The 113,025-nt window shown below is 73.5% G+C and carries 110 protein-coding genes (1 of these 110 cut by a window edge); 49 read left to right on the top strand and 61 right to left on the bottom strand.

Translation table 11 applies throughout. The features are described 5' to 3' along the window. The 5 genes from O7542_RS04080 to crtI all read left to right on the top strand — a co-directional run. Window positions 1-180, top strand: partial view of a monooxygenase gene (locus tag O7542_RS04080; protein WP_043329444.1) — the 3' end only. 549 nt of this gene lie to the left of the window's left edge; the window shows 180 of its 729 coding nt (coding positions 550-729); its start codon lies off the left edge, out of view; the stop codon is at window positions 178-180. Next, the gene (locus O7542_RS04075; protein WP_043329442.1) at window positions 177-731 is read left to right on the top strand and encodes a GNAT family N-acetyltransferase; all 555 of its coding nucleotides are present in this window, start codon (window positions 177-179) and stop codon (window positions 729-731) included. The genes O7542_RS04080 and O7542_RS04075 overlap by 4 nt, the downstream gene beginning before the upstream one ends. A gap of 180 nt (window positions 732-911) precedes the next feature. Further along, on the top strand, window positions 912-1,718 hold the full coding sequence (locus O7542_RS04070) for a carotenoid biosynthesis protein (RefSeq protein ID WP_281605723.1): 807 nt from the start codon (window positions 912-914) through the stop codon (window positions 1,716-1,718). Beyond that, complete coding sequence (locus O7542_RS04065) at window positions 1,715-2,842, top strand: glycosyltransferase family A protein (RefSeq protein ID WP_274479106.1); 1,128 nt, start codon at window positions 1,715-1,717, stop codon at window positions 2,840-2,842. Before O7542_RS04070 ends, O7542_RS04065 begins: the two co-directional genes overlap by 4 nt. A gap of 12 nt (window positions 2,843-2,854) precedes the next feature. Next, window positions 2,855-4,342 carry a phytoene desaturase family protein gene (crtI, locus tag O7542_RS04060; RefSeq protein ID WP_140946599.1) on the top strand — a complete coding sequence of 496 codons (1,488 nt, stop codon included), beginning with the start codon at window positions 2,855-2,857 and terminating at the stop codon, window positions 4,340-4,342. 129 nt (window positions 4,343-4,471) lie between these two features. Here crtI and O7542_RS04055 read toward each other — a convergent pair whose 3' ends face one another. Together O7542_RS04055 and metF are read right to left on the bottom strand one after the other, a co-directional pair. Further along, window positions 4,472-5,161, bottom strand: coding sequence for a CDP-alcohol phosphatidyltransferase family protein (locus O7542_RS04055; protein ID WP_064445211.1), 690 nt, complete (start codon window positions 5,159-5,161; stop codon window positions 4,472-4,474). A 44-nt stretch (window positions 5,162-5,205) separates the two neighbouring features. Continuing rightward, complete coding sequence (gene metF / locus O7542_RS04050) at window positions 5,206-6,123, bottom strand: methylenetetrahydrofolate reductase [NAD(P)H] (protein WP_064445210.1); 918 nt, start codon at window positions 6,121-6,123, stop codon at window positions 5,206-5,208. Between the two features lie 219 nt (window positions 6,124-6,342). Here metF and O7542_RS04045 point away from each other — a divergent pair, with 219 nt between their 5' ends. Both O7542_RS04045 and O7542_RS04040 read left to right on the top strand, forming a co-directional pair. Continuing rightward, window positions 6,343-7,770 carry a helix-turn-helix transcriptional regulator gene (locus tag O7542_RS04045; protein ID WP_281605722.1) on the top strand — a complete coding sequence of 476 codons (1,428 nt, stop codon included), beginning with the start codon at window positions 6,343-6,345 and terminating at the stop codon, window positions 7,768-7,770. A 9-nt stretch (window positions 7,771-7,779) separates the two neighbouring features. Beyond that, window positions 7,780-8,862, top strand: coding sequence for a polyprenyl synthetase family protein (locus O7542_RS04040; protein WP_281605721.1), 1,083 nt, complete (start codon window positions 7,780-7,782; stop codon window positions 8,860-8,862). A 126-nt stretch (window positions 8,863-8,988) separates the two neighbouring features. Here O7542_RS04040 and O7542_RS04035 read toward each other — a convergent pair whose 3' ends face one another. Next, complete coding sequence (locus tag O7542_RS04035) at window positions 8,989-9,369, bottom strand: Rv2175c family DNA-binding protein (protein WP_043329433.1); 381 nt, start codon at window positions 9,367-9,369, stop codon at window positions 8,989-8,991. A 142-nt stretch (window positions 9,370-9,511) separates the two neighbouring features. Between O7542_RS04035 and pknB the strand changes: the two genes are divergently transcribed. Both pknB and O7542_RS04025 read left to right on the top strand, forming a co-directional pair. After that, complete coding sequence (gene pknB / locus O7542_RS04030; protein WP_064445208.1) at window positions 9,512-11,497, top strand: Stk1 family PASTA domain-containing Ser/Thr kinase; 1,986 nt, start codon at window positions 9,512-9,514, stop codon at window positions 11,495-11,497. Beyond that, on the top strand, window positions 11,494-12,363 hold the full coding sequence (locus O7542_RS04025) for a deoxyribonuclease IV (RefSeq protein ID WP_176722844.1): 870 nt from the start codon (window positions 11,494-11,496) through the stop codon (window positions 12,361-12,363). Before pknB ends, O7542_RS04025 begins: the two co-directional genes overlap by 4 nt. Before the next feature lie 43 nt (window positions 12,364-12,406). On the opposite strand, the gene O7542_RS04020 is transcribed toward O7542_RS04025, so the two are convergent. The 4 genes from O7542_RS04020 to O7542_RS04005 form a co-directional block, all read right to left on the bottom strand. Then, window positions 12,407-13,426, bottom strand: a complete 1,020-nt coding sequence (locus O7542_RS04020; protein WP_281606442.1) for a GntG family PLP-dependent aldolase — start codon at window positions 13,424-13,426, stop codon at window positions 12,407-12,409. A gap of 28 nt (window positions 13,427-13,454) precedes the next feature. Next, the gene (locus O7542_RS04015; protein ID WP_104114579.1) at window positions 13,455-14,861 is read right to left on the bottom strand and encodes a 3-deoxy-7-phosphoheptulonate synthase class II; all 1,407 of its coding nucleotides are present in this window, start codon (window positions 14,859-14,861) and stop codon (window positions 13,455-13,457) included. A gap of 57 nt (window positions 14,862-14,918) precedes the next feature. After that, window positions 14,919-15,434 carry a hypothetical protein gene (locus tag O7542_RS04010; protein WP_069089012.1) on the bottom strand — a complete coding sequence of 172 codons (516 nt, stop codon included), beginning with the start codon at window positions 15,432-15,434 and terminating at the stop codon, window positions 14,919-14,921. 173 nt (window positions 15,435-15,607) lie between these two features. After that, window positions 15,608-17,242: a glycosyl hydrolase family 18 protein gene (locus tag O7542_RS04005; protein WP_069089011.1), complete on the bottom strand. Its 1,635-nt coding sequence runs from the start codon at window positions 17,240-17,242 to the stop codon at window positions 15,608-15,610. A gap of 143 nt (window positions 17,243-17,385) precedes the next feature. Here O7542_RS04005 and O7542_RS04000 point away from each other — a divergent pair, with 143 nt between their 5' ends. Continuing rightward, complete coding sequence (locus O7542_RS04000) at window positions 17,386-17,874, top strand: glutathione peroxidase (RefSeq protein ID WP_013287644.1); 489 nt, start codon at window positions 17,386-17,388, stop codon at window positions 17,872-17,874. Window positions 17,875-17,946: 72 nt separating this feature from the next. Here O7542_RS04000 and O7542_RS03995 read toward each other — a convergent pair whose 3' ends face one another. From O7542_RS03995 to O7542_RS03965, 7 genes are all read right to left on the bottom strand, one after another. Continuing rightward, window positions 17,947-18,750 (bottom strand): SGNH/GDSL hydrolase family protein, encoded by an 804-nt coding sequence (locus O7542_RS03995; RefSeq protein ID WP_043329427.1) that lies wholly within the window; start codon window positions 18,748-18,750, stop codon window positions 17,947-17,949. Window positions 18,751-18,856: 106 nt separating this feature from the next. Further along, entirely contained in the window at window positions 18,857-19,051 is a 195-nt protein-coding gene (locus O7542_RS03990) for a hypothetical protein (RefSeq protein ID WP_064445200.1), read from the bottom strand. Between the two features lie 167 nt (window positions 19,052-19,218). Beyond that, the gene (locus tag O7542_RS03985) at window positions 19,219-19,569 is read right to left on the bottom strand and encodes a DUF2203 domain-containing protein (protein ID WP_041784221.1); all 351 of its coding nucleotides are present in this window, start codon (window positions 19,567-19,569) and stop codon (window positions 19,219-19,221) included. 35 nt (window positions 19,570-19,604) lie between these two features. Further along, a complete protein-coding gene (locus O7542_RS03980) occupies window positions 19,605-19,931 on the bottom strand; it encodes a DivIVA domain-containing protein (RefSeq protein ID WP_043329425.1) in 327 nt (108 codons plus the stop codon). Further along, window positions 19,931-21,004, bottom strand: a complete 1,074-nt coding sequence (locus O7542_RS03975) for an FAD-binding oxidoreductase (protein WP_281605720.1) — start codon at window positions 21,002-21,004, stop codon at window positions 19,931-19,933. Before O7542_RS03975 ends, O7542_RS03980 begins: the two co-directional genes overlap by 1 nt. Beyond that, a complete protein-coding gene (locus O7542_RS03970) occupies window positions 21,001-21,363 on the bottom strand; it encodes a hypothetical protein (RefSeq protein ID WP_244206187.1) in 363 nt (120 codons plus the stop codon). Before O7542_RS03970 ends, O7542_RS03975 begins: the two co-directional genes overlap by 4 nt. Further along, window positions 21,354-21,608, bottom strand: a complete 255-nt coding sequence (locus O7542_RS03965; protein ID WP_194801189.1) for a hypothetical protein — start codon at window positions 21,606-21,608, stop codon at window positions 21,354-21,356. The genes O7542_RS03970 and O7542_RS03965 overlap by 10 nt, the downstream gene beginning before the upstream one ends. A gap of 263 nt (window positions 21,609-21,871) precedes the next feature. Between O7542_RS03965 and O7542_RS03960 the strand changes: the two genes are divergently transcribed. Continuing rightward, a complete protein-coding gene (locus tag O7542_RS03960) occupies window positions 21,872-23,017 on the top strand; it encodes a helix-turn-helix transcriptional regulator (RefSeq protein ID WP_281605719.1) in 1,146 nt (381 codons plus the stop codon). A 9-nt stretch (window positions 23,018-23,026) separates the two neighbouring features. Beyond that, entirely contained in the window at window positions 23,027-23,746 is a 720-nt protein-coding gene (locus tag O7542_RS03955; RefSeq protein ID WP_281605718.1) for a 5-formyltetrahydrofolate cyclo-ligase, read from the top strand. Window positions 23,747-23,833: 87 nt separating this feature from the next. Here the strand turns inward: O7542_RS03955 and O7542_RS03950 are convergent, their stop codons facing one another. From O7542_RS03950 to O7542_RS03905, 10 genes are all read right to left on the bottom strand, one after another. Further along, entirely contained in the window at window positions 23,834-25,474 is a 1,641-nt protein-coding gene (locus O7542_RS03950) for an ammonium transporter (RefSeq protein ID WP_281605717.1), read from the bottom strand. Continuing rightward, entirely contained in the window at window positions 25,452-26,522 is a 1,071-nt protein-coding gene (gene yut / locus O7542_RS03945) for an urea transporter (RefSeq protein WP_281605716.1), read from the bottom strand. Before yut ends, O7542_RS03950 begins: the two co-directional genes overlap by 23 nt. An 18-nt stretch (window positions 26,523-26,540) precedes the next feature. After that, complete coding sequence (locus O7542_RS03940) at window positions 26,541-27,464, bottom strand: urease accessory protein UreD (RefSeq protein WP_281605715.1); 924 nt, start codon at window positions 27,462-27,464, stop codon at window positions 26,541-26,543. Beyond that, window positions 27,461-28,090, bottom strand: a complete 630-nt coding sequence (gene ureG, locus O7542_RS03935; RefSeq protein WP_013287653.1) for an urease accessory protein UreG — start codon at window positions 28,088-28,090, stop codon at window positions 27,461-27,463. Before ureG ends, O7542_RS03940 begins: the two co-directional genes overlap by 4 nt. A 31-nt stretch (window positions 28,091-28,121) precedes the next feature. After that, complete coding sequence (locus O7542_RS03930; RefSeq protein WP_233514630.1) at window positions 28,122-28,799, bottom strand: urease accessory protein UreF; 678 nt, start codon at window positions 28,797-28,799, stop codon at window positions 28,122-28,124. An 18-nt stretch (window positions 28,800-28,817) separates the two neighbouring features. Then, complete coding sequence (gene ureE / locus O7542_RS03925; protein ID WP_013475749.1) at window positions 28,818-29,381, bottom strand: urease accessory protein UreE; 564 nt, start codon at window positions 29,379-29,381, stop codon at window positions 28,818-28,820. A gap of 59 nt (window positions 29,382-29,440) precedes the next feature. Then, window positions 29,441-31,159 carry an urease subunit alpha gene (locus tag O7542_RS03920; protein WP_043329421.1) on the bottom strand — a complete coding sequence of 573 codons (1,719 nt, stop codon included), beginning with the start codon at window positions 31,157-31,159 and terminating at the stop codon, window positions 29,441-29,443. A gap of 40 nt (window positions 31,160-31,199) precedes the next feature. Next, complete coding sequence (locus O7542_RS03915; protein ID WP_043329420.1) at window positions 31,200-31,679, bottom strand: urease subunit beta; 480 nt, start codon at window positions 31,677-31,679, stop codon at window positions 31,200-31,202. A gap of 43 nt (window positions 31,680-31,722) precedes the next feature. Then, window positions 31,723-32,025 (bottom strand): urease subunit gamma, encoded by a 303-nt coding sequence (locus tag O7542_RS03910; RefSeq protein ID WP_013287657.1) that lies wholly within the window; start codon window positions 32,023-32,025, stop codon window positions 31,723-31,725. 93 nt (window positions 32,026-32,118) lie between these two features. Further along, window positions 32,119-32,361, bottom strand: coding sequence for a hypothetical protein (locus tag O7542_RS03905; protein ID WP_209964531.1), 243 nt, complete (start codon window positions 32,359-32,361; stop codon window positions 32,119-32,121). Between the two features lie 15 nt (window positions 32,362-32,376). Here O7542_RS03905 and O7542_RS03900 point away from each other — a divergent pair, with 15 nt between their 5' ends. After that, a complete protein-coding gene (locus O7542_RS03900) occupies window positions 32,377-33,099 on the top strand; it encodes a YoaK family protein (protein ID WP_274479116.1) in 723 nt (240 codons plus the stop codon). Window positions 33,100-33,102: 3 nt separating this feature from the next. On the opposite strand, the gene proC is transcribed toward O7542_RS03900, so the two are convergent. The 4 genes from proC to O7542_RS03880 all read right to left on the bottom strand — a co-directional run bounded on the left by proC (window position 33,103) and on the right by O7542_RS03880 (window position 36,273). Then, window positions 33,103-33,921, bottom strand: coding sequence for a pyrroline-5-carboxylate reductase (gene proC / locus O7542_RS03895; protein WP_043331082.1), 819 nt, complete (start codon window positions 33,919-33,921; stop codon window positions 33,103-33,105). 78 nt (window positions 33,922-33,999) lie between these two features. Beyond that, window positions 34,000-35,028, bottom strand: a complete 1,029-nt coding sequence (locus tag O7542_RS03890) for a 6-phosphofructokinase (RefSeq protein WP_043331080.1) — start codon at window positions 35,026-35,028, stop codon at window positions 34,000-34,002. Between the two features lie 179 nt (window positions 35,029-35,207). After that, window positions 35,208-35,711 carry a pyridoxamine 5'-phosphate oxidase family protein gene (locus tag O7542_RS03885; RefSeq protein ID WP_043329417.1) on the bottom strand — a complete coding sequence of 168 codons (504 nt, stop codon included), beginning with the start codon at window positions 35,709-35,711 and terminating at the stop codon, window positions 35,208-35,210. Window positions 35,712-35,769: 58 nt separating this feature from the next. Beyond that, entirely contained in the window at window positions 35,770-36,273 is a 504-nt protein-coding gene (locus tag O7542_RS03880) for a polyadenylate-specific 3'-exoribonuclease AS (protein WP_043329415.1), read from the bottom strand. Window positions 36,274-36,521: 248 nt separating this feature from the next. Here O7542_RS03880 and O7542_RS03875 point away from each other — a divergent pair, with 248 nt between their 5' ends. After that, the gene (locus O7542_RS03875; RefSeq protein ID WP_013287664.1) at window positions 36,522-37,214 is read left to right on the top strand and encodes a Crp/Fnr family transcriptional regulator; all 693 of its coding nucleotides are present in this window, start codon (window positions 36,522-36,524) and stop codon (window positions 37,212-37,214) included. A 62-nt stretch (window positions 37,215-37,276) separates the two neighbouring features. On the opposite strand, the gene O7542_RS03870 is transcribed toward O7542_RS03875, so the two are convergent. Further along, window positions 37,277-37,519 carry a hypothetical protein gene (locus tag O7542_RS03870; RefSeq protein WP_043329413.1) on the bottom strand — a complete coding sequence of 81 codons (243 nt, stop codon included), beginning with the start codon at window positions 37,517-37,519 and terminating at the stop codon, window positions 37,277-37,279. A gap of 59 nt (window positions 37,520-37,578) precedes the next feature. Here O7542_RS03870 and O7542_RS03865 point away from each other — a divergent pair, with 59 nt between their 5' ends. Then, window positions 37,579-41,127: an adenylate/guanylate cyclase domain-containing protein gene (locus tag O7542_RS03865; RefSeq protein WP_233607754.1), complete on the top strand. Its 3,549-nt coding sequence runs from the start codon at window positions 37,579-37,581 to the stop codon at window positions 41,125-41,127. Between the two features lie 3 nt (window positions 41,128-41,130). Here O7542_RS03865 and O7542_RS03860 read toward each other — a convergent pair whose 3' ends face one another. Further along, on the bottom strand, window positions 41,131-41,826 hold the full coding sequence (locus O7542_RS03860) for a lysophospholipid acyltransferase family protein (protein WP_043329411.1): 696 nt from the start codon (window positions 41,824-41,826) through the stop codon (window positions 41,131-41,133). A gap of 186 nt (window positions 41,827-42,012) precedes the next feature. On the opposite strand from O7542_RS03860, the gene O7542_RS03855 reads away from it, so the two are divergent. Continuing rightward, on the top strand, window positions 42,013-42,852 hold the full coding sequence (locus O7542_RS03855; RefSeq protein ID WP_281605714.1) for a DUF308 domain-containing protein: 840 nt from the start codon (window positions 42,013-42,015) through the stop codon (window positions 42,850-42,852). Between the two features lie 172 nt (window positions 42,853-43,024). Continuing rightward, entirely contained in the window at window positions 43,025-44,443 is a 1,419-nt protein-coding gene (locus tag O7542_RS03850; protein WP_043329406.1) for a trehalose-6-phosphate synthase, read from the top strand. A gap of 16 nt (window positions 44,444-44,459) precedes the next feature. Here O7542_RS03850 and O7542_RS03845 read toward each other — a convergent pair whose 3' ends face one another. From O7542_RS03845 to O7542_RS03820, 6 genes are all read right to left on the bottom strand, one after another. Continuing rightward, the gene (locus tag O7542_RS03845; protein WP_069089002.1) at window positions 44,460-45,284 is read right to left on the bottom strand and encodes an alpha/beta fold hydrolase; all 825 of its coding nucleotides are present in this window, start codon (window positions 45,282-45,284) and stop codon (window positions 44,460-44,462) included. Beyond that, entirely contained in the window at window positions 45,281-46,687 is a 1,407-nt protein-coding gene (locus O7542_RS03840) for an NAD(P)-binding domain-containing protein (protein WP_281605713.1), read from the bottom strand. The genes O7542_RS03845 and O7542_RS03840 overlap by 4 nt, the downstream gene beginning before the upstream one ends. Window positions 46,688-47,026: 339 nt before the next feature. Then, the gene (locus tag O7542_RS03835; protein WP_064445187.1) at window positions 47,027-47,725 is read right to left on the bottom strand and encodes an endonuclease/exonuclease/phosphatase family protein; all 699 of its coding nucleotides are present in this window, start codon (window positions 47,723-47,725) and stop codon (window positions 47,027-47,029) included. A gap of 1 nt (window position 47,726) precedes the next feature. Then, complete coding sequence (locus O7542_RS03830) at window positions 47,727-48,674, bottom strand: ROK family glucokinase (protein ID WP_030500161.1); 948 nt, start codon at window positions 48,672-48,674, stop codon at window positions 47,727-47,729. 73 nt (window positions 48,675-48,747) lie between these two features. Further along, entirely contained in the window at window positions 48,748-49,383 is a 636-nt protein-coding gene (locus tag O7542_RS03825) for a hypothetical protein (RefSeq protein WP_281605712.1), read from the bottom strand. Window positions 49,384-49,430: 47 nt separating this feature from the next. Beyond that, complete coding sequence (locus O7542_RS03820; RefSeq protein ID WP_043329393.1) at window positions 49,431-49,886, bottom strand: SRPBCC family protein; 456 nt, start codon at window positions 49,884-49,886, stop codon at window positions 49,431-49,433. A 166-nt stretch (window positions 49,887-50,052) separates the two neighbouring features. Here O7542_RS03820 and O7542_RS03815 point away from each other — a divergent pair, with 166 nt between their 5' ends. The 5 genes from O7542_RS03815 to O7542_RS03795 all read left to right on the top strand — a co-directional run bounded on the left by O7542_RS03815 (window position 50,053) and on the right by O7542_RS03795 (window position 56,990). Next, a complete protein-coding gene (locus O7542_RS03815) occupies window positions 50,053-51,852 on the top strand; it encodes a long-chain fatty acid--CoA ligase (protein ID WP_064446408.1) in 1,800 nt (599 codons plus the stop codon). A gap of 14 nt (window positions 51,853-51,866) precedes the next feature. Then, window positions 51,867-53,561 carry a GAF domain-containing sensor histidine kinase gene (locus O7542_RS03810; protein ID WP_043329391.1) on the top strand — a complete coding sequence of 565 codons (1,695 nt, stop codon included), beginning with the start codon at window positions 51,867-51,869 and terminating at the stop codon, window positions 53,559-53,561. Window positions 53,562-53,568: 7 nt separating this feature from the next. Then, window positions 53,569-54,237 carry a response regulator transcription factor gene (locus O7542_RS03805; protein ID WP_013287678.1) on the top strand — a complete coding sequence of 223 codons (669 nt, stop codon included), beginning with the start codon at window positions 53,569-53,571 and terminating at the stop codon, window positions 54,235-54,237. Between the two features lie 196 nt (window positions 54,238-54,433). Further along, the gene (locus O7542_RS03800) at window positions 54,434-55,246 is read left to right on the top strand and encodes an SAM-dependent methyltransferase (protein ID WP_043329389.1); all 813 of its coding nucleotides are present in this window, start codon (window positions 54,434-54,436) and stop codon (window positions 55,244-55,246) included. 76 nt (window positions 55,247-55,322) lie between these two features. Beyond that, window positions 55,323-56,990, top strand: coding sequence for a bifunctional diguanylate cyclase/phosphodiesterase (locus O7542_RS03795; protein ID WP_222949271.1), 1,668 nt, complete (start codon window positions 55,323-55,325; stop codon window positions 56,988-56,990). Window positions 56,991-57,038: 48 nt separating this feature from the next. Here O7542_RS03795 and O7542_RS03790 read toward each other — a convergent pair whose 3' ends face one another. The 4 genes from O7542_RS03790 to O7542_RS03775 all read right to left on the bottom strand — a co-directional run bounded on the left by O7542_RS03790 (window position 57,039) and on the right by O7542_RS03775 (window position 61,734). Then, complete coding sequence (locus O7542_RS03790) at window positions 57,039-58,163, bottom strand: glycosyltransferase family 4 protein (RefSeq protein ID WP_281605711.1); 1,125 nt, start codon at window positions 58,161-58,163, stop codon at window positions 57,039-57,041. After that, window positions 58,160-59,419 (bottom strand): M48 family metallopeptidase, encoded by a 1,260-nt coding sequence (locus tag O7542_RS03785; RefSeq protein WP_069088999.1) that lies wholly within the window; start codon window positions 59,417-59,419, stop codon window positions 58,160-58,162. The genes O7542_RS03790 and O7542_RS03785 overlap by 4 nt, the downstream gene beginning before the upstream one ends. Window positions 59,420-59,897: 478 nt before the next feature. Then, window positions 59,898-60,125 (bottom strand): hypothetical protein, encoded by a 228-nt coding sequence (locus tag O7542_RS03780; protein WP_043329386.1) that lies wholly within the window; start codon window positions 60,123-60,125, stop codon window positions 59,898-59,900. Window positions 60,126-60,333: 208 nt separating this feature from the next. After that, window positions 60,334-61,734: an NYN domain-containing protein gene (locus O7542_RS03775; RefSeq protein ID WP_281605710.1), complete on the bottom strand. Its 1,401-nt coding sequence runs from the start codon at window positions 61,732-61,734 to the stop codon at window positions 60,334-60,336. 127 nt (window positions 61,735-61,861) lie between these two features. On the opposite strand from O7542_RS03775, the gene O7542_RS03770 reads away from it, so the two are divergent. The 5 genes from O7542_RS03770 (at window position 61,862) to O7542_RS03750 (ending at window position 67,315) form a co-directional block, all read left to right on the top strand. After that, on the top strand, window positions 61,862-63,619 hold the full coding sequence (locus tag O7542_RS03770; RefSeq protein ID WP_043329382.1) for a DEDD exonuclease domain-containing protein: 1,758 nt from the start codon (window positions 61,862-61,864) through the stop codon (window positions 63,617-63,619). 129 nt (window positions 63,620-63,748) lie between these two features. Then, the gene (locus O7542_RS03765) at window positions 63,749-65,536 is read left to right on the top strand and encodes an HD domain-containing protein (protein WP_030500149.1); all 1,788 of its coding nucleotides are present in this window, start codon (window positions 63,749-63,751) and stop codon (window positions 65,534-65,536) included. A 39-nt stretch (window positions 65,537-65,575) separates the two neighbouring features. Continuing rightward, complete coding sequence (locus O7542_RS03760) at window positions 65,576-66,103, top strand: NUDIX domain-containing protein (RefSeq protein WP_064445183.1); 528 nt, start codon at window positions 65,576-65,578, stop codon at window positions 66,101-66,103. Then, the gene (locus O7542_RS03755) at window positions 66,100-66,975 is read left to right on the top strand and encodes a sugar phosphate nucleotidyltransferase (RefSeq protein WP_281605709.1); all 876 of its coding nucleotides are present in this window, start codon (window positions 66,100-66,102) and stop codon (window positions 66,973-66,975) included. The genes O7542_RS03760 and O7542_RS03755 overlap by 4 nt, the downstream gene beginning before the upstream one ends. A gap of 52 nt (window positions 66,976-67,027) precedes the next feature. Then, entirely contained in the window at window positions 67,028-67,315 is a 288-nt protein-coding gene (locus tag O7542_RS03750; protein ID WP_043329379.1) for an Lrp/AsnC ligand binding domain-containing protein, read from the top strand. Between the two features lie 60 nt (window positions 67,316-67,375). Here the strand turns inward: O7542_RS03750 and O7542_RS03745 are convergent, their stop codons facing one another. From O7542_RS03745 to O7542_RS03725, 5 genes are all read right to left on the bottom strand, one after another. Further along, window positions 67,376-68,044, bottom strand: a complete 669-nt coding sequence (locus tag O7542_RS03745; protein WP_030500146.1) for a DUF4142 domain-containing protein — start codon at window positions 68,042-68,044, stop codon at window positions 67,376-67,378. Window positions 68,045-68,254: 210 nt separating this feature from the next. Continuing rightward, window positions 68,255-69,886 (bottom strand): cytochrome b N-terminal domain-containing protein, encoded by a 1,632-nt coding sequence (locus tag O7542_RS03740; RefSeq protein ID WP_281605708.1) that lies wholly within the window; start codon window positions 69,884-69,886, stop codon window positions 68,255-68,257. After that, on the bottom strand, window positions 69,883-70,971 hold the full coding sequence (locus tag O7542_RS03735) for a Rieske 2Fe-2S domain-containing protein (RefSeq protein ID WP_281605707.1): 1,089 nt from the start codon (window positions 70,969-70,971) through the stop codon (window positions 69,883-69,885). The genes O7542_RS03740 and O7542_RS03735 overlap by 4 nt, the downstream gene beginning before the upstream one ends. Window positions 70,972-71,038: 67 nt before the next feature. Continuing rightward, a complete protein-coding gene (locus O7542_RS03730) occupies window positions 71,039-71,872 on the bottom strand; it encodes a cytochrome c (RefSeq protein WP_030500143.1) in 834 nt (277 codons plus the stop codon). Between the two features lie 72 nt (window positions 71,873-71,944). After that, window positions 71,945-72,544, bottom strand: coding sequence for a heme-copper oxidase subunit III (locus O7542_RS03725; protein WP_043329376.1), 600 nt, complete (start codon window positions 72,542-72,544; stop codon window positions 71,945-71,947). Window positions 72,545-72,670: 126 nt separating this feature from the next. On the opposite strand from O7542_RS03725, the gene O7542_RS03720 reads away from it, so the two are divergent. The 4 genes from O7542_RS03720 (at window position 72,671) to O7542_RS03705 (ending at window position 75,576) form a co-directional block, all read left to right on the top strand. Continuing rightward, window positions 72,671-73,606 carry a cytochrome c oxidase assembly protein gene (locus O7542_RS03720; RefSeq protein WP_223201460.1) on the top strand — a complete coding sequence of 312 codons (936 nt, stop codon included), beginning with the start codon at window positions 72,671-72,673 and terminating at the stop codon, window positions 73,604-73,606. A gap of 102 nt (window positions 73,607-73,708) precedes the next feature. Next, window positions 73,709-74,107 carry a chemotaxis protein CheY gene (locus O7542_RS03715; protein WP_030500140.1) on the top strand — a complete coding sequence of 133 codons (399 nt, stop codon included), beginning with the start codon at window positions 73,709-73,711 and terminating at the stop codon, window positions 74,105-74,107. A gap of 80 nt (window positions 74,108-74,187) precedes the next feature. Further along, window positions 74,188-75,234, top strand: coding sequence for an anthranilate phosphoribosyltransferase (gene trpD, locus O7542_RS03710; protein ID WP_043329373.1), 1,047 nt, complete (start codon window positions 74,188-74,190; stop codon window positions 75,232-75,234). Between the two features lie 135 nt (window positions 75,235-75,369). Further along, entirely contained in the window at window positions 75,370-75,576 is a 207-nt protein-coding gene (locus tag O7542_RS03705) for a hypothetical protein (protein ID WP_069088995.1), read from the top strand. Window positions 75,577-76,122: 546 nt separating this feature from the next. On the opposite strand, the gene O7542_RS03700 is transcribed toward O7542_RS03705, so the two are convergent. Beyond that, window positions 76,123-76,551: a cytochrome c oxidase subunit 4 gene (locus O7542_RS03700; RefSeq protein WP_064445180.1), complete on the bottom strand. Its 429-nt coding sequence runs from the start codon at window positions 76,549-76,551 to the stop codon at window positions 76,123-76,125. A 10-nt stretch (window positions 76,552-76,561) separates the two neighbouring features. Next, window positions 76,562-77,533, bottom strand: coding sequence for a cytochrome c oxidase subunit II (gene coxB, locus O7542_RS03695; RefSeq protein ID WP_064445179.1), 972 nt, complete (start codon window positions 77,531-77,533; stop codon window positions 76,562-76,564). Between the two features lie 171 nt (window positions 77,534-77,704). Between coxB and O7542_RS03690 the strand changes: the two genes are divergently transcribed. Both O7542_RS03690 and O7542_RS03685 read left to right on the top strand, forming a co-directional pair. After that, window positions 77,705-78,856: an aminotransferase class V-fold PLP-dependent enzyme gene (locus O7542_RS03690; protein ID WP_069088994.1), complete on the top strand. Its 1,152-nt coding sequence runs from the start codon at window positions 77,705-77,707 to the stop codon at window positions 78,854-78,856. Further along, complete coding sequence (locus tag O7542_RS03685; protein ID WP_209962722.1) at window positions 78,853-79,071, top strand: sulfurtransferase TusA family protein; 219 nt, start codon at window positions 78,853-78,855, stop codon at window positions 79,069-79,071. The genes O7542_RS03690 and O7542_RS03685 overlap by 4 nt, the downstream gene beginning before the upstream one ends. Window positions 79,072-79,130: 59 nt before the next feature. Here the strand turns inward: O7542_RS03685 and O7542_RS03680 are convergent, their stop codons facing one another. From O7542_RS03680 to O7542_RS03665, 4 genes are all read right to left on the bottom strand, one after another. Then, on the bottom strand, window positions 79,131-79,682 hold the full coding sequence (locus O7542_RS03680) for an ATP-binding protein (RefSeq protein ID WP_043329365.1): 552 nt from the start codon (window positions 79,680-79,682) through the stop codon (window positions 79,131-79,133). After that, window positions 79,679-80,653, bottom strand: a complete 975-nt coding sequence (locus tag O7542_RS03675; RefSeq protein WP_064448311.1) for a carbohydrate kinase family protein — start codon at window positions 80,651-80,653, stop codon at window positions 79,679-79,681. The genes O7542_RS03680 and O7542_RS03675 overlap by 4 nt, the downstream gene beginning before the upstream one ends. Window positions 80,654-80,831: 178 nt before the next feature. Next, window positions 80,832-81,200: an iron-sulfur cluster insertion protein ErpA gene (gene erpA, locus O7542_RS03670; RefSeq protein WP_043329360.1), complete on the bottom strand. Its 369-nt coding sequence runs from the start codon at window positions 81,198-81,200 to the stop codon at window positions 80,832-80,834. A gap of 137 nt (window positions 81,201-81,337) precedes the next feature. Then, window positions 81,338-82,498 carry a glycerate kinase gene (locus tag O7542_RS03665; RefSeq protein ID WP_281605706.1) on the bottom strand — a complete coding sequence of 387 codons (1,161 nt, stop codon included), beginning with the start codon at window positions 82,496-82,498 and terminating at the stop codon, window positions 81,338-81,340. 43 nt (window positions 82,499-82,541) lie between these two features. Here O7542_RS03665 and nadA point away from each other — a divergent pair, with 43 nt between their 5' ends. The 3 genes from nadA to O7542_RS03650 all read left to right on the top strand — a co-directional run bounded on the left by nadA (window position 82,542) and on the right by O7542_RS03650 (window position 85,976). Continuing rightward, the gene (gene nadA, locus O7542_RS03660) at window positions 82,542-83,717 is read left to right on the top strand and encodes a quinolinate synthase NadA (protein ID WP_281605705.1); all 1,176 of its coding nucleotides are present in this window, start codon (window positions 82,542-82,544) and stop codon (window positions 83,715-83,717) included. A gap of 214 nt (window positions 83,718-83,931) precedes the next feature. After that, the gene (gene murA, locus O7542_RS03655) at window positions 83,932-85,287 is read left to right on the top strand and encodes a UDP-N-acetylglucosamine 1-carboxyvinyltransferase (RefSeq protein WP_030500128.1); all 1,356 of its coding nucleotides are present in this window, start codon (window positions 83,932-83,934) and stop codon (window positions 85,285-85,287) included. A gap of 80 nt (window positions 85,288-85,367) precedes the next feature. Beyond that, window positions 85,368-85,976 (top strand): DUF3043 domain-containing protein, encoded by a 609-nt coding sequence (locus tag O7542_RS03650; protein WP_043329355.1) that lies wholly within the window; start codon window positions 85,368-85,370, stop codon window positions 85,974-85,976. A gap of 70 nt (window positions 85,977-86,046) precedes the next feature. Here O7542_RS03650 and O7542_RS03645 read toward each other — a convergent pair whose 3' ends face one another. Beyond that, entirely contained in the window at window positions 86,047-86,355 is a 309-nt protein-coding gene (locus O7542_RS03645; RefSeq protein ID WP_069088991.1) for an AzlD domain-containing protein, read from the bottom strand. Continuing rightward, on the bottom strand, window positions 86,349-87,095 hold the full coding sequence (locus O7542_RS03640) for an AzlC family ABC transporter permease (protein WP_069088990.1): 747 nt from the start codon (window positions 87,093-87,095) through the stop codon (window positions 86,349-86,351). Before O7542_RS03640 ends, O7542_RS03645 begins: the two co-directional genes overlap by 7 nt. Before the next feature lie 67 nt (window positions 87,096-87,162). Here O7542_RS03640 and O7542_RS03635 point away from each other — a divergent pair, with 67 nt between their 5' ends. Next, the gene (locus tag O7542_RS03635) at window positions 87,163-87,723 is read left to right on the top strand and encodes an XRE family transcriptional regulator (RefSeq protein WP_043329354.1); all 561 of its coding nucleotides are present in this window, start codon (window positions 87,163-87,165) and stop codon (window positions 87,721-87,723) included. Here O7542_RS03635 and O7542_RS03630 read toward each other — a convergent pair. The 3 genes from O7542_RS03630 to O7542_RS03620 form a co-directional block, all read right to left on the bottom strand. Then, window positions 87,707-88,684 (bottom strand): ATP-binding cassette domain-containing protein, encoded by a 978-nt coding sequence (locus O7542_RS03630; RefSeq protein WP_064448308.1) that lies wholly within the window; start codon window positions 88,682-88,684, stop codon window positions 87,707-87,709. The genes O7542_RS03635 and O7542_RS03630 overlap by 17 nt on opposite strands. Next, window positions 88,681-89,481 (bottom strand): ABC-2 family transporter protein, encoded by an 801-nt coding sequence (locus tag O7542_RS03625; RefSeq protein ID WP_281605704.1) that lies wholly within the window; start codon window positions 89,479-89,481, stop codon window positions 88,681-88,683. Before O7542_RS03625 ends, O7542_RS03630 begins: the two co-directional genes overlap by 4 nt. A gap of 73 nt (window positions 89,482-89,554) precedes the next feature. Further along, window positions 89,555-90,406 (bottom strand): ABC-2 family transporter protein, encoded by an 852-nt coding sequence (locus O7542_RS03620; RefSeq protein WP_064448306.1) that lies wholly within the window; start codon window positions 90,404-90,406, stop codon window positions 89,555-89,557. Between the two features lie 162 nt (window positions 90,407-90,568). On the opposite strand from O7542_RS03620, the gene O7542_RS03615 reads away from it, so the two are divergent. Continuing rightward, window positions 90,569-95,515, top strand: a complete 4,947-nt coding sequence (locus tag O7542_RS03615) for a WG repeat-containing protein (protein WP_281605703.1) — start codon at window positions 90,569-90,571, stop codon at window positions 95,513-95,515. A 61-nt stretch (window positions 95,516-95,576) separates the two neighbouring features. Continuing rightward, on the top strand, window positions 95,577-96,575 hold the full coding sequence (locus tag O7542_RS03610; RefSeq protein WP_030500117.1) for an aldo/keto reductase family protein: 999 nt from the start codon (window positions 95,577-95,579) through the stop codon (window positions 96,573-96,575). Window positions 96,576-96,626: 51 nt separating this feature from the next. Here the strand turns inward: O7542_RS03610 and O7542_RS03605 are convergent, their stop codons facing one another. Both O7542_RS03605 and O7542_RS03600 read right to left on the bottom strand, forming a co-directional pair. Continuing rightward, a complete protein-coding gene (locus tag O7542_RS03605) occupies window positions 96,627-97,421 on the bottom strand; it encodes a site-2 protease family protein (RefSeq protein ID WP_043329346.1) in 795 nt (264 codons plus the stop codon). Continuing rightward, the gene (locus O7542_RS03600) at window positions 97,418-97,618 is read right to left on the bottom strand and encodes a hypothetical protein (protein ID WP_043329344.1); all 201 of its coding nucleotides are present in this window, start codon (window positions 97,616-97,618) and stop codon (window positions 97,418-97,420) included. Before O7542_RS03600 ends, O7542_RS03605 begins: the two co-directional genes overlap by 4 nt. 175 nt (window positions 97,619-97,793) lie before the next feature. On the opposite strand from O7542_RS03600, the gene O7542_RS03595 reads away from it, so the two are divergent. The 4 genes from O7542_RS03595 (at window position 97,794) to O7542_RS03580 (ending at window position 102,153) form a co-directional block, all read left to right on the top strand. After that, window positions 97,794-98,003 (top strand): hypothetical protein, encoded by a 210-nt coding sequence (locus tag O7542_RS03595; protein WP_018785377.1) that lies wholly within the window; start codon window positions 97,794-97,796, stop codon window positions 98,001-98,003. Between the two features lie 48 nt (window positions 98,004-98,051). Further along, window positions 98,052-100,037, top strand: coding sequence for a bifunctional adenosylcobinamide kinase/adenosylcobinamide-phosphate guanylyltransferase (locus tag O7542_RS03590; RefSeq protein ID WP_247301423.1), 1,986 nt, complete (start codon window positions 98,052-98,054; stop codon window positions 100,035-100,037). Further along, window positions 100,027-100,800, top strand: a complete 774-nt coding sequence (gene cobS / locus O7542_RS03585; RefSeq protein ID WP_281605702.1) for an adenosylcobinamide-GDP ribazoletransferase — start codon at window positions 100,027-100,029, stop codon at window positions 100,798-100,800. Before O7542_RS03590 ends, cobS begins: the two co-directional genes overlap by 11 nt. Before the next feature lie 63 nt (window positions 100,801-100,863). Next, the gene (locus O7542_RS03580; protein WP_043329341.1) at window positions 100,864-102,153 is read left to right on the top strand and encodes a DUF2314 domain-containing protein; all 1,290 of its coding nucleotides are present in this window, start codon (window positions 100,864-100,866) and stop codon (window positions 102,151-102,153) included. Between the two features lie 42 nt (window positions 102,154-102,195). On the opposite strand, the gene gcvT is transcribed toward O7542_RS03580, so the two are convergent. Further along, window positions 102,196-103,320: a glycine cleavage system aminomethyltransferase GcvT gene (gcvT, locus tag O7542_RS03575; RefSeq protein WP_043329340.1), complete on the bottom strand. Its 1,125-nt coding sequence runs from the start codon at window positions 103,318-103,320 to the stop codon at window positions 102,196-102,198. A gap of 166 nt (window positions 103,321-103,486) precedes the next feature. Here gcvT and O7542_RS03570 point away from each other — a divergent pair, with 166 nt between their 5' ends. Then, window positions 103,487-105,055: a leucyl aminopeptidase gene (locus O7542_RS03570; protein ID WP_064448300.1), complete on the top strand. Its 1,569-nt coding sequence runs from the start codon at window positions 103,487-103,489 to the stop codon at window positions 105,053-105,055. 75 nt (window positions 105,056-105,130) lie between these two features. On the opposite strand, the gene O7542_RS03565 is transcribed toward O7542_RS03570, so the two are convergent. Then, complete coding sequence (locus O7542_RS03565; RefSeq protein WP_013287729.1) at window positions 105,131-105,460, bottom strand: hypothetical protein; 330 nt, start codon at window positions 105,458-105,460, stop codon at window positions 105,131-105,133. Between the two features lie 178 nt (window positions 105,461-105,638). Here O7542_RS03565 and lpdA point away from each other — a divergent pair, with 178 nt between their 5' ends. Continuing rightward, window positions 105,639-107,030, top strand: coding sequence for a dihydrolipoyl dehydrogenase (gene lpdA / locus O7542_RS03560; RefSeq protein ID WP_043329337.1), 1,392 nt, complete (start codon window positions 105,639-105,641; stop codon window positions 107,028-107,030). A gap of 65 nt (window positions 107,031-107,095) precedes the next feature. Further along, on the top strand, window positions 107,096-108,946 hold the full coding sequence (gene sucB, locus O7542_RS03555; RefSeq protein ID WP_069088985.1) for a 2-oxoglutarate dehydrogenase, E2 component, dihydrolipoamide succinyltransferase: 1,851 nt from the start codon (window positions 107,096-107,098) through the stop codon (window positions 108,944-108,946). 61 nt (window positions 108,947-109,007) lie between these two features. Here sucB and O7542_RS03550 read toward each other — a convergent pair whose 3' ends face one another. Beyond that, window positions 109,008-109,952, bottom strand: a complete 945-nt coding sequence (locus tag O7542_RS03550) for an SDR family NAD(P)-dependent oxidoreductase (RefSeq protein ID WP_209962732.1) — start codon at window positions 109,950-109,952, stop codon at window positions 109,008-109,010. A gap of 148 nt (window positions 109,953-110,100) precedes the next feature. Here O7542_RS03550 and O7542_RS03545 point away from each other — a divergent pair, with 148 nt between their 5' ends. From O7542_RS03545 to O7542_RS03535, 3 genes are all read left to right on the top strand, one after another. Next, window positions 110,101-110,667: a TetR/AcrR family transcriptional regulator gene (locus tag O7542_RS03545; RefSeq protein WP_166456616.1), complete on the top strand. Its 567-nt coding sequence runs from the start codon at window positions 110,101-110,103 to the stop codon at window positions 110,665-110,667. A gap of 44 nt (window positions 110,668-110,711) precedes the next feature. Continuing rightward, complete coding sequence (locus tag O7542_RS03540) at window positions 110,712-112,046, top strand: low temperature requirement protein A (protein WP_043329334.1); 1,335 nt, start codon at window positions 110,712-110,714, stop codon at window positions 112,044-112,046. Window positions 112,047-112,119: 73 nt separating this feature from the next. Beyond that, the gene (locus O7542_RS03535; RefSeq protein ID WP_209962734.1) at window positions 112,120-112,998 is read left to right on the top strand and encodes an oxidoreductase; all 879 of its coding nucleotides are present in this window, start codon (window positions 112,120-112,122) and stop codon (window positions 112,996-112,998) included. The last annotated feature ends 27 nt before the right edge of the window (window positions 112,999-113,025 follow it).

Raw genomic sequence — 113,025 nt, 5'->3', positions numbered from 1 at the left:
CTGGTCGCGTTCGCGTACCGTTCCCCCGAGCACCGCGCCGCGATCACCCGCACCCCCACCGAGGGCTGGTACGCGGAGGAACTGTTCGCGCGGTTCGCGGTGGGCGACGTGGTCGGCGACCGCACGGTGCTCGGCTGGGCCGCCGAGGGCGGCCCGGAAACAGCGAGAGGGTACGCATGAGGCTGGTGCGGTGGACACCGGACGACCTGGTCCGGCGGCTGGACGACGTGGTGGCCGTCTACGGCGAGGCGATGGGCTACCGGCCCGACCTGCTGGAGGCCCGCCGCGGCTACATCGCCACCCACGTACGCCGGCCCGGCTTCCGCGCCGTCGCCAGCCTCACCACCGAGGGCCACCTGGCCGGCTTCGGGTACGGCTACCGGGGCGCCACCGGGCAGTGGTGGCACGACCAGGTGCACCGGGCGCTGAACGCGCGGGACCGGCAGCGCTGGCTGGCGCACCCGTTCGAGGTGGTCGAACTGCACGTCCGCCCGCCCGCGCAGGGGCACGGCCTGGGCGCCCGCCAGTTGCGCGCGCTGCTCGCCGTGGCCGAGGGCGACACCACGCTGCTGTCCACGCCGGAGGCCGACGAGGAGAAGTCCCGGGCCTGGCGGCTGTACCGCCGGTTCGGCTTCGTCGACGTCCTGCGGCACTTCCACTTCCCCGGCGACGAGCGGCCGTTCGGCGTGCTCGGCCGGGACCTGCCGCTGCCCCCGCCGGACGCCCCGTGAGCGCGAGGAGTGAGCCGGGTTTGCGAGCCCCGCAGTCGCGAACGAAAGGGCGGCACCGTGAGCGCGAGGAGTGAGCCGGGTTTGCGAGCCCCGCAGTCGCGAACGAAAGGGCGGCACCGTGAGCGCGAGGAGTGAGCCGGGTTTGCGAGCCCCGCAGTCGCGCACGAAAGGCGGCACAGCATGAGGGCGGCCCGGCTGCCCTGGGCGCTGCTGGCCGCGCTGATCCTCGCCCAGATCTGCTACCCGCTCACCGGCGGCGCGACCCGGGCCGGGCTCACGGTGGCCACAGTGGTGCTCGGCTGGCTGCTCTCGGTCGGCCACGCGCTGCTCACCCGCGGCGTCCGTACCGCCGCCGCGCTGGTCGCGGTCGTCACCGGCGGCGGGTTCGCGGTGGAGGCGATCGGCGTGGCCACCGGGTTCCCGTTCGGCACCTACGACTACTCCGGCGAGCTGGGCCCGAAGCTGGCCGGGGTGCCGCTGATCATCCCACTCGCCTGGACCTGGATGGCCTGGCCGGCGTGGCTCACCGCGGTGCGGCTGGTCCGGTCCCGGATCGCCCGGATCGCGCTGTCGGCGGTCGGGCTGGCCGCCTGGGACCTGTTCCTCGACCCGCAGATGGTGGCCGAGGGCTACTGGACCTGGCGCGACGCCACCCCGGCGCTGCCCGGGCTGCCCGGCATCCCGGTCAGCAACTACCTGGGCTGGCTGGGCTTCGCGGTGCTGCTCGCGGTCGCGCTGCGCCCGCTCGCCGGGCCGTCGGTGGACCGGACCGACGGCCGGGACGCGCCGATGTTCGCGCTCTACCTCTGGACGTACGCCTCCAGCGTGCTGGCGCACGCGGTGTTCCTGCGGCTGCCGGCGTCGGCGCTGTGGGGCGCGGCCGGGATGGCGGTGGCGGCGGTGCCGCTGGCGGTGACGCTGTGGCGGGCCCGCCGGGACCGGGCCGGAACGCCGGAGCCGGCGCCGCGCGTCGACGCCCCGGCATGATCGCCACCCTCGCGCTGGCCGTGGCGGTCGCCGCGCTCACCGGGCACACGATCGTCAACGCGTACGCCTGGCTGCGCCGCCCGGCCGCCGGCCCGGCCGAGGTGACCGAGCCGGTGGCGGTGCTGCTGCCGCTGCGCGACGAGGCCGACCGGGTCACCCCGTGCCTGCGCGCGCTGCTGGCCCAGCGCGGCGTGCCGGACCTGCGGATCGTGGTGCTCGACGACGGCTCGACCGACGGCACCGCCGACGTGGTCCGCGCGGTGGCCGGTGACGATCCCCGGCTCACGCTGCTCACCGGCGTCGCCCCGCCGCCGGGCTGGCTGGGCAAGCCGCACGCCTGCTGGCAGCTCGCCACCCGGACCGCCCCGGAGCCGGCGGTGCTGGCCTTCGTCGACGCGGACGTGGTGCTCACCCCGTACGCGGTGGCGGCGGCGGTGACCGAGTTGCGCGCGGCGGACGCGGCGCTGCTGTCGCCGTACCCCCGGATCGTGGTGCGGACGGTGGCCGACCGGCTGGCGCAGCCGCTGCTGCAGTGGTTGTGGCTGACGTTCCTGCCGCTGCGCGCGATGGAACGCTCGCGGCGGCCGTCCCTCGCGGCGGCGGGCGGGCAGTTCCTGGTCGTGGACCGGGCCGGCTACCTGCGGGCCGGCGGGCACGCGGCGGTGGCCGACAAGGTGCTGGAGGACATCGAGCTGGCCCGGGCGGTGAAACGGGCCGGCGGGCGGATCGCGCTGGCCGACGGGTCCCGGCTGGCGTCCTGCCGGATGTACGACACCTGGCCGCAGCTGCGCGACGGCTACACCAAGTCGCTGTGGGCGACGTTCGGGCACCCGGCCGCCGCGGCGGCCGTGCTGGCGCTGCTGTTCGCGCTCTACGTCGCGCCGCCGCTGCTGGCGCTCGGGGCGCTGCTCGCCGGCGCGCCGGCGGTGGCCGCCGTGGCGTTCCTGGCCTACCTGGCCGGGGTCGCCGGGCGGGTGGTCAGCGCCCGCGCCACCGGCGGACGGGCGTGGCCCGACGCGCTCGCACACCCCGTGTCGGTCGTGGTCCTCGGTTGGCTGACCGTCCGGTCGTACCATCTGCGGAAGCGACACCGGCTCACCTGGCGGGGTCGCCCGGTCACCTAGGAGGGTCACGCCATGGCGCGCATCGTGGTCATCGGCGCCGGGGTGGGCGGGCTCGCCACCGCCGCCCGGCTCGCGGTCACCGGGCACGAGGTCACCGTCCTCGAACGGGCCGGCACGGTCGGGGGCAAGCTCGGCCGGTACGCCCACCACACCCCGGAGGGGGTGTGGCACTTCGACACCGGGCCGAGCCTGTTCACGCTGCCGCAGGTCTTCCACGACCTGTTCGAGGCGACCGGCGCGAAGCTCGACGAATACCTCGACCTGGTCCCGCTGGACCCGATCGTGCGGCACGTCTTCCCCGGCGGCGGACAGGCGCTCGACTCCTGCGCCGACCCGGACGAGTTCGCCGCCCGGATCGGCGCCGCGTTCGGCGACCGGTCCGCCGCCGACTGGCGCGGGCTGTGGCGGCGCGCCGGCCGGGTGTGGGCGGCCTCGCACCGGGACATCCTGCGCCGTACCGTCGACTCGCCCCGCGACCTGGCCGCGCTGGCCTGGCGGCTGGGCGACCTGGCCGCCATCGGCCCCGGCCGCAGCCTGCGCGGGCTGGGCCGCCGCCACCTGTCCGACCCACGGATGCGGATGCTGCTGGACCGGTACGCCACGTACACCGGCGCCGACCCGCGCCGCGCCCCGGCCGCGCTCGTCGCCGTTCCCTACGCCGAGCTGGCGTACGGCGGCTGGTACCTGCGCGGCGGGCTGGGCACGCTCGCCGACGCGCTGCTGTCGCGCTGCCTGGACCTGGGCGTGGTGGTACGCACCGACGCCGCGGTCACCCGGATCGACGCCGCGGGCGGGCGGGTGCACGGGGTACGCGTGGCCGGGTCGGCCGCGCCGGTGCCCGCCGACGTGGTGGTCGCCAACGTGGACGCGCTCACCGTCTACCGGGACCTGCTGCCCGACCCGCGCCGGCTGGCCGCGCTCACCGACCGCAGCCTGGCCGGATTCGTGCTGCTGCTGGGCGTGCGCGGCGACTCCGGGCTGGCCCACCACACCGTGTTCTTCCCCCGCGACTACGACGCCGAGTTCGACGCCGTGTTCGGCGACCCGGGTCGCGGGGTGCGGGCCCGCCCGGCCCCGGACCCGACCGTGTTCGTCACCGCCGCCGACGATCCGGCGGTACGCCCGGACGGCCACGAGGCGTGGTTCGTGCTCGTGAACGCGCCCCGGCACGGCACCGCCGCGAGCGCCGTGGACTGGCGGCGGCCCGGCCTGGCCGAGGCGTACGCGGACCGGATCCTCGACGTGCTGGCCGAGCGCGGCGCCGACGTGCGGGACCGGCTGGTGTTCCGGGAGATCCGTACCCCGGCCGACCTGGACGCGGCCACCGGCGCGCCGGGCGGGGCGATCTACGGCACCGCGGGCGGGCTGCTGCGCCCGGCCAACCGGGGCCCGGCGGCCGGGCTCTGGCTGGTCGGCGGCTCCAGCCACCCGGGCGGCGGGCTGCCCATGGTCACGATGTCCGCCGAGATCGTCGCCGAGGCGGTCGGCCCCGCCTGGTGAGGGGTGTAAGGAAGGGCCCCCTATTAACGCCTCCGGTAGAGGAAGGGCCCCTTATTAACGCGCGCCGCCCGCCGCCCGCCGCGCGCCTCGCGTGGGCGCGGCGGGGCTGCGCGGGCGCGGGCGCGGCGGTCAGCCCGCGTCGACCAGGGCGCGGCGGACGGCGGAGAGCAACTGCCCCAGGCCGAACCCGGCGAGCAGCACCCACACCGTGGTGGCCATGGTGATGGTGCCGGCCGTCAGGTCGGCGTCGATCAGCCCGGTGAGCCCGGCGACGAGCAGCCCGACCAGCGCCACGCTGACCCGGGTGGGCCGCTCCCCCACCGTCACCGCGCCGATCTCCCGCATCCCCGCCGACACCGCGCGCGCCCGCACGTACTCGTGCAGCCAGGACAGACCCCCGGCCGCCGCGACCAGCGCGCCCGGCGCGCCGAGCAGCCAGAACGCGATCAGCCAGGCCACCTCGCCGAGCCGGTCGGCGACCGAGTCGTAGACGTAACCCAGCCGGGTGGTGCGGCCGGTCGCGACCGCCACCGCGCCGTCGACGCTGTCGGCCACCGCCGCCAGCAGCACGAACAGCGCGCCCAGGAACGGTCCGTCGCCGGGCCGCTCCGCGAACAGGGGTACGCAGAAGCAGAGCAGCACCCCGAACACGGTCACCGGGGTCGGGCCGACGCGCAGCCGGCCCAGCACGTAGCCCACGTGGTAGGCGAAGCGCAGCCAGGCACGCACCACCGGCGCGGCGGTACGCGGATCGAATCCGCCGTGCAGCCGCGCCCACGCGGTCGCGTACTGGTCCCAGTTCAGCTGTGTGCCCACCACGGATCAACCGTAGAAGCACGGCGCGGGTGTCGTGTGGCGGGTGGTCACACCCGTGCGGCCGCGCGCAGCCGCTGCCACACCTCGCGGGTCGCGGTGGACCGGTTGAGCGTGATGAAGTGGATCCCCGGCACGCCCTCGTCGAGCAGCTTCTCGCACATCTCGCTCGCCTGCTCCACGCCGAGGCGGCGGACCGCCTCGGGGTCGTCGGCCACCCGCTCGAACCGCTCGGCGAGCGCCGGCGGGAACGGCGCGCCGGACAGCTGCACGGAGCGTTCGATGGTGCCGATCTGGGTCACCGGCATCACCCCGGCCAGGATCGGCGTGTCGCAGCCGGTGGCGGCCACCCGGTCACGCAGCCGCAGGTAGTCGTCGGCGTCGAAGAACATCTGGGTGATCGCGAACTCCGCGCCGGCCCGGCACTTGCGCACGAAGTAGGCGGTGTCGCTGTCCACGTCCGGCGAACGCGGGTGCTTGTACGGGAAGGCGGCCACGCCGACGCTGAAGTCACCGCTGTCGCGGACCAGCCGGACCAGGTCCTCGGCGTACCGGACGCCCTCGGGGTGGGCGATCCACTCGCCGCCCGGGTCGCCCGGCGGGTCACCCCGCACGGCCAGCACGTTGCGCACCCCGACCGAGGCCAGCCGGCCGATCACGTGCCGCAGCTCGGCGACCGAGTGGTTCACCGCGGTCAGGTGCGCCATCGGCAGCAGCGTGGTCTCGGTGGCGATCCGCTCGGTCACCGCCACCGTGGTGTCGCGGGTCGAGCCGCCCGCGCCGTAGGTGATCGAGACGAACGAGGGGCGCAGCGACTCCAGCTCGCGGATGGCCTGCCAGAGCAGCTTCTCCCCGGCCTGCGTCTTCGGCGGGAAGAACTCGAAGGAGAAGGTGGGGCGGCCGTCACGGATCAGCTCCCCGATGGCCGGCTGGGGATTGGGGAGGACCGAGGGAAGACCGAGCGCCACGGACCGACTGTAGCCGGGAGCGCACGGCTTACCGAGGGTCTTCCCAGCCCGCGAACACTTCGCGGCGCGACGTCGTACCCCGGGGGTAGAAAGACCACAGCGCGGTGGGGCGGCCGACGGCCGTCCCGGGGGCCCGCGCGGGGGTCGCACGACTGTGACGCGCTGGCGCCAGCCGGACGTCCGCGTCGCCATTTCACGCCGTCGCCCCCGGAGGTCACCATGATCCCGTCCTGGCCGCCCGGTCCGCGCCTGCTCGGGCCGCTCCTGGCCGAGCTGCGGGCCGCCCGCGGCTGGAGCCAGCAGCGCCTCGCCGCCGAGCTCTGCGCTGCCTCCGGCGTGCCCACCCTGACCCGGCACGAGGTGTCCCGCTGGGAGCGCCAGCTCCGGTTCCCCGGCGACTTCTGGTCCGCGTGGCTGGCGACGGTCCTGGGCGTGCCCGGCGAGCTGCTCGCCGGGGCCGCCGCCAGCAGCCGCCGGCTCGGCGTGACGCCGGTGGCCGTCGACCCGGCCGGGTCCCGGGCCCGGCTGGCGCTGCTCACCCTGGCGCACCGCTGGGCCGCCGACCCGGGCGGCGGCACGCTGGCCGGTCCCTTCACCGGCCCGGCGACACCGCCGGTCCCCGGCCCGGCCACCGGCGACGGGTACGGACCGGCCCGCGCCGCCGACCGCGCCGGCCCCGTCCGGGGGCACCCGGCGGACGGGGCGTCACTGGCCACGCTGCGCCGCTGGGACGACCTGCTCGGTGGCGGCGACCTCGCCGGGCTCGGCGCCCGCCGGCTGCGCCGCTCGGTGCGCGGCTACCGGCGCGCCGGGCCCGCCGGCCGGCGGCGGATGCTGCCGTCGCTGGCCGAGTCGGCGCAGCTCGCCGGGTGGCTGGCCGCCGACGCCGGCGACCTCACCGGCGGCCTGGTCGCCTACCGGCTGGCGCTGCGGGCCGCGGTGGCCGCCGGGGAGCCGCCGCTGGCCGGGCACGTGCTCGGGTCGGCCAGCCACCTGCTGTCCGACGCCGGTGACGCGGCCGGCGCGCTGGTCCTGGCCCGGATCGGGTACGCGGCCAGCCGCGCCACCGCCTCCCCGGGGCTGCGGGCGCTGCTGCTGCACCGGGTCGCCCTCGCCGCCGCGCTCGGCGGGCGGCGTCGCGCCGCCGGTGAGGCGCTGGCCGGCGCCGACCGGGCCGGGCCGCCGGAGCCCGGCCGGGAGCCGCAGTGGCTCTACTGGCTGGACGCCGCCGAGCTGGCCGCGATGACCGGGCGCACGCTCGTCGCGCTGGGCCGGGCCGCCGCGGCCGTGCCGCTGCTGACGCCCGTGGTGACAGCGCCGGGCCGCCCGCGCCGCTCCGCCGTGTACGGCGGCTGGCTGGCCCGGGCGCACCTGGGGCTCGGCGCGGAGCCCGAGGCGTGCGCGGTGGCCGGCGAGGCGCTGCTCGACGCGGTCCGCTCCGGTTCGCCCCGGGCCGTCGGCCAGCTCACCGAGTTCCGCCGCGGGCTGGCCCGCCGTCCGCCCGGACCGGCGACCCGGGGGTACGCACGGCTGCTCGCGGCGACCCGTCCGTACCTGCCGTCACGGCACCCGTGGCGGCCGTCGCCGCCGGTGAGCTGCGAGGCACGCCGGGACGGCGGCACGACGGGAGCGGGCCCGAACCGCTAGCGTCGTGGCGTGACCCACGCTGCTCCCGTTTCCCCCGTCGACCGTGCCGGCCTGCGTCAGCGGATCGACAAGGCGCTCACCGAGTTCCTGGCCGGCCAGCGCGGCTGGCTGACCGCCGTCGACGACGGCCTGCTGCCCGTCGCCGAGGCGATCGAGGCGTTCGTGCTGGGCGGCGGCAAGCGGCTGCGCCCGGCGTTCGGCTACTGGGGCTACCGGGGCGCCGGCGGAGTCGACTCCGACCAGGTCGTCGCCGCCCTGGCCGCGCTGGAGTTCGTGCAGGCCAGCGCGCTGATTCACGACGACCTGATGGACCGGTCGGACACCCGGCGGGGCGAGCCGGCGGTGCACCGCAGGTTCGCCGCCCGGCACCGGGCGGCCGGCTGGGGCGGCGACGCGGACGCGTTCGGCGACTCGGCCGCGATCCTGCTGGGTGACCTGTGCCTGGTCTGGTCCGACGAGCTGCTGCACTCCTCCGGCCTGCCGCCGGCGACGGTGGCCCGGGCCCGGCCGGTCTTCGACGAGATGCGCACCGAGGTGACCGTCGGGCAGTACCTGGACGTGCTGACCCAGGCGACCGCTGACACCTCGCTCGACCGGGCGGCCAAGGTGGCCCGGTACAAGTCGGCGAAGTACACGGTCGAACGGCCGCTGCTGCTGGGCGCCGCGCTGGCCGGCGCCCCGGCCGAGGTGCACGCCGCCTACTCCGCGTACGGGCTGCCGCTGGGTGAGGCGTTCCAGCTCCGCGACGACGTGCTGGGCGTGTTCGGCGACCCGGAGCTGACCGGCAAGCCGGCCGGTGACGACCTGCGCGAGGGCAAGCGGACGTACCTGGTGGCGGCCGCCCTGGAGACGCTCGACGAGGCCGGCCGGGAGGCGCTGCTGGCCGGGCTGGGCGTACCGGACCTGGACGTGGTCGGGGTGGACCGGCTGCGCGAGCTGATCACCTCCAGCGGCGCGCTGGAGCGTGCCGAACGGCACATCACCGCGCTCACCGAGAGCGCGCTGGCCGCGCTCACCGCCGTCGACCTGGACACCGAGGCCCGCCAGGCGCTGGTGGACCTGGCCATAGCCGCCACCCGCCGCCCCGCCTGACAACCACTCCCCCCGCGCTGTCCCCCGCCTCCGAAGCGGTCGATCATGAAGTTGGCGGCACTTTTGGAGATCGACTTCGCCGTCAACTTCATGATCGACGGGGTGGGTGGGTGGGTGGGGTGTGGGTTAGAAGGCCACGGCCTGGGCTCGGCGTTTGACCTCGCGGGCCAGGTCGCCGCCGAGGGCCACTGCGGGGGTGCCGGGAAGCGACGGGTCCTCCCGGTAGAGCCAGCGCAGCGCCTCCTCGTCGTCGTACCCGGCGTCGGCGAGCAGGTTGAGCACGCCGGGCAGGTGCTTGAGCACGGTGCGGTTGGCCACCAGGTCGGCCGGGACGCGGCGGACGCCGTCGCGGCGCACCGCGAGCAGCTCGCGGTCGCGGATCATCTGGTGCACCTTGCTGATCGACAGGTCCAGGCGCTCGGCCACGTCGGGCAGCGTCAGCCAGCCGGCCGGGTCGGCCGGTCCGGCCAGGTCGGCGCCGGTCTCGGCGGGTACGGAATCGGTCACCCGACCACCCTGCCACGTGCCCGCCGGATCCGGTGCACGGCACCCCCCGACCTGCGCCGGAGCGCGCCGGGCCACCGGTGTCCCAACCCGGCGGTAGCATCCTGTTCTACGTTCACCCTTCCGACACATAGACTGCCTGCCGATGGACACACAGGTCGCCGACACGTTGCTGGGCTCGCTGATCGAGGGACGCTACCGCATTCGCGGTCGCGTCGCCCGTGGCGGCATGGCGACCGTGTACACCGCCACCGACGAGCGCCTGGAGCGCACCGTGGCGGTCAAGATCATTCACCCGACCCAGGCGCCGCAGGCCCGGGCCCGGATGGCCGGGTTCGTCGAGCGGTTCACCGACGAGGCGAAGACGATCGCCCGGCTCACCCACCCGAACGTGGTGGCGGTCTACGACCAGGGCATCCACGCCGGCCTGCCGTACCTGGTGATGGAGTACGTGCGCGGCCGCACGCTGCGTGACGTGCTCGCCGAGCGCCGCCGGCTGAACCCGGACGAGGCGCTCGCGATCACCGAGCAGGTGCTCGCCGCGCTCGCCGCCGCGCACCGGGCCGGCCTGGTGCACCGCGACGTCAAGCCGGAGAACGTCCTGGTCGCCGAGGTGCCCGCCGGCGGCAGCCGCGACCTGGTCGACAGCGTGGTCAAGGTGGCCGACTTCGGGCTGGCCCGGGCCGTCGAGGCGAGCGCGGAGGACGAGAACGGCAACCAGCTCATGGCGACGGTGGCGTACGTGGCGCCGGAGCTGGTCACCCAGGGCCACGCCGACCCGCGCACCGACGTCTACTCGGCCGGCATCGTGCTGTTCGAGATGCTCACCGGCCGGGTGCCCTACGACGGCGACCGCCCGGTGGAGGTCGCCTGGCAGCATGTCGACCGGGACGTGCCGGCCCCGTCCACGCTGGTTCCGGCGCTGCCGCCGGCTGTCGACGCGCTCGTCGCCCGGGCCACCCGGCGCGACCCGGCCGCCCGTCCGGCCGACGCCGCGGCGCTGCTGACCGAGGTGCAGGCGGCCCGCGAGGAACTGGGCAACCCGCACACGCACACCACTGTCCTGCGTCAGCTCAGCGACGACACGGCGGTGCTGAGCCAGCCGACGCAGGTGGTGGCCGCGCTGCAGCCGATCGAGCGCCCGTCGTGGGCCCGGCTGCCCGAGGGCGCCGCCACGCAGCGCCCGCACCGCCGACGCGCCGCCGAACCGGAGGGGGTGGGCGCCCGGTTCGCCGCCCTGCGTACCCGGATCATGGGTTCGCCGCGCGGCCGGCTGGCCGTCGCCGCGGCGGTCGTGGTGCTCGGCCTGGTCGCCGCCGTCGGCGGCTGGTGGTTCGGCGTGGGCCGCTACACGGTCGCGCCGCAGATGGTGAGCCTCACCAAGGCCGAGGCGGAGGCGCAGGCCCAGCGCGGTGGTTTCACGCTGCGCTACGCCGACCCCCGGTACGACGAGAACGTCCCGAAGGACACCGTGCTCGGGCAGGCGCCGGGCTCGGCCGCCCGGATCGTCAAGGGCGGCACGATCACGCTGACCCTGTCGCTCGGTCCGGAGCGCCTGCCGGTGCCGGACGTGGTGGGCAAGGACTTCGCGCTCGCCCAGGTGGAGCTGGAGGGTCTCAACCTGGTCGCGGCCAAGGGCAGCTCCCGCTACGACGACGCGCTGCCGGCGGGTGTCGTGCTGGCCACCGACCCGAAGGTGGGCACTGAGGTCAAGCCCGGGGCCAAGGTGACGCTGATCCTCAGCAAGGGCCGCGCTCCGGTGAGCGTGCCCGACCTGGTCGGCAAGAGCCTCACCGAGGCGCGCGCCATCCTCGCGCGGCTCGGGCTCAAGCCGGTGGAGAACGTCAAGGAGTCCGACAAGCCGAAGGACGAGATCCTCGGCCAGAGCCCGGCCGACGGCACCGGTGTGGAAAAGGGCGCCCAGGTCAAGCTGGAGATCAGCAAGGGCCCGCCGCAGGTGGCCGTGCCCCGGGTGGTCGACATGCCCTGCCAGCAGGCCAAGCAGACGCTGGAGAGCCAGGGCTTCCCGGTCAACATCCAGCTCAACCCGAACGGCATCGTCCGGATCCAGAACCCGGCCGAGAACACGCCGGTGCCGCCGGGCACCACGATCACTGTGACGTGCCTGTGAGCGCGGCGAACGGGTGCCGGCCGGTGGGGTCGCACACCCCCACCTCCGGTGGCCTGGCGCGGGCGGCCCTGCCGTACGCGGATGCGGCCGAGTCCGAGGTGGTGCAGGTCTACGTCTCGAACTCGCGTGGCTGGGCGCTGCCGGCCGGTGACCCGGCGCAGGACGCGCTGTTCCGCGACGGCTGCGCCGAGCGTGGCCTGCCCGTGTTCATCCACGCGTCGCTGCTGGTCAACCTCGGCTCCCCCACCCCCGCGACGGTCACCAGGTCGGCGGAGACGCTCGCCCACGCGCTGCGGCGGGGCCGGGCGATCGGCGCCGAGGGCGTGGTGTTCCACGCCGGCAGCTCGGTGGACGCCGGGCACGCCGAGGCGGCCCTGCGGCAGGTCCGGGAGTCGCTGCTCCCGCTGCTCGACGAGACTGCGGCCACCAGCGGGCCGATGCTGCTGGTCGAGCCGAGCGCCGGGGGCGGCCGGTCACTGGCGTCCCGGGTCGAGCACCTCGGCCCCTACCTCGACGCGGTCGACCGGCACCCGATGCTGGGCGTCTGCTTCGACACCTGTCACGCCTGGGCGGCCGGGCACGACCTGGCCGCCGAGGGCGGCATGACCGCCACGCTCGACACGCTGGTCGCCACGGTGGGCGCCGACCGGCTGCGGCTGGTGCACGCGAACGACTCGAAGGACCTGTGCGGCTCCACCCGGGACCGGCACGAGAACATCGGCAAGGGCACCATCGGCGAACCGGCGTTCGCCGAGCTGATGCGCCATCCGGCGACCGCCGGCGTACCGGTGCTGGTGGAGACCCCGACGGAGAAGCACGTAGGCCACGCCGCCGACATCGCCGCCCTCAAACGCCTGCGCCCCTGACACAGCCGTTTCCTCCCGCCCTCGCCACGGCGTTGCCGGAGGGTCAGGCGCGCAGGGCGGTGTCGAGGATGGTGGCGGCGCTGTCGATCTGCTCGTCGGTGACGTCCAGGTGGGTCACCAACCGGGCGGTACGCGGGCCGAGCACCGAGATCAGCAGACCGGCTTCCCGCGCGGCTGCCGCCAGCGCGTGCGCGTCGAGAGGGTGCTTGGTCAGGTCCAGCGGCACGATGTTCGTGCGCACCACCGACGCGAGCACCCCGTGCGGGGCGACCGCCTCGGCCAGCCGGGCCGCCTTCGCGTGGTCCTCGGCGAGCCGCTCGACGTGGTGCGCCAGCGCGTACCGGCCGGCGGCGGCAAGAATGCCGACCTGCCTCATGCCACCGCCCATCCGCTTGCGCAGGACCCGCGCGCGGGCGATCTTCTCCGCGCTGCCCACCACCAGCGAGCCGACCGGCGCGCCGAGGCCCTTGGAGAGGCACACCGAGAGCGTGTCGAACAGCTCCCCGTACCCGGCCAGCGGCACCCCGTCCGCGACGTGCGCGTGCCAGATCCGGGCGCCGTCGCAGTGCAGCGCCACCCCGTGCTCGTCGGCGACCTCGCGCATGCGGCGCAGCGTCGGCAGCGGGATCACCCCGCCGCCGCCCCGGTTGTGGGTCTGCTCCACCGCGATCGCGCGGGTCGGCACCGCGAAGTAGCCGTCCGGCCGGATCATCCCGGCGACCACGTCGGGGTCCAGGTCCGCGCCCACCGCCGGCCACGTCCGCGAGGAGATCCCACCGTACGCGGCGGCGGCCCCCACCTCGTACGTGACCACGTGCGCGTCGGCGTCGCAGAGCAACTCGTCGCCGGGCGGCACGTGCAACTGGAGCGCGATCTGGTTGGCCATCGATCCGCTCGGGGCGAACAGCGCCGCCTCGTGGCCGAACAGCGCGGCCACCTCCGCCTCCAGGGCGGTGACTGTCGGGTCCTCGCCGTAGACGTCGTCGCCCACCTCGGCGGCGGCCATCGCCTCCCGCATCCCCGGCGTCGGCCGGGTCACGGTGTCGGTCCGCAGATCGATCAGCTCAGGGCTCGCAAGCTCACTCCTCGCGTCAGCCACGGAGCATCTCCGCCACCAGGAACGCCAACTCCAGCGACTGCTGGGTGTTGAGCCGGGGGTCGCAGGCGGTCTCGTACCGGTCGGGCAGGTCGAGGTCCTCGATGCCCTGGGCGCCGCCGAGGCACTCGGTGACGTCCTCGCCGGTCAGCTCGACGTGCAGGCCGCCCGGGTGGGTGTCGAGGCCGCGGTGCACCTCGAAGTAGCCGAGCACCTCGTCCACGATCCGGTCGAAGTGCCGGGTCTTGTAGCCGTTCGAGGACTCGTGCGTGTTGCCGTGCATCGGGTCGCACTGCCAGACGACCTTCGCGCCGGCGGCGGTGACCTTCGCCACGATCGGCGGCAGCGCGTCGCGTACCCGGTGGTTGCCCATCCGGCTGATCAGCGTGAGCCGGCCGGGGATGTTGTCCGGGTTGAGCTTCTCGCAGAGCTCGATCGCCTCGTCCGGCGTGGTGGTGGGGCCGAGCTTGACGCCGATCGGGTTGGCGATGCGGGAGATGAAGTCGATGTGCGCGCCGTCGATCTGCCGGGTCCGCTCGCCGATCCAGAGGAAGTGCCCGGACAGGCCGTACGCCTTGTGGTCGGAGATCCGGGTCAGCGCCCGGTCGTACTCCAGCGCCAGCGCCTCGTGCGAGCAGTAGAGCGTGACGGTGCGCAGCGCCTCGTCGTCGGTCATCCCGCAGGCCCGGATGAGGGCCAGTGCCCGGTCGATCTCGCGGGCGATCGCGTCGTAGCGCTCCCCGGCCGGGGACTGCCGGACGAAGTCCTTGTTCCAGTCGTGCACGGCGTGCAGGTCGGCCAGGCCGCCTGCCAGGTACGCCCGGAGCATGTTCATCGCGGCGGCCGAGTTGGCGTACGCCCGGATCATGCGCTGCGGGTCGGCGACCCGCGCCTCCGGCGTGGCCTCCAGCGAGTTGATCATGTCGCCGCGGTAGGCGGGCAGCCCCCGGGCGTCGGTCGGCAGGGACCGGGGCTTGGTGTACTGGCCGGCCACCCGGGCCACCTTGACCACCGGCAGCGACGCGCCGTACGTGAGCACGATGGCCATCTGGAGCAGCGTGCGGGCGTTGGCGAGCAGGTGGCTCTCGGTGTTGTCGGCGAACGTCTCGGCGCAGTCACCGCCCTGGAGCAGGAACGCCTTGCCCTCGCAGACCAGGGCCAGCCGCTGCCGCAGCTGGTCGACCTCGTAGGGCGCGACCACCGAGGGAACCGTGTCCAGCACCCGGCAGACCTCGGCGACCTGGGCCTGGTCGTCCCACGGCGGGGTCTGCGCGCGCGGCAGCTCCCGCCATCGGTCGAGGCCGAGGGCCGCGTCCTCGGCGGAGTCGGCGGTCGGGCGGCTGGTCTGCAGGCCAGGGCTGCCCACGGCGGGGTGACTCAGCTGATGCCACTCATGGCGCATGGAGGAAAGCGTACGGCGACCGTCGCGATCACTCGCCGCCGAGGGGCATGGTTCCGGTCACTGGGAGGAGACCGGCGAGGGCCGCGCCGCCGGCGGCGGCTCGGACGGGTCGGCCGTGCGGTCGCCGGGAACCTCGCCGGAGATGCACCAGTCCGCCCCGTTACGGGTCACCGTGAACAGCAGGGACCGGGTGGCCTTGCGAGATCCGGCGGCCACCGTGACGGAGGCGCTGACCTCCTGCCCGTTCGGGCCGGAGCGGACGTCGGTGATCGTCGCGTCGGGCACCGTGAAGTGGTCGGCGAAGTCGCCGTTCGGGCCGGTGGCGGCGGCGTCGAAGGCGGCGTGCATGGGCGCGCAGAGCTGGCTGCGGCCGGCGTCGGCGTCGCGGGCGGTGAGCGCGTCGAGGTACGCCTGCACGCGCTCCCGGCTCTTGGCCGCCGCCTCCTCGGCGGGCGCCCGGCCGCTGGGCGCGGTGGCGGCGCCGTCCGGGCCGGAGCCGCAGGCGGCCAGCGCCGGCGTGAGCGCGAAGGCGAGGGCGAGCGCGGCGAACCGGCCGCGGTGGCTGCGATCCATCGGTCCTCCCGTCGCGTGGACTCGTCGAGCGGCGAGTGTGCCACACCCGGCCCGCGCGGCCGGGTGACTCCCCATCCTGACCCGGATCGGCGCGCTCTGCCAGGGCGGCACGCGGGCGGGGAGGGGCCGGTACGGCCCCTCCCCGCCGGGTGGGTGGTGCGTCGGCCCTCGGCTCAGCCGAGACCGCCCTTGATGGCGCCGATCAGCTCACCGTTGCTGGTGTCACCGGAGAGCTCCCAGAAGAACGCGCCACCGAGGCCCTGGCTGTTGGCGTAGCTCATCTTCCCGCCGATGGTCGCCGGGGTGTCGTAGCTCCACCAGTTGCTGCCGCACTTGGCGTACGCGGTGCCGCCGACCGTGCCGGTGGCCGGGCAGCTGTTCTTGAGCACCTTGTAGTCCTCGATGCCGGCCTCGTAGGTGCCGGGGGCCGCGCCGGTGGCACTGCCGCCGGGCGCAGCCTGGGTCACGCCGGTCCAGCCGCGTCCGTAGAAGCCGACGCCGAGCAGCAGCTTGCTGGACGGTACGCCCTTGGACTTCAGCTTCTGGATCGCCGCGTCGGACCAGAAGCCCTGCTGCGGGATGCCCGAGTACGAGTAGAGCGGCGAGTGCGGCGCGGTCGGCCCCTGGGCGTTGAAGGCGCCGAAGTAGTCGTACGTCATCGGCATCAGCCAGTTGAGGTTCGTCGCGGCGCCCGCGTAGTCGGTCGCGTCGATCTTGCCGCCGTTGCTGCCGTCGGCGGTGATCGCCGCGGTGACCAGGAAGCTGGAGCCGAACTTGCTCCGCAGCGCCGAGACCACGTTCTTGAAGGCGTTCGGGCCGCTGCTGTCGCACTGGAGGCCGCAGGCGTTCGGGTACTCCCAGTCGACGTCGATGCCGTCGAAGACGTCCGCCCAGCGCGGGTCCTTGACCAGGGAGTAGCAGGAGTCGGCGAACGCGGCCGGGTTCTGCGCGGCCTGGGTGAAGCCGCCGGACCAGGTCCAGCCACCGAAGGACCAGAGGACCTTCAGGTTCGGGTACATCTTCTTCAGCTTGCGCAGCTGGTTGAAGCTGCCGCGCAGCGGCTGGTCCCAGGTGTCGGCCACGCCGTCGACGCTGTCCGCGGCGGTGTACGCCTTCTCGTAGTCGGCGTAGCTGTCCCCGATGCTGCACCGGCCGCCGGTGGTGTTGCCGAAGGCGTACAGGATGTGGGTGAGCTTCGCGGCCGAGCCGCTGGTGTGGATGTTCTTGACGTGGTAGTTGCGGGCGTAGACGCCCCACTCGGCGAAGTAGCCGACGACCTTCTTGCCGCCGGGCGGCGGCGTGGTGGGCGGCTGCGTGGTCGGCGGGGCGGTCGTCGGCGGCGCCGTGGTGGGCGGCGCGGTGGTCGGCGGCGCCGTGGTCGGCGCGGTGGTCGTCGGCGTGCCGCCGCCGGTGCAGGTGCCGCCGTTGATCGTGCAGCTCACCGGCGCCTTGTAGCCGCCGGTGCCGTTGTAGCCCCAGCTGAAGCTGGCGCCGGGGGCGAGCGTCGCGGCCCAGCTCTTGTTGACCGCCACGTAGCGGTCACCGCTGCGGGTGATGTCGGCGTCCCAGGAGCTGCTGATCGAGGTGCCGGAGGGCAGCGTGAACTCGATGCGCCAGCCGTTGACGGTGGAGCTGGTGCCGTTGGTGACGGTCACCCGCCCTTCGTGGCCGGTCCCCCAGTCCTGCACCTTGGCGAAGGTGGCGGTGACGCTGCCGGCGGCCGACGCGGTGGTCATGGGCACCGCGGCGACCGCGAGCGCGACCACGGCGCCGGTGGCCCACAGGGCCCGGCGGAGCGATCTCTTCATACGGTGTCCCTCCAATAGTTAGGAAAGTTTCCAAATTGATTGCTGAGACGCTACTCACGCCGTCACCACTTCGTCAAGATGTAGATGCGTCGATTTCACGGGTGGCGCGGTACGGTTCGCGTGACGGCCCGTAGCCTCGTCACATGACCGTTTTCGACGTCCAGATCGACGCCCTCACCGGCGGACCGGCCGACCTCGGCCGCTACCGTGGCCGCGCCCTGCTCGTGGTCAACGTGGCCTCCCGCTGCGGCCTCACCCCGCAGTACGCGGGCCTTCAGGAACTCGCCGACACGTACGCCGGGCGCGGGCTCACGGTGCTCGGGGTGCCGTGCAACCAGTTCGCCGGCCAGGAGCCGGGCAGCGCCGCCGAGATCGAGGAGTTCTGCCAGGTCAACTACGGCGTGACGTTCCCGCTGACGGAGAAGGTCGACGTCAACGGCCCGGACCGGCACCCGCTCTACGCCGAACTGGTGTCCACGCCGGACGCCGAGGGGCACACCGGCGACGTGCGCTGGAACTTCGAGAAGTTCCTCGTCGCCCCGGACGGGACAGTGGCCGCCCGGTTCGGCCCGCAGGTCACCCCCGAGGACCCCGAGCTGCGCGCGGCGATCGAGAAGGTCCTGCCGGCCTGACGGGCACACCGCCGCCGGGCACGGCGAAGCGGCACGCCCCCGCGGGGAGGCGTGCCGCTGCCGCGGACCGGGTCAGCCGGCGGCGGACCGGAAGACCGGGTAGTAGCCGCCGGACTGCCCGGCCGCCGTCGGGTGGTACGACTTGCTCAGGCTCAGCACGTTGAGCGCGTGCAGCCACTTGGTCCCGCCGCTGCACAGCTGGTGGCCGACGAAGATGGAGCGGACGTCGGCGAATTTGAAGCCGGCCGAGACGGCGGCCGTACGGGTGATGTCGTCGAGCAGGTTGATGCCCTCGTTGATCTTCGCCCGGGACGTGGCGCTGAGCCCGACACAGGTCGTGCCGAGCTGGTAGAAGACCGGGTAGCCGACCACCACGACGCGAGCCGAGGGCGAGCGGCTCTTGATGCCGTTGTAGACGTTGGCGAGGCGGCCCGGCATCGAGGTGCGGGCCACGTTCATGGCGGACTGCACGGCCGCCACGCACTGGGTCTCCCCCTGGAGCACACAGGTGCTCATGATGTTGGCGAAGCCCACGTCGTTGCCGCCCACGGTGACGCTGACCAGCGTGGTGGTCGAGGAGAGCGCGGAGAGCTGGCTGTTGATGACGTCGGCCGTGGTGGCGCCGGAGCAGGCCACCGATCGGTACGACGCCGGCTTGATGTTGGCGTTGTAGAGCGCCGGGTAGGCGTTCGTGCTGCGTAGGCAGTTACCGCTCTCGGACGTGTAGCTGTCGGCGCCGACGCCGGAGGCGTACGAGTCGCCGAGCGCGACGTAGCGGTCGGACGGGGCCGCCTGGGCGGGGGCGGCCAGAGACAGAGTGACCCCGACCGAGGCGGCCAGGGTCAGGGCGAGGGTGGCAAGACGGGATCTCCGCACGTCGCACTCCTGGGGGCGTGAAGTGGTGGTGAGAGATAGATATCAATAAGATCACAGCGTATGGAAGATCACCGATTTGCGGTTCAGCGCGCATAGCGACTTACGCCTACAAATCGTTGCCGGTCTCGCGGAGCGGGATGAAGGATTGTTCCGCCGGGAACGTCAGGCGCATCGCCGGGTCGGCGGTCTCCCGGAAACCCAGGGCACGGTAGAGCGGCCGGCCGGCCGCCGAGGCCCGCAGGTCGACCCGGCGCACGCCCCGGTCCCGGAACCAGGCCAGCAGTGCGCTGCGGCCAGCCACGGGTCCGGCTCGGCCAACCAGGCGCGCAGATTGTCCCGGGCCACGTCCTGCCAGCGGCCCGGCGGCGTCGGCGCGCCGCTCATGCCGGCGAGCATCAGCCCTCGCAACCGGACCAGTTCCCCGGCGTCCGACGGCACGGCGCGGCGCGCGTCACCCACTGTGCGGGGTCAGACCGGGCGGCGGCCGGCGAATCCGCACTCGACCCGGTGGTACCACCTGATGTCGGTGTCCCCCTCCAGCCAGCACCACAGCACCGCCCGGCCGTCGCGCTCACCGGGGAAGTCGAGCAGCACCGGGGCGATCCCCTTGACCGCGATTTCGTGCTGGTGGAACTCGTCCACCACCACGTGCAGCCGCGCCTCCAGGGCCTTCACCTCGGCGAGCCCGCCGAGCGCGCTGACGCCGTGGTCGGCCAGATCGACACGCAGCTCGGCCAGGTCGGCCCGCAGCCGGATCAGCTCGTCGACGCGCGGCCGCAGCGTGGCCACCAGGTGTCGCGCCTGGGCGAGAGTGAACACCGGGCCAGTATGCGGCACGACCGGTGTCGTCCGGGTCACCGCTCACCCGCACGTCGACCGTCGGGGCCGGGACGGGACGGTGCGCCTGGAATGGCCGCGGGAGACCAGACGACACCGGCAGCCTCCCGCACCTCGGCCTGCCAGGCGCGCAGGGCCCGCTTGATGCGGTCGTTCTCGTCCCGGGCGTCATCGAGCAGCCGGCTCCGCTCCCCCAGTTCGTAGACGAGCCGGTGCAACAGCGCGTCGACGTCGTCGGTCCGGTAACCGCGCCGCCCCAGTGACGTGCGGGGCAGCTCGACGGCGCTGAGCCGGTCCGCGGTGAGCGGGCCGGCCAGCGCGTTGCGGCTGTGATAGACGCCCATCAGACGCCGAACCCGTCCGGCAGGTGGATCCGCTCGGCCGGCACCCCACCGACGAGCAAGCGCAGCCGCGACCCGGCCACCATCAACGGTGGCCCGCACAGGTAGACCTCCTGACCGGGTCGCCAGTGGTCGAGCGCGACGGTGAGCGCATCACCCTGCTCTCCCGCCTCCGCCACCGGATCGTGCGAGAACGCGGGCACGACGGTCAGCCAGTCGTTGCTGCTCTGAAGCTTGTCGAGGCTGATCGGGTCGTAGAGGTCGGCGAGGGTACGGGCGCCGACCACCACTGTGACCCGGCGACCGGCCGGCGCGGCGGCGACCTGCTCGACCAGGGCGCGCAGCGGCGCCAGCCCGGTCCCCCCGGCGACGAGCAGCAGGTCCGCCTTCGACGCCGGGTCGAGGGTCAGGCCGGTCGACCGGGGCGGGCCGAGCCAGATCCGGTCACCGGGGCGTACCCGGTGCACGAGCGTGCGGGAGACGGCGGCGACGGCACGGACGTGGAGTTCGATGGTGCCGTCGGCGCGCGGGGCGTTGGCCGGCGAGTACCAGCGCCACCGGCCGGGCCGGCGCTCGGCGCAGACCGGCAGCGCCTGGCCGGGCCGGAACGCCAGGCGGCGCCAGGGGCGCACGGTCACCACGGCGATGCCGTCGGCGGCCCGGTCGTGGTCGACGACCTGCGCCGGCCACCAGGGCGGGCCGTCGTCGGCCTGCTCGACCGCACGGCTCACCGCCGCCGTGGCCCGCCGGGCGGCCCCTGCCCAGGCCGCCACCAGTTCCGGTGTCAACCTCACCTGCCGGGACACCGTCGCGACGAGCGCGGCCTCGACGGTGAGCTGGTGCGGCAGCAGCCGGTAGCGGCGACAGGCCCGGCCGAGCACGGTCAACAACGCCGCCCGACCGGCCGGGTCGTCGCCACCGCTGACCAGCCGTCCGAATGCGGCGAGGAACACCGCCGCCTCCCGCTCCGGCAGCGTCCCGGGGCAGCGCTCCTCGACCGCGCACCAGAAGTGGTCGGCTGCCTCGCGGGCGTACCGCATGGTGACGGACCACGACGCGGCGAGGGCGGCGGTCACCAGCCGGCCTCGTCCGAGAAGGCCCGCCGGGCCGCTGTCACCGAGCCTGCCGGCACGTCGAGCGCCCAGAGCACCCCGGCCAGGTAGTCGACCACGCGGCGGTGCTGCGCCTCGGTCAGGCCCAGGCCGCGCCATGCCTCGGCCGTCGGCCGGGCGATGTCGCCCGCCGGTCCGCCGAGCGCCACCGTGAGAGTGAGCGCCAGGTGTCCGGCGAGCCGGGCCCGATCAACCCCGACGAGGTACGGCGCCAGCTCCGCGTCCGCCGCCACCAGCCGCAGCCACCGGGCCACCGCCTCACGCACCGCCGCCGACCCGGGCCAGCTCTCCGTCGGGTACGCCCCGAGCCCGGTCACGCCCACGGCCAGGCGCCCGGGTCGCCGGCGGCGACCAACTCGTCCACGCGCTCCTCGGTGAGCCCGGCCGCCTGCAACGTGCTGCGGCCCCAGCGGGCCAGCCGGCACGGATGCGGGACCCGCTCACTGCGGCACAGTGGACCCGCCGGCCACCGCTCCGGCACATGCACCGCCACCGCGCGTACGGCCAACACCACGTCCTCGTCGCTGACCGGGGTGAACACCGGGAAGTCGTCCAGCACCGCCGCCATGAAGAGCCCTTCCGTCGAGAGTCGGAGCGGCGCCGGGGCGGGCGGGGACGGCGGACGCGCTCGGGTGACGCCCCACCGGAGCCCAGCACCCGCCCCGGGCCATGCGTCCACCCTCGCGGTGCTGGCGATTCGGCCCCAGGGCGGCAACTTGGCGAAACATGTGCAGAGGTGTTGCATCACGATCAGCGGCGGAGTAACTGTGTAGTGCCGCTCAATCACACTCCGCATCGGAAGGCGCCGTGATGGCCCTGAGGCGACACCGCTTGATTCAGCGCCGAAAGACCGTCGGCTACAGCCAAGAGAGCCTCGCGGAGAAGCTCGGTGTCGACCGCACCACCGTGGTGCGGTGGGAACGTGCCGATTCAGAACCGCAGCCATGGGTCAGGCTCCGGCTCGCCGACGCTCTGGGAGTATCGCCCGAGGAACTCGGTGACCTGCTCGCCGATATCGACTCCGCTCGCACTCGACGAGACGAACGGCTGTCCGCCGTGTTGAAGAATCCTCGAACGGTCGACCTGTCCACCGTGGCCAACCTGCGGCTGACGCTAACCCAGTTGATCGACAGCTACGACACCAGTCCATCCATAGCGATCCTTCCAAATGCGAGCCGTCTACACAGCGAGGTCTGCCTACTCCGCGAGCATGCTGCCGGCGAGGCTGTCCGCCACGCCCTGCGCAGTGTCGAAGCCGCAGCCTCAATCTTCATGGGCCAACTCGTCTGGGATGCGTCGCAGCGAAGAAGCGCGCAGGCTGCCCTGAGCTACTACGACCAGGCGGCACATGCCGCGAAGCAGAACAAGGATGCCGATACGGAGGCGCAAGCACGACTTCGCCGAGGTTTCATCGCGCTCTACAGTCAGGGCGATCCGAAGGGTGGCCTCGCGCTGGCAGCCGGAGCGGAAGAACTCGCCTCGCGCCGTGGTGACCGCACCTTGTCGGCACTGGCGCTGCTGCATATCGGTGAGGCCAACGCAATGATGGGAGACCGCGCAGCCTGCGAGCGCGCCCTCGGTCAAGCCGAGAGCCAATTGAGCCGCGCGGACCACGACAGCCAGGACGGCGCAACTGATACCGCGGGACAGCTCAACCGGCTTGCCGGCTCCTGTTACCTCCACCTTGGCGACCCGAAGCGGGCTCAACTCCTTCTTGAACGCGTTCCGTCCGAGATTCGGGAACGCCGGAAGTCGTATGCCATCGCCCTCGGCAACCTCGCGATGGCCCACCTACGACAGCGTGACCTCGATGGCGCGACGGTAACTCTGCACCAGGTGATCGACGCCGTCGAGGAATCCCGTGGAGGTGGTGCGGTAAACGTCCTGTTCGCCGTCGGCCGCGAACTGCGACCATGGCGAGACCAGCCGGACGTCCAGGAGGTCATAGACCGGACGCTCGCGCTGATGTCGTCATGAGGAGGCCACATGGACGTCGATGAGGCAAAACGTGAGGCGCGTAAGGCCGTTTGGTCACGGTTGGAACAGGCTGCCCAGGCGCTACCCCCTGGAGCGCACGGGCGTATCCCTGACTTTGTTGGAGCTGAGCAAGCCGCAGAACGGCTTACGGCGCATGATGCCTGGCGCAGCGCTCGCGTCATCAAATCCAACCCGGACAAGGCTCAACTTCCGGTGAGGCTGCGTGCGCTTGCCGAGGGCAAACTCCTCTACATGGCAGTGCCCAAGCTCGCCGACATTCGGCCGTTCTACCTGCTCGATCCCGCCAACCTGAATGCAGCACCAGCCGATGTCGCCACTGGTAGCGGCGCGGCGGATCACACTCCCAAGGTCAACATCAGCGAGATGCAGCCGGTGGATCTGGTGCTGTGCGGCAGCGTTGCGGTCAATCGTGACGGGGTACGGATCGGAAAGGGCGCGGGCTACTCGGACATCGAGGTCGCCCTGCTCACCGAGGCCGGCTTGGTCGGCCCCTCCACCATCCTCGCTACGACGGTGCACTCGCTACAGGTCGTTGAAGGACCGCTTCCCGAGTCGTCGCACGACTTCCGAGTCGACTTGATCGTCACTCCGGACGAGGTGATCGAGTGCCGTCGAAGCCAGCGCCCGGCCGGCATCTACTGGGAAAGCCTCAGCTCCCAGAAGATCGACTCCATTCCGGTCCTCAGGGCATCAGCCGCTGTTGATTGAGTGGCACCAGAACGACCCCACACAGGTCACGAGGGCCTGTCGTGACTTTCTCCGGTGAGCTGTCCGCCGGCATCGGTCGACGGACCGTCAGGACTGGACGCGTTCCGCCTCCTGCACGAACGTGTCGCTCCGCCGCGCGCCCATCCGGTCCAACTCGTCCAGCACCGCCCCCACCCCGTCCGCACCGACCAGCACCGTGACCCGCAACCGGGCCGACAACGGCTGCTCCTGCCAGTAACCACGCGGCAGCAGGCTCGCCTGCGGCGTCGTCGTCGCCACGGCGGCGTCGCTGACGATCACCGAGATCGCGCCGGCGGCAAGCAGGGCGTCGCGCAGGTCGGCGCTGTTCGCCGCCGGGTCCGGTTCCAGCAGCGCGGTGACCACCCGTACCCGCTGGCCTGGTGGCACTGCTGGTTCGCCGGCCGGCGCCGCCGCGGCACGGCGGCGGGGCGCGCCCGGCGCGGTCAGGCTGGTGACCCCGCCCAGGTGGTAGGCGTCGGCGCCCTGTTGCGCCTGGTCCAGGCGTTCCTGATCGGCCGGCGGCACACGCAGGCCGATGAGTGCCTGCACCCCGGCGGCGATCAGCCAGGTCAGGACGAACGAGAACGCGACCACGCTCACCACGCCGACGAGCTGGCGCCACAGCAGGCCGCCCCCGCCGCCGAGGAACAGCCCGTCCGCGCCGAGCGGGTTGACCCCGCGGTTGCCGAACAGGCCGAGCAGGAGCGTGCCGAGCATGCCGCCGACGAAGTGCACGGCGAGCACGTCGAGCGCGTCGTCGAGGCGCAGCAGGTACTTCAGTTTCAGCGCGAAGTGGCAGACCAGGCCGGCCAGCGCGCCGATCGCGACGGCCGAGGCCGCGTTGACGTACCCGGCGGTCGGGGTGACAGTGGCCAGGCCCGCGACCGCGCCGGAGACCGCGCCCACGACGGTGCTGTGTCCGTCGGTGACGCGCTCCAGCGCCAGCCAGACGAGCATCGCCGCGGCGGCGGCCAGGTGCGTGTTGAGGACGGCCTGCGCGGCCAGGCCGTTGGCCTGGAGGCCGTCGCCGCCGTTGAAGCCGAACCAGCCGAACCAGAGGATGCCGGCGCCGACGATGGTCAGCGGGATCGAGTTGGGTGGCGCGGCGGTGTGCGGCCAGTCCCGGCGCCGGCCGACGACGAGCAGGACGGCGAGGACGGCGGCGCCGGCGCTGGCGTGCACGACGAGCCCGCCGGCCCAGTCCTGGGTGCCGAACTTCGCCAGCCATCCGCCGGGATGCCAGAGCCAGTGCGCGATCGGCGCGTAGACCACCACCGACCAGACCGCGAGGAACAGCACCCAGCCGCCGAAACGCAGCCGGCCCGCGGTGGCGCCGGTGACGAGCGCCGGCGTGATCACCGCGAACATCATCTGGAACAGTACGAACGCCAGCGTCGGGATGGTGATCCGGCCGTCGACCACGTGCAGGTTGGGCGCGGGCGGCACCTTGAGGTCGGCGAGCCCGAACAGTTCCAGGTTGCCGAACAGTCCGCTGCCGGCGTCGTCGCCGAAGGCGATGGTGTAGCCGACGAGCACCCAGGTCAGGCTGACCACGCCCAGCGCGATCATGTTCTGTTGCAGCATCGCCAGCACGTTGCGGGTGCGGACCATGCCGCCGTAGAACGCGGCGAGCCCCGGTGTCATGAACAGGACCAGGCCGGCGCAGACGAGCACCCAGGCGGTGTCACCCGCGTTCGGAGCGGACACGGTTTCCCTCCTTCTCTCGCAGGTGGACGGAGTCGCGGACGGTGTGCATCACGGTGTCCCTGACCCGTTCGTGGTTGGGCACCGGCGCGAAGTGCCGGTCCGGCAGCAGCAACAGCCAGGTGGCGATGTTGAACGGCCCGGTGAGCACCGGGATGCCGAGCGGGGTGAGCATGGTGGTCAGCGCCATCTGTACGAGCAGCGTCAGCGCGATTCCGAACAGCGTGTAGACGGTGACCAGTGCGCCGGGACGGTGCGCCACAGCGCCCACCACGATCGCGGTCAGCACCGCGTTGAAGGCGAACAGCCCCTTGTCCAGGGACGCGCCGTCGGCGCCGAACCAGAGCGCCAGCAGTGTCGCGCCGACGGCGCCGATCACCGCGAACAGCGCCGACCACCGGGAGTTGATCAGCAGGGCGACGAGGATGAGCAGGCCGGTGACCCAGCTCTCGATCAGGTAGACCTGGGACACGCCCTTGAAGAAGACCGGGATGAGGCCCCAGTCGAACGTGCCGCCGGTCAGGGATCCCTCACCGGGGAACTTCGGCGTCAGCTTGGTGAGCACCGTGAACCTGTCGAACTGGTACGCCGCCATCAGCAGGAACCAGGTCGTGAGCACGAACGGGAACGTGTAGGCGGTCAGGTTCCAGCGTTTGAACACGGCGTTGAGGGCGAGCGTGACCACCACCGTGCCGATCGCGCCGAGCACGAGGTAGAGCCACATCAGCGGGCGCTGGTCGAGGAACGTGGGCACCGCGAGGCCGGTCAGCAGCGGGCTGAAGCCGAACAGGCCCTTGCGCCAGCTGGACATGTCGACCCGCAGCGCCAGCGCGGTCGCGGTGCCCAAGACCAGGCCGAGCACGCCGCCGCCGAACACCCGGGGCGTTCCGTTCTCGAACGCGCCCCAGGCCAGCGCGATCAGGATGAGCAGGCCGCTGAGCGGATTGTTCTGGAGCACCACCTGCGCGGCGCCGCGCAGGCTCGCGTCGACGAATCCGACCGCCGGGTTCCGGTCGGCCAGCCGGTGCCAGCCACGTCCGATGTCGGCCATGCCGCTGTTCTCCTCGCCTCAACGCCAGCTGAAGACCGGCGGGAAGGTGCAGCCGGTCACCTCTTCGCGGGCGGCAGTGCAGAACGCGCGTACCGCGGCGCGGACCGGTTCGGTCTCCTGCCCGAGCACCTTGAACACCAGGCCGGCGTCGTTCGGCAGCCGGCTGACGGCGGTGGCCAGCGGCGTCTGCTCGTCCCACACCGGCGTCGCGGTCCGCTCGAAGACCCGGGCCGCCCGGTCCGGGTCGGTGAGCAGCACGACGTTGCCGAAGACGTGGAAGCGGTCCATCATGCCGATCCGCGTCACCGGGAACCGGCCGGGAGTGATGACGAACTTCTCCACGAACAACGGGCGTCCGTCGGGCCGGTGCGCCCGCAGCGTGGTGGAGAACAGGTCGTACGCGAAGATCTCGCCGTCGCGGTAGTACTTGCGGCCGGGCTGGAGCACCTCGGCGTACAGCATTGTCGCGGTCTCCGGGAGCCGGACCACGGTGTCGGAGACGAACCGGCTGCGCCGGAACGGGATCACCGGCTCGGGCAGGAACTCCAGGTAGGCATCCTCGGCCAGGGTGAAGCTCTGGGTCTGGGTGCCGTAGTTGGCGTCCATCTCCTGGATCTTGGTGGCGGCCTGGGTGACCAGGTGCGCCTGCGCGCCCGGCCCCAGGTCGACGTCGATGCGCAACCGGTCGCCCTGAAGCACGCCGCCCGAGGTGGTGAGGATCATGACGCAGGGCAGGCCCGGCATCTCCTCGTCCCAGTACAACGCGCGCTGCACCAGCAGCGGCGACTGCCGGAAGACGTCGCGCAGGATGGTCCGGTCCTGGTCCTCGCGCCACTCGAACCCCAGCCGGAGGATGCCCACCTTGCCGTTCGCGGCGGCCGGCAGCTGCGCCGGCTGGTCCTGGTACGGCGCGAGTTCCCGGACGGAGTCCAGAGTGGTCATGCCAGCACTTCGGCGTCGAACAGCGCGTTGCGGCGGACCAGGTCCACCAGGTCGTCGATGCCCTCGCCGGTCTTGCAGTTGGTGAACACGAACGGCTTGCCGCCGCGCATCAGCTCGGCGTCGCGGGCCATCACGTCCAGGTCGGCGTCGACGTACGGGGCCAGGTCGGTCTTGTTGATCACGAGGATGTCGGACTTGGAGATGCCCGGACCGTTCTTGCGCGGGATCTTGTCGCCGGCCGCCACGTCGATCACGTAGATGAAGTAGTCGACGAGCGCGGGGCTGAACGTGAGCGTGAGGTTGTCCCCGCCGCTCTCGATGAGCACGACGTCGCTGTCCGGGAACCGCGCCTCCATGTCCTCCACCGCCGCGAGGTTCATGCTGGGGTCCTCGCGGACGGCGGTGTGCGGGCAGGCGCCGGTCTCCACGCCGACGATGCGCTCCTCCACCAGTACGCCGGTCAGGGCGCGGCGGACGTGCTTGGCGTCCTCGGTGGTGACCACGTCGTTGGTGATGACCAGGATGCGCAGGCCCTGCTCGACCAGGCGGGGCACGACGGCCTCGATGATGGCCGTCTTGCCGCTGCCCACCGGGCCGCCGACGCCGATCCGACTCGCTGATTTCATTTTCGAAGAAGCCCTTCAGGTGGGTGAGCGCTCAGCTCATGAACATGCGTACGTGTGCGTGCTGGTGCGCGCCGGCCAGCACGTCGAGGTGCGGCGCGAAGCTCTGCATGTCGTCCAGCCCGGCGGTGCGCACCTCCTCGTAGTCCTCGCCGACCCGCTCGTTCACCGCGAAGAGGATCGACTGGGTGTCGAGGTGGTCCACCCGCATCAGCCGGACCGCCGCGCCGAGCACCATGGAGGCCGCGCCGTACTGGTGGGCGGCGAACGCGTCCGCCTCGCCCACGCCGAGTTCGGCGAAGAGCACGCCGAGCGCGACCGGGTAGGTGACCGGGACGCCGCCGCCGCTCTCCGCGACGCGCTTGCGCAGCAGGGACTCCCCCACCACCCGTTCGGCGGCCTCGGCCAGCTTGCGCCCCATGCGGACGGTCATCGTCCGCGTCTCCTCGTTGATCTTGCGCAGGTGTACGGCCTCGTCGGCCGCCCGGATCCGGTCGAGGTCACCGGCACGCGCGGCGCGGTGCGCCACGAGCAGCGCCACCCCGTCAGCGGTGGCGGCGGCACGGGTGACCGTCCGCACGAACTCCTGCAACGTGGTCCGGTCGTGCACCGCGCCCTGCTCGACCGCCGTCTCCAGCCCGTTGGAGAAGGAGAACGCGCCGACCGGGAAGACCGAGTCGCCGAACTGGAGCAGCTTCAGGGCCTCAGTCACCGTGGACACCCCGGCCCCTCAGTTCAGGTCGGCGGGCAGGTGCGTGTGCGGGGTCGAGTCGGCCCCGCCGAACAGCCGCCGCGACTCGTGCGGGGCCAGGTACGCGATGATCTCGGTGCCGGGGATGAACTCGTGGGTGAGGCCGGTGAACGCGTGTGTCCGCATCACCGAGTCCATGACCTTGCGGTCCACCGTCAGCGGGACGTACATCTTGGTGCCCTTCACCACCGCCGGCCAGTGCTGGTTGCCGATCGCGTGGCCGAGTTCGACGGCGGAACGGATCACCATGTCCAGCGACTCGCCGTGCAGCGTGTCGAGGTGCACGACCATCACCTCGCCGAGCGCGATCCGGGCCACCACAGCGGTCGCCGTGGCGTCGTCCCAGGCGAGCACGTCGCCGTCGCGCAGCCGTACGCCGCGGGCCAGGGACAGCGCCAGCTCGGTGCCGAGGCTCGTGGTCCGGCGCAGCCGGCTCTTCTGGGCGTCCCACTGGTCGAGGACCAGGTCGTCGACCTTGGCCTCCCGGAGCCGCTCGGTCCAGGCCGGCTCGTTCACGTTGCCGAGTACCGTTTCGACGAGCATGTGTTCTCCTTTCACGCGACCCCGCCGCCGGCCCGGCCGGGGGCGGGTGCCGCGCCGGGTCAGCTGAAGAAGTAGAGCTGGCTGAGGGGGAGGTTCTTGGCCGCCGGCACGGTCGCGTGCACGCCGTCCATCTTCACGGCGAAGGTCTCCGGGTCGACCTCAAGCTTCGGCGTACGGTCGTTGCGCACCATGTCGCGCTTGGTCAGGTTGCGGCAGCCGTAGACCGGCATGACCTGCCGTTGCAGGCCGAGCTGTTCGGCCACACCGGACTCGTGCGCGGCCCGGGACACGAACGTCACGCAGTTCTTGGCGAGCTGGGAGCCGGTGGCGCCGAACATGGGCCGGTAGTAGACCGGCTGCGGGGTGGGCAGCGAGGCGTTCGGGTCGCCCATGATCGACCAGGCGATCATGCCGCCCTTGAGCACCATCTTCGGCTTCGTGCCGAAGAACGCGGGCTCCCAGAGCACCAGGTCGGCGAGCTTGCCCGGGCTGACCGAGCCGATGACGTGCGAGACGCCCTGGGTGATCGCCGGGTTGATGGTCATCTTGGCGACGTAGCGCAGGACGCGGAAGTTGTCGTTGGCGTCGGAGTCCTCGGCCAGCTTGCCGCGGGCGTTCTTCATCTGCCCGGCGAGCTGGACGGTGCGCAGCCAGGTCTCCCCCACCCGGCCCATGGCCTGCGAGTCGCTCTGCATCATCGAGATGACGCCCTCGTCGAGGAGCACGTCCTCGGCGGCGATGGTCTCGGTGCGGATCCGGCTCTCCACGAAGGCGACGTCCGAGGGCACCTTCGGGTTGAAGTTGTGGCAGACCATGATCATGTCGTACAGCTCGGACTGGCTGTTGATGCCGTACGGCACTGTGGGCGTGGTCGACGCGGGCAGGACGTTCATCTGGCCGGCGACCTTGATGATGTCCGGCGCGTGCCCGCCGCCCGCGCCCTCGGTGTGGAACGTGTGGATGGTCCGGCCCTCGAAGGCGGCGATGCTGTCCTCGATGTAGCCGCTCTCGTTGAGCGTGTCGGTGTGGATGCTGATCTGGACGTCGTACTCGTCTGCGACGGCCAGGCAGGACCGGATCACCGCGGGCGGCGCGCCCCAGTCCTCGTGGATCTTGAAGCTGGGCACCCCGGCCATGATCTGCTCGACCAGGGGCGCCCGGCCGCTGCTGTTGCCCTTGCCCAGCAGGCCGATGTTGATCGGCAGGTTCTCGAAGGCCCGCATCATGTTGTGGATGTTCCACGGGCCGGGCGTGATGGTGACGCCGTTGGTGCTGTCGCTGGGCCCGGTGCCGCCGCCCCACAGGGTGGTGACGCCGTTGCTGAGCGCGGCGTACACCTGCTGCGGAGTGACCAGGTGTACGTGCGCGTCGATGCCGCCGGCGGTCAGGATCAGGTGCTCACCGGAGATCGCGTCGGTGCCCGGTCCGGTCACCAGGCCCGGGGTCACCCCGTCCATGATGTTGGGGTTGCCGGCCTTGCCGATCCCGGCGATCCTGCCGTCCTTGATCCCCACGTCCGCCTTGACCACGCCGAGCAGCGCGTCGACGATTGTCACGTTGGTGATCACCAGATCCACCACGCCCTCGGCGCTGGTGGCCTGGCTGGCACTGCCCATGCCGTCGCGCAGGGTCTTGCCACCGCCGTACATGACCTCGTCACCGAGGACCCGCAAGTCCTTCTCGATCTCGATGTAGAGGTCGGTGTCACCCAGCCGGATCTGGTCGCCCGTGGTCGGGCCGTACATTCCGGCGTATTCCTGCCGTGAGATCTGACTCATGCGTTATCGCTCCAGCTCTGGCGCGTCTGAGAGTGGCGGGCTACTTGCCCTTGCCCTTGCCTTGGTCCTGACCCTTGCCCTGGTCCTGGTCCTGCGACGTGGTCTTGAAGCCGCGCGTCTGGGCCTGGTGGAGCGCCTCGGCCCGGTCCGGCCGGTACCCGGGGATCGGCCCGTCGCCGGTCCAGCCCTGGACCAGTCCGTTGAAGCCGTACACCCGCTGGGAGCCGCCGTACGGGATCAGTTGCACTGTCTTGCGGTCGCCGGGCTCGAACCGGATCGAGGTCGTGGCCGGGATGTTCAGCCGCTTGCCGAACGCCGCCGGGCGGTCGAACTCCAGGAAACGGTTGGCCTCGAAGAAGTGGAAGTGGGAGCCGACCTGGATGGGCCGGTCACCGGTGTTGTGCACGACCACCTCGGTCACCGGCCGCCCGGCGTTGAGTTCCAGAGGTTGGTCGCTGAGCTTGTAGCCGCCGATGGGCCGAAGGTGCTTGGAGTTCGGTCCCGGGTGTTGCTTCGCCATGTCGCCCCCGCTCTGCCGGAGACCGTGGCCTCCGGTCGCTGCTCTACTGGATGGGTGAGTGGACGGTGATCAGCCGTGACCCGTCGGTGAACACCGCTTCGACCTGGAGCATCGGGATCATGTCCGCCACGCCGGGGATCACGTCGTCGGCCGTGAGCACGTGGCTGGCGTCGTTCATGACCTCCTCGACGGTCTTGCCCTCGCGCGCGCCCTCGAGCGCCGCGGCGCAGATCACCGCCACGGCCTCGGGGTGGTTGAGCTTGACCCCGCGCGCCTTGCGGGCGTTGGCGACCATCGCCAACGAGTGGATCGTCAGCTTGTCGAATTCCTTCGGCGTGAGATGCACTTCGCGATCCCTTCGTCCGCACGCTTTGTACGGTTTCAGCTATTCCGTCACGGTAAGAGCGGTTTAGTCGCGCCGCAGCCGTTCAGGGAGATTTCAGGAACCGGCGTGCGCCCGCCGCCGCCGGTCGTAGTCGGCGGCGATCAGCGCGAACACGCCCGAGCGACCGAGCGCGTCGAGCAGGCTCAGGAAGAACTGCGTGATCAGGTACCCGGCGCCCCAGCGGCCGGCCGCGCGTCCGGTCGCCGCATTGCGAAGCGCCCTAAACCCTACATATGCGACATATAGTAGGTTCGCCGCGGCGGCCCGACAGCGAAACTGCCGGGGCTGCTCCTGCACACGAACGGGGGACGGGTGAACCGGTCGGCGCCGTACGACCCCGCGGACTCCTACCGCGAGTTCCGGCGCCCGCTCGCGGCGCTGGTGCTCGCCGTCGTCACCGCCGGCGCGCTGGACTCCTTCGCGTTCCTGCGATACGGCGCGTTCGTCGCCAACCAGTCCGGAAACGCCATCTTCCTCGGCATGGGGCCCACCGGCGGGCACTCCACGTGGCCGGTCTCGGCGGCGTCGATCGTCGCGTTCGCCACCGCCGCCGGGCTGGTCAGCCTGCTCCGCGGCCGCACCGGGCCGACGTCGGCGCCGCTGGTGGACATCGCGGTCACCGAGGCCGCCATGATCGTCTGGGCGGCGCTCAACCTGGCGCTCGCGTACGGCCGGGACGGCACGGCGTCCCGGGTTCTGCTCGCCGCCGCCGGCGCGGCCGCCATGGGCAGCCTGACCACGCTGGCGAGCCGTACCGCGGGGATCGCCACGCCGATCACCTACCAGTCGGGCACCACGACCAAGACCGGTGAGCGGGCCGCCCGCTGGCTGCTCGGCCCCGCCGCCGGCCGGGCCCGGGCCCGGCGGGGCACCCTGCTCGGGCTGCTCGCCCTGGTCAGTTACAGCGTCGGTGGCGCGGTCGGCACGCTCGCCCAGCACCGGCCCCGCTGGGTGCCACTGTGGGGGACGCTCGCCCTGGCCGTGCTGATCCTGCTGCTCCGGCGGCATCCGCGGCCGGCGTCGCGTCGCGGCTGAGCGTCAGTCCGCCTGGGCGGCGAGTTCCCGGGCCCGGTCCCGGGCCGCCTCCAGCGCCGCCAGCATGGCCGCGCGTACGCCGTGGTTCTCCAGCTCGCGGACCGCGGAGATGGTGGTGCCGGCCGGCGAGGTGACCGCCTCGCGCAGCTTCACCGGGTGCTCGCCGGAGTCGCGCAGCATCACCGCCGAACCGATCGCGGTCTGCACGATCAGCTCGTGCGCCACCTGGCGCGGCAGGCCGAGCAGGATCCCCGCGTCGATCATCGCCTCGACCAGCAGGTAGAAGTAGGCGGGGCCGGAGCCGGAGAGCGCGGTGACCGCGTCCTGCTGCGACTCGGGCACCCGCACGGTCGAGCCGAGCGGGGAGAACATCTCCTCCGCCAGGGCCAGGTGCTCGCCGGTGGCGTACGCGCCCGCCGAGATGGCGCTCATCGCCTGGTCGACGAGCGCCGGGGTGTTGGTCATCACCCGGACCACAGGGGTGCCCTCTGGCAGCCGTCGGTTGAAGAACGCCGTCGGCAGGCCGGCGCAGAGCGAGATGACCAGCTTGTCCGCCGGCACCTTCGGGCCGATCTCGTCCAGCAGCGCGGCGGCGTCCTGCGGCTTGACCGACACCGCGAGCACCTCGGCCTCGGTCACCGCGGTGAGGTTGTCCACCACACGTACGCCGTAGCGGTCGGCCAGCTCCTTCGCCCGGGCCGGGCGGCGCGCGGTGGCGAGCAGCCGCTCCACCGGCCAGCCGGAGCGCAGCAGCCCGGACAGCATCAGCTCACCGATCTTGCCGGCGCCGATCACCGCGACCGTGTGCACCTCGCGTGCCATCAGCCGTACCCCTTCCCGGGTCACGTGGGCGTGGCGTGGCGGGCCGGATCACCGGCCCGCCACGCCGTGCGCCGTCGATCAGCTGCCGAAGAAGACCTCGGCCTCGGCGTACCGCTCCAGCGGCACGGTCTTCAGCTCGCGGGTGGCGTCGGCCAGCGGGACCCGGACGATGTCAGTGCTCTGCATCGCGACCATCTTGCCCCAGTCGCCCTCGTTCGCGGCGTCGATCGCGTGGAGGCCGAGCCGGGTGGCGAGCACCCGGTCGAACGCGGTCGGCGTGCCACCACGCTGGATGTGGCCGAGCACCACGGTGCGGGCCTCCTTGCCGGTCTTGGCCTCCAGCTGCTCGGCGAGCCACTGGCCGATGCCGCCCAGGCGGACGTGGCCGAACGCGTCCAGCTCCTGGTTGTGCAGCACCATCTGGCCGTCCAGCGGCTGGGCGCCCTCGGCGACCACGACGATCGGGGCGTACTGGTGCTGGAAGCGCTTCTCGACGTAGCCGGCGACCTGCTCGACGTCGAACTGCCGCTCCGGCAGCAGGATCACGTTGGCGCCACCGGCGAGGCCGGCGTGCAGCGCGATCCAGCCGGCGTGCCGGCCCATGACCTCGACCACGAGCGTGCGGTGGTGGCTCTCCGCGGTGGTGTGCAGCCGGTCGATCGCCTCCATCGCGATGTTCACCGCGGTGTCGAAGCCGAACGTGTAGTCGGTGGCGCCCAGGTCGTTGTCGATCGTCTTCGGCACGCCGATGACGTGGACGCCCAGCTCGTGCAGCTTGGTGGCGACGCCGAGCGTGTCCTCGCCGCCGATCGCGATCAGCGCGTCCACGCCCTGGGCGGCCAGGTTCTCCTTGATCCGCTCCACGCCGTTCTCGATCTTGAACGGGTTGGTGCGGGACGAGCCGAGGATGGTGCCGCCGCGGGGCAGGATGCCGCGCACCTCGGGGATGCCCAGCGGCTTGGTCAGGCCCTCGAGCGGGCCCTTCCAGCCGTCCCGGAAGCCCACGAACTCGTGACCGTAGGTGGCGACGCCCTTGCGGACCACCGCCCGAATCACCGCGTTGAGACCTGGGCAGTCGCCGCCGCCGGTGAGCACGCCGATACGCATGATCTGCTCATCCTCCTGGAGCATCAGGTGAAGCCCGGATAAGCCCCAGGATATGTGTCAGATCAGACCATCGGCGCCGTTGCCGGCCCGGGGCGGGCCGTCAGTGCGCACTGTAGTCGCCACAGGTGTACGCCGACACCGCACCCCGGGCCGTTCCGGACGACGGACGGCCCTACCCGTCAGTAGCTGACCTCGTGGTTCTCCCCCGCCTTCGGCGGCTTGCCGGTCACCGCCGCCCTGGCGAACCCGAGCAGGTTCACCACTGTGCTGCCGGGCGAGTCCCAGTACTCCGCCGAGCCGGCGTGCACCTTGATCAACGTGATCCCCGGCGTGTCCAGACCGTCCGGGAACCACACCTTGAGCAGCGGGTTCCACAGCTCCTTCGCCCGCTCGGGGTCCCACTCCTCGGTGGCGGTGCCGGCCACCGACACCCAGGCGTGGTGGCGCTGGTCGGAGAAACCGACGTTCACCTGGGGGTTGACCCGGATCTGCCGCACCTTCGCCGAGTCGGCGTATGCGAAGAACCACAGGTCCCCGTCGAACTCCGCCTCCTGCAGCCCCATCGGGCGGCTGACCAGACGACCGTCCACGCCGGTGGTGGTGAGCAGGCAGATCCGGGCGTCCCGGATCAGCTCGGTGACCCGGCGGCGGGCGTCCGCGGCGCTTGTCGGCTCATGGCTCATGGGGCACTCCTGTCTCGGATCGGCGTAGATGCCGCTCCCGTGCCCTGGGCGGAACCGGTCAAACCTCCCGCGCCGTCATCGCCCGCCACCGTGCCAGGTTGTGCCGGGCGTCGACGAGCGCGTCGTGCCGGTCCGCCTCGGCGTCCGGCAGCCGGGGACGCCCCCGGTCGTCCCAGAGCTGACGCAGCTCCTTGGTGAACCGGGGGATCTCCCGGGGCAGCGCCGGCATCGCGCCCCAGAGCTGGGCCAGCACGACGTGGTCGTACGCGGCGTACCAGGCCCACAGCTCCAGCTGCTCGCCCGGCCGGTCCCGCACCGGCTCCAGCAGGAAGTCGTGCAGGTCGTCACGGATGCGCGCGCGCGAGCGCCAGGCCCGGTCGGCCGGCGAGGGGAGCTTGTCCAGCACGTTGCGCCGCACCCAGGGCACCGCCCGGGAGTCGTCGAACTCGGTGGAGACCGCGTAGAACTCGCGGCCGTACTCGTCGACGACGCCGATCGACACCAGGTCGACGATCCGGCCGTCCTCGATGAATTCGCAGTCGTAGAAATAGCGGTAGACCATCGCCCTCATCCTCGCCCATCACCGCCGGGGACCGCCCGCCGGGGCGTCCGCCGAGGTCGGCGGCGTGCCGGACACGGCCGGGCCATGGTCACGGAAGTGTCTCCGGGGGTGTACAGCACGCGACGGGACCGTCATGATCTGATGTGTACCGCCGTCGGGCGCCGAACCGGTTGAGCTGCCTTCGTACCGGGACTGACAGCTTCACCCGGTGTGCGAGTCGTGACTTCTGACCGGGGAGGGGTTGAGCCGTGGAGTCTCGCCTGCCGGAGCCGGGTGACGCGCTCACGGGCGTGGAGATGTTCGCCGGGCTCGAGCCGGAGGTGCGGCAGCGGGTCATCGCCGCGGCCGTACCGCGCACCTACCGCAAGGGGCAGCTGCTCTTCGTCGAGAACGACCCCGGCGAGTCGCTGATCGTCCTGCGCCGCGGCGCGGTCGCGGTGTTCCGTACCGCGCCGACCGGCGAGCGCGCGGTGCTGTCGGTGATCCGACCCCCGGATGTGCTCGGCGAAGTGTCCCTGTTGGACGCCTCCACCCGGTCCGCCTCGGCCGAGGCGATCGAGGACTGCGCCGCGCTGGCGCTGTCCCGGCCCGCCTTCATGGAACTGGTGCACTCCAACCCGCGCATCCTGGACGCGGTGATGCGCTCGCTCGGCCAGCTGATCCGCCGGCTCACCGAGCAGAACGCCGACCACGTCTTCCTCGACCTGCCGGGCCGGGTGGCCAAGACGCTGGTCCGGCTGGCCGGCGAGAGCCAGGCCCCGATGATCACCATCGAGCTGAACCAGAGCCAGCTCGCCGAGATGGCCGGCGGCTCGCGGCAGAGCGTCAACCAGGCCATCGGCTCGTTCGCCAGCCGGGGCTGGCTGCGTACCGAAGGGCGCCGCATCGTGGTCACCGACGTGGCCGCGCTGCGCCGCCGGGCCGGCATGAACGACCGCTGAGCGACGACGACGCGGGGGCCGGCGGTCGTCCCGCCGGCCCCCGCGTCGTCGTGGTCGGACCGTCAGTCCTTGTCGCTGTCGGCCGGGGGCGCGCTCGGGCCCGGGCCGATCTTCGAGGGGTCGGTCTTCTTCGGCGGGGTCGTCGTGGTGGTCGTGGTCTCGGTCGATCCGCTACCCGCGGGCTGCTCCACCATTCCTTTTTCCTCCAGTTCGGCGAGGGTTACGGCGTCCACGTCGACCGTGTCGCCGACGGCCCACACCGTCCCCCGTGGATCGGTCCATGAGGCGGACAGCCGGACGTGCACGGCAATCTCCCTGTCGACGGGACTTCCTGCTAGGGGAGACTAGACCCGGCCGAACAGCCGTGACGTCCCGCCGACCCGTCGGGTACCCGACTGCGGCGGCCGCGCGGGACACTGGGGACCTCACGCGTACGGAGCCGGACATCGACCTCACCTGTGGACACTGCGCCCGGACCGCCGGGCCGGACGACCGTTTCTGCGGCGGGTGCGGCCGTCCGCTGGCGGCGTCCTGCCCGGGCTGCGGGCACGCCAACGACACCGGCGCGAACTTCTGCACCAACTGCGGTCAGCCGCTGCGCGACCACGCGGTGGCGGTACAGGAGGACCGCCGGCAGGTCAGCGTGCTCTTCATCGACATCGTCGACTTCACCACGTACGCCGAGCGGGCCGATCCGGAGCAGGCACGCAGCCTGCAACAGGTCTACTTCGCCACGGTGCGCCGGCTGGTGCACCAGTACGGCGGCGTGGTGGAGAAATACATCGGCGACGCCGTCATGGCGCTGTTCGGCGCGCCGGTGGCCACCGACAACGACGCGCTGCGCTGCGTACGCGCCGGGCTGGAGCTGCAGCGCAGCCTGGCCCGCCAGCCGGCCGGGCCGCACCCGCCGCTGGGTTTCCGGGTCGGCATCGCCACCGGCGAGGCCCTCGTCGACCTGGCCGCGGCGCGCGACGGCGGCCAGGCGTTCGTCACCGGCGACGTGGTGAACACCGCCAGCCGGTTGCAGGCGCTCGCCCCGGTCGGCGGCGTGGTGGTCGACGAGAGCACGTGGGCGGCCACCCGGCGCGAGATGGAGTACGCGGACCAGCCGCCGGTGACGTTGCGCGGCCGGTCCACGGTGAGCCGGATCTGGCTGGCCGTGCGGGCACGGCCCCGGCGCGACGGGCAGACCGCCGAGCTGACCCCGATGGTCGACCGGGACCACGAGCGGGGCCTGCTGGTCAGCGCGTTGCACCGCACGCTGACCGAGCGCACCTCGCAGTTGCTCACCGTCTTCGGCCCGGCCGGGGTGGGCAAGAGCCGGCTGCTGCGCGAGCTGGCCCGGCACGCCGCCAGCCTGCCCGGCGCCCGGGTCACCTGGCTGACCGGCCAGTGCCCGCCGTTCGGCGAGAACGTCACCTACGCCGCGCTCGCCGACATCGTCCGCAGCTGGGCCGGGCTGACCGGCGCCGACGACCCGGCCACCGTCCGGGACCGGCTGCGCGAGCGGCTGGGCCGCCTCGCCGAGCCGCACGCGGTACGGCTGGCCGAGGCGCTGGGCCCGCTCGTCGGCGTCTCCGGCGAACGGCTCACCTCGGCCGAGACCGAGGCGGCGTGGCGGCGCTTCCTGCTCGCCCTGGCCGCGACCGGCCCCACGGTGCTCGTCTTCGAGGACATGCACTGGGCCGACGAGGCGATGCTGTCCTTCGTCGAGCAGCTCGGCGCGGCGGCGCGCAACGTGCCGCTGCTCGTCGTCGCGACCGCCCGGCCGGAGCTGCGCGAGCGGCACCCGGCCTGGACCGGCACGATCAGCGGGGCGATGTCCATCTCGGTGCCGCCGATGCACGACGGGGACATCGACACGCTCTACTCGCTGCTGCTCGGCCAGGCCACGCTGCCGCAGGACGCGCGGGCGCCGCTGATCGAGTTCGCCGACGGCAACCCGCTCTACGCCCAGGAGTACGCGCGGATGCTGCTCGACGGCGGGCTCGCCGAGCGGACCGCCGGGCTCGCGCTCGTCGACCCGGCCGGGGTCGCCGGGATGCCGCGTACCGTGCAGGCGGTCATCGCCAACCGGCTGGACCTGCTCGACCCGGCCGACCGCGCGGTGCTCCAGGCCGCCTCGGTGGTGGGCGTGCAGTTCTGGGCGGCGCCGGTGGCGCTGGCGCTCGGCCGCCCGACGGAGTGGGTCGAGCGCGCGCTGCACCACCTCCAGCGCCGGGACCTGGTCTACGAGCTGCCCGTCTCGACCATGCCCGGCCAGGCCGAGTACCGGTTCCGGCACGTGCTGGTCCGGGACGTCTGCTACCAGCGGCTGCCCCGGGCCGAGCGGGTCGCCCGGCACCAGCGCACCGCCGACTGGCTGGAGCAGCTCGCCGACGGCCGGCAGCACGACCGGGCCGAGGTGCTGGCCAACCACAGGTGGGCGGCGCACGAGATCGCCCGTACCGTCGGGCTGGACCAGGCCCCGCACGCCGCCGCGACCCGGTCCGCGCTGCACCGGGCCGCCCGCCGGGCGTACGAGCTGCACGCGCTGGAGACCGCTGCCACGCTCGTGGAGCGCGCGCTGAGCGTGGAGTGCGGGCCGGACCCGGCGCTGGAGCTGTTCCAGGCCGAGCTGGCGTTCTACCGGGACCGCGACGGGTTCCTCGACGGCGGCGGGACCGCGCTGCTCACCACGCTGGCCGGCCGGCTGGCCGACGCCGGTGACCGGCCCGGCGCGGCGAAGGCGTGGCGGCTGCTCGCCACGGCGGCCTTCGCCCGGGCCGACCGCTCGGAGCTGATGCGCTGCCTGGATCAGGCGATCGGGCTGCACGCCACGCTGCCGGACAGCGAGGACAAGGTGGGCGTGCTGCTGGAGCTGGCCCGGGCGCACATGCTCGACGCGGAGACCGAGCCGGCGTGCGTGGCCGCGCGCAGCGCCGCCGAGCTGGCCGAGCGGCTGGGGCTGCCCGAGGCGCGGGCGAACGCGCGCATCACGCTCGCCGTGGTCCGCTACCAGGCCGGCGCCGAGGAGGCGTACGCGGAACTGGCCGAGGTGACCGAGGAGTGCCGGGTGGAGCGGCTGACCAGCCGCCGCCGCGCGGTGCACAACCTGGCCTGGGTGCTGCAGGAGGAGGGCGACCTGACCGGCTCGGCCCGGCTGGTCGACGAGCAGCGGTCCCTGGACCTGGCCGGCGAGCACGCGCTGACGGTGAGCTTCAGCGACCAGTGGGCCCAGTCGTACTACAGCGGGGACTGGACGGCGGCGCTGCGGATGGCCGAGGGGTCGACGCGACGCCCGACCGACGAGTGGGACCTGCACATCGTGGCCGTGTCCGGCTGGATCCGGGCGCTCGGCGACGACCCGGCCGGCCCGGGCGCCGGCGAGGACCTGGTGGACCAGGCGCTCGTCGCGGCCCGGCGCAGCGGCTTCCAGCGCGTGCTGCGCTCCACGCTGGCGCACGCCGCGCTCTGCCGCGCCGTGCAGGGCCGCCGGGACGAGGCGATGGCGCTGCTCACCGAGCTGGACGAGGACTGGCGGCAGACCAAGATGATCCCGTTCGCCGAGTGGGTGCCGGCGGTCGGTCACGTCGCCGCGCTGCTCGGCGGCGACGCCGCGGAGCTGGTGCGCGACCTGCTGGCCCACGCGCCACGGGTGACCCGCTGGGCGCGGGCGGCCGGGGGGTCGGCCGAGGCGGCGCTGGCCCGGCGGGCCGGGGACGCCGCGCGGGCGGGCCGGCTGCTCACCACCGCCGCCGAGGGGTACGCGGAGATGACCGACGTGACCGACCAGATGATCGCGTCCGCGCTGGCGGTCGGGCCGTTGACCGAGGCGGACCCGCCGGCCGCGGCGGCGACGCTGGCCCGGGTACGCGCGTTCGCCGACCGGCACGCCGCGGGCGGGCTGCTGCGGATCGCCGGGGCGGGCTGAGGGTCAGGCCGGTACCGGCTGGCGCGCCCCGGCGCCCTTGGCCTTCTGCGCGTACGTGTCGACGTACTCGCGGCCGGACAGCTCCATCAGCTCGTACATGATCTCGTCGGTGACGGCCCGTTCGACGAACCGGTCACCGGCCATCCCGGCGTAGCGGGAGAAGTCCAGCGGCGGCCCGAACCGGATCCGCACCCGGCCCAGGTTGGGGATGATCTGGCCGGTCGGCTGGATGGCGTCGGAGTTGAGCATGGCCATCGGGACCACCGGGGCGCCGCTCTCCAACGCCAGCCGCGCCACCCCGGTCTTGCCCCGGTAGAGCCGGCCGTCCGGCGACCGGGTGCCCTCCGGGTAGATGCCGGCGATGCCGCCGGCCCGCAGCACCGACAGCTGGGTGTCGAGGGCGGCACGGGCGGCCCGGCCGCCGGAGCGGTCGACCGGGATGGTGCCGGAGCCGACGAAGAACATCTTGGTGAGCCAGCCCTTGAGGCCCCTACCCGTGAAGTATTCGGCTTTGGCGATGAATGTGACTTTTCGCTTGACGATCAACGGAGTGAAGATCGAATCCGAGAAGGAGAGGTGGTTGCTGGCGAGGATCACCGGCCCGGTGTCCGGCACGTGCTCCAGTCCCTCGACCTGCGGGCGGAAGATCAGCCTCAGCAGCGGGCCGAGGATGATGTACTTCAGCAGCCAGTACAGCACCGGCGTCCTTCCCGTGTCGGTGGCGGCGGGCGGGTCGCCGCGTGGCCCCGGAGGCGCCGTCGGCGCCCGGAGGAGTCCGGGAAGAGGGTACGAACGACGAGCGGCACGCCACAACGCACTCCCGGAACCGGGTGCCGACGTGTCACGATTCAGGGCACGGGCAGGGATCGGCGAAGGGGGTGTCCGGTGTCAGGGGGCGGGCCCCGTCGGGGACGGCGGGACAACGGGCTCGACGCGGCCGAGTACGCGGTCGCGGGCGACGTCGATCCACGCGTCGGCGAGCACCTGCTCGACGTGCTCGCCGCCGGTGGCATCGCGGCCTACCTCCAGCCCTCGGCCGACCTGAACCCGGTGACCCGCACCACCACCGTCCCGGCCCGCCCGGTCGACCGGCTCTACGTCGACAGGTCGCACCTGACCACCGCCCGGGACTACCTCACCCAGCTCGCCGACGAGGGCGGCGGCGAGCAGCCGCGCGCCGACGAGCCGGACATCGAGGCCGAGTGGGCGAAGATCGTCGCCGGGTTCCACACCGCGCCGAGCGCCGGCAGCCACCCCTGGCCCGCGGCCGAGGACGTGGACGACCCACCCCCGCCGGGCGCCGCCGCCGGCAGCCGCCCCGAGGAGCCGGCCGGGCCGACCGCCACCGACGTGCGCCGGCTGCCGTACGCGGCCGACATCTCCGGCGTCTCGCTCAGCCGGGACCGGCACGACGAGCCCTCGCTGCTGGACGGCCTGGACACGTTCGGCGCCAACCTGCCCGACGAGGCGTCGGACGAGGAGCACTACACCCCGCCCCCGCCGCCGCCGCTGCCCCGCTTCTCCAAGTACGCGGTGCTCGGCGTGGCCTGCATCGTGCTCGGCTTCCTGCTGTTCCTGTCCCCCACCGTGGTGTCGCTGGTCGACCCGTCGGTGGTGACGCTGCTCGGCTTCTCCGGCATCCTGGCCGGTTTCGTGATGCTGATCTGGCGGCTGCGCCCCGGCGACCGGAACGACCACGACCCGGACGACGGCGCGGTCGTCTGAGGTCGCGCCGTCCGGCTCTGCCCGGATGGCGGGACGCCGCTCGCCCCTGGGCCGGGACGTAACAAGCGTGTAACTTACAGTCAGTAGGAATAGGCTGAACGTCACGTCCCGCACCGGCTGTCCGGCTTGCGTCTCTTCCGGGTCGCCGGTCCCCTGCTGAGCGGAATGCCCGATGCGACAGAGCCCCCTGGTGGTGGTGGCCAACCGCCTCCCCATCGACGACAGTGTGGCGCCCGACGGCGCCTTCGAGTGGCGCCGCAGCCCCGGCGGCCTGGTGAGCGCCCTGCACCCGCTGCTGCGGCAGACGCCCGCCACCTGGGTCGGCTGGGCCGGCGGCACCGGTCCCGCCCCCGCGCTGCCGGACGTGGACGGCGTCCGGATGCACACCGTCCCGTTGAGCGCCGAGGACTTCCGCGACCACTACGAGGGCTTCGCCAACGCCACCCTCTGGCCGCTCTACCACGACGCCGTCGAGCAGCCGGAGTACCACCGCCGGTGGTGGGAGGCGTACCAGCGGGTCAACCAGCGCTTCGCCGAGGCCGCGGCCGAGACGGCCGAGCCCGGCGGCCTGGTCTGGGTGCAGGACTACCACCTCCAGCTGGTGCCCGGCCTGCTCCGCGACCTGCGGCCGGACCTGCGGATCGGCTTCTTCCTGCACGTGCCGTTCCCGCCGCCGGAGCTGTTCATGCAGTTGCCGCGCCGCGCCGAGCTGCTGCGCGGCATGCTCGGCGCCGACCTGATCGGCTTCCAGCGGGCCCAGGCCGCGCACAACTTCGCCCAGCTCGCCACCAAGGTGCTCGGCCTGCCCGCCACCGACCGGCGGATCGGCGTCGACGGCCGGGTGGTGCGCATCGGCGCCTTCCCGGTCGCCATCGACACCGCCGAGATGTCCGCGCTCGCGGCCCGCCCGGAGGTCGCCGAGCGGGCCCGCCGGCTGCGGCAGGACCTGGGCCAGCCGGAGCAGGTGATCCTCAGCGTCGACCGGATGGACTACACGAAGGGCATCGAGCAGCGGCTCAAGGCGTACCGCGAGCTGCTCGCCAGCGGCGACATCAAGGTCCGCGACACCGTGCTGGTGCAGGTGGCGGTGCCCAGCCGCGACCGGGTGGCGCAGTACCAGATCCTGCGGGACCGGGTCGAGCACCAGGTCGGGCGGATCAACGGCGAGTTCGGCCGGGTCGGCGAGCCGGCGATCCACTACCTCTCCCAGCCGTTCGACCGGGCCGAGCTGGTCGCGCTCTACCGCGTCGCGGACGTGATGGCGGTGACGCCGCTGCGCGACGGGATGAACCTGGTCGCGAAGGAGTACGTGGCGGCCCGGGTCGACGGCACCGGCGCGCTGCTGCTCAGCGAGTTCGCCGGCGCCGCCTCCGAGCTGGAGCAGGCGTACCTGGTCAACCCGCACGACCTCGACGGCCTCAAGCAGGGGCTGCTGGCCGCGCTGCGGGCCGGCCCGGAGGACGTGTCGGCGCGGATGCGCGCGATGCGCGACCATCTGGCGCGCAACGACATCCACGCCTGGGCGGCGTCCTACCTGAGCGCGCTGGAGGAGAGCGGGTCGCTCGCCGGCCGCCGCGCCGCAACCCGCTGAGCCGGCGCCCCGGCGCTCACCCCGCCGCGGACGCCGGGTCCTTGTCCAGCCAGTCCAGGATCGCGTCGATCGGCTCCCGCCAGCGGGCGTCGAGCATCAGGTCGTGCCCCATGCCGGGGAAGAGCAGCGGCGCGGAGGCGTACCGCTGGGCGGCCCGGATCAGCGCGGACGCCGGCACGACCCGGTCGTCCGGGCTGCCCAGCACCAACACCGGTGGCCGGCCCACCGCCGGCTCCGGCCCCCGGCCGGTCAGCAGCTGCCACTGCGCCCGCCGCCCGGCCCGGCCCAGCCGGGCCAGGTGCCGCCGGGCGTCGGCGTCGGGCAGCTCCCGGCTGAACAGCTGCCGCCGGTGCAGCCGCAGCCCGGCGCCGAAGACCGCCGGCAGGGTCCCGGCCGGATTGCGCCGCAACGCCGTGCCGAACGTCGCCCAGCCGCCGAGCACCGGCGCCACCAGCACCGCGGCCCGCGCCGGGTAGCGGGCCAGCGCGTGCGCCACGACCCGGGCGCCGGCGCCGTGCCCCACCAGCACCGCCTGCCGCGGCAGGCTCGCCGCCACCTGCGTCACGTCATGGGTGTACGAGCGCAGCGTCGCCTCCGGCGCCGGCTCGCTGCCGCCGTGCCCGCGCAGGCTCAGCGCGTACGCCGGGAAGCCGCGACCGGCGGCGTGCCCCAGCCAGTGCTCGGCGAACGCCCACGCGCCGTGGCCGAAGCCGGGCACGAACAGCAGCGGCGGCTTCGCCTCCTCCCGCTCGGGTACGGCGGCGAGAACCTCCCGGCGGGCGGGCCGCTCCGGCCGGGCCCACTCCCAGGACCGGACGACCCGCACACGCTCAACCGTCATTTGACACCCTCCAGCTCGTGCAGCGCCCGCTGGAGCGCACGCAGGTAGTCGGCGTGCCCGACCTCGAACCAGTGCCGGGTGCTGTCCTTGACCTTGGCCGAGTACCGCTCGCCGAGGCCCGCGCGGACCTTGCGTTCGAACGCGGCGGCCCGCTCCGGCCGGGTGGCGCGCAGCGTGAGCAGCCGGGCGAACAGCACGCTCTGCCAGTGCGAGATGGGGAAGATGCCGGAGTCCGGCTGCACCAGGCCGACCACGGCGAGCGTGGGATGCCCGGCGGTGAACGCGTTGAGCCACAGCCGGGGCCGCCCGGACCCGTCCTCGTCGCCGAGCACCTGTCCCTTGAGGAACTCGAAGCGCGGCAGGTAGCCGGTGGCGAAGACGACCAGCTCGGGGTCGATGCGCCGGCCGTCGGTCAGCTCGACCGCACGGTCGTCGAACCGGGCCACGTCGGGCACCGGCGTGACCTCGCCGTGCCCGACGTAGTAGACGAGCTGGCTGTTGGCGATCGGGTGCGTCTCGTAGACGCGGTGGTCGGGCTTGGGCATGCCGAACCGGGTCAGGTCGCCGACGGTCAGCCGCAGCGTCCAGTGGTAGAGCCACTGCCGTACCCGCAGCGGCACCCGCAGCGCCAACAGCGTGTCGTTCACCTGGTCGGCCGGGCGGCCGAGGACGTACTTCGGGGCGTACCAGTAGCCGCGCCGGGTGGAGTGCCAGCAGTGCGACGCCTGCTGGGCCGCCTCGACCGCGATGTCGCAGCCGGTGTTGCCGGCGCCCACCACCAGCACCCGCTTGCCGCGCAGCTGCGCCGGGTCCTTGTAGGACGAGGCGTGCATGACCTCGCCCCGGAACTGCTCCAGCCCTTCGTAGCGGGGCAGCTTCGGCGACCAGTTGTGCCCGTTGGCGAGCACCACGGCGGCGTACCGGGAGGTGCGTTCGGGGCCGTAGCCGCCGGTGCTGCGCGTGGTCACGTCCCACCGGTCCCCCTCGACCGGCTCGACCCGGACCACCTCGGTGCCGAACCAGACGTGCTGGCGCAGGTCGAAGTGGTCGGCGTACCGCTCGAAGTAGGACAGCAGCTGGCTGTGGTGCGGGTAGTCCGGCCAGTCGTCCGGCATCGGGAAGTCGGGGAACTGGGTGAACGGCCGGGACGAGATCAGGTGCGTGCTGGCGTACACCGGGCTGCGGTCGTGCCGCCAGTTCCAGGCGCCGCCGACGCCTGTCTCCCGCTCGTAGCAGTCCACGCCGAAGCCGGCCTCGCGGAGGTTCTTGACGGCGGTCAGGCCGCTGGCGCCGGCGCCGATGACGCAGACCGTGTCACCCCGGTCGGAGACCGGGCGTTCGGCACGGCTCGATGCGACCGTGGAGTCCGGATCGGGGTGGCCGGGGTCGGTGGAGGAGGACACCGCGAAATCCTGCCGAGAATGCCAGCGGTTGTCCAGCCACCGATTTCGCCGCCGCCCACCCGCTCGACTCGCTTGACACAGCGTCACCGCCGACCCGGTCACCGAGCGTGAATGGACCGGCCGCGCCGGAGGCGTACCTCGTGCGCCCTTTGCTCTGCCGCCACGGACGCGGCACCGGCGGGAGCTGGCCTGACGCCTCTCGGCCGGCCGGCCGGGAAGCGGCCGCCGATCACGACGGGTAACTGATGCGCATGTGGCGGCAGAGCAAAGGCGGCGAAGCGGTTGTCCTGCCGGCCGCCGGGTCCGTGACCGTGCGTCACGGCCGGCGGTCCGCGGCCGTCAGGCGGTGGGCAGCAGCAGGTCCACCAGGACCGGGAAGTGGTCGCTGGCGCGACGGGTCAGCGGCGTGTCCACCACGTCGTAGTCGACCACTGTGATCCGGGGGTCGACGAACAGCGCGTCGATGCGGCGGCGCGGGTCGGCGCAGGAGAACGTGTGCCGGTCGGCCCGGTCGGCGGCCAGCGCCGCGTCGGTGAGCCCCTCGGCGACCGTCCGCCAGGCCGGCCCGTCCGGGCCCTCGTTGAGGTCCGCGCCGGCCACCACGGGCAGCGTGGACGCGGCCAGCTCCCGCTTGAACGCGGCCGCCTGCGCGGGCCGCTCGGCCGGGTCGGTGGACAGGTGCGAGCCGGCCAGCAGCACGTCGACGCCGCCGACCCGGCAGCGCGCGTACGCGGCGCCGCGCATGTGCCGCCCCGGCGTCAGCGGATAGCGCTGGCAGCTGGTGTCGGTGACCCGCACCCGCAGGCTGGTCAGCAGCACGTTGCCCAGCGACGGCAGGCCACCGGCCGCCACCACCATGCCGAACGACTCGGCGAGCGCGGCGCACTTCTGCCGCCACCGGAACCGGCGCGGTCCCTCCTGGACGATCACCACGTCCGGGTCCGCGCCCCGGACCACCTCGGCCAGCGCGGCGGTGTCGTCCCGCTGGCCGTGGACGTTGTACGACAGCACCCGCAGCGGCACACCCGAGTCCGTCATGTCAGATCCGCCGGGCCAGGTCGGCGGCGCCGATCACACCTGCGGTGTTGCCCAGCTCGGCCGGGCGTACCTCGGCGACGGGCAGGCGGCTGCGCTGGGCCAGCGCCTCGGCGAACGACCGGCGGGTCGGGCCGAGCAGCAGGTCGCCGGCGTCGATCACGCCGCCGCCCACCACCAGCACCTGCGGGTCGAGGATCTGCGCCATGTCCGCGAGGCTGGTGCCGAGCCAGCGGCCGACCTGGGCGAACGCCTCGGTGGAGACCGGGTCGCCGCCCTTGGCCGCGGCGGTCACCATCGGGCCGGTGATCGACTCGGCCTCGCCGTCGGCCAGCTCCAGCAGCGCGGTGGCCCGGTGCGGCTCCTGCCGGGCGGCGGCGCGGGCGAAGCGGACCAGGGCGCTGCCGCTGGCGTACTGCTCGATGCAGCCCAGCCGGCCGCAGCCGCACTGGTGGCCGTCCGGCACGGTGAGCATGTGCCCCAGCTCGGCGGCGATGCCGTTGGCGCCGCGGACCAGGCCGCCGCCGAGCACGATGCCGCCGCCGACGCCGGTGCCGATGGTGAACATGACCATCGAGTCGTCGGCGTCGCGGGCCGCGCCGTAGCGGAACTCCGCCCAGGCGGCCACGTTCCCGTCGTTCTCCACGATCACCGGCAGGCCGGTGGCGTCCCCGACGTACGTGCGCAGCGGCTCGTCCCGCCAGGCCAGGTTCGGGGCGAACAGCACGGTGGAGCGGGAGGCGTCGATCCAGCCGGCGGCGCCGATGCCGACCGCCTCGACGGCGTGCCCGGCGGCCAGTTCGGTGACCACCTCGATGATGACGTCGCGGGTCTTGGCCACGTCGTCGGCGGGGGTGTCCCGTCGCGTCTGCACGAGTACCGTGCCGGCGTCGTCCACGACACCGCCGGCCACCTTCGTGCCACCGACGTCGACTCCGATGGTCAGCGTCACCGCTGCCACTCCCCTCTGCTGTGCTGCCCGGGGACCGGCCGAACCAGCCGTACGGTCCCGGGATGTCCGGTGGTCAGGCCCCGTCGCCTGGTGCGTCCGCGCCCACCTCTCCGGACGCCCGCGAGGCGGGCACCACGGGACGGCCGGCCGGTGGCCGGCTCGTCGCCGGCTCCGGCGGCCCGGCGGCGTCGGCGGCGGCACCCGAATCGGCCGCGCCCTCCCCCCGGGTGGCGGCGGACCACACGTCCTGCTCGGGTGCCGGCTGAGAATCATGCCCGGTACGGGTCGCCTCGCGCCACACGTGGTCCCCGGATCCGTCCGCCGCGGCGGTGCCGTCGTCGGCGGTTCGCTCCGGCTCGGCGGGGGTGAACGCGCGCAGCAGGCTCGCCACGCCGGCCGCCAGGTCCCCGGCGCCGGTGGCGAGCCGCTCGGCGAATTCCGGACTCGGGTCGCGCAACGCGGCGATACCGCGACAGACGGGGCAGACACAGCATTCCGGCGAGCCGGTGGCGAAACCGGCGGGCGCGAGCGTCTCCGGAGCGGGCCCGGCGCCGGGCGGGGTGTGACCGAGGACACCGGAGAGGATCCCACCGAGCGGACCCCAGGCGCCGGAGCCGGGCGCCGCGGCGGCCATCTTCGCGCCGGCGAGCAGGGTGGCGACGAGGCGCTCGGCCTCTTCCCGGGCCGAACCCGGATCAGTGGTGCCCATGGTTCGGCTCCTCCAGCGTGACTACCGGGACGGTCGGGACGGTCGGGTCAGTGCGCCGCACCGGGTGCTTCTACCCGGCGCTTGAGCTGCTTCAACGCCGTATCCATGATCATTTTCTCGGCCTTGCGGCGGAACATGCCGAGCATCGCCACGGACAGCTCCACCTCCAGCGTGTAGGTCACCGTGGTCGTCCCGTCCGGGTTGCCCACCAGGTCGTACGACCCGCGCTGGGACCGCTGCATCTTCGACGGGGCGACCAGGCGCCACTCGATCCGGGAGATGTCCTCGGCGTACTCGTAGGCCAGCACGTACTCGTCGGCCAGCACGCCCGCGTCGAGGGTGAACCGGACCTGGCTGGCATAGCCGTCCTCGTACTCCTCGATCACCTCGGCCTCGCGTACCGCCTCGGTCCACTCGGGGTAACTGGGGAAGTCGCAGATGACGGCCGCCACCCGGTCCGGTGACGCGCCGATGATGATCGACTGGGTGGAGGAGTCCGCCATGGGGGGAGGCTACCCGGCCGCGTCCCGCCCGGCGCCGCTCCACCCGCCGACGGGCCTCCCACCAGCCGGTCGGCCAACCTCCCTGGCCGACCCCCCGGGGTGTGCGGGTAGGTTTCGACAGAGCCGACCAGGCCGGCCCCCGCCGGTAGAGCACGAGGGAGTGCAGGTGCGCGAGTTCTCCGTCCCGCCGATCGTCACCGTCGGCGACGCGGCCAACCTGACCGACCCGGTCTGGGAAAACGCCGAGGTCGCCCCGGACACCGTGCAGTTCGTCCGTCCCGGCGCGGGGACGGCGCGCGAGGAGGTGACCTGCCGGCAGTTCCGCGACGAGGTGGTCGCGGTGGCCCGGGGCCTGATCGCGGCGGGCGTCTCCCCCGGCGACCGGGTCGGCCTGATGAGCCGCACCCGCTACGAGTGGACCCTGTTCGACTACGCGATCTGGGCCGCCGGCGCGGTCACCGTGCCGATCTACGAGACCTCCAGCGCCGAGCAGGCCGCCTGGATCCTCGGCGACTCCGGCGCCGTCGCCGTGGTGGTGGAGAGCACCGCGCACGCCACCCTGGTCGCCGGCGTCCGGGACCGGCTGCCCGAGCTGCGCGAGGTCTGGCAGATCGAGCTGGGCGCGGTGGACGACCTGGTCACCGCCGGCGAGGCGGTGGACCCGGCCGAGGTCGAGACGCGCCGCTCCATGCTCAAGGCCGGCGACGTCGCCACGATCATCTACACCAGCGGCACCACCGGCCGGCCGAAGGGCTGCGTGCTGACCCACCGCAACATCTACACCGACATCGCCAACGCGGTGCCGGTGCTGCCGAACCTGTTCCGCCCGGGCGCCTCGACGCTGCTGTTCCTGCCGCTCGCGCACGCCTTCGCCCGGCTCATCCAGGTCGGCGTGGTGCACGCCCGGGCCACCATGGCGCACTGCGCGGACACCAAGAACCTGGTCGCCGAGCTGCAGGACGTCAAGCCGACGTTCGTGCTCTCCGTACCCCGGGTCTTCGAGAAGGTCTACAACGGCGCGCGGCAGAAGGCCGAGTCCGAGGGGAAGGGCAAGATCTTCGACCGGGCGGAGAAGGTCGCCATCGCCTGGAGCGAGGCGCAGGAGCTGCCCGGCGGTCCCGGCCTGGGCCTGCGCGCGCAGCACGCCCTCTTCGACAAGCTGGTCTACCGCAAGCTGCGGGCGGCGATGGGCGGCCGGTGCCGCGACGCCATCTCCGGCGGCGCGCCGCTGGGCGCGCGCCTCGGGCACTTCTTCCGCGGCATCGGGGTGACCATCTGCGAGGGGTACGGCCTGACCGAGACCTCCCCGGCCGCCGCCGCGAACCTGCCCACCGGCACCCGGATCGGCACCGTCGGCCGCCCGCTGCCCGGCGTCACCATCCGGATCGAGGACGACGGCGAGGTCCTCATCGCCGGCGACATCGTCTTCCAGGGCTACTGGCACAACGAGGCGGCCACCGCCGAGGCGATCAGCGCCGACGGCTGGTTCCGCACCGGCGACCTCGGGCACCTCGACGAGGACGGCTACCTGAGCATCACCGGCCGCAAGAAGGAGATCATCGTGACCGCCGGCGGCAAGAACGTCGCCCCGGCGGTGCTGGAGGACCAGGTCCGGGCGCACCCGCTGATCAGCCAGTGCGTGGTGGTCGGCGACCGGCAGCCGTTCATCGCCGCGCTCGTCACCATCGACGAGGAGGCGCTGCCGAAGTGGCTCGCCGCGCAGGGCCGCCCGGAGACCACGAGCATCGCCGAGCTGCGCGAGGACGCGACGCTGCGCGCCGAGGTGCAGGGCGCGATCGACCAGGCCAACCAGGCGGTCTCCAAGGCCGAGGCGATCAAGGTGTTCCGGATCCTGCCGCAGGACTTCACCGAGACCACCGGTGAGCTGACCCCGTCGCTGAAGGTCAAGCGGCAGGTCGTGCACAAGACGTACGCCTCGGAGATCGCGGAGATCTACCAACGCTGACTACGATCCGTCACGTGCCCGCCTCCACATCCGGCCAGCCGCAGACGCAGCCCCTCGCGGTCGCGGCCCGCGCGGTCCTCCTCGCGCTGGTCGCCGCCCTGACCCTGTTCGCCACCCGCGACGCCGCCCAGCTCTGGTGGATCGCCCTGCTGGGCGTCGCGGGGCTGCCCGCCGTGCTCGCCCCACAGCACCGGCTGCTCACCCCGATCAGCAGGTTCGCCGAGGTGGTGGTGCTCGGGCTGGCCGCCAGCCAGGTCGCCGCCGACACCCACCTCACCGGTGTCACCGGGGGCGTTGGCGCCTCGGCGGTGCTGCCGTACCTCGCGGTGCCGGTCACCGTGACCGCGCTGAGCCGCCGGTTCCGCGAGGGCGCCGCGCTGCTCGCGGTGGCGGCGGCGACGCTCGTGGCGAGCGCCGCGTTCACCCGGGTCGACGGCGGCGCGCAGCTCGGTCAGGTCGGCTACCTGGCGGTCTGCGCCCAGTGGCTGATCCTGGCCGGTCTCGGCCTCTACACCGCCGGCACGCTCCAGCGCGTGATGCGGGTCCGCGGCGAGGGCAAACCCCAGCCGTACGCCGAGGCGACCCGGCTGCTCACCCAGCTGCGTACCGTCGCCCGCCAGCTGCCCGGCGCCACGCTCGACCCGGGCGGCATCTCCGAGCACCTGCTGGAGGAGCTGCGGGTGGTGGCGAAGACCGACCGGGGCGCGGTGCTCTCCGCCAGCGGCGGCGGCCGGCTGGTGGTGCTGGCCCAGATCGGCGCGGACCGGGTCGACTGGGAGACCACGCTCGACGCCGACTCGGCCATCGCCGACGCCTGGGCCAGCCAGCAGCCGACCGTCTCGTCCCGGTCGCAGGCCCGGTCCCGGCACTCCGGCGAGGTCTCCGCGCTGATCGTGCCGCTGGTGGCCGGCGTACGCACGGTCGGCCTGGTGGTGATCGAGGCGGACACCGCCGCCGCGTACCCGCCGCCGGTGGTGTCCCGGGTGACCGCGCTGACCGGCCCGGCGGCGCTGCGGCTGGAGGCGGCGCTGCTCTTCGACGAGGTGCGCTCGCTGGCGACCAACGAGGAGCGGCAGCGGCTGGCCCGGGAGATCCACGACGGGGTCGCCCAGGAACTGGTCATGGTCGGGTACGGCATCGACAACGCCCTGGCCACCGTGCACGAGGACGCCGACGAGACCGCCGACTCGCTGCGCACGCTGCGCCAGGAGGTGACCCGGGTGATCACCGAGCTGCGGCTGAGCCTGTTCGAGCTGCGCAGCGAGGTGGACCGGCACGGTGGCCTGGCCGCCGCCATCGCCGAGTACGCCCGCACCGTCGGCGCCTCCGGCGGCCTGCGGGTGCACCTGTCACTCGACGAGTCCACCGCCCGGCTGCCGGCCGCGACCGAGGCCGAGTTGCTGCGCATCGCGCAGGAGGCGGTGACGAACGCCCGTAAGCACGCCGGCGCGTCGAATCTGTGGGTCACGTGCGAGGTGGATCCCCCGTACACCCGAATCGAAGTGTCGGATGACGGTCACGGCATCGGTGACCAGCGCCCGGACGGGCACTATGGCCTTGCGATCATGGCCGAGAGGGCGGAACGTATCCGAGGCCGGTTGGAGATCAGGCCACGTCGACCCAGTGGGACGACAGTGGCCGTGGTGCTCGGCTCGTCGCCCCGGCGCGATAAGGTGCGCGGCAGCGCCGCAGCAGCAGAAGGGGAGTAACCCGAGGATGACCAGCAGTCCGACACCGGCCACCCGTACCAAGGTTCTCCTAGTCGACGACCACGACCTCATCCGTAAGGGTCTTCGTCACGCGTTCGAGCGTGACCGCCAGTTCGAGGTCGTTGGCGAGGCCGCCACCGCCGCGGAGGGCGTGCGCCAGGCCGGCGCGCTCCAGCCCGACGTGGTGATCATGGACCTTCGCCTGCCCGACGGCAGCGGCCTGGAGGCCACCCGCGCCCTGCGCAAGTCCAGCGCGTCGATGGGCATCGTCGTGCTGACCATGTACGCCGGCGACGACCAGCTCTTCGGCGCCCTGGAAGCCGGCGCGAGCGCGTTCGTGCCGAAGACCGCGCCGGCCGACGAGGTGGTCGCCGCCGCCCGGCACGCCGCCTCCTCCCCCAGCGCGTTCACCGCCGCCGACCTGGCCGAGGCGATGAAGCGCCGGCTGGCCCCGTCCGGCCCGCAGCTGTCCCCCCGTGAGGGCCAGGTGCTGCGGCTGCTCGCCGACGGCATGAGCGTGGCGGGCATCGCCAAGCAGCTGTTCGTCAGCGAGTCGACCGCCAAGACCCACATCTCCAAGCTCTACGAGAAGCTGGGCGCCGCCAACCGGGCCCAGGCGCTGATGACCGCGCTGCGGCTGGGCCTGCTCGAGGCACCGGACGCGCCCAAGTTCTGAGGCACACCGCCGGAAGAGGCCCCGTCCACCGCGGACGCGGGCCTCTCCGGCGTCGTGGGTGCGGCTGACCGCGTACGGTGAACGGCCGGACGCATAGCGACGACGGTCTTTGCACCACGACGGCGGAGGGGCAGAATACCCGGGTGATCCGCGCGGCGGTGACCACCGCGCGCCGTCGACACCCGAGGGGCAGGACATGCAGCGGCCGGACTGGGCACCCGAGACGATCGACATCGAACGCCCCAGCGTCGCCCGCATGTACGACTACTACCTCGGCGGCTCGCACAACTTCGCCGCCGACCGGGCGGCCGCCCGCGCGATGGTGGAGGCGGTGCCGGAGGCGCCACTGATGGCCCAGGCCAACCGCGCGTTCCTGCGCCGGGCCGTGCAGTACCTCGCCCAGGCCGGCGTCCGCCAGTTCCTCGACATCGGCTCCGGCATCCCCACCGTCGGCAACGTGCACGAGATCGCCCAGCGGATCGACGGGCAGTCGCGCGTCGTCTACGTCGACGTGGACCCGGTGGCGGTGGCGCACAGCCAGGAGATCCTGGCCGGCAACGAGCACGCCACCGTGCTCCAGGAGGACCTGCGCCGCCCGGAGGCGATCCTGACCCATCCGGAGGTCACCCGGCTGCTGGACTTCAGCCGTCCGGTCGCGGTGATGATCGTGGCGGTGCTGCACTTCATCCCGGACAGCGACCGCCCCGAGGAGATCCTGCGGACGCTGCGCGGAGCACTGGCGCCCGGCAGCCACCTGGTGCTCTCCCAGGCCAGCGAGGAGGGCCGCGACGGCACCGGCGAGCGGGCCGAGGCGGAGCGGGTCTACCGGCGCACCGACAGCCAGCTCTGGATCCGCAGCCGGGCCGAACTGACCGCGCTGTTCGACGGCTTCGAACTGGTCGACCCGGGTGTGGTGTGGGTGCCGCAGTGGCGGCCGGACTCCCCCGACCAGGCCGAGAACGCCGAGCGGGCCGTGTTCATGGGCGGGGTCGGGCGGCTCGGTGGGTGACGACGCGGCCCGCAGCAGGCCCGGCGTGTTCGCCCGGGCCTGGGCCAAGGCGGTGTCCGGCACCAGCTACCTGCCGATGACCCAGTCGCAGCTGGAGGAGATGCTGCAACGGCTCACCGAACGGCTGGCCCAGGCGCTGCGTGCCGAGCCGTTCGACCTGCGGATCGGCCAGCAGGTCGGCGCGGAGCTGGTGCAGGCGCACATCGCCTCCGCCGAAGGGCTGGGCCGCACCGTCGAGGTGATCCAGCTGCGCCTGGTCCGCGACCTCGACCTGGTCGTCGACGACGTCGAGGACCGGATGGCCCGGCTGCTCGCCACCGTCGCCACCGGGTACGCCCGCGCGCTGCGCGACCGCACGCTCGACGAGCAGGAGTCCATCCGCCGGGCCGCCATGATGGCCCGTGCGCAGGCGGAACGGGCGCTGCGCGACAGCGAGGCCCGGTTCCGGCACCAGGCCACCCACGACCCGCTCACCGGCCTGCCCAACCGCACGCTGTTCACCGAGCGGCTGGCCGCCGCGATCAACCGGGGCGCCGACCGGGTCGGCGTCTGCTTCCTGGACCTGGACCGGTTCAAGGTCGTCAACGACTCCCTCGGCCACCAGGTCGGCGACTCGTTGCTGGTCGCGGTGGCGCAGCGGCTGCACGAGGCGCTCGGCGAGCATCTGGTGGCCCGGCTCGGCGGCGACGAGTTCGTGATCCTGATCGAGCGCACGACCGGAACCGACGACGCGGTGCAGGTCGCCGAGGCGGCGCTGGCCGCGGTACGCGAGCCGGCGCTGGTCGACGGCCACGAGCTGACCGTCTCGGCGAGCATCGGCATCGTGGAGCGCCCGGTCGCGGGCACCTCCCCGATGGAGCTGATGCGCGCGGCCGACAGCACGCTGCACTGGGCCAAGGCCGCGGGCGGGGCCCGCTGGTCGCTGTTCGACGCCGACCGCAACCGCCGCGACCTGGCCCGGTACGCGCTGTCCGCGGCCATCCCCGCCGCCCTGGACCGGGGCGAGTTCTACCTCGACTACCAGCCGCTGACGTCCCTGCGCGACGGGCGGGTCCTCGGCATGGAGGCGCTGGTCCGCTGGCGCCACCCCGAACTGGGCGTGCTGCGGCCGGACAGCTTCATCCCGCTGGCCGAGGAGACCGGGCTGATCGTCCCGCTCGGCAGCTGGGTGCTGGCCGAGGCGTGCCGCGAGGCGGGCACCTGGTCGGCGATCGACGGCGACGCGCCGTTCGTCAGCGTCAACCTCGCCGTACGCCAGTTGCACCGGGCCGACCTGGTGCCCGAGGTACGCGGCGTGCTCGGCCGCACCGGCCTGCCGCCGCGCCGGCTGCAACTGGAGATCACCGAGAGCACCATGATGAGCACCGTGGTCGAGCCGGTGCGGGCGCTGCGGGTGCTCGGTGACCTGGGGGTCCGGGTCGCCATCGACGACTTCGGCACCGGCTACTGCAACCTCGCGTACCTGCGGGACCTGCCGGTCGACGAGCTGAAGGTGGCCGGTGAGTTCGTCACCGGCCTGCGCGCGCCGGACAGCGGCACCGACGAGCGGATCCTCGCCTCGCTCGTGTCGCTGGCGCACGCGCTGGACCTGACCGTCACCGCCGAGGGCGTGGAGACGGCCGACCAGGCGGACCGGCTGCGCGCGATCGGCTGCGACGCCGGGCAGGGCTGGCACTTCGGCCGCCCCGGCCCGGCGGCGCCGCACCTGGGCCGGGTGCCCGTGCACGTCGAAGCCGTCTCCTGAGGCGGCTCGGCCGTCGTGCCGGAGCCGCTTGCGGGTCGGGGGCGGTGGTCAGCCGGCCAGCAGCGCGGCCATCCGCTGCGCCTGCGTCTCCCAGCGCCACTCCCGTTCCACCCACGCCCGGCCGGCGGCGCCGAACTGTCGGGCCAGGTCCCGGTCGGCGAGCAGCGTGGCCACCCGGTCGGCGAGCTGGGCCACGTCCCGGCCGCCGACCACGTACCCGGTCTCGCCGTCGCGGACCGCGTCCGGCGCGCCCCCGGAGTCGCCGGCCACCACCGGCAGCCCGGTGGCGCCCGCCTCCAGGTAGACGATCCCGAGGCCCTCCACGTCCAGGCCCCGGTTACGGGTGCGGCAGGGCATCGCGTACACGTCACCGGCCGCGTAGTGGGCGGGCAGGTCGGCCGACGGCACCGAACCGGTGAACACCACGTCGCGTTCCAGCCCGCTCTGCCGGGCCAGCTTCTCCAGCGTCGAGCGGTACGGTCCGCCGCCGACCACCAGCAGCGCGGCACCGGGCACCCGGCGGCGGATCTCCGGCAGCGCGCGGATCAGCATGTCCTGGCCCTTGCGGGGCACCAGCCGCGACACGCACACCACCACCGGCCGGTCGGCCAGCCCGAGCCGTTCGCGGACCTTCGTGCCGTCGACGTCCGGGTGGTAGGTGTCCACGTCCACGCCGGGCGCGAGCCGCCGCAGCTCGGTCAGCCCGTCCAGCACGCGCGCCAGCCGCGTCCGGGTGTACTCGCCGAGGTAGGTGGTCACGTCCACGCCCCGGCCGATGCGGCGCAGGGCCGAGCGGGCGCCGGGCAGCGCCGCCCATCCGACCTCGTGTCCGTGGGTCAGCGCCACGGCCCGGCGGATCCCGGACCGCCGCCGCAGGCCCGCCGCGAGCAGCCCCAGCGGGGCCGCCGCGCCGAACCAGACCGTGTCGCAGTCGTACGCGCGGGCCAGCCGCGCCGCCCGCCGCGCGATCAGCGGCGTGGGCAGCAGCACCCGGGTATGTTCCCGCACCACCTCGAACGGCTGGTCGGCGTCGAACTTCTCCGCCCCGCGCCAGCTCGACGCGTAGACCACCACCGATCCCGGCTGCTGTCGCACCGCGAGGTTGTGCACGAAGGACTGGATGCCACCGGGGCGCGGTGGGAAGTCGTTGGTGATCAGCAAGGTGCGGCTCATCGGCCGGACTCCCTGGCATAGGCGCGGGCGGCGGCCATCCGCTCCACGGTGGACGGGTGGGTCGCCGACCAGAGGTGCTCCCAGCGCGGCGGGTCGGGGTCGGCCAGGTTCACCCCGGCCAGCCGGCGCTGCATCGCCTCGAACGTCGCCGGGTCGCCGGTGAGCGCCAGCGCGTGGGCGTCGGCGCGGGCCTCGATCCGGCGGGAGACCAGCGCCTGCACCGGCGTGGTGAGCAGGCCGGCGACCGTGACCAGCGCGATCAGCAGCGGGAACGCCCGCGGCTGGGCGATCGAGTCGACGCCGGCGAGCCGCAGCAGCGGCGTCCAGGAGCCGATCAGGTAGAGCGCCACCACCGCGGCGGCGGCGCCGAGCGCGCCGAGCAGCGTGCCGGTCCACACGTCCCGGTCCTTGGCGTGCCCCAGCTCGTGGGCGACCACGCTCGTCACCTCGGCCGGCTCCGCCTCGCGCAGCAGCGTGTCGTAGACCACCACCCGCCGCGTCGGCCCGAGCCCGGAGACGTACGCGTTCACCGCCCGGGTGCGCCGCGACGCGTCGGCGACGAGCACGTCGCGCACCGGTACGCCGTCCCGGGCCGCCATCGCGGTCAGCTCGCTGCGCAGCGGGCCCGGCTCCATCGGGGTGAACCGGTTGAACACCGGCTCGACGAGCACCGGCAGCACGAACGACAGCACCACCACCAGCGCCGCCGCGCCGGCCGCGCCGAACGCCCACCACCAGCGCGGGGCCAGCCGGACCACGGTGTAGAAGCCGAGCAGCACCAGCGCGCCGATCACGGCGCTGACCGCGTACGACTTGAGCAGGTCGACCGCCCAGCCGCCCCAGCTCTGGGTGCTCAGCCCGTAGCGGACCAGCACGGTGCGCCGCCAGGCCGCGAACGGCAGGGTGAGCAGGTCGGCGAGGAACATGACGGCCAGCCCGCCGAGCACCGCCTGCGCGATCCAGTGCCCGCCGAAGGGCCGGCCCGCCAGTTCGACCAGGCGCCCGCCCAGCGGGGTCAGGCCGAGCAGCAACGCCACCACCAGCCCGACCGCCAGCGCCGACCAGGCCGCCGGGCGCAGCGCGCCGTGAAACGCGCGGCCCCGGGTCACCTGTTCGGCCGGAAGGTCACGCAGCGCCGCGAGCTGGTCGGCGCGGGGCGCGGGCGGCCGGCTCCACGGCACCAGAAGCGCCACCGCCACGAGCAGCGCCACCGCCAGGCCGGCCAGGGTCAGCAGGGCCCACGCGCGCGGGGTCACCGCTCCACCCCGCCGTCGTGCCCGGTCCGCGTCATCCCGCCCCCTCCCGCCGTGACCGCTCATCCTATTGCCCGGCCGCGCAAGCGAGACCGTGCCCGCCCCGCGGCCCCGCCCCCGCCCCGCCCTGCCCGCGCGCGGCCCCAGCCCGCCCCGCGCGCCGATCTTGGAGTTGTGGCGGCTGACAAACGTGGCTACTCGGACATCCTGGGCACCACAACTCCAAGATCGGCGGCCGTTGCCGGGGCGGGGACGAGAAGGGAGCGTCAGATGTGGCTGGGATCCAGACTCGGGGACCGAGGAGCAGCGCAGGCCAGGGTGGGCCGACGCGGCAGACGGCGGCCCGGGCCCGATCGACATGCGGTGGACGGGGTGATCCCGGCGGCCGCCCTGAGCACCCCGGGGGCAGCCCTCCTTTAGTGGCAGGCGGAAGCCGGCGGGCGGCGGGCAGCGGGCGGCGGGCGGCGGGCGGCGGGCGGCGTCAGGCGACCCGGCGGCGACGGCCGGGGCGGCGGGGCATCGGCGCCAGCGCCTCGGCGGGCGCGGGTGGTGGTAGCACCTCGACCTCGAACCCGGCCCGCGCGAACACCTCGATCGCCCGGTGCTCGGCCGGGCCGAGGTCGGCCGGGTCGGAGTCGAGCAGTGCGGTCACCAGGCAGCCGGAGCAGCCGGCGCCACGGTTGCCGCAGGTGTCGCAGTCGATCAGCATCAACGCCTCCTGACGGGTCGCCGGTGGCGCTCGGGGAAGGGACCACCACCGTCGGTCACCAGAACGCTAACGCCCCGGTACGACAGAACCGGACAACGAGGCAGCACCCGCCGCGAACCAGAACCAGTACGCCGAAGTGGCGCGATCAGCACGCGCCCGACCCCACCACTCCCCCGATCTGGAGTCGATCAAGGGGGAGAGAGAAGGCTCAGGAGCGGGCCAGGCGCCGCAGCAGCGAGTCGGCGCCCAGCGGGTACGCGCCGTGCCGGCGTACCCCGTCGGCGACCTCGCGGTCGGAGGAGACCACGACCACCGGCCGCCCGGCCGGCTCGGCGCGGACCAGCCGGCGGATCAGCTCGTCCGCGGTCTCGCCCTTACGGGAGAACAGCACCCGCACGCCGCGCGGCGCCGGGGGCAGGCCGTGGATCCGCTCGGCGCCGTCGAAGACGACTGTGACCTCGTCCCCGGTCTGCGCGGCGATCCCGCCCAGCCCGGTGATCAGCCGTTTGCGCTGCTGCTCCAGCGACATCTCGCCGAAGCCCCGCTTCGTCACGTTGTAACCGTCCACCACCAGGTGTGCCCGGGGCAGCGCGAGCAACTGGTCGAGGCGGGCCGGGTCGTCGGTGTCGCGGGCCCGCGTCGACGGGCCGGCCTGCGCGGCGCCCGGCTGCTCGGCGAACGCGTCGGCGACGAAGTCGGCCGGAAGCTTGTCCACCGGGTCGAGCGCCAGCTCGCGGCGCAGCCCGACCGCGGCCTGGCCGATCGTCTCCAGCAGCAGCCACAGCCGGGCGTCGTCGACCGACCGGGCCTCCTTGGCGCTGGCCCGGGCCACGCCGGCGGCGGCCTCCGCCTCGGCCAGCCGGGCCCGGGCGCGGCGCAGCTCGGCGTCCGCGTCGGCCGCCGCGCGGGCCGCCCGGCCCCGCTCGGTGGCGAGCAGTTCGGTGGCCTTGCGCTCGCGGGCCTGGGTCTCCCGCAGGGTACGGGCGAGCTGGCGCGCCTCCTCGCGGAGCTGACCGAGTTCCTCGCGGACCCGGGCCAGCTCGTCGCGCAGCTTCTCCGCCTCGACCCGGGCCACCGCCCGGTCGTGCTCGGCGCGCGCGGCCCGCTGCTCGGCCTCGCGGACCAGTTCGGCCACCACAGCGCTGTCGGCCTCGGCGCGTACCGCCTCGCCGCTGGCCTCGATCAGTTCCCGCCAGCCCCGGGGCCGGGCCAGGTAGGCCAGCGCGGCCACCTCGACCGGGTCGGCCGCGGCCGGGGCGGTGCCCTCCACCACCGCCGTGCCGAGGTCGCCGGCGTCGGCGAGCACCCGGGCGGTGACCCGCTGCCGGAACAGCGGGTCGGCGGTGAGCTGGGCGGCGATCGCGGGCGCGCCGAGCCGGGCGCGGCGGTTCGGGGCGAACTTGGCGACCCGCCGCAACGGCACCGGCACCTCGTCGGCGGGCAGGCCGGGCAGCACGGCCGCGGTGAGCGTCACGATCCGCTGCCGGACCGGTTCGGGCAGGGTGGGCTCGGGCTCGACCGGGGTCGGCGCGTCCTCACCGGCGCCGGGCACGCCGAGGACCGGCTCCTCCGCGGAGGAGTGGTCGTCGTGCGGCTCGGTGAGGGGCATGAGGCAAGTCTCCCACCCCGAACGGGCCCACCGCCCGGTGAGTGAGCCGATCTCTCATCGTACCCCCGTGGTATCTCCTGGGGCCGCAGTGACGCAAGTGTCGGACCGTGCCGCTAGCGTCCCGCGGGTGACACGAGCGGAGTACGTCCAGGAGTCGCTGGCCGGCCTGGACACTGCGGCGGGCAGCGGCGTGGACCCGGCGCTGCCGCTCTACGCGACCACCTTCGTGGTGGTCGACCTGGAGACCACGGGCGGCGCGCCCGACGGCGGCGGGATCACCGAGATCGGCGCGGTGAAGGTGCGCGGCGGCGAGGAGCTGGGCGTGCTCGCCACGCTGGTCAACCCGGGCGTGCCGATCCCGCCGTTCATCACCGTGCTCACCGGCATCACGCAGGCCATGCTGCTGCCCGCCCCGCCGATCGAGCAGGTGCTGCCGAGCTTCCTGGAGTTCGTCGGCGACGCCGTGCTGGTCGCCCACAACGCGCCGTACGACGTGGGGTTCCTCAAGGCGGCCTGCGCGAAGCACGGCTACCGCTGGCCCAACCCGCGGGTGCTGGACACGGCCGCGCTGGCCCGGCGGGTGCTGACCCGCGACGAGGTGCCCAACCGCAAGCTGGGCACGCTCGCCGCCTACTTCCGCACCGCGACCCAGCCCACCCACCGGGCGCTGGACGACGCCAAGGCCACCGTCGACGTGCTGCACGGGCTGATCGGCCGGCTCGGCGGGCACCGCGTCGACACGGTCGGCGAGGCGATCGAGTTCGCCCGCGCGGTCACACCCACCCAGCGCCGCAAGCGGCACCTCGCCGACGGGCTGCCGAAGGTGCCGGGCGTCTACATCTTCCGGGCCGCCGACGACCGGCCGCTCTACGTCGGCACGTCCGGTGACATCGCCACCCGGGTGCGCAGCTACTTCACCGCCGCGGAGAAGCGGGCCCGGATCTCCGAGATGCTCGCCGCCGCCGAGCGGGTGGAGGCGGTGGAGTGCGCCCACTCGCTGGAGGCGGAGGTCCGCGAGCTGCGGCTGATCGCGGCGCACGCGCCGCCGTACAACCGCAGGTCGAAGTATCCGGAGCGCCAGGTGTGGCTGAAGCTCACCGACGAGGCGTACCCCCGGTTGTCGATCGTGCGCGACATCGCGCCCACCGACACGGCCTACCTGGGGCCGTTCCGGTCCCGGCAGGCGGCGGAGCTGGCCGCCGCCGGCTTCCACGACGCGGTGCCGCTGCGGCAGTGCACGCACCGGCTGTCCCGGCGCACCACCATGCCGGCCTGCGCGCTGGCCGAGCTGGGTCGCTGCCCGGCGCCCTGCGAGCACCGGATCACCCCCGAGGAGTACGACGACCGGGCGGCGACGCCGTTCCGCACCGCCACCAGCGACGATCCCGGTGTGGTGGTGGACGCGCTGCTCGCCCGCATCGAGGTGCTGTCGGCCGCCCAGCGCTACGAGGAGGCGGCTGTGGTGCGCGGGCGGCTGGTCGCGGTGCTGCGCGCGGCGGTCCGGATGCAGCGGCTGGCCGCGCTGACCGGCATCGCCGAGCTGGCCGCCGCCCGGCCGGCGGCCCGGGGCGGCTGGGAGCTGGCGCTGGTGCGGCACGGGCGGCTGGCGGGGGCCGGGGTGTCCCCGCCGGGTGTCCATCCGCGACCGACGATCGACGCGATCCGGGCCACCGCCGAGACGGTGCTGCCCGGGCACGGGCCGGTGCCGGCCGCGACCGCCGAGGAGACCGAACGGATCCTGTCCTGGTTGGAGCGACCGGAGACCCGCCTGGTCGAGGCGAGCGCCGGATGGGCCTCGCCGGTGGCCGGCGCGGGGCGTTTCCGCGACCTCCTGACGAAGGCGGAGAGCGGCGGAACCCACAAAGTCTCGACCGAACGCTCATGACCAACTGACCGATCGGACTACCTCGACTCCCTTAGTCTGTTAAAGGAGTGCAGACCTGCCCGATTCGCGGGCTCTGCTCCCGGTCGCCGGTTCCCGGCGGCCGAGGGCCGGGGTGAGGAGGTGTCCCAGGTGGACGTCGACGCCGGACACGGCGCCGCCCTGGGTGGCGCGCTTCCAGCCCAGGGCGAACTGCCACTCACCCGCCGCCTGCGTTCCCTGCTCACCTGGCCGACCTCCGACGGCGACCCGGTCACCGCGCTGGTCCGGGCCCATCGCGGCATCCACGCGAGCGCCGACGCCTCGGTGTTGCGCCGCGCCTACACGATCGCCGAGAACATGCACCGCGGCCAGTTCCGCAAGAGCGGCGAGCCGTACATCACCCATCCGCTGGCGGTGGCGCAGATCTGCGCCGACCTCGGCATGGACACCATCACGCTGGTCGCCGCGCTGCTGCACGACACGGTGGAGGACACCCGCTACACGCTCCAGGCGCTCCAGGAGGACTTCGGCCGCGAGGTCGCCCACCTGGTCGACGGCGTGACGAAGTTCGACAAGGCGTTCTACGGCAAGGCCGCCGAGGCGGAGACCGTCCGCAAGATGATCGTGGCGGCCGGCAAGGACGTCCGGGTGCTGGTGATCAAGCTGGCCGACCGGCTGCACAACATGCGTACGCTCGGCGTCCGCTCGGCCGCGTCCCGGGAGCGGATCGCCCGCAAGACCCAGGAGGTGCTGGTCCCGCTCTGCGACCGGCTCGGCATCCAGACGCTCAAACGCGAGCTGGACGACGTGGTCCTGCTGCACCTGCGGCCGGAGGAGCACGCGCGGCTCGCCCGCTTCGTGCACGACCGGCCCGGCTGGGACGCCTACCTCGCCGACGTGGTGGCCCGCACCCGGGTGGCGCTGCGCCGCAACCGGGTCGACGCCGACGTCTCCCCCCGCCCCCGCCACCTCTACTCGATCTGGAAGGACACCGTCGCCGGCGGTCACACGGCCCCGTACGACCTGCCGCGTATCGCGATCGTGGTGGACGGTCCGGCGACCGACTGTTACGCCGCGCTGGGCGCCGTGCACGGGCTCTGGCGGCCGGTGCCGGGCCGCTTCAAGGACTTCATCGCCTCCCCGAAGAACAACCTCTACCGCTCCCTGCACACGAGCGTCTGCGGCCCGCAGGACCGCACCGTCGAGGTGCTGATCCGCACTACCGAGATGCATCGCTCCGCGGAGTACGGCGTAGCCGCCCACTACCGCTTCCCCCGCGCCGCGGGCCGGGCCGTCGACCGGGCGGACGAGCTGGCCTGGCTGCGCCGGGTGCTCGACTGGGAGCAGGAGACCGTCGACCCGACCCAGTTCATGGAGTCGCTGCGCTGCGACCTGTCGGAGGCGCAGATCCAGGTCGTCGCCGACGGGCGGCAGGTGGTGCTGCCGGCCGGGGCCACGCCGGTCGACCTCGCGTACGAGCTGGGCACCGAGCGCGGCGACCACTGCCTGGCGGCCCGGATCAACGGCCGGCTCGCCCCGCTCTCCTCCGAACTGGAGGAGGGCGACGTGGTGGAGATCTACACCGAGCGCGACGCGGAGAGCGGCTTCGAGGCCGACGTGGCCCCGCGCGGCCCGCGCCGGGAGTGGCTGGGCTTCGTCAAGTCGCCGCACGCCCAGATGCAGATCAACCGCTGGTTCGCCGAGCACACCGAGCCGGGCATCTCGATCGCCGACAAGGTACGCCTCGGCCGGGCCTCCATCGGGCTGGCGCTGCGCAAGCACAACCGGGGTCTGGCCAGCGACCTGCCGCTGCTGCGGCTGTCCGAGGAACTGGGCTACCCCGACCTGGAGACGATGCTGGTGGCGGTCTTCGACCGCACCGTCGAGCCGGACACCGTGGTCCAGCAGTTGATCGATCTGGTCGACCACAGGCAGTAGACGAAGCCGGTCCGCGCCGGGACCACTAGCCTGGACGGCATGATCCCCCGCGCGCGTGCCACCGGACGGGCCCTCGGCTACCAGATCTTCTACCGGCTTCCGGTCCCGCTGCGGCGGCGGCTGGTGCGGCTGGCCGTGCCGAAGTACGTCGTCGGCGCGGTCACGCTGGTCAAGGACGCGGAGGCCACCGGCGCGGGCCGGATCCTGCTGCTGCGCCAGCCGCCCGGCTACAGCTGGACTCTGCCCGCCGGGCTGCTGCAACGCGGCGAGGCCCCGGTGGTCGGCGCCGCCCGGGAGCTGTACGAGGAATCAGGTGTCCGCCTGTCCCCCGACGCGCTGCGCCCGGCGGTGCCGAACGCGGTGGTGCACGCCAAGGGCTGGGTGGACGTGGTCTTCGAGGCGGAGGTGCCGGCGTCGACCACGGAGCTGAAGGTGGACGGGGCCGAGGTCTTCGAGGCCGCCTTCCATCCGCTGGACGACCTGCCCCGGCTCAGCCGCGCCACCGCGAACCTGCTGGGCTTCTACGGCATCGGCCCGCGCGCCGGCGAGCGCCCACCGGCCGCGTGAGCACCCCGTACGCGGGCGCTCCGGCGCCGGGGGGCGAGGTGTGCGCGGTGGTGCTGGCCGCCGGTGAGGGCACCCGGCTGCGCCCGCTCACCGAGCGGGTGCCGAAGGCGCTCTGCCCGGTCGGCAACGTCCCGCTGCTGGACCGGGCGCTGGCCCGGCTGGCCGGGCTCGGCCTGGCCGGTCCGGAACGGGTCGCGGTGAACGCCTGCTACCTGGGTGACCGGGTGGTCGCGCGGGTCGGCGACCGGGCCCACCTGTCGGTCGAGCCGGACGCCCCGCTGGGCACCGCCGGAGGCGTCGGCCGGCTGCGGGACTGGATCGCCGGCCGGGGCGTGCTGGTGGGCAACGCCGACGCGTACCTGGCCGATCCGGCGGCCCCGCCCGGGCCGGACATCGCCGCGCTGCTGGACGGCTGGGACGGGCACGGCGTACGCCTGCTCGGCCGGCCCGCCGACGACCCGGACGCCCCCGGGACGTTCGAGGGCCACGAGTTCGTGGGTTTCTCGCTGCTGCCCTGGCGGCTGGTCCGCGACCTGCCGGCCACGTTCGGCGACCTGGTCCGGGCGGTGTGGCGGCCCGCGGAGGCGGCCGGCGCGCTCACCGTGGTGCCCTACCGGGGCACGTTCTACGACACCGGCACCCCGGCCGACTACCTGGACGCCAACCTGCACGCCGCCGGCCCGGACGGGCTGGTGGACCCGGCGGCGACGGTGACCGGCCGGGTCACCGGCTCGGTGGTGGGCGCGGGCGCGCGGGTGGACGGTGACGTGGACCGGTCCGTGGTGTGGCCGGGCGCGACCGTCGCGGCCGGGGAGAGCCTCCACCGGGTGATCCGGGCCGGGGACGACCTGACCGTCCCGGCGGCGCGGTGAGGGCCGCGGGATCTAGCATGGGCCTCGTCGCCGACGAACGGAGAACCGTCCCGTGATCACCGCGATCGTGCTGATCGACTGCGCCACCGACTCCATCCCCGAGGTGGCCGAGACCCTGGCCAACCTGCCCGGCGTCAGCGAGGTCTACTCGGTGGCCGGGCACGTCGACCTGATCGCCATGGTCCGCGTCCGGGAGTTCGAGCAGATCGCGCAGGTCATCGCCGGCAGCATCTCGAAGGTGCCGGGCGTGCTGAACACCGAGTCGCACATCGCGTTCCGCGCGTACTCCCAGCACGACCTGGAGGAGGCGTTCGCGATCGGGCTCGCGAGCGCCGACTGACACGAGCCGGTGGCCGGCCCGCCCCGTGGGCGGACCGGCCACCGTCGACCGTGCGGTACGTCAGCTCTGGCTGGGCACCGGGGTCTCCGTGGTGCCCGGAGCGGGCTCCTCGGTCTCGGTGCCGCCCGGAGCCGGCGACTCGGTGCCACCCGGCGAGGTGGTGCCGCCCGGGCTGGGCGTGCCGCTGGCACTGGTCTGCGGAACCGGGACACCCAGCGTCTGGGCCAGGGCCACCAGCGCGTCGTAGTGCGCCTGCAGGACCGGCAGCGCGTCCTGCGCGATCTGCACCACCGACTGCTCCGAGCCCTGCGAGATCTCGGTCTGGGTGGCCTGGATGGCCTGGACGTGGCCGGCGAGCTGCGCGGTCACCCAGGCCTTGTCGAACTCGGCCCCGTTGAGGTTGTTCAGCTTGTCGAGGACCTTCTGCTGGTCGGCGGTCGGGTCGGCCGGCAGCTGCACGTTGAGCTGCTGGGCGGTCGACTGCACCGTCTGGTCCAGCTGGGTGTGGTCCGTGACGAACATCTTGCCCAGGTCCTTGACCTGCTGGTTCTGACCCTTCTGCTGGGCCAGGTTACCGGCGGTGATCTCGAACAGGTTGACCTGGTGCACCGCCTGCAGGTACTGCGTGTCCTGCGTCGACGGCTGCGCCGCGGCCTGTGCCGCGGCGGCGGGCGCCAGCCCCACGACCACCAGCGCGGCCATCAGGCCCAGGCGTTTGATTCCCAGCATCTTTCCTCCCCCATGAGACGTCGGACCGCACGGATACCCGGCTGACCGGGGTTATTCCTGCGATTCCACCCGTCCGTGTCGGGGGGCGGCGGGGACCGGTGCACCGCACGTCGGGCGCCCGGCGGGCACAACCGGACGACAGGCACGTAAACCGGCAGTGGCGCCCGCCGGATGATCCGGCGGGCGCCACTGTCAGTCGTACCGGGAAGGTCAGCGACGGCTCTCGCCGCTGCCGATCTCCTCCCGCTCCGGCCGGTCCTCGACCGGCGGGTGCCCCGGCGAGACCGGCGCCTCGGCCGGCTTCTCGATCGGGTAGAAGAAGCCCCGGATCGCCGGGCCGAGGGCGCCGAGCCGGTTCATCTTCTTCGGCACCACCCAGCCGACGTAGTCCAGCGCCGGCGGGTGACCGTCGTGCCCCTCGGCCGAGGTGAGCGGCTGGTGGACCTCGACGAACCGGCCGTCGGGCAGCCGCTTGATGATGCCGGTCTCCACACCGTGGGCCAGCACCTCCCGGTCGTGCTGCTGCAGACCCAGGCAGATCCGGTACGTGATGTAGTACGCGATCGGCGGCAGGATCAGCAGGCCGATCCGGCCCGCCCAGGTCATCGCGTTCAGGCTGATGTGGAACTTGTCGGCGATGACGTCGTTGGCGCCGGAGAGCGTCAGCACGATGTAGAAGGCCAGCGCCATGGCGCCCACGGCGGTCCGGGCCGGAACGTCCCGGGGCCGCTGGAGCAGGTTGTGGTGCTTGTAGTCCTTGAGGCGGCGCGCCTCCAGGAACGGGTACATCATCGACAGGCCCACCAGGATTCCGGGTAGGACCACCGTCGGCCAGAACAGCGGTGGGATGACGTACCCGTTGCCGATCGGGATGTGGATCTCCCAGCCCGGCATGAGCCGGGTCGAGCCGTCGAGGAACATGACGTACCAGTCGGGCTGGCTGGCGGCCGAGACCACCCACGCCTCGTACGGGCCGAACAGCCAGATCGGGTTGATCTGGAACAGGCCGCCCATCAGCGCGATCACGCCGAAGACGACCATGAAGAAGCCGCCCTGCTTGAGCGCGTAGCGCGGGAACATCCGCTCGCCGACCACGTTGGAGTTGGTCCGGCCGGGGCCGGGCCACTGGGTGTGCTTCTGCTTGAACACCAGGCCGAGGTGCACGCTGATCAGCGCCACCAGCAGACCCGGGACGAGCAGCACGTGGGCGATGAAGAAGCGGCTGATGATGATGGTGCCGGGGAACTCCCCGCCGAAGATCGACGAGCTGACCCAGGAACCGATCACCGGGATCGACAGGATGATCGCGGAGGCGATGCGCAGACCGGTGCCGGACAGGCCGTCGTCCGGCAGCGAGTAGCCGGTGAAGCCGGCCAGGAAGCCGACCCAGAACAGCAGCGAACCGATGATCCAGTTGGTCTCACGCGGCTTGCGGAACGCGCCGGTGAAGAACACCCGCAGCATGTGCACCACGATCGCGGCCATGAACAGCAGGGCCGCCCAGTGGTGCATCTGCCGCATGATCAGGCCACCCCGGACATCGAACGAGATGTCCAGGCTGGAGGCGTACGCGGCCGACATCGGGGTGCCCCGCAGCGGCGCGTAGCTGCCGTTGTAGATGACCTCGGTCATCGTCGGCTCGAAGAAGAACGTCAGGAAGACGCCGGTCAGCAGCAGGACGATGAACGAGAACAGCGCGATCTCGCCCAGCAGGAACGACCAGTGGTCGGGGAAGACCTTGTTCAGCAGCTTGCGCAGGGGCGTGGCCACCTGGAAGCGGTCGTCCACCGCCCGCGCGCTCTTGGCCGGCAGCGCGGCGGCATCAAACTTTCGGCGCTTCATGGCCGCTCCCAGAAGTCGGGACCGATGGTCTCGGTGTAGTCGGACTTCGCCACGAAGAAGCCCTCCTCGTCCACCTCGATCGGCAGCTGCGGCAGCGGCCGGTTCGCCGGGCCGAAGATCGGCTTGGCGTTGTCGGTGATGAGGAACTGGGACTGGTGGCAGGGGCAGAGCAGGCGGTTGGTCTGCTGCTCGTAGAGGCTGGCCGGGCAGCCGGCGTGCGTACAGATCTTGGAGTACGCGACGTAGTTGCCCCACATGTAGTCGCCGTGGCCCTTGCGCTCGTTCGCGGCGCGCGACTTCTGCGCGTCGTCCTCCCGCAGGTGGATGAGCAGGGTGGGCGAGTCGGCGTGCTTGTTGCTGACGCCGCCGTCGATGCCCGGGAACACGGTGAGCTGGCCGCCGACGCTGACGTCGGCCGGGCGGATCGGACGGCCGTCCTCACGGATCAGCCGGATCTTCTTGCCGCCCTCGCCCGGCTGGAAGCCGGTGGTGAACATCTGGTTGTTCTTGTGCGGCTGCTCGATCAGGCCACCGATCAGCGGCGCGGCGGCCACCGCGCCCACCGGCGCCAGGCCGGCGAGCAGCGAGATGCCCAGCAGCGGCCGGCGGCGTACGCCCATCTCGTCGGCGAGGTAGAGCATCGTCTCACCGGTGATCTTGCGACCCTCCGGGTCGTCGACCTGGTCGTGCCGGTCCTGGATCGACACCTCCTTGGGCAGCAGCTTCTTGCCCCAGGTCAGGATGCCGAAACCGATGCCCAGCAGCGCCAGGCCCAGCGTCACGCCGAGCAGCGGCGTGTAGAGCTTGTCGCCGCCGCGACCCGGCTCCCACTGCCACGGCCACCAGATGTAGACCACCAGGAAGGCGGTCGCGAAGACGCCGGTCAGCAGGAACATCAGGGCGACGGTACGGATCAGCCGGCGCTCGGCCTTGCTGCCCGGGACCACCTGCGGCTCGTAGTGGACGATCTCGATGTCGTCCCGCCGGGCGCCCTCCTGAACGACCTCGAACCGGGAGAGCCGGGGGTCGTTCACGTCGAGCGGCTCCGGGCCCCGCTGGGCCTGGTGCTCGGTGTGGGTGCTCATGCCGTCACCTCGCTACGGGTGACGCCGGGGGTCGGCGCCACAGCACTGGAACCATTGATCCGTCCGGTCACGACTTGCCCGCAATCCACAGGCTCGCGAAGACCAGCGCGACGATGCCGACCAGGAAGATCGCGATGCCCTCGGTCGACGGGCCGTACCGGCCCAGGTTGAACCCGCCCGGGTCGCCGTCGTTCTTCAGCGTGTCCTGGATGTAGGCGATGATGTCCGCCTTCTCCTGCGGCGTGATCTGGTTGTCACCGAACACCGGCATGTTCTGCGGACCGCTCAGCATCGCGGCGTAGATCTGCCGGTCGCTGGCCGGCGCGAGGCTCGGCGCGTACTTGCCGGAGGACAGCGCACCGCCGCCACCGCCGAAGGCGTGGCACTGCGAGCAGTTGATCCGGAACAGCTCGCCACCGGTGGCCAGGTTGGCGCCCTCACGCAGGTCGCCGTTGGGCACCTCCGGACCGCCACCGAGCTCCTGGATGTACTGCCCGAGCTGGCGCACCTGCTCGTCGGTGAACTGCGGCGGCTTGCGCATGGCCTGGGCCTCCTGCCGGGCCATCGGCATGCGACCGCTGCTCACCTGGAACTCCACCGAGGCGGACCCGACGCCGATCAGGCTCGGACCACGGCCCTCGACGCCCTGGGCATTGCGACCGTGACAGGTCACACAGCTCACGTCGAACAGCGCCTTACCCTCGTTGCCTGCGGCGGTCAACGGCGGGTTGTCCTGCGCCTGCACGCCGGGGGCGAAGACGGTGTAGGCACCGCCGGCCAGCATCAGCGCGGCGAACAGCCGGACCGCGGCGCCCAGCCGGCGGCGGCCCCTGCTGCGCGCTACGGGCCGCCCGCGCAGCCGCGCGAGCAGACCGCGTCGGCGGTCGTTGTCAGAAGTCATGACCTGTGTCCTTAACCGGTTGGACCTTGTCTCAGGGGACGGAGCAGCGGCGCGGTTCGTGACGCGCCAAGATCACTGGAGCCAGTAGATCATGGCGTAGAGCGCGATCCACACGACGTCCACGAAGTGCCAGTAGTAGGACACGACGATCGCCGAGGTCGCCTGGGCTGGGGTGAACCGACCCATGGTGGTGCGGATCATGAAGATGATGAAGGCGACCAGACCGCCGGTCACGTGCAGACCGTGGAATCCGGTGGTGAGGTAGAACATCGACCCGTAGCCGTCTTCGTTGATCTTCACGCCCTCGTGCACCAGGGTCCGGTACTCGTTCAGCTGACCGAGTACGAAGATCAGACCCATGATGAACGTGATCGTGAACCACCGGCGCAGGGCGTGGACGTCGCCGCGCTCGGCCGCGAACACGCCGATCTGACAGGTGATCGAGGAGAGCACCAGGATCACCGTGAACGTGGTCGCGTACGGGATGTTCAGCACCTCGGTGTGCTTCTCCCACTGCTCCGGCGCAGCCGCGCGGATGGAGAAGTACATCGCGAACAGCGCCGCGAAGAACATGAGTTCGCTGGAGAGCCACACGATCGTCCCGACGCTGACCATGTTGGGTCGCGTCAGGGAGTGGATCCGGCTCTTGTCAATGGCTGGGGCCGCAGTCACGCGGTCATTATTGCCCCTGACCGGGACCGACGATCAGCGGGGTGCCAAACCCGGCCCTTCCGTGGCCCGATCGTGGTGGTCCGCTTCGCCTGACCTACCCTGAAAAGCGTGCTGCACGTCGATCAGATCCTCGCCGTCACCTCGGCCGTTCCGGCGACGCTGGCGGCGGGAGGCGAGAGCGCCCCGCCGCCGTTCACCGTGGCCCGGGTGTTCACCGAGACCCGGCTGGACAGCTGGCTCACGCTGGGCATCGTGCTCGCCGCCGGCCTGTACCTCTACGGGGTGCACCGGCTGCGGCTGCGCGGCGACCGCTGGCCGGTCATCCGTACCGTGTCGTTCCTCGGCCCCGGCCTCGGCGGCATCGCGCTGGTCACGCTCACCGGGCTCGGCGCGTACGACACCGCCCTGCTCTCGGTGCACATGGTCCAGCACATGGTGCTGTCGATGATCGCGCCGATCTTCCTGGCGCTCGGCGCGCCGGTCACGCTGGCGCTGCGCACGCTGCCGGTACGCCCGCGCAAGCGCCTGCTCGCGATCGTGCACAGCCGGATCGCGCGGATCTACAGCTTCCCGCTCGTGGCGTTCACCATCTTCGTGGTGAACCCGTTCGCGCTCTACTTCACCGACCTCTACGAGTTCACCCTGCGCCACGAGTGGGCGCACGAACTCGTCCACGCGCACTTCATCGCCACCGGCTGCGTCTTCTTCTGGCCGCTGCTCGGCCTCGACCCGCTGCCCGGACGCTGGCCGTACCCGGCGCGCGCGCTGCTCATGCTGCTCTCGGTGCCGTTCCACACCGTGCTCGGGCTCACCATCATGCAGAGCACCACGCTGTTCGGCGGCGACTGGTACCCGTCGCTCAACCTGTCCTGGTCCGACCCCTGGAACGACCAGGTGGTGGCCGGAGGCGTCCTCTGGGCCGGCGGCGAGTTCGTCAGCGTCACCATGCTCGCCGTCCTGGTCGTCCAGTGGGTCAAACAGTCCGAGCGCGAGGCCCGCCGGCTCGACCGCGAGCTGGACCGCCAGGAGGCCCGCGAGCGCGCCGCGGAAGCGAGCGCCTGAGGCCCCTGACGGGGTACGCCCTCCCCCGCCCGGGCGGAGGACAGGCCGAACGTGACGCCCGCTACGATCAGCGGGCAGCTACGAGGTGGGAGCCACGTCACGATGAGCGATCGTCTTTGCACCGTCCTGCTCTACAGCGACGACCCGAAGGTCCGCGACCGGATGCGGCTGGCCGTGGGCACCCGCCCGGCGCCCGGCATCGAGATCGAGTTCGTCGAGGCCGACGAGTACGCCGCCTGCGTCCGGCTGGTCGACGACTACGAGATCGACCTGCTGCTGCTCGACGGCGAGGCGAGCCCGGGCGGCGGCATCGGCATCGCCCGCCAGATCAAGGACGACCGGGACGACGCGCCGCCGACCTGCGTGGTGCTGGCCCGCGCCGCCGACCGCTGGCTGGCCGCGTACGCCGAGGTCGACGCCACGCTGACCCACCCGCTGGACCCGGTGGTCGCCGGCAGCACCGTCGCGGAGCTGCTGCGCCGCACCCACGCCGCGGCCTGATCCCCCGGCCCTCGCGCGCCACGGCGACGCGGCCGTGGCAAGCCCCAACCGCTTTCCTCACGCCGCTCGGGAGGCCCGTCATGGGCGAACGGACCTGGCCGCTTCTGCTCAACGCGCTGCTGCGCGGCGAGGAGCTCTCCACCGCCGACACGGCGTGGGCGATGGGCGAGATCATGGCCGGCTCGGCGACACCGGCGCAGATCGCCGGGTTCGCCGTGGCGCTGCGCACCAAGGGCGAGACCCCCGCCGAGCTGGGCGGCCTGGTCGAGACCATGCTGACCCGTGCGGTGCCGGTGCTCCTGCCCGACGAGGTACGCGACACCGCGCTGGACGTGGTCGGCACCGGCGGTGACCTCGCGCACACGGTGAACATCTCCACCATGGCGGCGCTCGTGGTCGCCGGGGCCGGCGTCCGCGTGGTCAAGCACGGCAACCGGGCCGCCTCCTCCTCGTGCGGCACCGCGGACGTGCTGGAGGAGCTCGGCGTACCGCTGGACCTGGAGCCCGAGCAGGTGGCCCGCTGCGTCACCGAGGCCGGCATCGGCTTCTGCTTCGCCGCCCGCTTCCACCCCGGGATGCGGCACACCGGCCCGGTCCGGCGCGAGATCGGCGTACCCACCGCGTTCAACTTCCTCGGCCCGCTGACCAACCCGGCGCGGCCCCGCGCGGGCGCGGTGGGCTGCTTCGACAAGCGGATGGCCCCGGTGATGGCGGCCGTGTTCGCGGCCCGGGGCGACTCCGCGATCGTGGTACGCGGCGAGGACGGCCTGGACGAGTTCAGCACCGGCGCGCCCACCCGGGTCTGGGTGGCGCAGCAGGGCACCGTCACGGAGGCGCTGCTGGACGCGGCGGAGCTCGGGGTACCCCGGGCCACCCTGGCCGACCTGCGCGGCGGAGACGCGGCCTACAACGCCGACGTGGTACGCCGCCTGCTCGCCGGCGAGACCGGCCCGGTACGGGACGCGGTGCTGGTCAACGCCGCTGTGGCGCTGTCCACCCAGGGCCCGCTCGACGGCGATCTGCACGAGGCGCTGCGGACCAACCTGGACCGGGCCGCCGAGGCCGTCGACTCGGGCGCCGCGGCGGCCGCGCTGGAGCGCTGGCTGGAGGTGGCACGCGCCGCCTGACGGCGAGGGTGTCGTACCCGCGTGCCAAACTACACGGGAGTTATTTTCCGTTTTCGGTCTATCCGTTTTCGGTCTTCGGTCCACCGGCCGGCGCCACACCGCCTCGCCCCGGGCCCGGAGCGAGAGGAGCCACCCGTGTCTGACCGCGAGCTGCACTGCGACACCTGCGAGGACGTCGTGCTGTTCGAGGCGCCGCCCTGCGGCGACGGGCACGGCGCCGACTGCCCGGAGCTGATCTGCACCCGCTGCGGCGCGGCAGTGGTGATCGCCACGTTCACCTTCCGCCCGGCCCGCCTGTCCGGCCGCCGCGCCCGCCGCCCTTCTCACCCCCAGGCCGCCTGACCTCCACTCCCTTTCGGCGCCCCTTCCCTCCCCGCCACGCCCGACAGCCCAACCGCCTTCCTCGCGTGATCAAGGAGTTTGTGTCCCCCACAGTTGTCCAGGCGGACACAAACTCCTTGATCAACGGGGCGGGGCGGCGCCGGGAGCGCGGTGGGCTCGGGCGTGAGTGTCAACGATGACCCGGTGGCGGCACCGCGTCATGGGGAGCGGACTGCGGTTCGCCCCACCTGGCCGAGCCGCGCGGCGAGATCTTGGAAGGAAACGGCTGTCATGGAGACCGTTTCCTTCCAAGATCTCTCGTGGCCCTGCCAACCGGAACGGCTCTCTCGGCTGATGGAACAGTCCGGCGTGAGCCGGTGGTGCGCACCGGAGGCGGAACGGGAGAGCGCCAGCGCCGCCGCACGGGCGGTGATCATGAGGTTGGCGGGGACAAAAAGGACCGCCGGTGCCGTCAACTTCATGATCAACGGGGACGGCGGAGGGGGACGCAGAACGCGGCAGGCCCGCTCCCCCGGAGGGGGTGCGGGCCTGCCGTGGCGCTCTGGGTCAGTGCTCGGCGGTGCGGCGGGTGCCGGAGTAGTACTCGAAGAGCAGCCCGCAGGTGGCGAAGACGACCGTCACCAGGCCCAGTCCCAGCAGCCAGAACTGCCAGAACACCAGGCCCAGGCCGGCGATCGCGGCGGCCAGCGCCAACGCGAACGGCCAGTAGCTGCCCGGGCTGAAGAAGCCGACCTCACCGGCGCCGTCGGCGATCTCGCCGTCCGGCCGGTCCTCGGGGCGCAGGTCGATCCGGCGGGAGACGAACCAGAAGAAGCCGCCGCACATGGCGCAGAGCAGGAAGGAGAGCAGCAGCGCCACGGTGCCGATCCACTCGATGCGGCCGTCGCTGTCCGCGTACGTCCAGGCGCCGTAGAGGATGGTCGCGCCGAGGAGGAACGTGGCGATGGTGAGGAAGATCTTCCACTCGGTCTTCATGCCGGACCTCTCAGCTTCCCGCGCCGGCCTGGGCGTCGGACGGGTTGAAGTTGTTCACGTCGCGCCGGGTGTCGAACGGCTTCGTCTCGGTGGCGTACTCGGGCTCACCGATCGCGCCGAGCGCCTCCTGGGTCGACTTGCCGGCCTTCTTGGCCGCGAGGAACTGGTCGTACTTCTCCGGCGAGACGACCCGCAGTTCGAAGTTCATGAAGGCGTGGTAGCTGCCGCACAGCTCGGCGCAGCGGCCGACGAACGCGCCCTCCTGGTCGATGCGGGAGACCTCGAACGTGTTGCGCACGTTGCCCGGCATGACGTCGCGCTTGAACAGCAGCTCCGGCACCCAGAACGAGTGGATGACGTCGCGGCTGGTCTCCTCGAACCGGATCGAGCGGCCGCTGGGCAGCACCAGGACCGGGATGACCTCGCTGGTGCCCAGCACCGAGGCGACGGTGTTGGCGTCGCGGCCCTGGCCGTCGCGGTAGTTGAACTGCCAGTTCCACTTGAACGCCACGACCTCGACGGTGACGTCCGGGTTCTTCGACTCCTTGATCACGTCGGTCTGCACGACCGCGGTGTAGTAGAAGAGCACGGAGACCACGAGGATCGGCGCGATGGTGTAGAGGAACTCCATCGGCAGGTTGTAGCGGGTCTGCACCGGCAGCTCGTTGCCGCGCTTGCGGTAGCGGACCACGCACCAGAAGATCAGGCCCCAGACGAACACACCGACGGCCAGCGCCGCGATGCAGGACGCGATCCACAGGTCGTACATGCGCTGCGACTCGGGCGTGATGCCGCCCTGCGGCCAGCCGAACCCGCCGAACGCCTTGCCGACGTCACAGCCGGTGAGCGAGACCAGCAGCGCCGCCGCGCCGAGACCGAGCCCGGCGATTCGACCAGCACCACGCCGCCGGCGTCCACCGGCCCCCGGGGAAGCGCTGTCCCGTACGGCCGAGCGCCGTACCTCCGAACTCCTTGCGACCACCTGGTCCTGCCTCCCTAGCGCGCCGCGGCGGTTGTTCTCCTTGACACCGACGGCAAAGGCGTCACCGACGGTCGCAGATTACTCGACCATGACCGGCCAGGCCGTCTTGGGGTCGCTGTCCACCCCCATCGGGGGGATCTTGGGCGTAACCGGGCGATAGCGTGGAACGTCATGAGCGCCTCCCCGGTCTACCTGGACGCCGCCACCGCGGCCCCGCTGCATCCGGTCGCGCGGCAGGCGATGCTGGCCGCCCTGGACGACGGCTGGGCCGACCCGGCCCGGCTCTACTCGGCGGCCCGCCGGGCCCGCCAGCTCCTCGACGCCGCGCGCGAGGCCGCCGCGCAGACGCTCGGCGTCCGCGCCGACGAGCTGTCCTTCACCCCCAGCGGTACGGCGGCAGCGCACGCCGCCGTACTCGGTGGCCTGGCCGGGCGGCGGCGGGCCGGGGCGACGCTTGTGCACTCGGCGGTCGAGCACTCGGCGGTGCTGCACGCCGCGCAGCGGCACACGGCCGCCGGCGGCGCGGCGGTGTCCGTACCGGTGAACCGGCTGGGCCGGGTGGACCTGGACGCCTGGGCGTCGGCGGTGGCCGCGCCCGGCGTGGCCCTCGCGGCGCTGATCGCTGCCAGTCACGAGGTGGGCACGGTGCAGCCGGTGCCCGCCGCGGCGGAGCTGTGCGCCGAGGCGGGCGTGCCGCTGTACGTGGACGCGGCGCAGCTCGCCGGCCGGGCGCCACTGCCGGCGGGCTGGTCGGTGCTGAGCGCCAGCGCGCACAAGTGGGGCGGGCCGCCCGGCGTCGGGCTGCTCGTGGTGCGCAAGGGCGCCCGGTGGGAGTCGCCGTACCCGGCCGACGAGCGGGAGTCGGGGCGTACCCCGGGGGTGGTGAACCTGCCGGCGGTGGTCGCGGCGGCGGCGAGCCTGCGCGCGGCGGCGGCCGACGCGGCGGCCGAGGCGGCGCGGCTGGGCCCGCTGGTGGACCGGATCCGGGCGCGGGTGGCGGCCGAGGTGCCGGACGTGGAGGTGGTCGGCGACCCGGTCGACCGGCTGCCGCACCTGGTGACGTTCTCCTGCCTGTACGTGGACGGCGAGGCGCTGCTGCACGCGCTGGACCGGCGCGGGTTCGCGGTGTCCTCCGGCTCGTCGTGCACGTCGTCGACGGTGCGCCCGTCGCACGTGCTGGAGGCGATGGGGGTGCTGTCGCACGGCAACGTGCGGGTGTCGCTGCACCGGGAGACCACCGAGGCGGACGTGGAGCGGTTCCTGGCCGAGCTGCCCGGAATCGTGGCGGACCTGCGGGCGCAGGCGGGGGTGACCGACCTGTGAGCGAGCCGGACGAGGTGCTGGACTGCCGGGGGCAGCGCTGCCCCCTGCCGGTGATCAATCTCGCCCGGCTGGTGCCCGGGCTGCCGGCCGGCGCGGTGGTGCGGGTGCTGGCCGACGACCCGGCGGCGGCGGTGGACATCCCGGCGTGGTGCCGGATGCGCGGCCACGAGTTCCTCGCCGCGCACGACGGGCCCGCCTACGACGTCCGGGTGTAAGGAAGGGCCCCTTGTTAACGCCTCGGGTAGAGGAAGGGACCCTTCTTAACGCCCGACGCTCAGCTCAGGTACGCGAGGATGCCGGGCAGCGGGTCGGCCGCCACGGCGGTGTCGACCACCAGGCGGGGGCCGATCAGCGGCTCGTACTCGGCGCGGCGGCGCAGCGTCAGCTCCCAGGTGCCGTCCTCGGGCGGGCGGGCCTCGACCCGGCGCCGGTGCTCCTCCTCGTCGCCGCAGTGCACCTCGATCACCCGAAGCGGCACGCCGGCCCGCTCGGCCACGTCGTGCCAGAGGCCCCGGGCGCTGGCGACCGGGTTCACCGCGTCGACCACCACGCTGAGCCCCAGACCGAGCTGCACCTCGGCCAGCCCGGCGACCGCGCCGTACGCGGCCATGCCCGGCACGTCGCCGGTGAGGCCGTAGCGGTGCAGGGCCCGCTCGACCGGGTCGACCGGCAGGACCGGGGCGCGCAGCGCGACGCCGACCCGGGCGGCGAGGGTGGTCTTGCCCACGCCGGGCAGCCCGGCGAAGGCGACCAGAACCGGGCCGCCGGAGCCGGGGCGGACCGCCTCCGGGTCCACCCCGCCCGACGGGACGGCCGCGCCGGTCACAGCAGGTGCGGCCGGACGTCCTCGGCGGCCGCGTCACCGTACGACTCGGCGAGTCGCTTCACGAACAGGTCGCGGCGGACCTCGTACTCCTGGCCGCCGAAGTTCTCCAGCACCAGCGTGGCCAGCAGGCAGCCGACCTGGGCCGCCCGCTCCAGGCCGACGCCCCAGTCGAGCGCGGCGAAGAAGCCGGCCCGGAAGCCGTCGCCGACGCCGGTCGGGTCGACCGCCTGGATCTCCCGCGCGATCGGCACCCGGATCGTGCCGACCTCCCGGCCGGCGATCTCCACGCCCTGCTTGCCCAGCGTGGTGACCCGCACCTTGACCCGGTCGAGCAGCTGCTCGTCGGTCAGGCCGGCCTTGCTCTGCAGCAGCGACTTCTCGTACTCGTTGGTCATCAGGTAGTCGGCGCCCTCGACCAGGCCGAGCACGTCCGCGCCGTCCATCCGGGCGAGCTGCTGGGACGGGTCGGCGACGAAGGCGTAGCCCCGGTCCCGGCACTCGCCGGAGTGGCGGATCATCGCGGCCGGGTCGTTGGCGCTGACCAGCACCAGGTCGAGGCCGCCGAGGCGCTGCGCGACCGGGTGCAGCTCGATGTTGCGGGCCTCGCTCATCGCCCCGGCGTAGAAGGAGGCGATCTGGCACATGTCGGTGTCGGTGGTGCAGACGAAGCGGGCGGTGTGCGCCACCTCGCTGACGTGCACCGAGTCGCAGTCGACGCCGTGGCGCTCCAGCCAGGAGCGGTAGTCGGCGAAGTCGGCGCCGACCGCGCCGAGCAGCACCGGGCGCAGCCCGAGCTGGGCCATGCCGAACGCGATGTTGGCGGCGGTGCCGCCGCGCCGCAGGACCAGCTCGTCGACGAGGAAGGAGAGCGAGACCTTGTCGAGCTGGTCGGCGATGAGCTGGTCGGCGAAGCGGCCGGGGAAGCTCATCAGGTGGTCGGTCGCGATCGAGCCGGTCACGGCGATCTTCATGTCAACCCTCGGGGTCGGGAGCACGGCGCGGTCAGCCTACCGGCCCCCGGACCGGACGGACGGCGGTCGGTCACCAACCGGTCGATCAGCGCACATCCGGACGTCACCCCCAGGGGGTACGACGAAGCGGCGGGCCGCCCCACCGGGACGGCCCGCCGCTTGCGGTCGGTGCGTCGACTCAGCTGAAGGAGTCGCCGCAGGCGCAGGAGTTGCCCGCGTTGGGGTTGTCGATGGTGAAGCCCTGGGCGTCGATCCGGTCGGCGAAGTCGATGGTGGCGCCGGTCAGGTAGGGGGCGCTCATCCGGTCGACGACGACCTCGACACCGTCGAAGTCGGTGACGATGTCACCGTCGAGCGAGCGCTCGTCGAAGAACAGCTGGTACCGCAGGCCGGAGCAGCCACCCGGCTGCACGGCGACCCGGAGCCGCAGGTCGTCGCGGCCCTCCTGCTCGATCAGGGCCTTGACCTTCTGCGCCGCGACGTCGGTGAGGACGACGGTGCTGGGGGCCTTGGCCTCGGTCGACTCGGTCTGCGCTGGCGTGGTCACGTGGAAGTCTCCCTGCGCGGTATAGGTCCGGACGTCCTGGCCAACGCCGCACGTCCGCCAGTGATTCCCGGTGTGGTCCGTTTCGATCGTACGCCGCCGTCGGCGTCACCACCCGGCGGCGTGACCAGCGGAACCGGTCAGCGGCTCCACTGCCCGGCCAGCCGCGCGCCGAGCGCGCGCAGCCCCTCGGCCGGGCGGGTCATCGCCGCGTCCACTCCCCCGCGCTCCTCGCCGCCGAAGTGGTCGACCAGGCTGTACGCGTCGGTCACGCCGGCCGCCGCGGCCTCCCGCCGCCCGGTGCTCACCCGTCCCGCCAGCACCACGCAGGGCACGCCCCGGTCCCGGGCGGCGCCGGCCACGCCGGCGACCACCTTGCCGCGCAGCGACTGGTGGTCGAACGAGCCCTCGCCGGTGATCACCAGGTCGGCGGCGTCGAGCGCGGCGTCCAGCTTCACCGCGCGGGTGACCAGCCCGATGCCCGATTCGCACCGGCCGCCCAGCGCCAGCACGGCCGCGCCGAGGCCGCCCGCGGCGCCGCCGCCGGGCAGCGCGCCCAGACCGGGCGGGCAGCCCGGCAGGCGCTGCGTCAGCACGTCCGCCCAGCGGGTCAGCGCGGCGTCGAGCAGCAGCACGTCGGCCCGGTCGGCGCCCTTCTGCGGGCCGAAGACGCTGCTCGCGCCGTGCAGCCCGAGCAGCGGGTTGTCCACGTCGGTGGCGGCGACGAGCGTCGCGCCGCGCAGCCGCGGCTCGCCGTCGAGCGCGGCCACCGCGGTGAGCGCCGCGCCGCCGTACGGCAGCGCCCGGCCGGCGTCGTCGAGCGGCGTGACACCCAGCGGTACGAGCATCCCGGCGCCGCCGTCGTTGGTGGCCGAGCCGCCCAGCCCCACCACCACGGTGCGCGCGCCCGCCTCGACCGCGGCGGTGACCAGCAGCCCCAACCCGTACGAGGTGGTGGCCTTCGGGTCGCGTTCGGCGTCGGAGAGCAGGTGCAGGCCGCACGCCTGGGCGCTCTCCAGGTACGCCGTGCCGTCGTCGGTGAGCAGGATCTCACCGGTGGCCGGGCGGCCCAGCGGGTCGACCGTGGGCACCGGCAGCCGGCGCCCGCCGAGCGCCTCGGCGAGCACCTCGACGAACCCCGGTCCGCCGTCGGCCAGCGGCCGGACCAGCAGTTCGTCGCCGGGGGCGACGTCCCGCCAGCCCTCGGCCACCGCGGCGGCCACCTCGGGGGCGGACAACGTGCCGGCGAACTTGTCCGGGCAGAGCAGCACGCGCATGCGCAGCAGTGTGGCAGGCCACATCGGGGACGGCTGCGCGGTGGTCGCGCTGTGGGACCATGGGGGCGTGACTTCGACCTGGGTTGAGCCGTCCAACACCGCCACGGCGCTGCTGCTCCTCGGCCGCGGCAGCGACCCCGCCACCGAACGTGGCGTGGAGTGTCCGGGTGATCTTCCCGCGCCGAGCGACCCCGACCTGGTGGCCCGCGCCGCCGCCGCGAAGGCCGCGCTCGGCACGAAGGTGTTCGTGCTGGGCCACCACTACCAGCGCGACGAGGTGATCCAGTTCGCCGACGTGACGGGCGACTCGTTCAAGCTGGCCCGGGAGGCGGCGGCGCGCCCTGATGCGGAGTACATCGTCTTCTGCGGCGTGCACTTCATGGCCGAGAGCGCGGACATCCTCACCTCGGACGCGCAGAAGGTGATCCTGCCCGACCTGGCGGCCGGCTGCTCGATGGCCGACATGGCGGTGCTGTCGCAGGTCGAGGCCGCCTGGGACACGCTCACCGACCTGGGCATCGCGGCGGACACCGTCCCGGTGACGTACATGAACTCCTCGGCCGACATCAAGGGCTTCGTCGGCCGCAACGGCGGTGTGGTCTGCACCTCGTCGAACGCCAAGCGGGCCCTGGACTGGGCGTTCGAGCAGGGCCGCAAGGTGCTGTTCCTGCCCGACCAGCACCTGGGCCGCAACACCGCGGTGCTGGAGATGGGCTTCTCGCTCGACGACTGCGTGCTCTACGACCCGCACAAGCCGGGCGGCGGGCTGACCGCCGAGCAGCTGCGGGACGCGAAGATGATCCTGTGGCGCGGCCACTGCTCGGTGCACGGCCGGTTCACGCTCGACAGCGTCAACGACGTACGCGAGCGGGTGCTGGGCGTGAACGTGCTGGTGCACCCGGAGTGCCGGCACGAGGTGGTGAACGCCGCCGACCTGGTCGGCTCGACCGAGTTCATCATCAGGACGATCGAGGCGGCCCCGGCCGGCTCGGCGTGGGCGGTGGGCACCGAGCTGAACCTGGTACGCCGGCTCGCGCTGGCCCACCCGGACAAGCAGATCATGTTCCTCGACCGGGCGGTCTGCTACTGCTCGACGATGAACCGGATCGACCTGCCGCACCTGGTGTGGGCGCTGGAGGAGCTGGTCGCCGGCCGCGTGGTCAACCAGATCACCGTCGATCCGGAGACCGCCCGACACGCCCGGTCGGCGCTGGACCAGATGCTCGCGCTTCCGGGAGCCTGATCACCCTCGGTCACCTGACTGGCACGTAAACGCACCGGACACCCCGGTTCGTGCCCTCGCTGGTGATGTGACCGATTCCATTTTCGTCACGGAGGGCTATGCTGCCGGGGCGACGACACACGCGGCCCGTTTTCCCATGACCGCGTTCCGGGTAGCGATGAACTTCGTGCACCCATCACTAGACACGGCAGCACCCAACGCGCTGGAGGTTGCGTTGACCGACGACGTCCTGGTCGTACACGGAGGCACTCCGCTGGAAGGGCGGATCCGCGTCCGCGGCGCGAAGAACCTGGTGTCCAAGGCGATGGTCGCCGCCCTGCTCGGCGACACACCCAGCCGGCTGTTCGACGTGCCGCGTATCCGTGACGTCGAGGTGGTCCGCGGTCTGCTCGGCCTGCACGGCGTCAAGGTCAGCGACGGCGACGAGGAGGGCGAGCTGGTCTTCGACCCCTCGAACGTCGAGAGCGCCAGCACCGACCAGATCAACGTGCACGCCGGTTCCAGCCGGATCCCGATCCTGTTCTGCGGCCCGCTGCTGCACCGGCTCGGCCACGCCTTCATCCCCGACCTGGGCGGCTGCCACATCGGCCCCCGCCCGATCGACTTCCACCTCCAGGCGCTGCGCGAGTTCGGCGCCACCGTCGACAAGACGCCGGAGGGCCTGCACCTGTCCGCGCCCAACGGGCTGCACGGCACGAAGTTCGCGCTGCCGTACCCGAGCGTGGGCGCCACCGAGCAGGTGCTGCTCACCGCGGTGATGGCCGAGGGCGTCACCGAGCTGCGCAACGCGGCGGTCGAGCCGGAGATCATCGACCTCATCTGCGTGCTGCAGAAGATGGGCGCGATCATCAAGGTGCACACCGACCGGGTGATCGAGATCCAGGGCGTCAAGAAGCTGCACGGCTACACCCACCGGCCGATCCCGGACCGGATCGAGGCGGCCAGCTGGGCGGCGGCGGCGCTGGCGACCCGCGGTCACGTCGAGGTGCTGGGCGCCCAGCAGGCCGACATGATGACCTTCCTGAACATCTTCCGCTCGGTCGGCGGCGAGTACGAGGTCACCGACCTGCGCCCGCCGCGCGGCGGCAGCCCCGGCCAGGAGGGCGGCATCCGCTTCTGGCACCCGGGCGGCGAGCTGAACGCGGTGGCGCTGGAGACCGACGTACACCCGGGTTTCATGACCGACTGGCAGCAGCCGCTGGTGGTCGCGCTCACCCAGGCCCGCGGCCTGTCGATCGTCCACGAGACGGTCTACGAGCAGCGGCTCGGCTACACCGAGGCGCTGAACACGATGGGCGCCAACATCCAGGTCTACCGGGACTGCCTCGGCGGCACCCCGTGCCGCTTCGGCCGGCGCAACTTCAAGCACTCCGCGGTGATCGCCGGGCCGAGCAAGCTGCACGCCGCCGACCTGGTCATCCCGGACCTGCGGGCCGGGTTCAGCCACCTCATCGCGGCGCTCGCCGCCGAGGGCACCTCCCGGGTGTACGGCGTGGACCTGATCAACCGCGGCTACGAGGACTTCGAGGCCAAGCTGGCCGACCTCGGCGCGCACGTCGAGCGTCCCTGAGGCGTCCCGTTCACTCGACCGGCCGCGCCCGGTGCACCCGTGATGTGCACCGGGCGCGGCCGGTTGGCTACCCTTGCCGCGTGCCGTCGCTGTTTCGCCGCAAGTCCGCCGACCTCGTCGAGGAGTCCGTCACCACTGTGACGACCGACGAGGAGTCCGCCGCCGCCCGTCCCCGGGGCTACACGCCCAGCAAGAAGGAACTCGGGCAGGTCACGCCGAAGCGCCCGGTCGCCGGCCGCCGGCCGACCGCGCCGGCCAAGCCGCTGACCAAGGAGGAGGCCCGCGCGCAGCGCCGCGCCGCCCGCGCCGAGGCCGCCGCCGAGTTCCGGCGCGAGGGCGGCCCGCGTGACCGGGGGCCCGAGCGGCTGCTGGCCCGCAACGTGGTCGACTCCCGGCGTACGGTCGGCACCTGGTTCTTCGGCGGCGCGCTGATCGTGCTGGTCGGTTCCAACCAGGCCATGCCGCCGATCGTGCGGCTGCTGTCCAACCTGCTGTGGGGCGCGCTGGCGCTCGGCGTGCTGATCGACTCGGTGCTGATCTCCCGGAAGATCAAGCGGCTGGTCCGCGAGCGCTTCCCGAAGAGCACCGAGAAGCTCGGCTCGCTCTACTTCTACGCGATCATGCGGTCGATCACGTTCCGCCGGATGCGCGCTCCCGCGCCCCGGGTGAACATCGGCGACAAGGTCTGACCGGCCCCGCTCCGAAATCGGCCCCTTCCCGCTCCGGCGGTGCGGGGCCGTTCTCGTGCGAGGGCCGGCGTCAGTCCACGCCGAGCAGGCGCAGCACCGCTGTGGTGGCCGCCGCCGCGACCACGACCAGCACGAACGGCGCCCGGCGCCAAGCGAGCACCAGGCCGATCAGCACCCCGGCGGGGCGGGCGTACCCGGCGAAGCCACCGGCCTCGGTCAGCGCCGCGGTGGCGGCGAGCGCGGCCAGCAGCGTGGCGGCGCCGACCGGCAGCAGGTGGCGGGCCCATTCGGGCAGGTCCAGCCGGTCCCGCAGCAGCACCCCGGCGACGCGGAAGCCGTAGGTGCCGGCGGCCAGCGCGAGGATCACGGCGATCAGCACGAGACCTCCCCGGCCCGCACGCTCCGATCATCAGCCGCCTCGTCAGCGGTCCGGGGTGGCGCGGCGGGCGGGCGGCGGCGGGCCAGCAGCGGCAGGGCCAGCGCGGCGAGCGCGAGCAGCACCGGCAACCCGGCCGGCAGCAGCGGCGTGGCCAGCACGGCCAGGCCGGCGCCGGTCAGCGCCACCCGGCGGGTCTCCCGGTCGCGCAGGCTGGGCAGCAGCAGCGCGGCCAGCCCGGCCGGGAACGCGGCGTCGAGTCCCAGCGCGGCCGGGTCGCCGGCCGCGCCGCCGGCGAGCACGCCGAGCGCGGTGCCGGTGTTCCAGGCCAGGAAGAGCAGCACCCCGGCGAGCCAGAACGCCCGGCGCCGCCCCGGACCGGCCGGGCGGGCCAGCGCGAACGCGGTCGCCTCGTCGGTCATCAGGTGGCTGCCCAGCAGCCGCTGCCAGCGCCGGGAGCCGAGCGCGCCGCCGAGGGCCAGGCCGAACGGCAGGTGGCGGGCGTTGAGGAGCAGGCCGGCGAGGACCGCCGCGAGCGGACTGCCGGCCACGACGAGCCCCACCGCCATGAACTGGGCGCCACCGGCGTAGACGACCGCGGACATGGCGAGCGTGGCCCAGGCGGGCAGGCCGGCGGCTACCGCCACGGCGCCGAACGACGCGCCCACGGCGAGCATCGCCGCGCCGATGGCGGCGACGTCGCGGAGCACCCGGGCGTCGCCCGTTCGGTATGCCGTACGCATGTCCATTATCCTGAACGCGAGAACGCTTGTTCGTCAAACCGAACAAACCGACCGTTGGAGCGAACACATGGCGATCGACCCCGCTCCCCCACTCGCGACCATCGCCGCCGCGCTACGCCGCGAACGCGAACGGGCCGGCCTGTCGCTCACCGAGCTGGCCCGCCGCGCCGGCATCGCCAAGTCCACCCTGTCCCAGCTGGAGTCCGGTTCCGGCAACCCCAGCGTGGAGACGCTCTGGGCGCTCGGCGTGGCGCTGGACGTACCGTTCAGCCGCCTGGTCGAACCACCCGCCGCCGCCGTGCGGGTGGTCCGGGCCGGCGAGGGCCCCCGGATCCGCTCCGAGCACGCCGACTTCTCCGCCACCCTGCTCGCCGCCGGAGCGCCGCACGCCCGGCGGGACGTCTACGTGATGGAACTGGAACCCGGCGCGGTACGGATCGCCGAGGCGCACACCCCGCGCAGCGTCGAGCACGTCGTGGTCGCCGCCGGACGGATGCGCGTCGGCCCGGAGACCGACCCGGTCGAGCTGGGACCCGGCGACTACGTCACCTTCCCCGGCGACACCCCGCACCGGTACGAGGCGCTGGCCCCCGGCACGTTCGCCGTACTCGTCATGGAGCACCCGTGACCGCGGCCGGCGCCCGGTAGAGCCGCGCCACGACCTCCTCGATGTCCGGCTCCACGATCGAGATGTCCCGCAGCGTGGCCAGGCCGGCCAGCCCGGCCACCACCTCGGCGACGCTCGCCCGTTCCAGCGCGAAGACCAGCCGCCGCCCGTCCGCCTCCACCCGCTGCACCGGCGCGCCGGGCAGCACCGGCGGCTCGGGCAGCGCCGCGTCCAGCTCGGCGACCACCATCCGGCGCGAGCCGTACCGGCGGTGCAGCTCGGCGATCGACCCGTCGTGCACCACCCGACCGTGGTCGATCACCACGAGCCGCCGGCACAGCCGCTCGATGTCGGCCAGGTCGTGCGTGGTGAGCACCAGCGTGGTGTCCCCGGCCCGGCCCAGCTCGGCCAGGAAACCACGCACCGCCTGCTTGCTGACCACGTCCAAGCCGATCGTCGGCTCGTCCAGGAACAGCACCTCCGGGCCGTGCAGCAGCGCCGCGGTCAGCTCACCGCGCATCCGCTGACCCAGCGAGAGCTGCCGGACCGGGGTGTCCAGGAACCCGTCCAGGTCGAGCAGGTCCCGGCAGCGGGCCAGCCGGGCCGCGTGCTCGCCGGCCGGCACCCGGTAGACGTGCCGCAGCAGGTCGAACGAGTCCCGCAGCGGCAGGTCCCACCACAGCTGCGAGCGCTGCCCGAACACCACGCCGATACGCAGCGCCAGCCGGGTCCGGTCGGCCACCGGGCGCAGCCCGCACACCCGGGCCCGCCCGGACGACGGCGTCAGCACGCCGGTGAGCATCTTCAACGTGGTCGACTTCCCGGCGCCGTTCGGGCCGATGTAGCCGAGCATCTCGCCGCGCTCCACCCGCAGGTCGACCCCGTCGACGGCGGTCACCGTCCGCTTCTCGCGCCGCAACCGCCCGGCCCGGACCCGGACCGTGAACTCCTTGCGCAGCCCGTCCATCTCGATGACGCTCATGACCCCGTACTCCGGTAGTGACGGACCCCGACGCGCCAGGCCAGGGCGGCCAGCGCCGCCGCGACCACCGCGACCCCCGGCGCGGCCCAGCCCGCCCAGGACGGCAGGCCGAGCGGGTCGGCGCGGCCCAGCAACGCCAGCGCCGGGTGGTAACTGACAAAGGCGAACCCCATCCCGTACGCGAACAACGCGCGGAACCAGCCGCCGTAGACGGTGACCGGGTACGAGGTGAAGTCACGCCCGCCGTAGGTGACCGAGTTGGCCAGCTCGCCCGAGTCGACCCAGTAGAACGACACCGTCGCGGTCAGCACGAAGACCGAGGCGAAGAAGACCACGGCGGCCAGCGGCGCGACGACCGCCAGCGCCACCCGGCCCGGTGTCCAGTCGATCCCCGCCGAGACCAGCGCGAACAGCAGCACGGCGAGCCCGAACACGGCCCGGGACAGCTTACGCAGCGGCAGGTCCATCAGCAGCAGCTGCGGCAGCGCGCCGAGCGGACGGACCAGCACCGCGTCGAACAGGCCGGTGCGCACGTACCGGGGAAGCCGTTCGATGTTGCCGACCAGCAGGTCGGCGGTGGCGAAGCCGCACGCCGACAGCCCGACCACGACGAGCGTCTCGCGCAGCGTGAAGCCGCCCAGCTCCCGCGTCACGCCGAAGATCACCAGGACCGTGACCACGTCGAACACCGTCGCGCCCACGTTGCCGACCAGGTCCACCACGAACGACGTGCGGTACGCCGCCTGCGAACGCGCCTGCGCGCCGAGCAGCGCCCGGTACGCCCACAGTTCAGCCACCCTGGACGCGCTGTCGCGCTCAGCCACCCTGGACGCGCTGTCGCGCTCAGCCACCCTGGGCGCGCTGTCGCGCTCAGCCACCCTGGACCACCAGGCGGCGCTCGGCGCGGCGCTGCACCAGCCGGCACAGCGCCAGCAGCGCCACCACCCAGGCGGCCTGCACCCCGACCAGGGCGAGACCGGTGGACATCGGCTCCCGCTCCACCAGCACGTCCAGCGGCACCTGCAGGATGCTGGGGAACGGGGTCGCGTACCGCAGGACCGTCTCCAGCGGGCCGGGCAGGAACCCGAGCGGGAAGTAGAGCCCGGCCAGCACGCCCGAGCCGAGCGTCCACAGGATCATCGGCCCTCGGACGTCCTGCAGCCAGTACGCGGTGGCGTTCACCAGGTAGCGGCAGCCGAAGCAGACCACCACCGCGAGCAGCACGGAGAGCAGGAACAGCGGCACCGTTGCCCAGTGCCGGGGCACGTACACCGCGAAGAAGAACGGGCCGATCACCAGCGGCGGCACCAGCCGGGCCAGCGCCGCGAACCCGGCCCGGCCCAGGTCGGTGGCGAGGTAGCTGGTCACCGGGTGCACCGGTCGCAGCAGGTCGGCAGCCACCTCACCGGTACGGATCCGGTCCGCCAGGTCGGTCCAGCCCCAGATGGCGATCACCGCCAGCAGCCCCTGGCCGGCCCAGACGAACGTGGCGAGCTGCGCCCTGTCGTAGCCGGCCACGGTGCCGGCCGCGCCGGTCGCGGCGAGGAAGATGTAGCAGCGCAGGAAGCCGAACACGGTGTTGGTGAACAGCCCCGCCACGGCGGCCTGACGGTAGGTCGCGTGCCGCCGGAACCCGGCCGCCGCGATCGCGCCGAATGTCCGAAACCATGGGGTAACGTGTGCGCCGGTGGGTGGTGCCACAGTGGCGGTGACCGAGCCCACGCCGTTACCCTCCTTCCGCAGCCACGACGTGCTGGACCGGGCGACTGTACCGGCACGTCCGGCGCCCCAGCGCGCGAATTTCCAATGAGGTGACACCGCCGTGAGCGAGCGACGCGAGCCGGCCCCGGGGCCGTCCCGCGCGAGCGGCCGGAGGGGTTGCCGATGAGTGGCTGGGGGAGCTGGCGCGAGCCGGCCGAACCGGCCTGGGCCGCCGAGCCCACCCACGAGTGGCAGCCGCAGTTCCCGGGGCAGCGCTACCCGGGTGACATCGGCATCGAGAACCTGACGCCGCGCCGCCGTACCGTGGTCGGCCGCGCCGAGGTACGCCCGGTCAGCCCCGCGCCCGACGCCGACCCGTACCCGGTCAGCCCAGCAGGCGCGCACCCGGTCAGCCCGGCCGGGTTCCACCCCGTCAGTCCCGCGCCCGACACCGATCCGTATCCGGTCAGCCCGGCCGGCGCGAACCCGGTCAGTCCCGCCGGATTCCACCCGGTCAGCCCGGCCGGTCCGCACGGCCCGCACCCCGCCGGCCCGGTGGGTCCCGCGGGTCCGCGCGACGCGTACCCCGTCAGTCCGGCCGGCCCACGCGGCACGTACCCGACCAGTCCAGCCGGCCCACGCGGCACGTACCCGACCAGTCCGGCCGCCCCACATGGCACGTACCCGACCAGTCCAGCCGGCCCACGCGGCACGTACCCGACCGGTCCGGCCGGTCCGCGCGGGGCCGAGCAGCCGGGGTCCGGCGGTCCACGCGGTGGCGGCCCGGCCGGTCCGGCCACGTCCCGCGGGGCGTACCCGGCCGGGCCCACGGATCACGGCGGCCAGCGCCCCGCCGGCAGCCCTCCGGACGACCGCCGCGGGCACCCCGCGGACGGGCGGCGGCCCTGGCCGGAGGATCGGCGCCGCACCGGCCCGCCCACGCCGCCCGAGCAGCGGCTCGACCAACGCTGGGTACGCCCCGAGGCCGCACCGCGCCGGCCGTCCCAGCCCGGCTGGATGCCGGAGCCGAACGAGTTCCCGCACCATGGCGAGCGCCGGGCCGACCGCCCGCACCAGGCCGACGGACGCCGCGCCCCGGTCGAGGGCCCGCCTGCCGTGTCGGAACAGCGGTGGGGCTCGGCGTCCGACGCGCGGCGGGACCACTCCCCCGCCGGGCGCCGCGAGTCCATGCCCGACGGACGCCGCGACCGCTTCCCGGACGAGCGCCGGGAGCCGCCGTCCGACGGGCGGCGTGACCACGGCGCCGGGCGCCCGGCCGATCGGCGCGACGACGCCGTGCCGCCGCTTGAGCGGGGCGCGGCCGGGTGGGGCCAGCCGGGCCGGGACGGTTGGCGCGGCACCGACGGTGACGGCTGGCGTGACCCGAGCCGGCGTCCCCCGACGGAGCGGCGTGAGCCGGTGGACGGCCGGCCCTTGGCAGACGGACGTGCGCCGGGCCGGGAGGCCGCCGCGTACCCGGAGACCCAGCGCCGGGCGCCCGAGAACGGGCCTCCGCAGACCGAGCCCGACCGGTACGGCGCACCGCGTCCCGGCGCCGACCAGCGGTGGCAGGGTCAGCGCCCGCCGGTCGACCGGTCCCGCCCGCACCAGGGCGAGTGGCCCATCATCGAGCCGCGGCCCCGTCCCGAGACGGACACGCGCCGGCCGGACGAACGGCAGCGCCCGCCCGTGGAGCGGCCGGCGCCGCAGCGGTACCCGATGCCGCCGTCCGACGCCACCCGGCCGCCCACCGTGATGCCCCGTCCCGAGCCCAGTCGGCCACAGCCGGATGCCGCCGCCCGCCCCGAGACCCGTGCCCCGCAGTGGCCGGTGCGGCCGGACGAGCGCAGGTCGGCGCCGCCGGTGCAGTGGCCGGTGCGGCCGGCCGGTCACCCGCCGCCCCGGGTCGCCGACGGCCGGGAGACGGCACCTGTCGAGCCGGCCGCACACACCCGTCCCGACGACCGTCCCCGGGTCGCCCCGGTACGGCCCGATCCGGTGCCGCCGCCGGCCACGCCCGGGCGTTCCGGGGAGGGCTCGGCCGCGCCTCGGACCGGCGACACCCCGCGTCCGGCATCTCCTGCGCCGCAGGCCGGCGTGCCCGTCGCGGACGCTCCCGTTTCCGGAGCGTCCGCCCCCGCCGCGCCGCAGGCCGACATGCCTGGCGCGGGCAGCCCCGCTTCCGGCGCGGTCACCCCCGTTCCGCCTCCTTCCGACGCGCACGTCTCCCGTGCGCCCACGTCCGGTGCGCCCACTTCTGGAGCGCAGCGTCCGGGTGGCGCGGCACCGACGGACCGGAGCGAGGGCGCGGCCCGGCCCACGCCGTCGCAGGACGGGACCGCCGAGCGTCACGGCCCGCCTTCTTCCGACCCGGTGAACGCGGCGCAACCCGCGAGGGCTCGCCCGGCACCGCCTGCCTACTCCGGTTCCGTGCCCGCACAGCAGACCGCGGGCAGGCCGCCCGTACCCACACCGGCCGAGCAGCTACCCGACGTCAGGCCCGCCGACTCGGTGGAGCACCTGGCCCCGATCGCGCCCCGGCCAGTCGTGGAGAGCGGCGCCATCGGCGAGCCCGAGGCCGGACCGGACGCCGAGGCCAAGCCGTCGGATGTGGATGCCGGTCGTCGGCGCGAGTCCGAGGTGGAGGTTTCGTCCACGTCGGCCCCTGACGCCGACCGGCCCTACGCCGACGCCAGTGCCCGTCCCGCGCCCGGCACAGGACGGACGGAAACCGGCCCGGCTGTCGACCGGACCGGCGAGCCATCGGAGCGAGCCGAGCACCCCCGCCCGGGGGCGACAACCGCTCCGCCCTCCCCGGCCACGGACTCCGGCGCCGAGGCATGGTTCCGTCCCAGCCAGCCCGCCGCCCCCGCCCAGACACCGGAACCGCCGGAGATCTTGGAAGATTTCGGCCCCCCTGGGGGCCATTTCGTACCAAGATCTCCGGCAGACCGGGCCGAGCCGGCGACGATTCGTACCTCCGAGGTGGCCGAGGCCGGGTCCGGTACCGGCTCGACGCCGCCCGCTACCGGCGTCACCACGCCATCCGACGCCGCAACCAGCGACGCCACACCGAGCGCCCCTGCCGCCACCGACATCAGCACCAACGCAAACACCGACACCGACGAATCCACGAGCACCGCGGACCCGGCGGCCGGACACCTGGACACACCGGACGGGACCGCTTCCGGCGGGGAGAACGCGGGCAACCGCATGCCCGCCACCGGCACGTCCGCCGACACCGGAAGCGGCCGGCCGGTCACCGACGCCGAGCCGCCGGTCACTGTGGATGCCGGGCAGGACGCCACGGATTCAGAGGCTGGCGGCGGGAGCCAGACAGCCGGCGAGCCGGGCGGGGCCGGTCACGTCGAGGAACCGGCCACCACACCGGAGCCGACCGGCAGCATCCGGGCCGACGCCGACATCACCGCCTCGCCACTGGAGTCTCCGGGCAGCCGAGCCGAAGCCGACCTCACGAGCATCGCGACCCCGCAATCGGCACCCGCCGGCATCGAGCCCTCCGGCATCACGATCCCGCAGCCGCAGGCCGCCGACACCCCGGCCACCGCGCCCGGCGAGGACTCCGACGGCGAGACCGCACCGACCGGTGACCCGGACCGCGCCCCCGCCGAGCCCGCGGCCGGCGGCAAGCCCGCACCTCACACCGACACCACAACCGTCGACCCGGAGCACGACCGCGAGCCCGCACCACCCGAGCCCGCCGACGAGCCGACCGCTCAGACCGACGACGCGCCGACTCCCCGTACCGAAGAAGCGGACACCGAAGCGGACGCCGAACCGGCCGGACCGCCGCCGCCCCCGGCGGACCCGGAGCAGGCCCTCGCCGCGGTCGGCTGGCGGCTGGATCCGCGTACGCTGCGCGAAGAGGCGCCCGATCCGGCGCAGTTGCGGCTGATCCGGGACGGCCTGACCGGCAAGCTCGACACCACACTGGACAACCGTGGCCGGGCCCGGCTGCTGAGCCTGCGCGCGGTGGCGTCGCGGATCCTCGGCGACCTGGACGACGCGCTCGGGGACGCGCGGCTGGCAGTCACGTACGCGGAGACGACGGGTGAGCTGCGGCGTACCGCGTTGGCCCGGGCCCGTCTCGCGGAGGCGCTGCGGTGGCGGGGTGACCACGCGGAGGCCGACCGGCTCTTCGCCGAGACGAACTCGCCGGAGCTGCCGGACCCGCTGCGCGCGTTGCTGCACGAGCACGCCGGGCGGAGCTGCTACGACCAGGGACGGCTGACCGAGGCGTGCCTGCACTTCGAGCGGGCGCTGGACCTGCGCCACGGCGAGGACGCGGCGATGAACGCGCGCGTCGAGGTGGCGCTGGACGCGGTCGCGGAGCGGGCCGCCGCCGACGGTTTCGGTCCGGCCCCGCGCCGGCCCGAGGAGGTGCTCGGCGCGCCGCGTCTCCCGGTGGCGACGTTCGACGAGGAGCAGCAGCTCTGGGGGTACGCGAACGCCGACGGCGAGATGGTGATCGCGCACCGGTACGCCGAGGTGCAGCCGTTCCACGAAGGGCTGGCCTGGGTACGCCGTCCGGAGGCGTCCCGCTGGGCGCTGATCGACACGTCCGGCGCGGCGCTGATCGAGGCGAACAACGGCTACCGGGCGGTGGGCGCCTTCTCCGAGGGGCTGTCCTGGGTGTCGATGGACGGCAAGGGCCGCTGGATGGCCGTGGACCGGATGAACATCGTGCGGATCCCGCCCGGGTACGAGGAGGTCAGGTCGTTCCGCAACGGACTGGCGGCGGTACGGCAGAACGGCGGCTGGGGCGCGGTGGACCTCACCGGCGAGGTGGTGGTGCCGACCCGGTACCACGGTCTCGGCACGCCGCTGGCCGACGGACGGAAGGTGGACGGGTTCACCGCCGACGGCCTGGCCGTGGTCGAGCTGGCCGGCCGCCGGGGCGTGGTGGACCGCGCCGGGCGGGTGGTGGTCACGCCGGCGTACCCGACTGTGGTGGTGCATCCGGTGGCGTTCATGGTCGCCACGGAGTCGGGCCGGTGGGGCGCGCTGGACCGGCGCGGCGACCCGCTCATCGACCCGGTGCATCCCGGCCGCGCGGCGGTGGTAGCGGAGATCGACCGTCTGCTCGCCGACGCCAGCCCGGTGCTCTGACCCGCGCCCGGCGGGGAGCGCCGGACGGCGGTCGCCACCGGGCAGGACTAGGGTCGGGAGCATGGAATTCCGTCACCTGGGCCGCTCCGGCCTGATGGTCAGCGAGATCTCGTACGGCAACTGGATCACCCACGGCTCACAGGTCGAGGAGGACGCCGCGCTCGCGTGCGTCCGCGCCGCGCTCGACAGCGGCATCACCACGTTCGACACCGCCGACGTGTACGCCGGCACCCGGGCCGAGTCGGTGCTCGGCCGCGCGCTCAAGGGTGAGCGCCGGGAAGGGCTGGAGATCTTCACCAAGGTCTACTGGCCGACCGGGCCGGGCCGCAACGACAGGGGCCTGTCCCGCAAGCACATCATGGAGTCGATCGACGGCTCGCTGCGCCGCCTGCAGACCGACCACGTCGACCTCTACCAGGCCCACCGGTACGACTACAGCACGCCGCTGGAGGAGACGATGGAGGCCTTCGCCGACGTCGTACGCTCCGGCAAGGCGCACTACATCGGCGTCTCCGAGTGGAAGGCGTCGCAGCTGCGCGAGGCGCACGCGCTCGCCCGTGAGCTGCGCATCCCGCTGATCTCCAACCAGCCGCAGTACTCGATGCTGTGGCGGGTCATCGAGACCGAGGTGATCCCGGCCAGCGAGGAGCTGGGCATCGGTCAGATCGTCTGGTCGCCGATGGCGCAGGGTGTGCTCTCCGGCAAGTACCTGCCGGGCCAGCCGCCGCCGGCCGGCTCCCGCGCCACCGACGAGAAGTCCGGCGCGAACTTCATCGCGCGGTTCCTCAACGACGACGTGCTCACCCGGGTGCAGCGGCTCAAGCCGCTGGCCGAGCAGGCCGGGCTGACGATGGCGCAGCTCGCCGTCGCGTGGGTGCTGCAGAACCCGAACGTCGCCTCGGCGATCGTCGGCGCGTCCCGGCCCGAGCAGGTGCACGACAACGTGAAGGCGGCGGGCGTGAAGCTCGACGCCGACCTGCTGAAGGCGATCGACGAGATCGTCGAGCCGGTCACCGAGCGGGACCCGGCGAAGACCGAGAGCCCGGCGCAGCGTCCGTGACGTCGCGTCGTTCCCGGGCCGGCTCGCTCCGGCCCGGGAACGGCCGGTCGGCTACTGCCAGAAGCGGATCAGGGCGTAGCCGATCTGGTACAGCTCCCGCGGCAGCCCGAGCGCGTCGCCGACGGCGAACACCGCGCCGAAGAACGCCCGGTTGATCTGCGGGCTCCACAGCAGCGCGAACAGCAGGATGAAGCCGTACGGGGCGAACAGGTCGTACATCCGCCGGTAGGCGGGGCTGAGCCAGGGCTGGAGCATGTTGCCGCCGTCCAGGCCCGGCACCGGCAGCAGGTTGAGCACGCTGGCGGTGAGCTGGAGGAACGCGAGCAGCCCGACACCGGCCCAGAACTCCAGCGGCCCGCCCAGCTCGGGGCCCCACGCCACCGCGGCCACCAGCACCAGCGTGAACAGCACGTTTGTGGCCGGCCCGGCCAGGCTGACCAGCGTGTGCCGCAGCCGGCCGGGGATGGCGTGCCGGTCCACCCAGACCGCGCCGCCGGGCAGGCCGATGCCGCCGAGCAGCACCACGACCACCGGCAGCACGATCGACAGCAGCGGGCTGGTGTACTTCAGCGGGTTGAGCGTCAGGTAGCCCCGGTGGGCGATGTCCCGGTCACCGGCCCGGTACGCGACCACGGCGTGGGCGTACTCGTGCAGGCACAGTGAGACCAGCCAGCCGGAGACCACGAAGAGGAACACGTCGAACCGGACGTTGCCGTACCTGTTCCAGGCCATCACCCCGCTGGCCACGAAGAGCGCGACCAGGGCCAGGAAGATCGGGCTCGGCCGGAACGCCGCCCGGGGCACGCCGAGGACCAGCGGCTCGCCGGGGCGGTCGTAGCCGGTCATTCGGCCGGGGGTTGCAGGCTCATCCGGTAGTCCACCCGGTCGTCCTCGACCAGCACGACGGTGGTGACGCCGGATGCCGCGAGCTCCCGCCAGGTCTGGCCGATCCACGACTCGGCGTCCGCCTGGCTCGTGAACGACTCGTCCGGCCCGTCGACCGCGTCGCCGTTCGTGCCCTCGTACCGCCAGCTCCACGCCATGCCGCGTCTCCCCTCGCCGCCGTCGTCCCGCAGGACGCCAAACCTCCGCAAGCCTAGTCGCCCGCCCACGACGCTTCACCCCTCGACCGGCGCGGGCCGACGCGCGGGTGCCCGCAAGGTTCGGCCGTCACCAGCGGGGTATCCACGCCGGACGTCGTCAGCGAGGGAGGACACCATGCGGCCGTTGCGGGAGATGGACACCGAGGAGATACGGGCGATGGCGGTACGCGGCGGCATCGAGGCGGCCCACGAGATGGACCGGGAGGAGCTGCTCGACGCGCTTCTCGCCCGCCCCGGCGAGGGAGCCTGGCAGGAGGATCCGAAGCCGGTTGACGTGAATCCCAACGACTATCGCTTCGAGGCCCCCGAGCGCCGACCGCGATGAGCCACCTCTCACTGCCCCGCCGGGGCGGCGGCATCTAAGGTACGGGGCATGTCCGTTGACGGGTGGCACACCCTCCTGGTGCTCGGCGGTATCCGCTCCGGCAAGTCCGAGATCGCCGAGTCGCTGGTCGCCGACGCGCCCACGGTCCGGTACGTGGCGACCGCCCCGGCCGGGGATCCCGAGGACACCGAGTGGGCGGCCCGCCTCGCGACGCACCGCGCCCGCCGGCCGGGGAGCTGGACCACCGAGGAGACGGCCGCGAACCCGGGCCGACTGGTCGAGGTGATCGCCGCCGCCGGGCCGAACGAGACGCTGCTCGTGGACGACCTGGGCGGCTGGGTGACGGTGCTGCTCGACCCGGCCCACCAGCCGGCCGACGACACCGCCACGATCGCCGAGCTGGCCGCGGCGGTGCGCTCCAGCACCGCCCGGCTGGTGCTGGTCAGCCCCGAGGTGGGCCTGTCCCTGGTGCCCACCACGCCGCTCGGCCGGGCGTTCACTGACGCGCTCGGCGCCGCCAACCGCGCGGTCGCCGACGCCTGCGACGCGGTCGCGCTGGTGGTCGCCGGTCAGACCACCTGGCTCAAGCCGGCCGCTCCGGCCCACGCCGTGCCGCCCGCCGGCACGTCGCCCGAGGCCGGGCCGAGCCGCGACGCGGCGCCCCAGGTCGCGACATCCTGGGCCACGGCACCCCGGCCCGCGCCGGACCAGGCCGCGCCGACCGGAGCCGCCGCGAGCCGGACCGCACCGGCTCAGGCCGTACCGGCCGACCTCGGCGCCGGGGACGTGACGCTGCCCGAGGTGCTCACCCCGGCCGCCGCCCCGCTGCCCGCCCCGGCCGCGTCCGACGAGCCCGGCACGGGCGACTGGGCCGCCCCCACCATGGCGCTGCCGATGATCGCCACCGGCCTGGTGATCCAGCCGGGCATGGAACTGCCGATGCCTGACGACTACACCGGTCCGCAGGCGGTCGACCGGCTCGCCACGCTCGACCTTCCCGGCGCCGGTCTGGGCGTGCTGGAGCAGGTGGTCGGCTTCGCGGCCGCCACCCAGGGCACCTCGATGCCGCGGCCGTGGGACTCGGTGCGCGTACTGCTGATCCAGGGCGACCACGAAGGCGGCGTGTCGGCCGGCGCGCCGGCCGGTGAGTCGGCCCGCCGGGCCCGGCAGGCCCGCGCCGGCCGGGGCGCGCTGGCCCGGCTGGCCGCCGAGAACCGCGCCGACCTGCAGATCGTCGAGGCGCCCACGTCGGCGCCGATCGAGGACCGCCCGGCCCTGCCCGGCGACGAGGTGGAGGCGGCGCTGCGTTACGGCTGGCGGCTCGCCGAGCAGGCCGCCGACGCGGGAGTGCAGTTGCTGGTGCTCGCCGCGTGCGGTGCGGGCGCCGAGGCCGCCGCCGCGGCGGTGCTCGCGGCCACCGCGGGCGCGGAGCCGCCCACCGTGCTCGGCCGGGTGATCACCGAGCAGGGCGAGATCGACGACACCGCCTGGATGGTCCGCTGCGCGGCGGTACGCGACGCGCTGCACCGCACCCGCCGCTCGTCCCGCGAGGCCAAGGACATCCTGGCCGAGCTGGGTGGCGGCGACATCGCGCTGGCCACCGGCGTCCTGCTGGGCGCCACCGCCCGTAAGGTGCCGGTGCTGCTGGACGGCCCGGTCGGCACCGCCGCCGCGATGGTCAGCCGCGACCTGGCCGGGCAGGCGCGGCACTGGTGCCTGCTGCCCGACCACGGCGGCCGTCCGGGTGTGCGGCTGGCCGCCGACGTGCTCGGCCTGACGCCGCTGGTGGACCTGCGGCTCGACCTGGGCGAGGGGGCGACCGCGCTGGCCGCGCTGCCGCTGCTGCGCTCCGCGCTGACGCTCGCCGCCACGCTGCCGGCGCACCCGTCGCTGGGCGGCCCCGACGACGACGGCGACACCGGCGACGGCCGGACCGGCGACGAACCGGACTTCGCCGAGCCGGAGCCGGCCGGGCCGGGACCGACCACGATCGGGTCCGACGAGCCGGTCTTCCCCGGCCGACGTGCCGACTGAGGCGCGGCTCGCCGACGGCATCCGGCTGGCGCTCACCACGTTCACCACCGCACCGGTACGCGCCGGCCGGGTCGACCGGGCCGCCGCCGGCACCGCGATGGCGCTCGCCCCGCTGGTCGGCGCGCTGCTCGGCGCCGTACTCGGCGGGGCGCTGCTGCTCACCGGCGCGCTCGCGCCACCGCTCGTCGCCGCCGTGGTCACGGTGGGGCTGGGCGCGCTGCTCACCCGGGGGCTGCACCTGGACGGGCTGGCCGACACCGTGGACGCGCTCGGCTCGTACCGGCGTGGTCCGGCCGCGCTGAAGATCATGAAGCAGCCGGACGTCGGCCCGTTCGGGGTGGTCGCGCTGGTGGTCGTACTCCTGCTCCAGAGCGCGGTGCTCGCGGAGCTGGCCGGCCGGGACGCGCTCGCCGCGTTCGCCGCCGTGGTCGCCGCGACCGCGGCCGGGCGGCTCGCCGTCGGCCTGGCCTGCCGGCGCGGCGTGCCGGCCGCGCGGCCGGAGGGCCTGGGCGCGCTCGTGGCCGGCACCGTCGGGTGGGGCGCGCTGGCGCTCGGCGCGGTCGCCGTCGCGCTGGTGGCCGTGCCCGCGGTGCCGGACCGTCCGTGGCAGGGGCCGATCGCCGTGCTCGGCGCGCTCGCCGTCGCGGCCGGGCTGCTCCGGCACCTGGTACGCCGCTTCGGCGGCATCACCGGCGACGTGCTCGGGGCGCTCGTGGAGATCGTCACCACGCTGTCCTACCTGGGACTGGTGCTGACCGGCTGAGCGTCACCGGTCCGGGCGGGTAGCGTTCGGGGCGAGTGCACCGGCGCGGTCGAGGGGGACGGCATGCTCATCACGGACGACTTCCTGCCGGTACCGGTGCCCGAGTCGCTCGACGCGACCTATCTGGTGCCGATCACCGGGCTGCCCAAGGTGAGCCCGAAGACCGCAGTGGAAGGGCTGGCCGGGCGGCTCGCCGAGCCGGTGCACGGGCTGGCCAAGCAGATGCTCGACAGCCCGCTGATGACCGTCGACACCCGTACCGTCGACGAGTTCCCCGAGCTGCCGCCGGACCTGCTCACCGCGTTCGGCGCCACCGAGGAGCAACTGGCCCGGCTGGCCGCCGCCACCCACCTGGTGGTGGTGCAGGCCGAGTACCGGCCGGGCTGGCCGCCCGCGCACGAGTGGGCCGCCCGCGCGGTGGCCGCGGCGGTCGCCGAGACGGTCGGCGGGGACGTGGTGGACGTCTTCGGGCTCCAGTTCCTCGACCCGGCGGCGGCGCTGCGCTCGCTGCCGGACGAGCAGGGCCGGATCCGGCTCGTCGACTGGGTGCTGGTGCCCTACTCCTCGGACTCCGACGGGCTGTGGTTCACCACGAAGGGGCTGCGCCGGTTCGGGCTGCTGGAGTTGCAGGCCCAGGGCGTGCCGGACCACCTGACCCGGGCGTGGGGCGCGGTGATGACCGGCGCGGCCCGGCGGCTGCTGCGGGACTGGACCGACGGGCTGGCCGGCGAGGAGGTGCCGGCGTTCGTGCAGCTTCCGGTGCTGGCCACGGTGACCGGGCACGACATCGCCGTGGCGTACGGCAATCCGGAGCAGCACGGCGCGACCGCGCCGGTGCTGCTGCGGCTGGAGCTGGACCCGGCCACCGACCCGGACGCCGACTCGTTCCTGAGCCTCAACCCGCCGCCCGGGCATCCGGGTCCGCCCGGCCGCTACTTCGCCGCCGCCTGCGCGACGCTGTTCAACGGCATCCAGCCGGACGTGCGCTACACCCGCACCGGGGACGCGATGAGCCGCGCGGTGGAGACCGCCCGGGAGGCGCTCGGCGACATCCGGGCCCGGTTCCTGGCCGGGCGGCTGCCCGAGGAGAGCCAGCTCGTGGTCAAGTACGGGCTGCCCGGCGACGACGGCCCCGAGTACGTCTGGGCCGGGGTGACCTCGTGGGAGAGCCCGGAACGGATCGTCGGCGCGAGCGCCAGCGACGCCAACACCGACCCGAGCGTACGGATCGGCTCACCCGTGGTGGTGGAGGCGTCGGACGTGGTCGACTGGGCGGTGCTGGACGGCACCGGCGTGCTGGAGGGCGGCTGGACGCAGGCAGTCCTCGACGCCGGGGAGCGCGGCGAGGACTGACCCGCGCGGCTCAGCGCGCCGGGCGCCGATCCGCCTCCGGCCTCAGCGCACCGAGGGCTTGACGAACGGCGGCCGGGTCAAACGCATCCGGGCACGGCGGCCCCGGATGTCCACCTCCAGCTCCTCGCCGTCGGCCAGCTTCGGGTCGGTGTCGACGAGCGCCAGCGCGACGCCGTGCTTGAGCGTCGGGCTGAACGTGCCGCTGGTGACGGTGCCGACCTGCCGGTCGCCCGCGTACACGGCCATGCCGGGGCGCGGGATGGCCCGGTCGACAGCGGTCAGGCCGCGCAGCGTACGGGCGGGTCCGGCGGCCTTCTCGGCGCGCAGCGCGTCGCGGCCCCAGAACGCCGGCTTGTCCCAGCCCACCGCCCAGCCGGAGCGGCCCTGCACCGGGGTGATCTCCGGGGACAGGTCCTGCCCGTGCAGCGGGTAGCCCATCTCGGTGCGCAGCGTGTCCCGGGCGGCCAGGCCACAGGCGCGTACGTCGCCTGCTGCGGCGAAGAGCGCGTCCCAGACGGCGACCGCGTGCTCGGACGCCACGACCAGCTCGTAGCCCAGCTCGCCGGTGTAGCCGGTGCGGCACACGGTCAGCTCCACCCCGTCGAGCGTGGCGGTGGAGAAGCTCATGTAGTCGTGCCCGGTGGGCAGGCCGAGCGCGCCCAGCAGGTCCGCCGAGCGCGGGCCCTGGACGGCGAGCACCGCGTACGCCTCGTGCTCGTCGGTGACGGTGACACCGGCGGGCGCGGCGGCGCGCAGCCGGCGGGCCACCTCGGCGGTGTTCGCGGCGTTGGGGATCAGGAAGACGTGGTCGTCGGCGTGCAGGTAGGCGATGATGTCGTCCACCACGCCGCCGGTGGCGTCGTCGCAGCAGAGCGTGTACTGCGCCTGACCGGGGGCGATCCGGCCGAGGTCGTTGGTGAGGCAGGCGTTGACGAAGTCCGCCGCGCCCGGCCCGGTGACCCGGATCTTGCCCAGGTGCGAGACGTCGAACACGCCGACGCCCTCGCGGACGGCGGTGTGCTCCTTGAGCACGCCGCCACCGGCGTACTCCAGCGGCATCTGCCAGCCCCCGAAGGGGGCGAACTTCGCGCCGAGCGCGGTGTGCCGCTCGTGCAGCGGGGAGCGGCGCAGCCGGGTCTCGGCGGCGTCGGAGGTCACCTCGGTCATGGGTGGCAACTTACCGGCCGCGACGACTGTGGTTAGCATCGGCGGGATCCCGTCGGCGCGCATCGGCGGGACACCCACGCCTTCCGGCGGGTAGGTTGCCGCCGGAGACACCTTCACCGCCGGTACGCGACGACGCGGCCGGCCCGGCCCGCCCGGAGTAGCTTTCGTGACATCGCCCCGCACCACCCTCAGCCTGGTCGACACCGACCCCGCCGAACTCGCCGTCGACGCGATCGTGATCGGCGTGCACAGCCAGACCACCGAGCCGGGCAGCGGCGCACCCGCCCACGCCCTGCTGCTGGCCACCGGCGGGGAGAGCATCGCCGCCGCGTTCGACGGAAAGCTGACCGAGACGCTGGCCCTGCTCGGCGCGACAGGTGGCCCGGGCGAGGTGATCAAGTTGGCCACGCTGGGCACCGTGACCGCCCCGCTGGTCGTGGCCGTCGGCCTCGGCCCGGAGCCCTCGGGCGCCGCTCCGGCCCCGGAGTCGCTGCGCCGGGCCGCCGGCGCCGCCGTACGGGCGCTGGCCGGCGCGGCGCGCGTCGCCCTGGCCCTGCCCCTGCCCGACGACGCCGACGCCCCGGCCGCGCTGCGCGCGGTCGCCGAGGGCGCGCTGCTGGGCGGCTACCGGTTCGCCGGCTACAAGACCAAGCCGCAGCCGGCCCGCCGTGAGCCGGTGGCCGAGGTGCTGGTGGCGGTGCCGGACGCGGCCGACGCGACCGCCCAGGCCGAGGTCGCGCGGGCGCAGGCGGTGGCCGGCGCGGTGCGGACCAGCCGGGACTGGGTGAACACCGCGCCGAACGAGCTGCGTCCCCCGGCGTTCGCCGACGCCGTCTCCGCCGCCGCCCGCGAGGCGGGGCTGGAGGTCGAGGTGCTGGACGAGGCGGCGCTCAAGGCCGGTGGCTACGGCGGCATCCTCGCCGTCGGCCAGGGCTCCGAGGCCCCGCCGCGGCTGGTGAAGCTCACCTGGACGCCGGAGGGCGGCGGCAACGGCAAGCGGGTCGCGCTGGTCGGCAAGGGCATCACGTTCGACACCGGCGGCATCTCGATCAAGCCGGCGCAGGGCATGTGGGAGATGAAGTCGGACATGGCCGGCGCGGCGGCGGTCGGCGCGGCCATGCTGGCGATCGCGGCGCTCAAGCCGTCGGTCACCGTCACCGGCTACCTGCCGATGGCGGAGAACATGCCGTCGGGCGCCAGCTACCGGCCGGGCGACGTGATCAGCATGTTCAACGGCAAGAAGGTGGAGGTGCTGAACACCGACGCCGAGGGCCGGATGGTGCTGGCCGACGCGATGGCGCGGGCCTGCGCGGACGGCGCGGACTACCTGTTCGAGACCTCCACGCTGACCGGCGGGCAGGTGATCGCGCTGGGCAAGCGGATCGCCGGTGTGATGGGCACCCCGGAGCTGTGCGAGCGGGTGCGGGTGGCCGGTGACGCGACCGGTGAGCCGGCCTGGCCGATGCCGCTGCCGGACGACGTGCGCAAGGGCATGGAGTCGGACGTCGCGGACATCTCGCAGGTCAACGCCGGGATGGACCGGGCCGGGCACATGCTGCAGGGCGGCGTGTTCCTGCGCGAGTTCGTCACCGACGACGTGGCGTGGGCGCACATCGACATCGCCGGTCCGGGTTACCACTCGGGCGAGGCGACCGGCTACTGGACCAAGGGCGGCACCGGCGTGCCGGTGCGTACGCTCGTGCACCTGGTCGAGGACGTCGCCACCAACGGCTGACGTGCAAGGAAGGGCCCCTTCTTAACGCCTCGCGTTGTAGAAGGGGCCCTTTTTAACACCCGCGCCCGCGCCCGCTCAGAACAGCTCGGGACGACGCTTGCGGCGTTCGTTGTAGTCGCGCATGCGCTGCGGATAGCCCATCAGCCGCACGTCGTAGATCGGGATGGCGATCCGGTGCGCCCAGCGGCGGGCCTCGTCCGGCCCGCCCACGCGCCGCCGGGTCCACTCGCCGTCGTCGGCGATCAGCATGATCGTGGTCTCGGTGACCGTCGTACGGGGCTCGATGTACGCCTCGACGCCCTTACGGGTCCGGACGAAGTTCTCCAAGTGGTCCAGATCGGCGCGGTCGGCGGCACGGTCGCGGCTCGCCGGGGCGGCCCGCTTTCGTCGTCGGAACAACCCCACCGAATCCACTCCTCCCCCAAGCCGTCATCGAGGACGGTGCCAAGGGTACGTGTCACCGACGTGTCGTTGGGCACCTCGGTACGCGCCCGGTCCGTGGTGGTGACAAGATGACCGAGGTGGGGTGTGCCTGTTACTCCGCCGTAACCCCCGATGCAGTGACGCGACCTGGGAGTTGGATGTGAGCGAGCCGAACGACACGACCTTCGACATCGTCATCCTCGGAGGTGGTAGCGGCGGCTACGCGGCGGCGCTGCGTGCCGCCCAGCTGGACCTCTCCGTCGCCCTCATCGAGAAGAGCAAGCTCGGCGGGACGTGCCTGCACAACGGGTGCATCCCGACCAAGGCGCTGCTGCACGCCGCCGAGATCGCCGACCAGACCCGCGAGTCCGAGCAGTTCGGCGTGAAGGCCGAGCTGGTGGGCATCGACATGAAGGCGGTCAACTCGTACAAGGACGGCGTGATCTCCCGCCTGTACAAGGGCCTGCAGGGCCTGGTGGGCAGCAGCAAGAAGATCACCTTCGTGGCGGGCGCCGGCAAGCTGGTCGGCAAGAACGTCGTCGAGGTGGACGGCAAGCGCTACACCGGCCGTAACGTCGTGCTGGCCTCCGGCTCGTACGCGAAGAGCCTGCCCGGCCTGGACGTCGACGGCGAGCGGATCATCACCAGCGACCACGCCCTGACCCTGGACCGCGTGCCGTCCTCGGCGATCGTGCTCGGCGGCGGCGTGATCGGCGTCGAGTTCGCCAGCGTCTGGAAGTCCTTCGGCGTGGACGTGACCATCGTCGAGGCGCTGCCCCGCCTGGTCGCCGCCGAGGACGAGGAGTCGTCGAAGGCGCTGGAGCGGGCGTTCCGCAAGCGGAAGATCAACTTCAAGGTCGGCAAGCCGTTCGAGAAGGTCGAGAAGACCGACAAGGGCGTGAAGCTGACGATTCAGGGCGGTGACACGGTCGAGGCCGAGCTGCTGCTGGTCGCCGTGGGCCGCGGCCCGAACACCGCCGGCCTCGGCTACGAGGAGCAGGGCGTCAAGATGGACCGCGGTTACGTGCTGACCGACGAGCGGCTGCGCACCAGCGTGCCGAACGTCTACGCGGTCGGCGACATCGTGCCCGGCCTGCAGCTCGCGCACCGCGGCTTCCAGCAGGGCATCTTCGTCGCCGAGGAGATCGCCGGGAAGAGCCCGGCCGTGATCGACGAGGCCGGCATCCCGCGCGTGACCTACTGCGACCCGGAGCTGGCGTCGGTCGGCCTGACCGAGGCGAAGGCCAAGGAGCAGTACGGCGCCGACAAGATCAAGACGTACAACTACAACCTGGGCGGCAACGGCAAGAGCCAGATCCTCAAGACCGCGGGCCACGTGAAGCTGGTCCGGGTGGACGACGGCCCGGTGGTCGGCGTGCACATGGTCGGCGCCCGGGTCGGTGAGCTGATCGGCGAGGCGCAGCTCATCTACAACTGGGAGGCGTACCCGGCCGAGGTGGCGCAGCTCGTGCACGCCCACCCGACGCAGAACGAGGCTCTGGGCGAGGCGCACCTGGCCCTGGCCGGCAAGCCGCTGCACGCGCACGCCTGACACGACAACCGCGGCGTCCGGCGACGGGCGAGAATCCCACCAGGGAATGAAGGAGTCTGGAGAACATGCCGGTATCGGTCACCATGCCCCGGCTCGGCGAGAGCGTCACCGAGGGCACCGTCACGCGCTGGCTCAAGCAGGAGGGTGACACCGTCGAGGTCGACGAGCCCCTGCTCGAGGTGTCGACCGACAAGGTCGACACCGAGATCCCGTCCCCCGCGGCGGGCGTGCTGAGCCGGATCGTGGTCGGCGAGGACGAGACCGCCGAGGTCGGCAGCGAGCTGGCGGTCATCGCCGGTGAGGGCGAGGACGCGGGCGCGGCCCCGAAGCAGGAGGCCGAGCCGGCCACCGAGCCGACCGCCGCCGCCGAGGGCACCGGCCCCGAGCCGGAGCAGCAGGCCGAGGAGGCCGCCGCCGAGCCGGGCGCCGAGGCCGAGCAGCCGGCCGTCGAGGAGCCGGCCCAGCCGGCGGCGTCGTCGGGCGAGGGTACGCCGGTGACCATGCCGGCCCTGGGCGAGAGCGTCACCGAGGGCACCGTCACCCGCTGGCTCAAGCAGGTCGGTGAGACCGTCGAGGTGGACGAGCCGCTGCTGGAGGTCTCCACCGACAAGGTCGACACCGAGATCCCGTCGCCGGTCGCCGGCACGCTGCAGGAGATCAAGGTCGCCGAGGACGAGACCGCCGACGTCGGCGCCGTGCTGGCGATCGTCGGGGTGGCCGGTGCCGCGCCCGCGAAGGCGGAGCCGAAGCCCGAGCCCAAGCCGGAGCCCAAGGCCGAGGCGAAGCCCGAGCCCAAGCCGGAGCCCAAGCCGGAGCCGAAGGTCGAGGAGCCGACGCCGGGCGCGGCCTACAACGAGCCGGCCGCCGAGGCGGAGCAGGCCGCGCAGCCGGCCAAGGCCGAGGCGGCGGCCCAGCCGGCCGCGCCGGCCGCCACGCAGCGCCGGAGCGTTCCGGCCGAGCACGGCGAGGACTCCGCCGGGTACGTGACGCCGCTGGTGCGCAAGCTCGCCGCCGAGCACGGCGTGGACCTGGGCTCGGTCAAGGGCACCGGCGTGGGTGGCCGCATCCGCAAGCAGGACGTGCTGGAGGCGGCGGAGAAGGCGAAGGCCGCCAAGCCCGCGCCGACCGCCGCCGCTCCGGCCGCGAAGGCGGAGGCGCCGGCCCAGCCGGCCGCCAAGCCGCAGCCGAGCGCCAAGCGGGGTACGACGGAGAAGCTGCCGCGTATCCGGGCCACCATCGCCAAGCGGATGCAGCAGTCGCTGCACGAGACGGCCCAGCTGACCACCGTGGTCGAGGTGGACGTCACCCGGGTCGCGAAGCTGCGGGCGCGGGCGAAGGAGTCGTTCCAGGCCAAGCACGGCGTGAAGCTGTCGTTCCTGCCGTTCTTCGCGCTCGCCGCCGTCGAGGCGCTCCAGACGTACCCGATCGTCCAGGCCAGCATGGACCTGGAGGGCGGGACGATCACCTACCCGGCCGCGGAGCACCTGGGCATCGCCGTGGACACCGAGCGCGGCCTGCTCGTGCCGGTCATCCACAACGCCGGTGACCTGAACATGGGCGGCATCGCCAAGCGGATCGCCGACCTGGCCGAGCGCACCCGGGCCAACAAGATCACCCCGGACGAGATGGCCGGGGCGACGTTCACGCTCACCAACACCGGCAGCCGGGGCGCCCTGTTCGACACCCCGATCGTGCCGTCGCCGCAGTCGGCGATGCTCGGCACGGGCGCTGTGGTGAAGCGCCCGGTCGTGGTGAACGACCCGGAGCTGGGCGAGGTCGTGGCGATCCGGTCGATGGTCTACCTGGCCATGTCGTACGACCACCGGCTGATCGACGGCGCCGACGCGGCCCGTTTCCTCACCGCGGTGAAGGAGCGGCTGGAGGCCGGCAACTTCGAGGCCGAGCTGGGTCTGTAGATCCGAGACGGCGAGGGGGCGCGCGGCGACATGCCGCGCGCCCCCTTCGTCGTCAGCGGCCTCAGCCCTTCAGGTGCTCCTCGGATACCGTCCAGAGCTGCTCGGCGGCCTCCGGGTCCCGGGCGTACGGCGCCCAGCCGGTCCGCGTGCCCGGCTGGTTCGGCCCGGCCTCCTGGCAGTCCTCGAAGTACCGGCCGCCGACGCCGTCGAGCAGCGGTGAGGTGGCGACCAGCACCGAGGTCGCCGCGCCCTGCTCCGGGGTCTTGAACGAGGCCGCGCCGCCACCGCTCTGCGCGCGCATCCGGGCCAACTCCTCCTCGGTGATGTAGCGCTGCAGGTTGGTCCGGATCGCGCCGGGCATCAGCGCGTTGGTCCAGATGCCGTCGTCGGCCCAGCGCCGGGTCGCCTCCACCGCGAACAGCACGTTCGCGGTCTTGGACTGCCCGTACGCCAGCCACGGGTCGTACGGCCGCTGCCGGAAGTGGATGTCGGAGAACACCACAGGTGAGCGCAGGTGGGCGGCCGAGCTGACCGAGACGATCCGCGCGCCACCGGCCGCGGCGAGCGCCGGGCGCAGTCCGGTGGCGAGCGCGAAGTGCCCGAGGTGGTTCGTGGCGAACTGCATCTCCCAGCCCTGCTCGGTACGCATCTCCGGGGAGGCCATGATCCCGGCGTTGTTGACGAGCATGTGCAGCGGCCCGTCCCAGTTCCGGACGAACGCGGCCACCGACGCGAGATCGTCCAGGTCGAGCGGGGCGACCAGGATCCGGTCGTTGCCGGTGGCGCCGGTGAGCTCGGCGGCGGCGCGCTGACCGGCCTCGGTGTTGCGGACGGCGAGGGTGACGTCCGCTCCGGCGGAGGCGAGCGCGCGGGCGGTCTCCACGCCGATCCCGGAGGCGCCGCCGGTGACGACGGCCCGCCGGCCGGTCAGGTCCAGGTCGCGGACCACTTCCAGGGCGGTGGTCTCGGAGTCGAACGGGGTCGTGACTGGTGTCGGGGTTGTCATGGTCCATCCTTGTCGACGGCGACGCGGACCGATGTCCGCCCGCTACGATGAGAAGCGGAGGATCCTCCGTTACTTGCTCAGCATAACCGGAGGAGGCTCCGGTTACCACCGACCCGGGCCCGCGACCCGGTCGAGCCGAGGAGGAACCGTGCCCGACCGACCGCTGCGCGCCGACGCGCTGCGCAACCGGCAGCGCCTGCTGGACGCCGCGGTGCAGGCGTTTTCCCAGGCGGGCGCGGAGGTAACGCTCGACCGCGTCGCCAAGGAGGCCGGGGTCGGGATCGGCACGCTCTACCGCCACTTCCCCAGCCGGGAAGCGCTCATCGAGGCGGCGTACCGCAACGAGCTGGAGAAGCTCTGCGACGCCGCGCCGGCGCTGCTCGCCACCCGGCCCGCCGACGTGGCGCTGCGCACGTGGATGGACCGGTTCGTCGACTACCTCGCCACCAAGCGGGGCATGGCCGACGCGCTGCGGCTGGTCATCGCCGCAGGCGCCAACCCGTACGCGCAGAGCCGCGACCTGCTGCTGGCCGCGCTCGGCGAACTCCTCGCCGCCGGCGCGGCGGCCGGTGCCGTACGCGCCGACGTGGCCGCCGCCGACGTGCTCGCCAGCCTCAGCGGGGTGTCCCTGGTGGCCGGCGAGCCGGACCAGCGCGCCCAGGCCGGACGCCTGCTCGACCTGCTGATGGACGGCCTGCGCCACCGGACGGGCTGACCGAATCGGCCACCCGGCCCGACCTGCGCTGACAGACTCGGCCGGTGGGCTCGAACCGGTGGCGGGGACGCCTGGGGCCGGCGGTGCCGGTGGCCCCGGGCGCCCGCGTCGACCGGTTCGAGATCTTCTTCGACCTGGTCTTCGTCTTCTCGTTCTTCATCATCACCCGGGCCACCGCCCTGCAGGTGACCGGCGGGGCGCTGCTGCACGCGCTGCTGGTCCTCGCCGTGCTCTGGTGGTCGTGGGTGGTGCACAGCGTGGTCGCCACCCGGGTACGCCTCGGCGAAGGCTTCGTCCCGGTGCTCATGACAGTCGGCATGGCCGCGCTGTTCACGTTCGCGCTGTCGCTGCCGCAGGCGTTCCGGGACCCGACCGGCAACGCGGCCGGGCCGATGGTCGCGGCGCTCAGCTACACCGTCCTGCGGTTGATCCACCTGCTGCTGTACCGGCACGCGGTCCGGGACAGCCCGAACGAGCGCCGGCAACTCCTCCGGTTCGCCCCGGAGTTGATCGGCAGCACCGCGCTGCTGCTGGTCGCCGCGCTGCTGCCGCCGAGGATCGACGACCTGTTCTCCGCGGCGGTGCTCCGCGACGTGCTGTGGGCGGTGGTCGTCCTGCTCCAGTACGGCACCGGCATCCTCGCCGGGACCTGGGGCTGGGGCGTCGCATCGGCCGAACACTGGACCGAGCGGTACGACCTGATCCTGATCATCGCGCTGGGCGAGTCCGTGATCTCGGTCGGCGTCGGCAGCAACCTGCTCGGCCAGCCGCCCACCTGGCCGGCCGTGACCGCGGCCGTGCTCGGCATCTTCTTCACCGCCGCGCTCTGGTGGGCGCACTACGACATGATCGGGCCAGCCGCCCGGATCGCGTTGCACGTCGCGCAGGACGGCCCCCGGGTGGCGATGGCCCGGGACGCGTACGCCTACCTGTTCCTGCCGATGATCGCGGGCATCATCCTGTTCGCGCTCGGCGCCGAGACGATAGTGCACGGCATCGCCGACCCGAACGTGCCGCCCAGCGAGCCGGGGCACGGGCCGAGCGTGCCGCTGCTGTTCGGCGGCGTGATCTGCTATCTCTGCGGCAACATGCTGTTCCAGCTCCGTACCCTGCGCACGCTGAGCTGGACGCGGGTCGCGACGGCGTTGCTGCTCGGCCTGAGCATCCCGGTCGCGGAACGGGTGCCGGGGCTGGCCGCGCTGGGCATGCTCACCGCCATCACGGTGGGTATGGTGGCCGTCGAAGTGATCGTCTTCGACGAGGGCCGGCGGGCCCTGCGGAAGCTGGTCTTCGAGGAACGCGCCAGCCACGAGGCGCACGAGGCGGCCTGGCGGGCCCGCTGGCACGAACGGCCCGACGACCGCGACGAAGGCGAGTGAACCAGCGGCCCGCCGCCTCCGTGAAACCTGTCGGCCCCGCCGCGGGGCCACACCTGAGGGATACGGGGGCCACATGACCATCGACACCGTCCACGCCGGCGCGGCCGGCGCCTGGCAGCTCGGCGACCTCACCGTCAACCGGATGGGCCTGGGCGCGATGCGGCTGACCGCGAACGCCGACGGCAGCCCGAGCGACCGCGACCGGGCCGTCGCCGTGCTGCGCCGCGCCGTCGAGCTGGGCGTCAACCACATCGACACGGCCGCGTTCTACTTCTCGCCGCTGCGCTCGGCCAACGAGCTGATCAACCGGGCGCTGTGGCCGTACCCGGAGGATCTGGTCATCGTGACCAAGGTCGGGCCGGGCAAGGACCCGTCCGGGCAGTGGCTGCCGGCGGCCCGCCCGGACCAGCTGCGCGGCCAGGTGGAGGAGAACCTGCGCCAGCTCGGCCGCGACCACCTGGACGTGGTGAACCTGCGGGTGCACGGCCCGGAGCCGCTGTCCGAGCACTTCGGCGCACTCGCCGAGCTGCGCGACGCCGGGCTGATCCGGCACCTCGGCGTCTCCGCGGTACGCCCCCACCAGGTCACCGAGGCGCGCGCCATCGCACCGGTGGTGTGCGTGCAGAACTCGTACGGCCTGGGCTACCGCCGTCAGCACGACGAGCTGATCCGCGCCTGCGCCGCGCACGGCACCGCGTTCGTGCCGTTCTTCTCCATCGTCACCAGCGGCCGGGAGGCCGGCGCGACCGGCGAGGAGCACCCGGACGTGCTCGCGGTGGCCCGGGAGCACGGCGTGACGGCGGCCCAGGTCCGGCTGGCGTGGACGCTGGCCCGCGGCCCGAACGTGCTGGCCATCCCCGGCACCGGCGACCCGGCGCACCTGGAGCAGAACGTCGCCGCTGCCGCGCTGCGCCTCTCCCCCGCCGACCTGGCCCGCCTCGACGCCGTGTGACGTTCGGCCGTCGGCAGAATCGGCGCG

This window comes from Micromonospora sp. WMMC264, assembly GCF_027497275.1.
Taxonomy (GTDB): Bacteria; Actinomycetota; Actinomycetes; order Mycobacteriales; family Micromonosporaceae; genus Micromonospora; species Micromonospora chalcea.
The sequence above is the reverse complement of the archived record's forward strand: the minus strand, read 5'-3'. Positions and strand labels throughout refer to the sequence as shown.

What these genes read in the sequence shown, in the direction of transcription:
- O7542_RS04075 (WP_043329442.1), top strand. Translation starts at nt 177, where the DNA reads ATGAGGCTGGTGCGGTGGACACCGGACGACCTGGTCCGGCGGCTGGAC.
- O7542_RS04070 (WP_281605723.1), top strand. Translation starts at nt 912, where the DNA reads ATGAGGGCGGCCCGGCTGCCCTGGGCGCTGCTGGCCGCGCTGATCCTC.
- O7542_RS04065 (WP_274479106.1), top strand. Translation starts at nt 1,715, where the DNA reads ATGATCGCCACCCTCGCGCTGGCCGTGGCGGTCGCCGCGCTCACCGGG.
- crtI (WP_140946599.1), top strand. Translation starts at nt 2,855, where the DNA reads ATGGCGCGCATCGTGGTCATCGGCGCCGGGGTGGGCGGGCTCGCCACC.
- O7542_RS04045 (WP_281605722.1), top strand. Translation starts at nt 6,343, where the DNA reads ATGATCCCGTCCTGGCCGCCCGGTCCGCGCCTGCTCGGGCCGCTCCTG.
- pknB (WP_064445208.1), top strand. Translation starts at nt 9,512, where the DNA reads ATGGACACACAGGTCGCCGACACGTTGCTGGGCTCGCTGATCGAGGGA.
- O7542_RS04015 (WP_104114579.1), bottom strand. Translation starts at nt 14,861, where the DNA reads ATGCGCCATGAGTGGCATCAGCTGAGTCACCCCGCCGTGGGCAGCCCT.
- O7542_RS04010 (WP_069089012.1), bottom strand. Translation starts at nt 15,434, where the DNA reads ATGGATCGCAGCCACCGCGGCCGGTTCGCCGCGCTCGCCCTCGCCTTC.
- O7542_RS04005 (WP_069089011.1), bottom strand. Translation starts at nt 17,242, where the DNA reads ATGAAGAGATCGCTCCGCCGGGCCCTGTGGGCCACCGGCGCCGTGGTC.
- O7542_RS04000 (WP_013287644.1), top strand. Translation starts at nt 17,386, where the DNA reads ATGACCGTTTTCGACGTCCAGATCGACGCCCTCACCGGCGGACCGGCC.
- O7542_RS03980 (WP_043329425.1), bottom strand. Translation starts at nt 19,931, where the DNA reads ATGGGCGTCTATCACAGCCGCAACGCGCTGGCCGGCCCGCTCACCGCG.
- O7542_RS03965 (WP_194801189.1), bottom strand. Translation starts at nt 21,608, where the DNA reads ATGGCGGCGGTGCTGGACGACTTCCCGGTGTTCACCCCGGTCAGCGAC.
- O7542_RS03955 (WP_281605718.1), top strand. Translation starts at nt 23,027, where the DNA reads ATGGACGTCGATGAGGCAAAACGTGAGGCGCGTAAGGCCGTTTGGTCA.
- yut (WP_281605716.1), bottom strand. Translation starts at nt 26,522, where the DNA reads ATGGCCGACATCGGACGTGGCTGGCACCGGCTGGCCGACCGGAACCCG.
- O7542_RS03940 (WP_281605715.1), bottom strand. Translation starts at nt 27,464, where the DNA reads ATGACCACTCTGGACTCCGTCCGGGAACTCGCGCCGTACCAGGACCAG.
- ureG (WP_013287653.1), bottom strand. Translation starts at nt 28,090, where the DNA reads ATGAAATCAGCGAGTCGGATCGGCGTCGGCGGCCCGGTGGGCAGCGGC.
- ureE (WP_013475749.1), bottom strand. Translation starts at nt 29,381, where the DNA reads ATGCTCGTCGAAACGGTACTCGGCAACGTGAACGAGCCGGCCTGGACC.
- O7542_RS03920 (WP_043329421.1), bottom strand. Translation starts at nt 31,159, where the DNA reads ATGAGTCAGATCTCACGGCAGGAATACGCCGGAATGTACGGCCCGACC.
- O7542_RS03915 (WP_043329420.1), bottom strand. Translation starts at nt 31,679, where the DNA reads ATGGCGAAGCAACACCCGGGACCGAACTCCAAGCACCTTCGGCCCATC.
- proC (WP_043331082.1), bottom strand. Translation starts at nt 33,921, where the DNA reads ATGGCACGCGAGGTGCACACGGTCGCGGTGATCGGCGCCGGCAAGATC.
- O7542_RS03890 (WP_043331080.1), bottom strand. Translation starts at nt 35,028, where the DNA reads ATGCGTATCGGCGTGCTCACCGGCGGCGGCGACTGCCCAGGTCTCAAC.
- O7542_RS03885 (WP_043329417.1), bottom strand. Translation starts at nt 35,711, where the DNA reads ATGAGCCATGAGCCGACAAGCGCCGCGGACGCCCGCCGCCGGGTCACC.
- O7542_RS03880 (WP_043329415.1), bottom strand. Translation starts at nt 36,273, where the DNA reads ATGGTCTACCGCTATTTCTACGACTGCGAATTCATCGAGGACGGCCGG.
- O7542_RS03850 (WP_043329406.1), top strand. Translation starts at nt 43,025, where the DNA reads ATGCGACAGAGCCCCCTGGTGGTGGTGGCCAACCGCCTCCCCATCGAC.
- O7542_RS03845 (WP_069089002.1), bottom strand. Translation starts at nt 45,284, where the DNA reads ATGACGGTTGAGCGTGTGCGGGTCGTCCGGTCCTGGGAGTGGGCCCGG.
- O7542_RS03835 (WP_064445187.1), bottom strand. Translation starts at nt 47,725, where the DNA reads ATGACGGACTCGGGTGTGCCGCTGCGGGTGCTGTCGTACAACGTCCAC.
- O7542_RS03825 (WP_281605712.1), bottom strand. Translation starts at nt 49,383, where the DNA reads ATGGGCACCACTGATCCGGGTTCGGCCCGGGAAGAGGCCGAGCGCCTC.
- O7542_RS03820 (WP_043329393.1), bottom strand. Translation starts at nt 49,886, where the DNA reads ATGGCGGACTCCTCCACCCAGTCGATCATCATCGGCGCGTCACCGGAC.
- O7542_RS03805 (WP_013287678.1), top strand. Translation starts at nt 53,569, where the DNA reads ATGACCAGCAGTCCGACACCGGCCACCCGTACCAAGGTTCTCCTAGTC.
- O7542_RS03800 (WP_043329389.1), top strand. Translation starts at nt 54,434, where the DNA reads ATGCAGCGGCCGGACTGGGCACCCGAGACGATCGACATCGAACGCCCC.
- O7542_RS03795 (WP_222949271.1), top strand. Translation starts at nt 55,323, where the DNA reads ATGACCCAGTCGCAGCTGGAGGAGATGCTGCAACGGCTCACCGAACGG.
- O7542_RS03790 (WP_281605711.1), bottom strand. Translation starts at nt 58,163, where the DNA reads ATGAGCCGCACCTTGCTGATCACCAACGACTTCCCACCGCGCCCCGGT.
- O7542_RS03780 (WP_043329386.1), bottom strand. Translation starts at nt 60,125, where the DNA reads ATGCTGATCGACTGCGACACCTGCGGCAACCGTGGCGCCGGCTGCTCC.
- O7542_RS03775 (WP_281605710.1), bottom strand. Translation starts at nt 61,734, where the DNA reads ATGCCCCTCACCGAGCCGCACGACGACCACTCCTCCGCGGAGGAGCCG.
- O7542_RS03760 (WP_064445183.1), top strand. Translation starts at nt 65,576, where the DNA reads ATGATCCCCCGCGCGCGTGCCACCGGACGGGCCCTCGGCTACCAGATC.
- O7542_RS03745 (WP_030500146.1), bottom strand. Translation starts at nt 68,044, where the DNA reads ATGCTGGGAATCAAACGCCTGGGCCTGATGGCCGCGCTGGTGGTCGTG.
- O7542_RS03740 (WP_281605708.1), bottom strand. Translation starts at nt 69,886, where the DNA reads ATGAAGCGCCGAAAGTTTGATGCCGCCGCGCTGCCGGCCAAGAGCGCG.
- O7542_RS03735 (WP_281605707.1), bottom strand. Translation starts at nt 70,971, where the DNA reads ATGAGCACCCACACCGAGCACCAGGCCCAGCGGGGCCCGGAGCCGCTC.
- O7542_RS03730 (WP_030500143.1), bottom strand. Translation starts at nt 71,872, where the DNA reads ATGACTTCTGACAACGACCGCCGACGCGGTCTGCTCGCGCGGCTGCGC.
- O7542_RS03715 (WP_030500140.1), top strand. Translation starts at nt 73,709, where the DNA reads ATGAGCGATCGTCTTTGCACCGTCCTGCTCTACAGCGACGACCCGAAG.
- trpD (WP_043329373.1), top strand. Translation starts at nt 74,188, where the DNA reads ATGGGCGAACGGACCTGGCCGCTTCTGCTCAACGCGCTGCTGCGCGGC.
- O7542_RS03700 (WP_064445180.1), bottom strand. Translation starts at nt 76,551, where the DNA reads ATGAAGACCGAGTGGAAGATCTTCCTCACCATCGCCACGTTCCTCCTC.
- O7542_RS03690 (WP_069088994.1), top strand. Translation starts at nt 77,705, where the DNA reads ATGAGCGCCTCCCCGGTCTACCTGGACGCCGCCACCGCGGCCCCGCTG.
- O7542_RS03675 (WP_064448311.1), bottom strand. Translation starts at nt 80,653, where the DNA reads ATGAAGATCGCCGTGACCGGCTCGATCGCGACCGACCACCTGATGAGC.
- O7542_RS03665 (WP_281605706.1), bottom strand. Translation starts at nt 82,498, where the DNA reads ATGTGGCCTGCCACACTGCTGCGCATGCGCGTGCTGCTCTGCCCGGAC.
- O7542_RS03640 (WP_069088990.1), bottom strand. Translation starts at nt 87,095, where the DNA reads ATGCGTACGGCATACCGAACGGGCGACGCCCGGGTGCTCCGCGACGTC.
- O7542_RS03635 (WP_043329354.1), top strand. Translation starts at nt 87,163, where the DNA reads ATGGCGATCGACCCCGCTCCCCCACTCGCGACCATCGCCGCCGCGCTA.
- O7542_RS03630 (WP_064448308.1), bottom strand. Translation starts at nt 88,684, where the DNA reads ATGAGCGTCATCGAGATGGACGGGCTGCGCAAGGAGTTCACGGTCCGG.
- O7542_RS03615 (WP_281605703.1), top strand. Translation starts at nt 90,569, where the DNA reads ATGAGTGGCTGGGGGAGCTGGCGCGAGCCGGCCGAACCGGCCTGGGCC.
- O7542_RS03610 (WP_030500117.1), top strand. Translation starts at nt 95,577, where the DNA reads ATGGAATTCCGTCACCTGGGCCGCTCCGGCCTGATGGTCAGCGAGATC.
- O7542_RS03605 (WP_043329346.1), bottom strand. Translation starts at nt 97,421, where the DNA reads ATGACCGGCTACGACCGCCCCGGCGAGCCGCTGGTCCTCGGCGTGCCC.
- O7542_RS03600 (WP_043329344.1), bottom strand. Translation starts at nt 97,618, where the DNA reads ATGGCGTGGAGCTGGCGGTACGAGGGCACGAACGGCGACGCGGTCGAC.
- O7542_RS03595 (WP_018785377.1), top strand. Translation starts at nt 97,794, where the DNA reads ATGCGGCCGTTGCGGGAGATGGACACCGAGGAGATACGGGCGATGGCG.
- O7542_RS03590 (WP_247301423.1), top strand. Translation starts at nt 98,052, where the DNA reads ATGTCCGTTGACGGGTGGCACACCCTCCTGGTGCTCGGCGGTATCCGC.
- O7542_RS03580 (WP_043329341.1), top strand. Translation starts at nt 100,864, where the DNA reads ATGCTCATCACGGACGACTTCCTGCCGGTACCGGTGCCCGAGTCGCTC.
- gcvT (WP_043329340.1), bottom strand. Translation starts at nt 103,320, where the DNA reads ATGACCGAGGTGACCTCCGACGCCGCCGAGACCCGGCTGCGCCGCTCC.
- sucB (WP_069088985.1), top strand. Translation starts at nt 107,096, where the DNA reads ATGCCGGTATCGGTCACCATGCCCCGGCTCGGCGAGAGCGTCACCGAG.
- O7542_RS03550 (WP_209962732.1), bottom strand. Translation starts at nt 109,952, where the DNA reads ATGACAACCCCGACACCAGTCACGACCCCGTTCGACTCCGAGACCACC.
- O7542_RS03535 (WP_209962734.1), top strand. Translation starts at nt 112,120, where the DNA reads ATGACCATCGACACCGTCCACGCCGGCGCGGCCGGCGCCTGGCAGCTC.